Below are 112,314 nucleotides of genomic sequence, written 5' to 3' on the forward strand. Positions count from 1 at the left end.
GAGCCGCGCCCATGCGCAGGGCTGCCATACCTTTCTGGCCCATGTGCAAGCGCAGAACGCGCCGCTGTTCCGGCGTCTCAAATGGCAGCAACTGGCCGAACTCAGCATCCACGGACGGCCGCACTGCGAGATGCAGGCCGACCTGGCCGCCTACCCGCCCTGCTTCGACCCGGTCAGCGGCTTTGTGACGCGTGCGCGGAGCTCGCTATGAGTGCCGAGCAGCTCTGCAACTTCCTGCGCGACAGCCGCGGCTTCGCCCACAAGCGCGACATTAGCGACATCGTCACCGCGCTGGGTGCAGCCCTGCCCGGCGGCGGCGCGGCGCTGGCCCAGGCCGTGCCGCTGGGCGACGACTGCGCCGCCATCCCCGACGGCCACGGCGGCTACCTGCTGTTCGCCATCGAAGGCCTGGTGGAAGACTTCATTGAGCGCATGCCCTGGTTTGCTGGCTACTGCAGCCTGATGGTAAATGTGAGCGACATCTACGCCATGGGCGGCCGCCCGACTGCGGTGGTGAATGCGCTGTGGAGCCAGGGCATGGACCCGGCCGGTGCGATGCTGCAAGGCATGGCGCAGGCGTCAACGGCTTACGGCGTGCCCATCGTCGGCGGCCACAGCAATAACCGCAGCGAGCGGCCACAGCTGGCCGTCGCCATACTCGGCCGCGCCAAGACCTTGCTGACCAGCTTCAACGCCCGTCCCGGCGACAAGCTGGTGATGGCGGTAGACCTGCGCGGCGCCTTTGAGGAACCCTTCCCCTACTGGAACGCATCCACCCGCGCCCCTTCGGCCCGGCTGCGTGGCGACCTGGAACTGCTGCCACGCTTCGCCGAAGACGGCCTGTGCGATGCCGCCAAAGACATCAGCATGGCCGGTGCAGTCGGCACGGCGATGATGCTGCTCGAATGCTCGCAGGTCGGCGCTGTCATCGACGTCGATGCGATTCCACGCCCCGAAGGCGTACCACTGCAACGCTGGCTCACCGCCTTCCCCAGCTACGGCTTCGTGCTGAGCGTGCGGCCCGAGCATCTGGGCGAAGTAATGACGCGCTTTGCGGTGCGCGACATCGCCTGCGGCGTGGTTGGCGAAGTCACGACCCGCCGCCAGGTGCATCTGCGCCAAGGCGACAGCCAGGCCTTGCTGTGGGACTTCACTGAGGACGCCTTCATTTGCGAGGCTGCAGGAGTGCCGGCATGAAAATCGGCCTGCTGACCCATTCGGTGAACCCGCGCGGCGGCGTGGTGCACACCATCGAGCTGGCGCATGCGCTGTTCGATGCCGGACACGATGTGACGGTGATGGCGCCCGCGACACCGGGCCAGCAGTTCTTCCGCCCGCTACGCTGCCACAGCGCGCTGGTGCCGGTGGCCGGCACACCGAGCGACATGGTGGAGATGGTCGGCAGCCGCATCACCGCGTATGTAGACCATCTGACCCCGCTGCTGGAGCGCGCATCTTTCGACGTGCTGCACTGCCACGACGGCATAGGCGGCAATGCGCTGGCAACGCTGCAAGACCGCGGCCTGGTCAGCGGCTTTGTGCGCACCGTGCACCACCTGGACCACTTCACCCAGCCGCAGCTCATGGCCTGGCAGCAGCGCTCGGTAGTTCAGGCGCAGCAGGTGCTGTGCGTCAGCCGCTTGTGGCGCGATGTGCTGCAGCAGGACCATGGCATTGCCGCCATCGAAGTGCCGAACGGCGTCGATGCCGCGCGCTACAGCCCGACTCCGCAAGCTGCGGATGCCGCGCTAGCCCAACGCTTGGGCATACGCAGCAACGGCCAGGTATTGCTCTGCGTCGGTGGCGTGGAGGAACGCAAGAACACCGTTCGCGTGCTGCAGGCCTTCATCCAGCTGCGCGTGCAGATGCCGGATCTTCAGCTGGTCATCGCCGGCGGAGCCAGCTTGCTGGACCACAGCGGCTATGCCCGCACATTCCAAACCCTGCAGCAGGCCAGCGGCTACAGCCGCGACGTACTGCTGACCGGCCCGCTGGCCGACGCCGACATGCCGGGCCTGTTCCGCCTGGCCGATGTGGTCGCCATGCCCTCGCTCAGCGAAGGCTTCGGCCTGGTGGTTCTGGAGGCGCTGTGCAGCGGCGTGCCGGTGGTCGCATCGCAGATCGCACCGTTCACCGAATACCTCCGGACAGGCGACTGCAGCTGGGCCGACCCGCTGGATGCGGGCTCGATTGCCGATGCCATCCAGCAGACGCTGGCGCATACCGACCGCCAGCGCATAGCCGCATCCGCCGCCCGGCTGGCTGCCCACTTCAGCTGGCAACGCAGCGCTGCGCTACACGCCGAGATTTATTCAAAAATGAGAGCAATAAGCCTATGCCCGTAATGCACTTCCACATCGTTTGGCCCGATCAAACGCAAACCCGCTGCTACTCCCCATCGCTGGTGGTGCAAGAGTATCTGCAGGTCGGCCAGAGCTACCCGCTCAACGACTTTCTGGAGCGCAGCCGCGAGGCGCTGCACATCGCCTCGGAACGGGTGCGTGCCAAGTACGGCTTTGCCTGTTCACAGGCGATGGACCAACTGGCCGAGATCGAACATCTGGCAGCCCCCTTTCAAACCCAGGCCGACGCGCAAGTGCTGGTCACCACCTTCAGTTGAATAGAACACCATGGCACACATTGACCCCCTCACCACCCACTACAGCGTTGCCGTCGTCGGCGGCGGCCAGGCCGGCCTGTCGCTTAGCTACTACCTGCAGCAGCGCGGCATTGACCATTTGGTGCTGGAAAAAAACAAACTCGTGCACAGCTGGCGCAGCCAGCGCTGGGACTCGTTCTGCCTGGTCACGCCCAACTGGCAGTGCAATCTGCCGGGCTGGAGCTATGCCGGCGACGATCCGCACGGCTTCATGGTCAAGGAAGAAATCAATGCCTGGCTTGAAGGCTTCGTCGCCCATGTAGATGCCCCCGCACTCGAAGGCGTGGTGGTGCACAAGGTGGCGCGCAGCAGCGACAGCAAGCCGTTCAGCCTCCAGACCAGCCAGGGCACATTCACGGCAGACCAGGTGGTGGTGGCTTCGGGCGGCTACCACAAGCCTATCGTGCCGCGCCTGGCCGAACGCCTGCCATCGCACATCACACAGATGCATTCGGCCGAGTACCGCAATCCGCAATCCTTGCCCGAGGGCGCGGTGCTGGTGGTCGGCTGCGGCCAATCGGGTTCGCAGATCGCCGAAGACCTGCACCTGGCCGGCCGCAAGGTGTTTGTGGCCACCGGTGACGCACCGCGCTGCGCCCGCTTTTACCGAGGCAAAGACGTGGTCGACTGGCTGGCCGATATGGACTACTACAACATGCCGGTGACCCAGCACCCGCTGCGCGAAGGTGTAAGAGACAACACCAACCACTACGTGACCGGCCGCGACGGCGGGCGTGACATCGACCTGCGCCGCTTCGCGCTGGAAGGCATGGAACTCTACGGCCTGCTGGCCGATTTACAAGGCGATGAGCTGCTTTTCAAACCGAACCTGCAAGCCAATCTGGACCATGCCGATGGCATCTACAACGGCATCAACGCCAGCATCGATAAGTACATTGCCGCGCATGGCATAGACGCACCACCCGGTGGTCCGTATGTGCCGGTATGGCAGCCGGCCACCGAGCGCAGCAGCCTGGACCTGGCCAGCTCCGGCATCACCAGCGTGGTCTGGTGCATAGGCTTTTCGCCCGACTTCGCCTGGGTCGACGCCCCGGTGTTCAACGGCCGCGGCGAGCCGGTGCATGTGCGCGGCGTGACCCAGCAGGCGGGGCTGTACTTTCTGGGCCTGCCCTGGCTGCATACCTGGGGTTCGGGCCGTTTCTCCGGCGTAGCCCGCGACGCGCTGTACCTGGCCGAGCAAATCGCGGCCCGTGCTGGCGCGGTGGACTGCGCGGAAGAGTCGGAGCTGCTGCTGTCGTGAGCACGCATCTGCTGCCCACGCCGCTGGTCGGGCGCTACACCGCTGGCATGCCGCAGCTGTGCTGCAGCGGCCTGTCGGAAAACTGGCTGCTAAAGGAATGCGGGCACCGGCACTGGCTGGCCATCGCCCACAGCCAAGGGCTGGCGCAACCAGAATTCCGCGACGCGCAGGGGCACAAAGTTTACGCAGCTTTCAGCCTGGTGCGCATCCAGCAGGCGCAGCTGGAGCGGGTGGAAGAACACGACACGTTCAGCATTTCCACGCAGTGCCAGCCTGCCGGCCGCACCCAGCATTACAGCCAGCACGCGGTGGAGCTGCACGGCCAGTGCATCGCGCGGGTGGAGATGCTGTCGGTGTTTGTGCGCCGTGCGCAAGCGGGCAGCAACCGCAGCATCGTGCGCGCCGTGATGGCCGGGCCGTCTGCTGTAACCCAGCCCGGGCTGGCCGCAGCCACCGAAGCCTTTGTGCAACGTGGACGCACGCGCCGCGCCGCAGCCCATACGCCCGCAGCGGCAGACGCAGATACCAGCGTCTACACGCCCTGCCCTTACAACGATTTCAATGGCGCAGACCTGCTGTACTTCAGCAGCTTCCAGTCCATGGTCGACCGCGCCGAATGGGCGGGCTTGCACAGCACCCGTCCGGCCCGGTTGCGAGAGCGCGAGCTGGTGTTCTACGGCAACCTGGATATCGGCGACTGCGTACACACGCAGCTGCAGCGGGATGCCGGACCCGAAGGCTTGTTGGCCCACCACAGCCTGCTACGGCGCGGCTCGGACGGCGTGTGCATTGCCGAGATCTTCACCCGCAAACAGCCGGCCCAACAGAAGCTGGCACTGGCCGCCTAGCCCCGCGGATGGTGCTTGGCGTGCAGCGCATGCAGGCGCTCGCGCGCCACGTGGGTGTAAATGGTAGTGGTGGAAATATCCGCATGGCCCAGCAGCATCTGCACCGCGCGCAGATCGGCGCCGTGGTTCAGCAAATGGGTGGCGAATGCGTGGCGCAAGGTGTGCGGCGACAAGGCCACGTGGATGTCGGCCGCCAGCGCGTATTTGCGCACCAGCATCCAGAACATCACCCGCGACATGGCGCGCCCAGCCTTGTTGCCGCGCGAGGTGATGAACAGGTCGTCGGCCTGTTTGCCGTCCAGAATCTCCGGCCGGGCTTCCTGCATATAGCGCTCCAGCCACATGCCCGCCACCTGGCCGAAAGGCACCAGCCGCTCCTTACTGCCCTTGCCCAGCACGCGCAGCACGCCGTCGTTCAGGCTCAGCTGAAAGGTCTTCAGCAGCACCAGCTCGCTGACGCGCAGGCCGCTGGCATACATCAGCTCCAGCATGGCGCGGTCGCGCAGGCCTAGCGGCGTGTCCACATCGGGCGCGGTCAGCAGGGCTTCGACCTGCGGCTCGGTCAGGGTCTTGATGGCGCGCGGCGCCTGGCGGGCCGGCTGCAGCTTGAGGGTCGGGTCGGCCGCGACCAGCCGCTCGCGCAGCGCCCAGCGAAAGTAGCGTTTGAACACCGTCAAACGCCGGTTCGCCGAGGTGGCCTTGGTCTGCGCGTGGCGGGCCGCAAAATAGGCCTGCAGGTCTTGCTCGCGGGTATCCATCAGCGCACGCGGCTGGGCCTGCAGCCAGGTGGCCAGCAGGCTCAAGTCACGCCGGTAGGCCGCCAAGGTGTTCTTGGACAGGCCTTGCTCCAGCCACAGGGCGTCGATAAAGGCATCAATCAACGCACTATTGCGTTCGGTGCTCAATCCAGCGTCAACTTCGAGTCGGTTACCACCTTCTTGTACACCGCGTACTCGGCCTGGATCTCGGCCGCGAACTGCTCGGGCGTGTTGGCCACGATGATGGAGCCGGTGTCTTCAATCCGCTTGCGCACGGCCGGGTCTTCCAGCGCCTTGCGTACGCCGGCGTTGATCTTGTCGACCACTTCGCGCGGCAGGCCCTTGGGGCCGTAAATGCCGTAGAAGGCCAGGCGGTTCACCGGCTCCAGGCCGATTTCCTTGAAGGTCGGCACATTCGGCAGAATAGCCAGACGCTGCGGCGCCGCCACCACGATGGGCACCAGGCGGTTCGCCTGGATGAAGGGCAAGGCCGATGGCAGGTTGTCCAGCATCATCGCCACCTGGCCAGCCACGGTGTCGTTCAGTGCGGGGCCGGCGCCACGGTAAGGAATGTGCGTCATGAAGGTGCCGGTCTTGCTCTTGAACAGCTCCATTTGCAAATGCTGGATGGTGCCGGTGCCCGACGAGGCAAACGAATATTTGCCCGGCGACTTCTTCAGCTCGGCGATGAAGCCTTTGTAGTCCTTGGCCGGGAAGCTCGGCGTCACCGCAATGATGTTGGGCGTGGCCGCGATGTTGATGATGGGGGTGAAATCGGTCAGCGGGTTGTACGGCGTCTTGGGGTTGATGGCCGGATTCGCGGCCACCGTGGACACCGTGGCAATGCCCAGCGAATAACCATCGGGCGCAGCCTTGGCGGTTTCGTTGGCGCCGATGATGCCTCCGCCACCGGCCTTGTTTTCCACAATCACCGGCTGGCCGATCGCCCGGCCCAGCGCGTCGGCAATGGTGCGGGCAATGATGTCGGTGGTGCCGCCCGGCGCAAACGGCACCTGCAGCTTGACAACTTTGTTGGGGTAGCCCTGCGCCAGGGCGGAGCCCGCGGCGGCGAGCAAGGCAGTAGCGAGAAGTGAGCGACGGAACATGGTGTGCGCCTTGGAAAGTTCAGAAGGCCCATCGTAACCAAAACCGGGGTCGCTGCGGGTGTGGGGATTACATAGGGGTCTACCCGCAAACGACGCCGCTGCGCTGGTATTCTCAGCCGGTGAATTACGCCCAACTCCTCTTCCCCGACTTCTCTCTCATCCTGTGCGGCTACCTGGTCTGCCGCTACACCGCCCTGAACCGCACCGTGTGGGAGCAGGTGGAAAGCCTGACCTATTATTTTCTGTTCCCGGTGCTGCTGTTCCAGTCCATCGTGCGCACCCCGCTGGACCTGCAAGCCGCCTCCAGCCTGATCGTGGCCGGCCTGGCCATGGGCATGCTGTCGATCGGCCTGTCCTACGCCCTGCCGTATCTGCCCTGGATCGGCCACCGCATCAACCGGCGCGAGCATGCGGCGAACGCGCAGATCGCCTTTCGCTTCAACTCCTTCATCGCCCTGGCGCTGGCCGAGCGGCTGGCCGGCCCCCAGGGCCCGCAGCTGGTGGCGGTGCTGATCGGCGTCTGTGTGCCGCTGTTCAATGTGGCGGCGGTGTGGCCGATGGCGCGGCATGCGCAAAGCGGCTTTGCGGGGGCGCTGCTGCGCAACCCGCTGATCCTGGCCACCGCCTCCGGCCTGGCGGCGAATCTGCTGGGCTTTGCGATTCCGCAGTGGCTGGAGCCCACCACCAGCCGCATCGGCGCGGCCTCGATTGCGCTTGGCCTGATGGCCGCCGGCGCTGGCATGCAGTTTGGCCCCCTGGCGCGGGCCAAGGTGTTGGCGGTGAGCGTGCTGGGGATTCGGCATTTCATCTTGCCGCTGATCGCCCTGGGCTTGTCGTGGCTGATGGGCTTGTCGCCCCTGCACACCGTTGTGCTGCTGGCGTTCTCGGCCCTGCCCACCGCTTCCAGCTGCTATGTGCTGGCCGCCAAGATGGGCTACAACGGCGCGCTGACGGCCAGCCTGGTCAGCCTGTCGACCCTGCTGGCGATTGCAAGCCTGCCGTTTGCGCTGGGCCTGGCACGCTAATTTGCTATTTAATCAATAGCTGCCAGCGCACATGAAATATGCGCTGGCAGCCTAAAAGGCTTAAATCCCCAAGGCCCAGGCCACGTGCTCGCGGACCAGCGCGCTCGGGTCCTCGGCCCGCTGCTGCAGGGCCAGGCGGATATCTGCATCTTCTCCGGCCCGCAGCGCATTGCCCATCGCCACCGCCACATTGCGCAGCCAGCGCTCGTGCCCAATGCGGCGTATCGGCCCGCCTTCGGTGTAGCGCAGAAACTCGTCTTCGGTCCAGCTGAACAAGGTACCCAGCTGCTGGCCGCTGAGTCCGCGGCGCTCGTCGAAGTCGGGCAAGGCGCTGCGCTGGGCGAACTTGTTCCAGGGGCAGGCCAGCTGGCAGTCGTCGCAACCATAGATGCGGTTGGCGATCAGCGGGCGGAACTCCAGCGGTATCGGCCCCGCATGCTCGATGGTCAGGTAGGAGATGCAGCGGCGGGCGTCCAGCCGCTGCGGGGCGATGATGGCCTGGGTCGGGCACACATCGATGCAGGCGCTGCAGCTGCCGCAGTGGCCGCTGGTCGGCGCCGTGGGCGGCAAGGCACGGTCCACGTAGATCTCGCCCAAGAAGAACATGGAGCCGGCCTCGCGGTTCAGCACCAGGGTGTGTTTGCCGCGCCAGCCCTGGCCGCTGCGAGCGGCAAGCTCGGCCTCCAGCACCGGGGCCGAGTCGGTGAACACCCGGTAGCCCAGCGGCCCCAGCTCGGTGGCGATGCGGTCGCTGAGCTTTTGCAGCCGCGCGCGCAACACCTTGTGGTAGTCGCGGCCCCGGGCGTAGACCGACACAATGCCCTCTTGGGGACGGCTTAAACGGTCAGATTCCAGCGCCTGCCAGCCCTCCGGGGTGCTGCGCGGCAGATAATCCATGCGGGCGGTGATGACGCTGACGGTGCCCGGCACCAGCTCTGCCGGTCGGGCGCGTTTCAGGCCGTGGCTTTCCATATAGGCCATGCTGCCATGGAACCCTTGGGCCAGCCAGGCAGTCAGACCCGCCTCGGCGGAGCTTAAATCCACCGGGGCCACGCCAATTTGGGAAAATCCGAGTTCGCGCGCCCACCCCTGTATCCGAGACACCTGTTGGAGACCTTCGTTCTGAGCACCGTTCCACACCATCTGCCGATTGTAGAAACCCACCTCGACCTGCTGTGGGCGGACGAGGCCGGCACCACGGCCTTCGCGGACAAGCTGGCCGCCCAGCCCGACATCCGGCATGCCTTCATCGCCCTGCACGGCGACCTGGGCGCGGGCAAGACCACGCTGGTGCGGCACCTGCTGCGCGCCCTGGGCGTGCAAGGCCGCATCAAGAGCCCGACCTATGCCGTGGTGGAGCCGTATGAGCTGCCCGCATTGAACATCTGGCATTTCGACTTCTACCGTTTTAGCGACCCGCGCGAATGGGAGGACGCGGGCTTTCGCGACATCTTCGCCAGCCCCGGCCTGAAGCTGGCCGAATGGCCCACCAACGCCGGCGCCCTGCTGCCTACGCCCGACCTTTCGATTACCCTGAACACCATGCACGACGAATCCCGCCAAGCCACCCTGCTCGCATCCACCGCCGTAGGCCAGCGCCTGCTGACCGGGCTGGCCACATGAAGCGCCGCAGCGTTCTGCAAAGCGGCGCCGTCGTCCTGCTGCTGGGCCTCAACGAGCTGGCCCGTGGCGCCAGCATCGTGGCCGTGCGGGTCTGGCCGGCACCCGAATACTCGCGCGTGACCATCGAGTCCGATACCGCCTTGTCGGTCAAGCACAGCTTCATCACCAACCCGCCGCGGCTGGCGGTGGACATCGAAGGCATCGACCTGAACCCGGCGCTGCGCGAGCTGGTCGGCCAGGTGCAGGCCAACGACCCGAACATCGCCGGCATCCGCGTCGGCCAGAACGCGCCCGGCATAGTGCGCCTGGTGGTCGACCTGAAGCGCGCGGCCTCGCCCCAGGTGTTTACCTTGAACCCGGTGGCCGCCTACCAGCACCGCCTGGTGTTCGACCTGTACCCTGCGCAAGAGGCCGACCCGCTGGAAGCCCTGATCGCCGAGCGCATGAGCGAACCCACACCCGCGCCGCTGCCCCCCGACCCGCTGGAAGAGCTGATCGCCAAGCAGTCGGCCAAGCCCGGCGCAGCCCCTGCGCCTGCTATCGTTGCAATAGCACCACCCGCAGGTAAACCGAGCGCCAGCGGCCAAAATGACAATAAGAATGAACCGGCAGCGCCACAGCGCACCGACCGCCTGATCATCATCGCGCTCGACCCCGGCCACGGCGGCGAAGACCCGGGCGCCATCGGCCCCGGCGGCACCCGCGAGAAAGACGTGGTGCTGAAAGTCGCCCACCTGCTGCGCGAACGCATCAACGCCACCACCGTCAACGGCAGCCCGATGCGCGCCTTTTTAACCCGCGACGCCGACTTCTTCGTGCCGCTGCAGGTGCGGGTGCAAAAAGCCCAGCGCGTGCAGGCCGACCTGTTCGTCAGCATCCACGCCGACGCCTTCCTGACCCCGGCCGCCCGCGGCGCCAGCGTGTTCGCGCTGAGCCAGAGCGGCGCCTCCAGCAGCGCCGCCCGCTGGATGGCCAACAAGGAAAACAAGGCCGACCTGGTGGGCGGACTGAATGTGCAGGCCAAAGACGTGCAGGTGCAAAAAGCCCTGATCGACATGAGCACCACCGCCCAGATCAACGACAGCCTGAAGCTCGGCAGCGCCGTGCTGGGCGAGGTCGGCCGGGTCGGCAAGCTGCACAAGGCGAATGTGGAACAGGCCGGCTTCGCGGTGCTGAAAGCCCCCGACATCCCCAGCGTGTTGATCGAAACCGCCTTCATCAGCAACCCCGAAGAAGAAGCCAAGCTGAAAAGCGACGCCTACCAGGAGCAACTGGCCGACGCCATCCTGCGCGGCATCCGTGGCTACTTCGCCAAGAACCCACCGCTGGCAAGGAACCGCTCGGTGTAGACGTTCAACAACCAGTTTGGTACGTTTTCAATAGCTACCAGCGCAGCCTCCATAAGCGCCAACAGCCTGAAAAACCTAAACCCAGCCTGGGGGGTATTACAAACAAACCACTTGGTTGCGGCCCTGGGCCTTGGCCGCGTACAAGGCCTCGTCGGCCCGGCCTATGGTCTTGGCCACCGACTCGCCGGGGCGGTACTGGGTCAGGCCTATGGACACGGTGAAGCGGATATCGATGCCGTTGTAAGACACCAGCATGTCCTGCACCTGGGTGCGCACCCGCGACATGCACACGGCGCCCAGCTCCATGGGCGCATCGGTCAGCATGACTAGAAACTCCTCGCCACCCCAGCGTGCCAGGGTGTCCGTGCCGCGGATACCGGCCTGCACCACCTCGACAAAAGCCTGCAGCGCCCGGTCGCCGGCCTGGTGGCCGTAGCTGTCGTTGATCCGCTTGAAGTGGTCGATGTCCAGCACCGCAATCAGCAGCGGCGAGGCAATCCGCACCGACCGCTGCACCTCCACCCGCAGCAGCTCCTGCATATGGCGGCGGTTTACGGCCGAGGTCAGCTCGTCGCGGATAGCGATCTGCTGGATCTTCTCCAGCGCTTCGGTCAACTGCTTCTTCTGGCTGCGCACATGCTCGCGTATCTGCGTCAGGCGCCAGGTCAAATAGGTGGAACCGGACAGCACGATCAACACCATCACCAGATAGGCGCCAAACACCACCGGCTCTTCGTCGGTGCTCGGGTATGTGAGCTCGTAGGCGATGGCCGCACTGAACAGGCCCACGGAGTACACCGCCACCAGCGCCAGTTGGCGTATCGACATGCCAAAGATGCCGAACATCAGGATCACCGACAACAGGGGCAGGGTCACGCCGCGCGCGTGCCCGGCAATCACAAAGGCCACGGCATTGCAGGCCACCGCATACAGCATCTGCACAAACGCCATCGACGGGTCTTGCCAGCGCAGTGACACACCGCTGCGTATCAAGCCAAAGAACAGGACCAGCCCGCCCATGCTGAAGATCGACCACACCCCCACGGCACGGTAGTCGGCCACCCCGTGGGCGGCCACCCAATACATCTCGGCAATGCAGGTCAGCATCAGCACCGCTGCCAGAGCGCCTTGGCGGGTGCGGATGCGCATACGCTTCTCGCGGCCCAATAGCAGGTCAAGCCCGCGGTGCAACTGTTGTCTGAGGGTATGCAAGCACTTTTCCTGTGCAAAGGGTCAACCACCGAAGAAGCGGTGGCAAGAAAATGTTACTGCGTACACCGCCAAACGCAAACCACTGCTTCACGGAAGCGCTGCTTACTTACCCATACTTGTTGATGGATTCAGCGCCGCTAGGGCATGGGCTGATGATTATTTGTAGCGGGAGGCGAAGAATGGAGGGTTTTTAACAATAATTAACAAACTTGGCGGCAGGTGCAGGCCGCACACCACGAAGACCTATGTACAACCATCCGTTTCCCATGCATCGCCTCCGCACTGCACTCTGTAGCCTGGTCCTGCTGGGGGCCGGCAACCTGGCCTCGGCGGCCGACTTCATCTACACCGTCCAGCCCGGCGACCACCCCTGGAACCTGGCCGGTCGCTACCTCAAAAGCCCTGCGCTGGCGCTGAAGCTGCGCCAGCTGAACCAGATACCCGATGACCGCCGCGTCATGCCCGGTACCCGGCTGCACATTCCCCAGGCCTGGCTCAAGCTCGAATCGGCCCAGGTGCGGCTGCTGGCCGCCACCGGCGACACCAGCCTGCAGCCGGGCACGGCGCCCACCCGCAGCGCCGTGGCCGGCGAGCTGCTGCAAGCCCCGTCCACCCTGCGCACCGGCCCCAGCGGCAGTGCCACCCTGCAGTTTGCCGACGGCTCACGCGTGCTGGTGCGACGCGACTCCGAGCTGCAGCTGCAGCAGGCCCAGACCCGGCTGCTCGGCCAGGGCAGCCTGGTCACATTGGCGCTACTCCACGGCAGCCTGGAAAACCAGGTCACACCGGTGGGTGAATCAGGCGGCCGCTTCGAGATCCGCAGCCCGGCGGCGGTGGCGGCGGTGCGCGGCACCGAGTTCCGCGTGTATGCCGACGGCAGCAGCCTGCGCACCGAGGTACTCAGCGGCGCGGTCAACGTGGCCAACCCCAGCGGCCAGGTCACGGCACAGACAGCCCAGGGCAGCGTGGCCCAGACCGGCCAGGTACCCAGCGCCCCCGTGGCCCTGCTGCCCGCACCCAGCCTGGACAGCCTGCCCGAGCGTGTGGAGCGCATGCCCATCGACCTGCCGCTGCCCGCCCTGGCCGGCGCCAGCAGCTACCGCACCCAGATCGCCCCTGACGCGCAGTTCAGCGTAGCCATCTCCGACGAAACCTCGCCCGCGGCCCGCATCCGCGCCCGAGATGTGGACGACGGCAGCTATGTGCTGCGGGTGCGCGCCATCGACGCGCAGGGCCTGGAAGGCCTGTCGTCCCAACGCACCCTGGTGGTCCATGCCCGGCCCGAGCCGCCCCTGCTGATCGAGCCCGCGCCCGACGCCGTCACCACCGCCGAACGCCCGGTGTTCCGCTGGACCCAGGCCGACCCGAGCTGGAGCTACCGGTTGCAGATCATGGCCAGCGGCGCAGCCGAGGTATTCGACGAGCAAGTGGTGCAGGCCGCCCAGGCCGCCACCACCCAGCCCGCGCGCGACCTGCCCACCGGCCTGTACCAGTGGCGCGTGGCCGCCATCCACCCCAGCAAGGGCCCGGGGCCGTGGGGCGATGCGCAGCCGTTTCGCCGGGTGCTGCCCGGCCCGGGCGTAGACATACCGCCGCCGCAGGATGGCAGCCTCACCCTGCGCTGGTCGGCCCAGCCGCAAACCGCCCAGTACCGGCTGCAGGTAGCGCGCGACAACAGTTTTGCCAGCCCGCAAACCGATGCCCAGACCGAGGCCGCGCAGTACCAGCTGCAAGGCCTGGAGCCCGGTGTCCACCATGTGCGGGTGCAAGCCATAGGTGCCGACGGCTACATCGGCCCCTGGGGCAGCACCCAGACCTTTACCGTTCCTGAACCCCGGCCGCAGTACTGGCGCGCGCTCTTGCTGCTGCTACCCGCTTTGGCACTTTTCTGACCGCCCTACCTGCTCCCCCAGCACTTCGCCCGTTCCGGCACCGTCTGGGGCGGGCGGTGCGTCGCCAGGCCTGGTGGCTGGCGGGGCTGGGCACGGCCCTGCTGCTGGCCTGGTGGTATCCGCCCGGCGTGCACAGACTGGACCTGCTGGCCTACGACCTGCTGCTGCCCACCCGCCCGGCCAGCGCCCAGCCGCCGGTGGTGGTGGCGATTGACGACGCCAGCCTGGCCGCGCTGGGCCGCTGGCCCTGGCCACGCGCACTGCACGCCCAGATGCTCGACCGGCTGCACGAAGCCGGCGCCCGCAGCATCGCCATCGCCGTGCTGTTCTCCGAACCCGACCGGCTGGACCCGGCCAGCGATGCCGCCCTGGCCGCGGCGATTGCCCGCCATGGCCAGGTGGTGCTGGCGGTGGCACCGGCCCTGCAAGCCGATGGCCAGCTAGACAGCGTGGCGCTGCTGCCGGCCTTGGCCACGCCGGGCAGTGGCAGCCATCCGCTCGGCCATGTGGACGTGGAAATGGACCTGGACGGCCAGTCGCGCGGCCTGTACCTGCAAGCCGGCAATGGCCGCGCCAACCTACCAGCGCTGGCCATGGCGATGTACCAGCTGGCTGCGCCCAGCACCGCCGCCCAGCCGCAGGCCACGGCCAGCCTGCGCACCCCCCGCGCCTGGGTGCGCAGCCAGGAGGTGCTGCTGCCGCGCATCGCCGGCCTGCCGACCCTGTCGTTTGCCCAGGCGCTGCAATCGCCCGAGCGGCTGGCCGAGGTCAAGGGCCGGGCAGTGTTCATCGGCATCACGGCCCGCGGCCTGGGCGGCGAGCTGGTCACGCCGCTGGCCGGCCCGCAGTCCACCCTGCCGGCCGTGCTGTTCCATGCCGAGGCATTTGATGCACTGCAAAGCCAGGCGCTGATCCAACGTGCGAGCGCGCTGACCGGCTTGGTGTTTGCACTGCTGGCCATCAGCAGCCTGGCGCTGTGGCCTCTGCGCAGCGGCCGCCGGGTGCTGCTGGCGGGCGTGATGCTGGGCCTGCCGCTGCTGGTCAGCGGCCTGCTGCTGGCCTACACCCAGCTGTGGCTGCCGCCGGCCGTGCCCAGCGTGGCGCTGACGGTGGCATTAGTGTTTTGGGTGGCCGGCAAGCTGCGCGCGGTGAACCGCCAGCTGCTGCGTTCCCGCCAGCATGCGCAGGCCACGCTGCAGGCGATTGACGACGCCGTGATCACCATCGACGCGGTGCACCAATCGATCCGCTTTGCCAACCCCAGCGCCCAGCGGCAGGCGGGCGAGCAAAAGCTGCTGGGCCAGCCCTTGGAGAGCGCCTACCCGTTGACGGTAGACAGCATGGAACGGCTGCGCGAAGCCGTCCAGACCTGCCTGGCCCAGCGCAGCCGGGTCTACCTGCCGCAGTTTCTAAGCCTGCAAACGCCGCACGGCGTGCGCGCGCTGCGGGCCACCACCAGCCCGCTGAGCAGCCCCGAAGGCCAGCTGGACGGTGCGGTGCTGGTGTTCTCGGATGTCACCGAGGCGGTGGCCGCAGCCCGCGAGCTGGACTACGCGGCCAGCCACGACGCGCTGACCGGCCTGCCCAACCGCACCCAGCTGCACGAACGGCTGACGCTGACCCTGTCGCGGGTGCAACGCCGCGGCAGCCAGGCGGCGATTCTGTTTCTGGACCTGGACCGCTTCAAGCACATCAACGACAGCCTGGGCCACCGCACCGGCGACGCGGTGCTGAAGGTGCTGGCCCTGCGCCTGCGCGAGCTGTGCCGCGACACCGACACCGTGGCCCGCTGGGGTGGCGACGAATTTGTGCTGGTGCTGGAAGACGTGGACGGCCATGACGGCGCCGCCAGCGCCGCCGCCAAGGTGGTCGAAGCATTGTCGCTGGACATCGTGCTCGGCCCGCAGTTCAACCACATGCGCCTGCCCAGCGCCGGCAGCGTGGGCGTGGTGCTGGTGCCGCAGGACGGCTGCGAGATGGAAGAGCTGCTGTCCAAAGCCGACATGGCCATGTACCGCGCCAAGGCCCAGCCGCGGGCCAGCTTCCAGTTCTGGTCGGAAGACATCAACACCCGGCTGCACGACCGGCTGGCGCTGGAGATCGAGCTGCGCCAGGCCCTGCGCGACGACCTGTTCGTGCTGCACTACCAGCCGCAGTTCGCCTTCCAGAACCCGCGCCTGGTCGGCATGGAGGCGCTGATGCGCTGGCAGCGCACGCCGGACCAGCTGGTCATGCCCAGCGGCTTCATCGAGATAGCCGAAGAGTCCGACCTGATCGTCGACATGGGCGCCTGGGCCGTGCTGCAGGCGGCCCGCCAGGTCGCCCAGTGGCTGCAGGCCGGGCACCAGGCGGTGCCGATTGCGGTCAACGTCTCGGCCCGCCAATGCCTGAACCGCGACCTGGTGCAGGTGGTGCGGCTGGCCCTGCTGGAGACCAAGATACCGCCGCATCTGCTGCGGCTGGAGATCACCGAAACCACCGCCATGACCGATGCCGACCAGGTGATCGGCCTGCTGCGCGAAATCCGTACCCTGGGCGTGGGCCTGTCGGTGGACGACTTCGGGACCGGCTATTCCTCGCTGGCCTACCTCAAGCGCTTCCCTATCGACGAGCTGAAGATCGACCGCTCGTTTGTGATGGACATCGCCACCGACAAGGACGACGCCGCCATCGTCCGCGCCACCATCGCCCTGGCCCACGGCCTGGGGCTGAAAGTGGTGGCCGAGGGCGTGGAGACCGAGGAGCAAAGCCGCATGCTGGCCGCCAAGCAATGCGACATTGCCCAGGGCTACTTGTTCGGCCGCCCGCAACCGCTGGACAGCATCACCGGCCTGCTTTAGCCACGCTATATATTCAATAGCTGCTGCCGCTGGTGGAATATGCGCCAGAGGCCGACTCAGTCTGCAACAAAGTATTCGGGATGGCGCTGGTGGATGGCGTCCACAAACTGCAGCGGCGAGCGGATGTGGCGCAGCATCTGGGCGCTGGCCGCGGCGCTGTCGCCATCGATGATGGCCTGCACCACGTCGCGGTGCTGGTCGATGGCGATGCGGTTCCCGCCCAGCTCGGGGATGGCGATATGGCGGATCCGGTTCATGCCGGTGCGCGCCAGCATCAGCGGGTTCCAGGCATGCGGGTGGCCGGCCAGCACCAGGATCTGGTAGTGCAGGTCTTCATCGGCCAGCAGATGGCCTAGAAAGTTGTGTTGGTCGGACGCATCGATCTGCCGCGCCAGCAGCTCGGTCAGCTTCTGCCGCGCGGCCAGCGGCGCCTGCGCAGCCAGCTCGGCGGCGCGGCACTCGATCACCTCGCGCACAAAGATGGCGTCGGCAATCTTTGCCCGGCTCAGCCGCGTCACAAAGGTGCCGCGCTGCGGAATCGCCTCCAGCAGACCATCGCCCACCAAGCGGCGGAACGCGTCGCGCACCGGCGCCCGGCTCACGCCCAGTTCTTCCGACACCGCCAGCTCCGACAAGGCCATGCCCGGGGTGAACGAGCAGTTGAGGATGGCGGTGCGCAGGCTCTCGTAAGCCTCCAGACCGATCAGGCCACGCCCCGCCCCGCGTGCAGCAGGCGCCGGCGCGGCGGCAAGTTCAGGAAGGATCAAACGGGTACGGGCCATGGCGGGAGTTTATCGGTTGCCTTGCATCGCTTCATCTGGGATACTAGAATACTAGTATAGTAAAAACGCAAAAATTCCCAACCACCACCCGGAGAGAGACATCCATGCAACACCGACTTGTCACCGCCATCGCCGCCGCCGTTCTGGCCAGCACCGGCCTGGCCCACGCCCAGAGCTACCCGGCCAAGCCCATCACCATCATCGTGCCGGCCTCGCCCGGCGGCGCCATCGACCTACTGGCTCGGCTGATCGGCCAGAAGATGGGCGAGTCCTTCGGCCAACCGGTCACCGTCGACAACAAGGCCGGCGCCACCGGCATCATCGGCAGCGACTTCGTGGCCAAGGCCGCGCCCGACGGCTACACCCTGGCCCTGGTGGCCAGCAGCCACGCCATCAACCCCAGCATGGTGAAGAAGCTGCCGTTCGACACGGTGAAAAGCTTCGAGCCGGTCGCGCTGACCCACGTGGTGCCGCTGGTGCTGGTCACCACGCCAGCCCTGCCGGTGAAGTCGCTGAAGGAGCTGATGGCCTACGGCAAGGCGCATCCGGGCGAGCTGTCGTTTGCCTCCAGCGGCTCGGGCGGCGCGCCGCATTTCTCGGGCGAACTGTTCAAGAGCATGGCCGGCATCGACATGGCGCACATCCCCTACAAGGGCAGCACGCTGGCGCACCCGGACCTGATCAGCGGCCGCACCTCGTTGATGTTCGACACCGTGGCCGCGGTCAACGTGCAGATCAAGGCCAACCGCGTGCATGCCCTGGCGGTCACCACCGCCAAGCGCAGCTCCATCCTGCCCGATGTGCCGACCATGGCCGAGGCCGGCATGCCGGGTTTCGACACCAGCACCTGGGGCGGCCTGCTGGCCCCGGCCGGCACGCCCAAGGCCACGGTCGCCAAGCTGAACGCCGAGGTGAACCGCATCCTGGCGCTGCCCGATGTGCGCAAGACCCTGCAGGACGCGGGCATCGAACCCGGCGGCGGCACGCCCCAGCAGTTTGGCGACTTCATCCAGTCGGAAATGCTCAAATGGGCCAAGGTCGCCAAGGGCGCCAACATCCAGCCCGAGTAAGCGCAATACCCGCACCGTCTCCGGTACTGCACCACGCCTGAATCTACTTTTCTCCCACCTGCACCCCATGAAACCCAAGATCCTGCAGCACCTGCACATGCCCCCCCTGCTCGCCACCGCGCTGCACCAACGCTACGACGTACACCCGCTGTGGGAAGAAGCCGATCCGCAGGCCTTCCTGGCCGCGCATGGGGCCGACTTCAGCGGCTATGTGACCACCGCCCGCTTCGGCATCAGCGAAGCCACTCTGGCCCTGCTGCCGGCGCTGAAGGTGATCTCCAGCTTCGGCGTGGGTGCCGAAACCTTGCCGCTGGACGCCGCACGTGCCCGCGGCATTGCCGTCGGCACCACGCCCGAGGTGTTGAACGACTGCGTGGCCGACACCGCCTTTGGCCTGGTGATCGATGTGGCCCGGCGCCTGAGCGCGGCCGACCGCTTCGTGCGCCGTGGCGACTGGCTGCAAGGCCAGTACCCGCTGGCCACCCAGGTCAGCGGCAAGCGCCTGGGCATACTCGGCCTGGGCCGCATCGGCCAGGTGGTGGCGCGCCGCGCCAGCGGTTTCGACATGGAGGTGCGCTACCACAACCGCCGGCCCAACCCGGCCGTGCCCTATGCCTACGAGGCCACGCTGGAGTCGCTGGCGAACTGGGCCGACTTCTTGGTGGTGGTCAGCGCCGGTGGGCCGGAAACCCGCAAGCTGGTGAATGCCGATGTGCTGCGCGCACTCGGCCCCAAGGGCTTCCTCATCAATGTGTCGCGCGGCTCGGTGGTCGACGAAGAAGCCTTGGTGCAGGCGCTGGAGGCCGGCGCCATCGCTGGTGCCGGCCTTGATGTGTTCGAAGACGAGCCGCGTGTGCCGGCCCGCCTGCTGGCGCTGGACAACGTGGTGCTGCTGCCGCACCTGGCCAGCGCCACGTTGGAGACCCGCCAGGCCATGGCCGAGATGGTGGTGCAGAACCTGGATGCTTTCTACGCCAGCGGCGCAGTGCAGGCCGGGCCTTGAACCAACATACTATGCATTTGATAGCTGCTTGCGCTGGTGGAATATGCGCTAGCGGCCTGTTTGATGCATAAATCCCGGAACGGGGAGGCCGCCGGACCGCTCCCCGACAATAGCCCCCATGGACACTCTTTCCCAACTCCGCGCCGGCCAGCTGCACGGCATCCAGCGGCTCGACCTGGCCTGCGGCCTGACCAGCTTTCCACGCGAAATCTTTGACCTGGCGGATTCGCTGCAAGTGCTGAACCTGTCGGGCAATGCGCTGAGCAGCCTGCCCGACGACCTGCACCGGCTGCACCGGCTGCAAGTAATTTTTTGCTCGAACAACCGGTTCACCGAGCTGCCCGCCGCACTGGGCCAGTGCGCGCAGCTGCAGATGGTCGGCTTCAAGTCGAACCAGATCCGCCACGTGCCGGCCGCCGCCCTGCCACCCCGGCTGCGCTGGCTGATATTGACCGACAACCAGATAGACACCCTGCCCGCCGAACTCGGCCAGTGCCACCAGCTGCAAAAGCTGATGCTGGCCGGCAACCGGCTGCAGCAGCTGCCGGCGGAGCTGGCCCAATGCCAGCAGCTGGAATTGCTGCGCATCTCGGCCAACCCGCTGGCGGCCCTGCCCGGCTGGCTGCTCGGCCTGCCACGCCTGGCCTGGCTGGCCTATGCCGACCAGCCGCTGGCTAGCGCGTCGGCCAATGCCGTGCCGTGGCACGCGCTGGAGTTGCAGCAGCAGCTGGGCGAAGGCGCGTCGGGTGTCATCTACCAGGCCGCATGGCAAGACGAGCCCGTGGCGGTCAAGCTGTTCAAGGGCGCGGTCACCAGCGACGGCTGGCCGCAGAGCGAGCTGGCCGCCTGCCTGGCCGCGGGCGCACACCCGCACCTGGTGCGCACCCTCGGCCCGCTGGCCGGCCATCCGGATGGCACGGCGGGGCTGGTGATGCCCCTGGTACCGCCGCACTTCACGACCCTGGCCGGGCCGCCCAGCCTGGCCTCCTGCACCCGCGACGTGTATCCGGCAGGCACTGGTTTTTCGGTCGACAAAGTGCTGCGCATTGCGCTAGGCGTGGCCTCGGCAGCCGCCCATCTGCACGCCCGCGGCCTGCTGCACGGCGACCTGTATGCGCACAACCTGCAGTGCGATGAAGATGGCCACTGCCTGCTGGGCGACATGGGCGCGGCGTCGTTCCTGCCCGCCCTGCCCGCCGATGTGCAGCTGTCGCTCGGCCTGCAACAGCTGGAAGCCCGCGCCTTTGGCTGCCTGCTGGAAGAGCTGCTGGCCCATTGCCCCACAGACTTGCCGGCGCTGGCCGCGCTGCGCGACGACTGCCTGCAGCCGCAGCCCGCGGCCCGGCCGCTGTTCGCCGATATACAGCAACGGCTGGCCGGCCTGGCGGCGTAGCTCAGTCCACCTTGGCGCCCGCGGCCTTGGCGGCCCGGCCCCACTTGTCCACCTCCGACTGGATGAAGCGGGCCAGCGGCGCCGAGTCCAGCGGCATGGGTTCAACGCCGCGGGCCAGAAAATACTGCTGCATCTCCGGCATCTGGACTACCTGCAGCACCGCGTCGCGCAGCGTGGCAACCACCGGCGCGGGCGTATGCGCCGGTGCCACAAAAGCCATCCACGACACGGCCGCAAAGCCCGGATAGGTTTCGGCCACCGTTGGCACATCGGGCAGCGCGGCCATCCGGTGGCTGCTGCTGACGGCCAGCGCCTTGAGGCGCCCCTCCTGGATATACGGCAGCACCGATACCGGGGTGTCGAACATCACGTCGACCCGCCCGGCCATCAGATCGATCAGCGCCGGCGGCGCGCCTTTGTAGGGCACGTGGGTCATCCGCACACCGCCCGCCACGGCCAGCATTTCCATCGCCAGGTGGTTGGTCACGCCGTTGCCGCTGGAGGCAAAGTTGATCTCGCCGGGCCGGGCGCGGGCCAAGGCCAGCAGCTGCTGAACGTTCCTGGCCGGCAGATCCGCATGGGCGACCAGTACCAGCGGCACGCTGACCACGCCGGCGATGGGCGTGTAGTCTTTCACCGGGTCGTAGGGCAGCTTGTCGTAGACCCCGGGGTTGACGGCCATGGGCCCGGCCGAGGTCAGCAGAATCGTGTAGCCATCGGGTGGCGCCGAGGCCACCGCCTGCTGGCCCAGGATGCCGCCCGCGCCGGCCTTGTTGTCCACCAGCACGGCCTGGCCTAGCAGCGCCTGCAGCTTGGGGGCCAGGGCCCGCGCCACCGTATCCATGCCCTGCCCGGCCGGAAAGCCCACCACCACCTTGATCGGCTTGTGCGGGAAGTCGCCCTCGGCCGCCCCGGCCGCCAGCGGCGCCCATACACACTGGGCCAACACCAATATCTTGAACAGGAAGCGCATGGCGGGTCTCCTGGGAGCCGCAAATGGGGCTCTTGTCGGCTGTGATTGTGCGGTCAAAAGCCGTTCACGTGGGCCTTGCCGGGCGCCACAAGCTATATTTTTGCTAGCTGGCCGACCCCCGACCGGCGCGGTCTTTACATCAGCGGTTATGGTAGAGGCCTGTTCCCCCCAATTACACAGGAGTTCCATGCCCGCCCCCAGCCGACGCGCTACATCTTCAGGAGCCACCCATGCTCCATAGCACGCCCCTTATCACCACTATCGCCACCGCCCTCGGCCTGGCCCTGGTGTTTGGTTTTCTCGCCGTGCGGTTCAAGCTGCCTGCACTGGTCGGCTATCTGCTGGCGGGGGTCTTGATAGGCCCGTTCACACCCGGTTTTGTGGCCGACGGCCAGATCGCCGCCGAGCTCGCCGAGATCGGCGTGATGCTGCTGATGTTCGGCGTCGGCATGCATTTTTCGATGGACGACCTGATGTCGGTGCGCAAGATTGCGCTGCCCGGCGCGGTGCTGCAAATCACCGTGGCCACGGCCATGGGCGCAGGCGTGGCGCATTTCTGGGGCTGGCCCATGGGCGAGGCCATCGTCTTCGGCCTGGCGCTGTCGGTGGCCAGCACGGTGGTACTGCTGCGCGCGCTGGAGTCGCGCAATGCGCTCGATTCGCTGAACGGCAAGATCGCGGTCGGCTGGCTGGTGGTCGAAGACCTGGCCATGGTGCTGGTACTGGTGCTGTTGCCGCCGCTGGCCGGCTGGCTGGGCGGCACCGCCCCGGGTGACGAGCATGGCGGCGGCGGTGGCAACCTGTGGTTGTCGCTGGGCCTGACGCTGCTGAAGGTATCGGCCTTCGTCGGCCTGATGCTGGTGGTGGGCCGCCGGGTGTTCCCCAAGCTGCTCTGGCTGGTGGCGCGCACCGGTTCGCGCGAACTGTTCACGCTGTGCGTGATCGCCGCGGCGGTCAGCATCGCCTACGGTGCGGCCTCGTTGTTCGGTGTGTCGTTTGCGCTGGGCGCGTTCTTCGCCGGCATGGTGATGCGCGAGTCGGAATTCAGCCACCGCGCGGCCGAAGACTCGCTGCCGCTGCGCGAGGCGTTTGCGGTGCTGTTCTTTGTGTCGGTGGGCATGCTGTTCGACCCGATGGTGATGGTGCGCCAGCCGTTGCAGGTACTGGCGGTGCTGGCCATCATCATCGTCGGCAAATCCATCGCCGCGGCGGCCCTGGTGCTGGTGTTCCGCTACCCGCTGAACACCGCGCTGAACGTGTCGGCCAGCCTGGCGCAGATCGGCGAGTTCTCGTTCATCCTGGCCGGGCTGGGTGCCAGCCTGGGCCTGCTACGGCCCGAAGGCCAAAGCCTGATCCTGGCGGGCGCGCTGCTGTCCATCGCCATCAACCCGCTGGTATTCAAGGGCATCGACGGGCTGGAGGTCTGGATACAGTCGCGCAGCAAGCTGGCCCATATGCTGGAAGGCCGCGCCGACCATCTGGCCGAGCTGCCCATGGACACGCATGAGAAATACCTTTCCCAGCAGGTGGTGCTGGTCGGCTACGGCCGGGTCGGCAAGCGCATCGCCAGCGCCCTGACGGAGCGCGGCATCCCCTTCGTGGTGGTTGACCAGAACCGCGAGCGGGTCGAGCAGCTGCGCGCCACCGGCGGCACCGCGGTATCGGGCGATGCCGCCGATGCCGGCGTGCTGATCCAGGCCCATATCGCCCGCGCCAGCATGCTGGTGGTGGCCACGCCCGATGCCTTCAATGTGCGCCAGATGGTGGAAAACGCCCGCATGCTGAACCCGCACATCGAGACCGTGGTGCGCACCCACAACGAAGCCGAAGCCGCGCTGCTGGCCGCGGAAAACATCAACCGCGTTTTCCTAGGCGAAGACGAGTTGGCCCACAGCATGGGCCGGCATGTGCTGGAGCGCTTCGGCAAGACGGCTTAGTTTTGGCTAAGCCGGGGCAGCGGCTTACTCGGGTTCCATCCCCGCCGACTTGATGATCTTGCCCCACTTCTGCGACTCGGATGCCTGCACCTTGCGCAGCTCGTCCGGGGTGGTGGTGGTGATCTCAGTGCCGGTGCTCTGGTAGAAGTTGGCGGCGGTGCTGCTGTGCGCGGCCTTGACCAGCAATTCGTTCAGCCGCGTGACCACCGGCGCGGGCGTACCGGCCGGGGCGTAGGCGGCGAACCAGTAGGTCATCTCATAGCCCTTGACGCCGGCTTCGCTGATGGTCGGCACCTCGGGCGCCAGCGGGCTGCGTTGCAGCGTAGACACGCCCAGCGCCTTGAGCTTGCCGGCCTTGACCTGCGGCATGCCGGTGGCCATGTCGGTGATCATCATTTCAATCTGGCCGCCGATCAGGTCGGTCACGGCCGGCGGGTTGCTGCGGTAGGGGATGGCCACGATGTAGGCGCCGGCCATCTGCTTGAACAGCTCGCCGGCGATGCGGCTGGACGAGCTGCCCGCGCCAAAGCTCAGCTTGCCGGGCTTGGACTTGGCCAGCTTCACGAAATCGGCCACGCTGTTCACGCCCAGCGCCGGGTTCACCACCATGATCTGGCCGCCCCGGCCCAGCAGGGTCAGGGGTTCGAAGTCCTTCACCGGGTCGTAGGGCAGCTTTTTGTACAAATGCTCGTTGGCCGCGTGGGTGGTGTTGGTGGCGATCAGCACGGTGTAGCCGTCGGGCTTGGCCTTGGCCGCCGCCTGCGCGCCGATGAAGGCGTTGGCGCCGGGCTTGTTGTCCACCACCACGCTGACCTTGGTGTCAACGGTGATAGCCTGGGCCAGCGCGCGGGCCAGCAAGTCGGTGGCGCTGCCGGCAGCAAACGGCACGATGAAGGTAATCGGCTTGTCGGGGAAGGTCTGGGCTTGGCTGGCAGTGCCAAACAGCGCAGCGGCCGACAAGGCGGCGGTGAGGGTCAAGAGTTTGCGGCGCATGGAGTCTCCAGTTGGTTTTCGGGTTGCAGCAGGGGTAAGAGTTCGGCAGGTATTGTCAGCGGCAAATCGAGCAGCCAGTAGGACAGGGCTTTGCCATGGCTGTCGAGGTTCAGCGCGTCGTTCACGCCGCCGTCCAGCACCTCGTCCAATACAAAATTCATAGCACCCAGCGCAGGTAGAACATGCCTGGTCACCTGTTTTGGCTTGCGGTGTGCAAAATGCGCGGCCACCGCCTCGGCCGTGACCTGTGCCACCAGCAGATCGAACAGCTCGGGCCGGTAGGCGATCACGCTGATGTTGGAGCGGTTGCCTTTGTCGCCGGTGCGGCTGTGGGCGGCGCGGTACAGGGGTACGTTCATAAATCCTCCAGCATCGTAAAACCGGTCTGCACCAGGCTGCGCGGCAGCAGGCAGGACAAGGTGTTGAGCCGTGCGGTCAGCGTGGTGCGCACGCCGCCGCCGCCGGCCGGGCCGCAGGTGTAGAGCGCGGTGACTTCGCGGCACAGGCGCTCGGCCTGGGCCTTGTCGGCATGGCTGGCAGCCACGCGCAGGCGCACGTCCCTGGCCTCGCCGGCCGGCTTACCCGCTTGCAGCCGGCCCGCATCGTCGGCCAGCACGCTGAGCACGCCGATCAGGTCGACGCGCAGCTCCAGCTGCGGCAGGCGCTGGCGCAGCACCTCGGCGGCCAGGCGGGCCCGGCCTTCAGCGCGCGGGCCAGCGTAGGAGATTTCGCCCTCGGCCAGCCAGCCGCCTTCATGGCAGACGTTGACCTTCAGCGTGTCCGGCCGCGCATGGCCGCGCACACCGTGCAGCGCCACCTGGTTCGCCGCAATCTGCTCAACACGGGCGGCGCCGATGTCGGCCACCACATCGGGCGTCAGGTAGGCGGCCGGGTCGTGCAGCTCGTACAGCAGCTGTTCTTTCACCGTGGCGGTGGTCACCATGCCACCCGTGCCGTCGGCCTTGGCGATGCTGCAGTGGCCATCGGCATACAGGGTGGCGATGGGGTAGCCCAGGCTGGCCAGATCGGGCACGTCCTTGAAGCCAGGGTCGGCAAAGTAGCCGCCGCAGACCTGGCCGCCACATTCCAGCAGATGGCCGGCCATGGTGGCCGCGCCCAGGCGCGCCCAGTCGTCGCGGGCCCAGCCGAAGTGGGCCAGCGCCGGGCCAACGGCCAGCGAGGGGTCGGCCACCCGGCCGCAGACCACGATCTGCGCGCCCGCATTCAACGCATCGGCAATCGGCTCGGCGCCGATATAGGCATTGGCGCTGACCACCGCCAGATCGTCGAGCACCGCGCCCAGTTCGGCGCGCAAGGCAGGGCGCAACGCGGGGCCGGACACATCGTCGCCCCAGACCACGGCGATGCGCGGAGTGGCCAGGCCCAGCTCAGCCGCCATGCGCTGTATCAATCGCGCGGCAGCCGGCGGATTGGCCGCGCCGAAATTGCTGACGATGCGGATGCCATGCGCCAGGCAGCGCGCCAGCACCGGACGCAGCATGGCGTCGAGCAGCGGCTCGTAGCCGGCCTCGGGGTCGGCGCGACGGCGCAGCTGGGCCAGGGCCAGGGTGCGCTCGGCCAGGGTTTCGAAGATCAAAAAGGCCGGCCCGCCGCGCGCCACCAGGGTGTCGACCACCGCCGAAGCGGCGTCCACCCGGTCGCCCGAGAAGCCGGCGGCGCAACCGATCGAGAGCGGCGGTGGCGGCGGTGGCGGTGCAGATTGAAGGCTCACGGTGTCTCCAGGGCAGGGAATGGTCGGATTGTGCGGCTTGCTTTGTCATTCGTAAAATGGGAATAACTGCATGATTCATCGATGAAATCAATTAATATCTCGGCCCGCGACCTGGAGGCCTTCATGGCGCTGGAGGCCACGCGGCACTTCACCCGCGCGGCCGAGCGCTGCAATCTGTCGCAGAGCGCGTTCAGCCAGCGAATCCGGCGCATCGAAGAAACGGCCGGCGTCAAGCTGTTCGAGCGCTCGACCCGGCATGTGGTGCTGACGCCCGAGGGCAGCGTGTTTGCCGACGAGGTACGGCGCATCGAGCAAGACCTGCGCAGTGCGCTGGCCAATCTGCAGGACCTGGCCGCGCGCCGTATCGGCCGGGTGGCGGTGGCCGCCCTGCCCTCGATCGCTGCGGTGTGGATGCCGGCGGCCATCGCCCAGTACCGCGCCCAGCATCCGCAGATCGACATCCAGCTGACCGACTGCCTGGCCAGCGCCAGCCTGGCCCTGCTGCGCGAGGGCAAGGTCGACTTTGCGCTGACCGCCGGCGGCGACCTGCGCGAATTCAGCACCCGGCTGCTGCGCAAAGAAGGCTACTGGCTGGTCTGCCGCAAGGACCACGTGCTGGCCCGGCACACCAGCGTGCGGCTCAAGCAACTGGCCGGCCACGCCATGGTCCACATGGCGCGCAACAGCAGCGTGCGCCAGCACCTGGAACAGGCCACGGGCGTGGAACAGCTGACCGGTTCCAGCATGGAGGTCGAGCACCTGGCCACCCTGGCGGCGCTGGTGGCGCAAGGCCTGGGCATCGCCATCGTGCCCGAGCTAACGCTGTTCCACTTCCAGAGCCCGGCTCTGCACACCTGCCCGGTGCGCGAGGCATCGCTGCACCGCCCGCTGGTGCTGGCCCAGCGCAGGGGCGAGGCGCTGTCGGTGGCGGCGCAGGCCATGGTGGCGCTGCTGCTGGCGCAGATCAAGGCCTGAGGCGTCCCTCTTTTCTATGAAAAACATAGCTGCATGCGCAGTCTAGATAAGCGCTAGCGGCCATTACCGCTAAGTCGCACTGCTACACTTCCCGGCAGTTGAAAAGGGAGAGCATGGACTACCAGGACACCCGCGACGGCAATGCGCTGCCGCCTCCAGCGCCCTCGCGCTACGCCCCGCCCGCCGGCCAGATCGACGCGCATCCGCTGGAATTCAGCGGCAGTGGTGGCGGCTACTTCCGGGTCTGGGCCGTCAACGTGCTGCTGTCCATCATCACCCTGGGTTTCTACACGCCCTGGGCACGCCGGCGCACCGCGCAGTACTTCTACAGCCACAGCCTGGTGGCCGACAGCCCGCTGGAATTCACCGCGCAGCAACGCAAGATGGTGGTCGGCTTTGTGCTGCTGGTGCTGCTGACCCTGGCCTACAAGATCGCGGTGGAAAGCGGGCAGCACACGGCCGTTGCCTTGTTCCTGCTGGGCGGCGCCGCGCTCGCGCCCTACATCTGGGGCAGCGCCATGCGCTTCCGCCTGGGCGCAACGCGCTGGCGCGGCCTGCGCCTGCAATTCACCGCCCGTTGGCGCGAGGTCTACATTGCCAGCTGGCCGGTATTTGCGCTGGCACTGGTGTGGATAGGTGTGGTGTTCGGACTGCAGGTGCTGGCGCCCGAAGCCAGCGAAGCCGTGCAGCAGGCCGGCGCCAAGGCGCGCAAATCCTTGCCCAGCGTGACCTGGGCCATGGGCGGTGTAGTGCTGTTAGGCATCGTGCTGTCGCTGCTGTGCGCCATCCGCCTCGAATACAACTACAAAAGCCTGCTGGTGCTGCGCACCCGCCTGGGCGCGGCGGCTGGCCGCTGGAAGCCGGTGTACCTGGATTTCGTCAAGATCTGGCTGGCCACGGTGGCGGTGTTCGTGCTGTCCATCGCGCTGATCGGTGCGCTGCTGGCAGCGGCCATCGGCGGCTCGGCGGTGCTGTTGATGGGCCAGGCGCAGCGGCCGGGGCCGTGGATGTTTGTGCTGGTGCTGGCCGGCGTGGTCGGCGGCGTGGTGCTGCTGGTGCTGGCCTCGGCGCCGGCCCGCGCCTACCGCGAAGCGCGGATGTTCCAACTGGTGTGGAACAACGTGGGCCTGGGCCAGGTGGGGCGCTTCAAATGCGGGCTGCGCACCCGCAGCTATGTGCTGCTGCGCATCCAGAATATTTTGCTGACCCTGTTCACTTTGGGCCTGTACCGCCCGTTCGCCCGGGTCAGCGAATACCGGATGAAGTTTGAATCGGTGACCTTGTTCGTCAAAGGCGGTGTGGACCAGGTGACGGGCGCCATGGTGCGCCAGCAGCAAGGCGCGCTCGGCGATGCGCTGGCCGATGCCGCGGGGCTGGACCTGATTGGCTAGCGCCCTGCCCGCGCTGGTGCCGGCGCGTTGGTTCGACGGCCTGAGCAGCCATGCCCAGCCGGTACTGGTCAGCCTGGTGCCGGCGGCCGGCGGACCCAACTTGCTGCTGCATCCGCTGGCCCAGGCCGGCATGCCGCCCACAACATTTCGCCACGCCGATGTCGGCTGGCCCGAAGCCTGGAGCGCCCGCAAACCGCAGCTGCGGCTAGTGGTGGATTTGCGCGAACACGGTAGCCTGGAGATTGACGCGGTGGCCGACTGGCAGGCCGCATTACAGGCCGCCGGCGCCCGCCCCGGCCTGGCCCAGCGCCTGCAAACCCGCTGGCCGGCGCTGCTGGGCGCGGTGGCTGTGGCCGCCATCGGGCTGGCGCTGTTCTACCGCTACGGCACGCCGTGGCTGGCCACCCAGCTCACCGGCCAGGTGCCGCTAGCCTGGGAAACCACGCTGGCCGAGCAGGCGCTACAGCAGTTGGACGATGGCACACTGAAACCCAGCCAGTTGCCCGCCGAGCGCCAGGCCGCGTTACGCAGCCGCTTCGACGCATTGGTGCAGCAGGTTCCGGCCACGCTGCAGCGCTATGGCGGCTACCAGCCGCGTTTCACATTGGCGTTCCGCTCGGGCATGGGGGCGAATGCATTTGCGCTGCCCGGCGGCACCGTAGTGCTGACCGATGGGCTGGTCAAAGCCGCTGCAGACAAGGGATTGGACGACAACGCCCTGGTCGGCGTGCTGGCGCATGAGATGGGCCACGTGGTGCACCGCCACACCACCCGCATGCTGGTCGAGCAAGGGGTGCTGAATGTGGGCCTGGGGCTGGCGCTGGGCGATGTGTCGGGGGTGTTGTCTACCGGCGGCGCCCTGCTGACGGGCCTGGCCTACCGGCGCGGCCACGAACGCGAGGCCGACTGCTATGCCATCGCGCTGCTAGGCCATGCGGCCCTGCCTACCGCCCCCATGGGCCAGCTGCTGCTGGCGATTGCACAGGGGGACGACAAAGCGGCCAACAAGGAAGGGGCAGCCTCGCCATGGACGCTGCTGAGCAGCCACCCGGACACCGTGGAGCGCGCCACTGCGCTGCAACAAGGGCACACGCAGCAGTGCCCCAAAGACTAGAAAAAATAACGCCAAACGGGGCGTTTTCGCATATTAGATATGCGCGAGAAGCTATCTAAACGATAGCGCTCGGATTTAGATGATGGCGGTCAGTTCCGACGACTTCACAAAGCTGGAACCGGCGCGTGGCCATTCGACCAGCACGCCACCGTCGGTTTGTGCGACCACATAGCCATCGGTGCGCAAGATGCTGCCACGGCGGACCAGGTTCACACGCTCGCCCGGTGCAAAAGTCGCGCTGGCAACGGTGAACAAAGATTTGAGGAAATAAATAACTTGCATGGTGGTACTCCAAAATATTCAGGCACACGCCTGTGGCCACAACGGCCGGATGAAATTAGTGCGACTGCAGCCAGTAGCGTTCGCGGGATTCCAGGTCGGCAAAAGACTGGGCCTTGCCGAGATAGCTTTCCACATCCCGCTGATCCTGTTGGTCCATGCTGCGGCCCATTGCCTGGACAGCGCGGCGGGCAGCCAGCCAAAGTAAAAAGAAGATGTTCATGGCAAAAGATTCCTGGAGATGAAACGCACCCCGTTTCAGGGTTAACCCTAGTATCGCACAAAGCCGGTGCAGCTGCGCACAAAAACATGCGTATTAGCCGGCTTTGTGAGATATAAGACACGCTTTAGCCTCACTTTGGTGCATAACCAGCTGTATTCCGGCGCTGTCAGGCTACCTAGACGGCGCATCGGGCATCTCTGTACTGCTGTCTGATTTATGATCGCCCGCTGGCTTTTCAGCAGGGGCAATCAGCGCCTCCCAGACGATATGAGCGTCCCTTTTCCGATTCGCAAGGAGTGCCCGCCCGGCGCGTGCATTTGCGATCGCAATGCTTTGCTGAACGACCCGCAGGCCGATCTGCGCATCCTGAAGCTGACCAGGGAAGAAGAGCAAAAGCTGCTAACCCGGCTGGAGGCGCTGTCCAGCCTGGCTGATCTGAAGAACATGGAAAGCCGTCTGCACGCTCAGTTGGGTATACGCCTGAGCATCACCCCCAGCATCCATGAAGTACGTACCCTGCGTGGCATCAGCATACAGGTGGCTGACCAGCCGGGCCTGTGCCGCAAGACGCGACAGAACATCCCTACCGCGATCCGCCGCAGTTTGGAGAAAAATCCCGACATCGCCTACGCGATCCTAGACGCCCAGGGTTTGTGGGACGGCCGCTAGGAGCCTTTCGGAGCTCTCGCCGCCAGGTTCAAATCCCTATCGAATACCCCGGGCCGACAGCTTTTTGGACCGTACCGGAGCGCCGCGGGTTGGCGGAAGGCATTACGGCTGCCTCAATCAGGGCCTTCGCCCAACGTAAAATGCCAGCGGGTGCCCAGAGAATGCTCTCTATGTGGCAGGTTTAGCGAAGGTCGGGCCGCCTCGCAGCTTTACTACGACTAGACCCCATGCCTTCCCACACCATCGAACTGATTGCGGCCGCGCTTTTTGCGGTTGCTCTCGCCCACACCTTCGCGGCCAAGCAGCTAGAACGCTTATCCCACCGGTTCCCTCGCCATGCGGGCTTATTCCACCTGCTGGGCGAAGTCGAGGTCGTCTTTGGGTTTTGGGCCATTGTTCTGGTCTTCTCTATGGCGGCGGTGGGCGGCAGCAACCAGGCGCTGGCTTATGCCGAGTCGCGGCAATACACCGAACCCCTGTTTGTCTTTGTGGTAATGGTGATTGCGGCCTCCCGCCCCATACTGCATGCGGTGATGGCTTCCGTCGACATGATTGCGCGGCGCCTGCCCCTGCGTACGTCGCTGGCGAGCGCATGGCTGGGCCTGGCCGGCGTGCCGATTCTGGGCTCACTCATCACCGAGCCAGCTGCCATGACGATTGCCGCGCTCATGCTGGCACCGCAGGTTTTCCGATCCGAGGTGCCGGAACGGATCAAGTATTTGGCGCTGGGTGTTTTGTTCGTGAACGTGTCGATTGGCGGAACATTGACATCCTTTGCCGCCCCGCCGGTGCTGATGGTGGCCTCAGCCTGGCAATGGGACTCGATGTTTATGCTGACCCACTTTGGTTGGAAAGCCGCCCTGGCCGTCGTCTTTAACGCGAGCTTGGCGACATTCCTGCTGCGCACCCATTTGCAGGATGCTCCGGTTAAACCAAACCACAAGCCGGACCCGGCCGCACAGATGCCACCGCTGGTCATCGCCGTGCACTTGGCGTTCCTTGCTGCGGTCGTTGTGCTGGCCCACCACCCCGTGGCCTTTCTCGGGCTGTTTCTGATGTTCCTGGGTTTTGTCCAGGCCTACGAACGCCACCAAAACCCGCTCATTGTCAAAGAAGCGCTGCTGGTCGCGTTCTTTCTGGCGGGCCTGGTAGTTCTGGGCGGATTGCAACAATGGTGGTTGCAACCCATCGTGTCATCGATGCCGCCCCGCGTGCTGTTCTTTGGCGCGACCGCTTTGACGGCGGTGACAGACAACGCCGCGTTGACCTATCTGGGCTCGTTGATCGCCGGAATTTCCGACGAGGCCAAGTACAGCCTGGTCGCAGGTGCGGTCGCAGGCGGTGGCCTGACGGTGATTGCAAACGCCCCCAACCCCGCGGGCGTGGCGCTTTTGAAGCGCGGATTCGCCGATGAATCGGTAGGTGCTGGAGGACTCTTGCTCGGAGCAATAGTCCCTACGGTTGTGGCCATGGCCGCATTGATGCTGCTCTAGACATGAACTGCTAGCCCGCTCGTCAGTGGGCGGCCGGCGGCCGGTGGCTGGCCGGCATAAACGGCCGGGTCAGAAAGTCCGACAGCGTGCCATACAAGGGCCGGCTCAACATGCGCGACACCAGGCTGGCCAGCATCGCCGCCGACATCAGGCTCAGCACCATGGCATGGCCATCAACCATCTCCATCACGATGATGAACGCCGTAAGCGGTGCCTGCGTCACCGCTGCCAGGAAAGCCGCCATGCCCATGGCAATCAACGCTGCCGACATGTCACCCCCCATCAGCATGGCCACGTTGTGCCCCACGCCCGCGCCAATCGATAGCGACGGGGCGAATATTCCACCCGGCACACCGCACCAGGCGGTGAGCCAGGTGGCGGCGAATTTCAAAGTCACATAAAAGGCCGGCACACTGGCTTCCCCGGCCAACATATCCTTGACCGCATGCGAGCCCGCACCAAAGGTGGCGCCGCCCGTCACGGTACCGATGAGGGCAATCACCAGACCTCCGGCCGCGGCAAAACGTACCGGATAGCGGCCACGCCACTGGCTAATGCGGTCCGGAGAACCAGTCAGCGAAGCCGCCAGCAGCCTGGCGAAAAGACCACCGAGTACGCCACTGGCCAGCGTAACCACCAAGCCGGGCAGCAAGCCATCCCAACCAAAATGCGGCACCTTGATGACGCCGAAATAGGTGAGGTTGCCAAAGGTGGAAACCGCTACCAGGCCGGCCAGCACAATCGCGGTAATGATCAGCCCGCTGCTGCGCGATTCGAGCTTGCGTGACAGCTCTTCAATAGCGAACACCACGCCCGCCAAAGGCGCGTTGAACGCGGCGGCAATGCCCGCGGCACCGCCTGCCACCAAGAGGGCATGCGTACTGAGCCCCGAGCCCGGGCGCAACCAGCGCTGCGCATGTTGCATCACCCCCGCAGCCACCTGCACCGACGGTCCTTCGCGGCCAATCGACAAACCGGCCAGCAGCCCAGCGGACGACAAGCCGATTTTGGCCAGTGTGAGCCGCATGGACACAAACCGGCTACGCGCCTCGGCCGGCAAACCCGGGTCCAGCGCCGCCATGACCTGTGGAATACCCGAGCCACTGGCGCCCGGGAAGTAGCGCCGGGTGGTCCAGACTATGCCCGCAGTCAATGCCGGGGTCCAAATGAAAACACTCCAGGGATACCGTTGGTACAAGAGATCAAACCAGCCAAAAGTACGATCGCTCAGCAGCGTGAACCCCACGACGAAAAGGCCGGCCGCCGCCGCATAGGCCAGCACCACGGCCCGCTCTATCCACAAACGTCCGTCGGACAGTTCCCCACGGAGGTTGGCAAGAAAATCGGGTTCGTGGTGCATATGGAGCAGCATTTTGGCATGCACTCCGCGGCCTCATGCTTGAAATGGCTTCCAGCGCAGACTGTGGCTGCGCAGTCCGCTACCTATTGCATAGCATAGGACGCTACAGCGCCTAGATATGCGACGCCGCGCGTATCTGCGACAACGAGCGCTGTTGCTGCCCTTGGGCGTCGAAGTTCTCCGGTGCCAGCCATTGCATAAAGCTGGCGCGCAGCGCCGGCCATTCCCCGTCGATGATGGAAAACCAGGCCGTGTCGCGGTTGCGGCTTTTGTAGACCGTAGCCTGCAAAAAGATGCCTTCAAAGCGGAAACCCAGGCGCTCGGCCGCCAGCAGCGAGGGTGCGTTCAGGTTGTCGCACTTCCACTCGAAGCGCCGGTAGCCCAGGTCGTCGAACACATACTGCATCAGCAGGTACTGGGCTTCGGTGGAGATCGGCGTGCGCTGCAGCAGCGGCGAGAACACCACGAAGCCGACTTCGATCACACCGTTGGCCGGGTCCATGCGCATCAGCGCCAGCGTGCCCACCGCGCGTTCGGTCTTCAGGTCGATCACCGCATAGTGCAGGAAATCGCTGTTGGCCGCCGCCCGCTCGGCATGCGCGCGGTAGTCGACGGCGCTGGTGAACGGGCCTACGGGCAGGTAGGTCCAGTCGCGCCCATCGGGTGCCTGGCTATAGGCCGCGTACAGATCGTCGGCGTGGCGCTGCGGGTCCAGCGGCTCCAGCCGGCAGTAGCGCCCCAGGATGGGCGCGCGCGCCGGCAGTGCGCGCGGGCTCCAGTCGGGCAAGGGCTCGCCTATGGCTTGCTGGTAGGCATTCAAAGTGTGGGGCATACGGGCTTTCGGGTGGCAGTGTCGGGGCAATGGCAGAGCCTGAAGATAAGCCATCCGTGGAGGGTTTGAAAGTGCCACACTTGCAACATTTGATAGTGCCACGCCATGACCCCCTCTCTGCCCGCAGCCCAGGTCTTGTTTGAAACGCCATTGGCCACCCAGCCGGCCGCCGAACCCTTGCAGCGCCAGCTGCACCAGCGCCTGAAGCAGGCCATCCTGGACGGCCGACTCGCGCCTGGCAACCGGCTGCCGGGCTCCCGTGCGCTGGCCGAAGGGCTGGCCATTTCGCGCAACACCGTGACCGCGGCCTACGAGCATCTGGCGGCCGAGGGCTATGTGCAGCAAGACCGCCAGGGCACGCGGGTGGCCACGCTGTCGCGCCCGGCCCGGCCACGGCCGGTGCGGGATACCGCCGCAGCCCCGCAGACGGCCCGGCGCCTGGCGCAGATCCAGCCCACCACCCAGCACACCGATGCCAGCAGCGCGCTGCGTCCGGGCGTGCCTGCGCTGTCGCACTTTCCGCTGGCGGCCTGGCGGCGCGCCTACGACCAGGCGATCCGCCGCGCCGGCACAGCGGCGCTGGGCTATGGCCACCCGGCCGGCGAGCCGGCCCTGCGCACCGCCATCGCCCGGCACCTGGCGATTGCCCGCGGCGTGCGCTGCGAGCCCGCACAGATCGTGATCACCGAGGGCACGCAGGAGGCGCTGGCACTGTGCGTGCGCCTGCTGACCAACCCCGGCGACACCGCTTGGGTCGAAGACCCGGGCTACCGCGGCGCCAAGGTTGCCATGCAGGGCGGCGACCTGCGCGTGGTGCCGATGCGGGTAGATGCCGAAGGCCTGGTACTGGCCGATGGCGACTGGAAAGCCCAGCCGCCGCGCCTGGTCTACACCACGCCCTCGCACCAATACCCGGCCGGCGCCGTGCTGACGGTGGCGCGCCGGCTGGACCTGATCGCCCAGGCGCGGCGTGCCGGCGCCTGGATCATCGAGGACGACTACGACAGCGAATTCCGCCACGCGGGCGAACCCATAGGCGCAATGCAAGGCCTGGTGCCGCAGGCGCCGGTGCTCTACGTGGGCAGCTTCAGCAAGACCATGTTTCCGTCGCTGCGCCTGGGCTTTCTGGTGCTGCCGGAGGCGCTGGTGGCCGGGCTGCAGACACCGCTGCAGGAGATGCTGCGCGGCGGCCACCGCTACGAACAGCTGGCCATGGCCGAGTTTGTGGAAAGCGGCCAGTTCAGCCGCCACCTGGGCCGTATGCGCCGTCTGTACCGCGACCGCCAGCAGGCGCTGCGCGAGGCCCTGACCCGGCACTTGCAGCTGCCGCACACCCTGGAAGGCGGCCACTGCGGCCTGCACCTCACCGTGCGGCTGCCAGCCCGCTACCCCGACAAAGCCATCGCTGCAGCCGCCCTGCATTACGGCATCGCGCCCTCCCCGCTATCCGCCTTCGCACTGCGGCCGCTGCCGCAGGACAACGGCCTGGTGTTGGGCTACGGCAATACCTCGGCCGAGCTGTTCGAACCCCTGGTGCAACGCCTGTCGCAGCTGGCGCTGGCGACGGGACGCAACTTTTCGCACCAGCGCGCGTCGAAGGCCGACGCCTAGAGCCAGCTTTAAACGGGACGACCATGAATTTCCGAAACCCTCTCTTTCTCCGGGCCCTGTGGGGCATGGTGACGCTGCTGTTGACAGCATGCGTGGCAACCTCTGCGCTGGCCGACATCAGCGTGCGGGAGATCAAGATTCCGATGACGGTCAAGGGCATGCTCAGCGATTCCCACATCCAGCTGTCCGCCACCGAATACAAGCCCGAGGGCGACGGGCCGTTTCCGCTCTTGCTCATCAACCATGGCACGCCGCGGTCCCAGGCTGAATTTGCGACGGTGAAGAACAACTACGCCTGGCAGGCCCAGCTCTTCGCCCAGCGCGGCTTCGTGGTGATCCATACCTTGCGTCGCGGCTATGGCGGCTCGGACGGGCCATGGGCCGAGAACTATTTCAGCTGCGCCAACCCCGACTACATCGGTGCCGGACTCGAAACCGCCAAGGACATCCATGCCGCGCTGGAATACGGCCGCGCACAGCCCTATGTCGATGCACAACACGTGGTGTTGCTCGGGAAATCCGCCGGAGGCTTTGGTGTGCTCGCCCTGTCCAGCCAGAACCCCGCGGGTGTGGTTGCCACTATCAACTTTGCGGGCGGGCGCGGCTCACGCGGGCCAGACAATGTCTGCAACGAGGGCAAGCTGGTGGACGCCTTCAGCCACTATGCCAGCACGACCCATGTACCGATGCTGTGGTTCTATTCGGAGAATGACCACTTCTTCGGCCCGGCGCTGGCGAAACGCTTGGGCGAGGCCTATCAATCCAAAGGCGTAGACCTTGACCTGGAAATCGTGCCGGCCTATGGCAACGATGGGCACAGCTTCTTCGAGGGTCGCCCGAATGCGTCCGTTTGGGTGCCAACGGTGGATGCGTTCTTCAAGAAAATCGGATTGCAGGACTTTAAACAGTCCAATTGAATGACGGCCTGGCATGGCTCCAAAGGTCCAGCAAGTGGCGTAGCCTGGTTCTAGAAATTCAGCCAAACAAGGCTCTAGCGCATATTCCTCCAGCGCGAGAAGCTATTTATTTAATAGCACCACATGTCCCCTGCCAACGAGAGACCGTCGGCAGTAGGCGCAAGGCAATCAGTAAGTGGGTGGTGAAATCACCCAGACGGCGATCGTTTCCGTTGTGCCTGGATTGGCCCAGCGAAAAGGCTCTCGCACAATCCGAAAGCTGTCTCCGGCCTGCAGGTGAAAAAGCTTTTTGCCGATCCACAGGTCCAGGCTGCCCTTGACGATATAGCCTTCCTCTTCGGTGTCCCGCTGGGTGAACTCCGTGAGCTTGGCACCCGGCTTGAAGGTGCTTAAAAACGTTTCAAACGCACCGCCGATGTCGGGGGACAACAGCTCCTCCATCAGGCCATCGGTACGGCTGCCGAACAGCTGCCGTTTGTCGGCACGAACAATGCGGCCACGTTCGTCCTTGGGCGCGGTTTCGGTGACAAAAAACCATGCCACAGGAAGGCCTAACAGCTGGGCAATGCCACGCAGGTCCGCGATGGAGGGATGCGTGCGTCCGCGCTCTATCTGGCTGATGAAGCTGACGGACCGGCCAATGGCTTGCGCGATGTCGATGAGCGACTTGCCCCGTGCTTTGCGCAGCTTGCGGATCTTGCCGCCCAGAATGGCGGCATCGCAGTCGTTCGGCAAGGCGCTATCGGCGGGTGGGGATATCGGCGTTTTCGATTTAGGCATGGGAACAGGCGAGGCGGAGGGCTAGGCGGACCAAGGCGGGACGCGCTCGGTGGGATCGCGAAAGCCGTAACTCTACTGCAGCATTTCGCCTGCCTGTATCTGAACGGGGATGCAAACCGTATCGTGTGACGGATGGACCAGGCTTCAAGCGTTGACCAAGGCGCTGTCGGCCTGGGCAACCCCGTGTGTACGTTCTGCCGACTCCAAGGTGTTGACGATCAACATCGTCACCGTCATGGGGCCGACCCCACCGGGCACAGGCGTGATGTGCGAGGCCTTTTGCCTGACGCCGTCAAAGTCCACATCACCAACGATGCTGCCATCAGCCAATCGGTTGATGCCCACGTCGATCACCACCGCGCCCGCCTTCACCATCTGGGGCACGATCAGCCCCGGCTTTCCTGCGGCCACCACCAGGATGTCCGCAAGGATGGTGAACTGCGCCAGATCGCGGGTTTGCGCATGGCAGATGGCAACCGTCGCCTCTTGCTGCATCAGCATCAAGGCCATGGGCTTGCCCACGATGTTGCTGGCGCCTACGACGACCACGTTCTTCCCCCGCACCGCTATGCCTTCGGACTGCAGCAGCTTTTGCACGCCGTAAGGTGTGCAAGGCGGGAAGATGGAGTTGCCGACGACCAGGCTGCCCACGTTGTACAGATGGAATCCATCCACGTCCTTGTGGTGCGAAATCGTCTCCAGCACCTTGCGCACCGAAATGTGCGCTGGCAGGGGAAGCTGCACCAGGATGCCGTGCACAGCGTCGTCTTGGTTGAGGGCCCGGATTCTGACCAGGATTTCGTCCTCTGACACCGCGGCAGGAAATTTGAACAGCGTGGACTTGACCCCCACCTCGTGACAGGCGCGGACCTTGTTGTTCACATAGACCTGGGATGCAGCGTCGTCGCCCACCACGATCACCGCCAAGCCTGGGGGACAGCCACTCCGTACGAGCCGTTCGGCCCGCTCTTTGCATTCCTGGCGCACGACCCGCGCCAGGGCTTTTCCATCAATGATTTTGGCAACCATGGGGTCGTCTTACAGCGCTGCGACCAGCTCAGGCACGGCCACAAACAAGTCCGCCTCCAGCCCGTAATCGGCCACGCTGAAGATCGGTGCCTCGCCATCCTTGTTGATGGCCACGATGACCTTGCTGTCCTTCATGCCGGCCAGATGCTGGATCGCACCCGAGATGCCGGCTGCGATGTACAGCTGGGGCGCGACGATCTTGCCGGTCTGGCCGACTTGCCAATCGTTCGGGGCGTAGCCCGCATCGACTGCAGCGCGGCTGGCGCCCAGAGCTGCACCCAGCTTGTCGGCCAGCGGAATCATCACTTCGTTGAACTTCTCGGCGCTGCCCAGAGCCCGGCCACCGGAGACGATGATCTTGGCGGCGGTCAATTCGGGGCGGTCGTTCTTGGCGATTTCGCTGCCCACGAAGGTGGACTTGCCGGCATCGGCAGACGCGCTGAGCACTTCCACCGTGGCCGAGCCACCGGTGGCGGCAGCCGGGTCGAAACCGGTGGTGCGCACGGTCAGGACCTTGGTGGCGTCCAGGCTTTGCACGGTGGCGATGGCGTTGCCAGCGTAGATCGGGCGCTCGAAGGTGTCGGCGCTGAGGACCTTGGTGACGTCGGAGATCTGGGCCACATCCAGCTTGGCGGCCACGCGGGGGGCGATGTTCTTGCCGGAGGCGGTCGCAGGGAACACCAGGTGGCTGTAGCCCGAAGCTACGGCCAGCACCTGGGCGGCAACGTTCTCGGCCAGGCCGTGTTCGAAGCCGGGGGCGTCGGCGTGCAGCACTTTGCTGACGCCAGCGATCTGGGCGGCAGCGGCGGCGGCAGCACCGGCATTGGCACCGGCGATGAGGATGTGGACGTCACCACCGCAGGCAAGTGCGGCGGTGACGGTGTTCAGGGTTGCGCCCTTGACGCTGGCGTTGTCGTGTTCGGCAATTACAAGAATCGTCATGTCAGATCACCTTGGCTTCGGTTTTTAGTTTGGCCACCAAGGTGGCGACGTCTGGGACTTTGATACCGGCGCTGCGTTTGGGCGGCTCGGAGACTTTGAGGGTCTTGATGCGCGAGGTGACATCAACACCCAGGTCTTCGGGCTTGAAGACATCCAGCTGTTTCTTCTTGGCCTTCATGATGTTGGGCAGGGTGACGTAGCGGGGTTCGTTCAGGCGTAGGTCGGTGGTGACCACGGCGGGCAGGCTCACAGAAATGGTTTCCAGGCCGCCGTCGACTTCGCGGGTGACGTGGGCTTTGCCGTCCACTACTTCGATCTTGCTGGCAAAGGTGGCTTGCGGCAGGTCGGCCAGGGCCGCCAGCATCTGGCCGGTCTGGTTGCAGTCGTCGTCGATGGCTTGCTTGCCCAGGATGACCAGGCCGGGTTGTTCTTTGTCGACCAAGGCTTTGAGCAGCTTGGCGACAGCCAGGGGTTGCAGTTCTTCGCTGGTTTCGACCAGGATGGCGCGGTCGGCGCCGATGGCCATGGCGGTGCGCAGGGTTTCCTGGCATTGGGTGACGCCGCAGGAGACGGCGATGATTTCTGTGACCACGCCTTTTTCTTTGAGGCGTACCGCTTCTTCCACAGCGATTTCGTCAAAGGGGTTCATGCTCATTTTGACGTTGGCGATGTCTACTCCGGTTCCGTCGGTTTTGACGCGGACCTTGACGTTGGAATCGGTGACCCGCTTCACTCCGACCAGTACCTTCATGTTGCTGCCTTCCAAAAAATGTTGAGGAACGAGCGCTGTTTTTCGCTCCGATGAAAAAATATATCACGAATAATTATTTTTGAGGATAATATTTACATGTAATTTCTTCAAAGGATGCATCGTATGGCCACAGCAGTTCCGTCCCACGCAGACGTCGTCATCATTGGAGGCGGCGTCGTCGGCTGCTCCATCGCCTACCACCTGACGAAGCTCGGCATCCGCGATGTGGTGCTGCTGGAGCGCAAGCAACTGACCTGCGGCACGACCTGGCATGCCGCAGGGCTCGTGGGGCAGCTGCGTGCCACGCGCAACCTGACCGAGCTGGCCAAGTACACCTCGGAACTGATCCATGAACTGGAGCGCGAGACGGGCCAGGCGACGGGCTTCAAGCAGAATGGCTCGTTCAGCGTGGCCTTGAACGCCGAGCGCATGGAAGAGCTGAAACGCCAGGCGTCCATGGCACGCAACTTCGGCCTGGATGTGGATGTAGTGTCGCCCAAGGAAATCTTGGAGCGCTACCCCTACCTCAGCCTGGACGGCGTGGTGGGCGGCGTGTTTCTGGCAAAGGACGGGCAATGTAACCCGGTCGATGTGACCCAGGCCTACGCCAAAGGCGCGCGCATGGGCGGTGCCAAGATCATCGAAGGGGTGAAGGTCGAGCGCATCATCAAGGAAAGTGGCCGCGCCGTCGGCGTCGTCACGGACCAGGGCGACGTGCGTTGTTCGACGGTGGTGATCGCGGCCGGCATGTGGTCGCACGAGCTGGGCCGCCAGACCGGTGTGAACCTGCCTTTGCATGCGGCAGAGCATTTCTACGTGGTGACGGACCACATCCAGGACCTGCCCGGCAATCTGCCGGTGCTGCGCATCCCGGACGAATGGGCTTACTACAAGGAAGATGCCGGGAAGATTCTGCTGGGGTGCTTCGAACCGGTGGCCAAGCCCTGGGGCATGGGCGGCATCCGCGAAGACTTTTGCTTCGATTCCTTGCCCGAAGATATGGACCACTTTCTTCCGGTGCTGGAGAAGGCTGCCGCACGCATGCCGATACTGGAGAACACGGGCATACAGACCTGGTTCAACGGGCCGGAGAGCTTTACGCCGGACGACCGCTATCTGCTGGGTGAAACGGCCGAGGTCAAGGACTTGTTTGTCGCCTGCGGCTTCAACTCGATTGGTATCCAGAGTTCCGGTGGCGCTGGCAAGGTGCTAGCCGAATGGATACGCGACCGCCGCCCGCCCATGGACCTGGTGGACATCGATGTGCAGCGCATGAACCCGTTCCAGGGCACCCGCCAGTACCTCAAAGACCGCACGGTAGAAACCTTGGGGCTGCTGTACAAAACGCACTACCCGTTCTACCAGTACACCACGGCCCGCGGCGCGCGCCGAACCCACTTCCATGACAAGCTGAAGGACGCGGGCGCCGTGTACGGCGAGCTAGCCGGATGGGAGCGGCCCAACTGGTTCGCGCCCAAGGGTGTCGAAGCCAAGTACGAATACAGCTACGGCAAACAGAACTGGTTCCCGCACACCGGCAACGAATGCCGCGCAACGGCCGATACGGTGGGCATGTACGACCAAAGCACGATGACCAAATTCATCGTCGAAGGCCGCGACGCGCTGCGGATGCTGGAGACGATTTCGGCCAACAAGATCGACGTTGCCGTGAACCGGCTGGTCTACACCCAATGGCTCAACCCGCGGGGCGGGATTGAGGCCGACCTGACGGTGACGCGCCTGGGCGAAGACCAGTTCATGGTCGTCTCCGCGGCCGCCACGCAGTTCCGCGATCTTTCCTACCTACGCCGCCATGCACAGGCTGTAGACCATTGCTTCATCAGCGACCAGACCGCGGCACTGCCCATGCTGGGCGTGATGGGGCCGCAAGCGCGGGCCTTGCTGCAACAGGTGTCGCCGCGGACCGATTTTTCCAACGAAGGGTTTGCGTTCGGCAGCTCGCAGATCATCGAGATCGGCTACGCCCAGGTGCGCGCCAGCCGCATCACCTACGTCGGCGAGCTGGGCTGGGAGCTGTACATACCCGGCGAATTTGCGCTGCACGTGTACGAGCAGCTGATGGCGGCAGGCGCAGCCCATGGCCTCCAATTTGCGGGCATGCATGCCATGAACGCCTGCCGCATGGAGAAAGGCTATCGGCATTGGGGCGACGACATCAGCGTGGAAGACACTCCTATCGAAGCCGGCCTGGGCTTTGCAGTCGCCTGGGAGAAGCGCTATGACTTCATCGGCAAAGAAGCGCTGCTGAAACAGCGGGCTTTGGGCGTCCCCAAGAAGCGCCTGGTCCAGTTTCGCCTGACCGGCACCGACCGCCTGCTGTACCGCGAAGAACCGATCTTCGTCAACGGGCAGCGCTCGGGCGCGATCACCTCCGGCATGTACGGCCACCGCGTCAACGCTTCGCTCGGCATGGGCTATGTGCGCGCCGACGAGCCGATCACCGCGGCCTGGGTGGCCGCGCAAAAGTTTGAGATCGAGATCGGATGGCAGCGCTACGAAGCACAGGCGCAACTAGAGCCCTTCTACGACCCCAAAAACCTGCGCATCAAGGCCTGAGCACAGCGACGCGCCACCTATTTCCCCGGCCTTCCTCCAGAGCATCTTCCAAATGACCTATTCAACCCAAAAGCCCAACACCCACACGCTCTGCGTCAGCTGCCCATCCGCCACCGGCATCATTGCGGCCATCACCAGCCATCTGGCGGGGCGTGGTTACTTCATTTGCGAGCTGTCACAGTACGACGACGAAGACACCAAGCGCTTCTTCATGCGCTGCACTTTCGAGGTGAACAGCGACTCCACCGACGAGGCGTCGATCCTGGGGCCGTACTTTGGTGCCATTGCCGATAGATTTGGCATGGCCTGGAACGTGCACCGCACGGATCGCGCCAAGCGCGTGCTGCTGATGGTGTCCAAGTTTGACCACTGCCTGCGCGACCTGCTGTACCGCTGGGAAGCCAAGGAGCTGAACATGCACATCGTCGGCATCGTGTCCAACCACACCATGCTGGAGCCCATGGCGACACGCTACGGCGTTCCCTTCCACCATCTGCCGGTGACCAAGGAAACCAAAGACGCGGCGGAGCAGTCTCTCCGTGAACTGGTCAACACGCAGAACGTCGAGTTGGTCGTGCTCGCCCGTTACATGCAAATTCTGAGTGACTCCATCTCGCGGGACCTGGATGGCCGCTGCATCAACATCCACCACTCCTTCCTGCCCAGCTTCAAAGGCGGGTCACCCTATGCGCAAGCCCATGGCCGGGGTGTCAAGCTGATGGGCGCCACGGCCCACTACGTCACCGGCGACCTGGACGAGGGGCCGATCATCGAACAAGACGTGCGCCGCATCGACCACCGCTATTCCGTCACTGAGATGCAGGCCATGGGCCGCGAGGTGGAAAGCGGGGTCTTGTCCCGCGCGGTGCGCATGCACCTCGAAGACCGCATCTTCCGAGACGGAAACAAGACCATTGTTTTCGCCTAGCCAACCAGTGAAGCTGTGACGAGGCGATAAAAATCAAGAGGAACAGGGCTATAGCGCATATTCCACTAGCGCAAGCAGCTATTTATTCAATAGCAACTACGGCTGTGCGGCCGGAGCCACCGACGCGCCCTGGATGCCATGGCGCAGCAAGGCGTCGGCCACGAAGCCGCTGGCCTTCATGTCTTCCACATACTTGTGCAGCAACTGGGCGGCGGCCGCGCCCCGGCCCTTGGGCAGGCCCATGGCCTGCTGGATCACCATGAAGCGGCCGGGCAGCAGGCGCAGGCCGGGCAGGCGGCGCGCATCGGCCTGCAGCTGCTGCTTGACGCCGGCCGCCACCTCGGCGCCCTGGGCGATGAAGGTGTCAACCACGGCGGGCGATGTGGGTGCGCGCAGGATCTCGGCGTGCTGGATTTCGCGGCTAAGGTGCAGGTCGTAGGCGCTGCCTTTGCCGACCACCACGCGATGGCCCGCGCGGTCCACCTCGGCGTTGTCGGTGATGGGCGAATCCTGGCGCACCAGGTAGGCGCCTTCGATCAGCACATAGGGCGCGGTAAAGGCGATGCCCGCGCCGCGCACCGGGTCTACTGCGAAGAAGCCGAAATCGGCCTTTTCCTGGGTCACCGCCTCGACCGACTTGCCGGCCGTGTCGAACACCACCAACTCCACGTCCACGCCCAGCAGCTGGGCGAAGCCACGCGCCAGGTCAATGGACACGCCAAAGGGCTGGCCGTTGGTATCCAGGTTGGCGAGTATGGGATTGCCCAGGTTGATCGAGGCACGCAAGGTGCCGGTAGGCGCGAAGCTGGCGATGAGGTCGGAGGAAATGGTCATGGCTTTATGGCTTTCGGTAGGTCAGCGGGTGGTAGATAAATCGGGAGCAATAGCAGTCATCGCAGACTCGGTCTGCGCCGGGCGGAAGCTGCCCGGCGTGCAATCCAGCACTGCGCGAAAAGCCGCCACATAGGCGGCTGGGCTGGCAAATCCGAGCGTATGGGCAATCGACTTGGTGGAACGGTTGGCGGCCAGCAAATCGAGCGAGGTAATGATGCGTGCGCGCTGCCGCCAGTCACGAAAGCTCAGGCCCACTTCTGCGCCAAAGCGCCGGCTGAAGGTACGCGCGGACATGGCCGCATGGGCAGCCACCGTTTCCATCGGCATGCTCCACTGCTGGCCGGCCATGAGTTCGACCAGGGCGGCGTGCAGCCGCACATCCTCCGGCATCGGCAAATGCGTGGGCAGGCAAGGGGTTTCGCGCAGCGCATGCAAGAGCAGCCGCGCCATCAGGCCGCGCATCACCGGGCTGCGTTGCGCGTCAAACAAACCCAGCACCAGCTCCTGGACCAGCCGCGACGCCACCACCACGTGCACCTCGTGGGCCCGCGCAAAGCCCTCGCATTGCGCGATCCATACGGGGTCGAAGTACACCGTGCGCATCTCGGTAGCCGACAGCATCTGGATCGCATGCGGCTGCTGCGCGGGCACCCAGAGTGCGCGCTGCGGCGGCACGATCCAGCGGCTGGGCCCGGTGTCGACCTGCATCACGCCACTGATGGCAAACACCAGCTGCCCTGTCGCATGCTGGTGCTGCGGTAGCCGGGCGTCCCGCGCATGGTGTTTGGCGAGCACGCTCCAGCCGTCCGCATATTGGCGCTTGGTCGATATGTTTTGGCCTTCTACTTTTGGCATGCCACCATAGTATCGAAGCCTGACCACTTTGACCAAGGCTTACCCATGCACACTGCTACACATCCGACCACCACGACGCTCGCCGCGTCACCCCAGCCTGCTCAGCAAGTGGCGGTGTTTTTCTACGGCAGCTTCATGCGCCGCGAGGTGATGGCCAAGGGTGGCTTTGCGCCCGAAACCATCGAGGTGGCGAGGCTGGGCGGGTTCGACATCCATATCGACCCGCATGCCAACATCAGCCGGTCCGGGCAGCACGCGGTGTATGGAGTGCTGGTGCTGGCCACGCACGCGGACTTGCAGCGCCTGTACTCGATGGATGGCATCGGCGTGTTCTTGCCCCAGGCCGTGCTGGTGGAAACCGAGGGCGGAAAGCTGCAGCCCGCGCTGTGCTACATCCCGCCCGCGCGTGGCAACCAGCCGGCGGACCGCGGCTACCTTGCGCACCTGGTCAGCGCGGCACGCGGCTATGGTTTTCCGGGCTGGTATGTGGAGCGGCTGGAGAGCTTCGCCCACTGACAGGCATGGATATTTAGACAAAATCGGGCTCTGGCGCATATTCCATCTGCGCCAGCAGCTATTTATTCAATAGCAACTACCAGAGCTGCTGCAAGCGCCCGGCCACCAGCCGCAGGCCGCGCGTGGCCATGGCCCGGGCCTCGGTCTCGTCATGCGTCACCAGCACGGTGGCCATGCCGGCGTCAAAGATGCGCTGGCGGAATTCGGTTTGTAAGTCCAGCCGCAGCGCAGCATCGAGCGCCGAAAACGGCTCGTCCAGCAATAAGGCGCGCGGCGCGGTGATCAGTGCGCGGGCCAGGGCCACGCGCTGCTGCTCGCCGCCGGACAAGGTCCACACCTTGTGCCGCGTGTGGGCAGCCAGGCCGAAGCGCTCCAACATCAGCTCGGCGCGCTGGCGCGCCTGGGCCTTGGCCACGCGCTGCTCGACCAGGCCAAAGGCCACGTTGTCGCGCACATCAAGGTGCGGGAACAGCGCGAAGTCCTGGAACATCAGCGCGAAGCCGCGGCGCTCGGGCGGCTGGCGGCTGATGTCTTCGCTGTCGAACCAGACGCTGCCGGCCTCGGCCGCCTCCAGCCCGGCGGCGATCTTCAGCAGCGTGCTTTTGCCGCTGCCGGATGGGCCGAGCAAGGCGACGATTTCGCCCTCGGCCACCTGCAAGCTCAGGTCGTCGGCCAAGGGGCGAGCACCGTAATGTTTGGTGATGTTGCGCAGTTCAAGCATGGGGAGGTTCCGCCCGGCGTGGGCCTTCAATCAATGCAAACGCGGCCAGGGCCAAGGCCATCAGCACACAGGCCAGTACCAGCGCTGCATCGGCGTTGGCCGCACCGGGCCGGCCCAAGCGCTGGTAGATCAGGGTGGTGAGAGTCGCCCATTCGGGGCGCGATAAAAACAGGGTGACGGCAAACTCGCCCAGCGCCGTGGCTGCGGCAAACGCCATGCCGCGGCGCAGCGCCAGCGCGACCATCGGCAGGGTCACGCGCCAGAACACCCGCCAGGGCGTAGCACCCAGGCTGCGCGCGGCCTGCGGCAGGTGCTCGGGCAGGCTGTCGAGCGCGGCGGCCAGCGACTTGGCGACAAACGGATAGGCGAGCACCGCATAGGCGCTGAGCAGCAGCGGCAGGCTGGCAGTCCACTGCGGGTACAGCAGCAGCAGGCCAAAAGCCACGGTGATCGGCGACACCACGAAGGGCAGAAAGGCAGCGGCGCGCAGCGCCACCGAGGCCTGGGCCGCCAATGCGTGCAGCACGCCCAGCACCGTGGCCAGCAGCAGCGCGATGGCCGAGAAGCGCAAGGTGTTCCACAGCGCTGCCAGGGTCTCGGCATCCCACAGCAGCGCCCAGCTGTCCCAGCCCGCGTGCACGGCGCGCCACAGGATCGCCAGCAACGGCGCGGCGCAGAAGAAGGCCAGCACGGCCAGGGCCGCTAGCACACCCAGCCAGTGCGCGGGGCGGCTCGGGCGACGGCGGGCGATGGGCTGCACGCGGGTCGGCGTGGCCAGGCGCTTTTCGATCAGCGCATAGCCCCAGGCCACTGCGCCGGTCAGCAGCAGCATCCACAGCGCCAGCAGGCTGGCCGGAGCCAGCCGCAGCTCGTGGGCGACCAGGGTGTAGATCTCCACCTCCACCGTGGCGTAACGCTGGCCGCCCAACACCAGCGCCAGGCCGAAGCCGGCGAAGCAGTACAAGAACACCAGGCACAGGCTGGACGCCAGCCAGGGCGCAATCGCCGGCCATTCAACCCGCCAGAAGGCGCGCCAGGGTGTGGCACCGAGAGTGCGGGCCGCCGCCACGCGCTGCGCGCTCACGTGGCCGAGCGCGTCGACGCCGGCACGCACCACCACGCAGAGGTTGAAGAACAGGTTGCCGTACAGCAGCAGCCAGGGCGTGTCCTGCAGGTCCAGCCCCAGTACATTGCTGAGCACGCCGCGCGGCCCCCACAGCGCCAGTACGCCCAGGGCGGCTACCAGCGTGGGCACCACAAACGGCAGCATCAAGAGGCGCAGCACCAGGGTGCGGCCCGCAAATTCCCAACGCGCCAGCACCCAGGCCACGGGCAGGCCCAGCAGCAGCGCGGCGATGCAGGTAGCCGCCGCCTGCAGCACCGACCACAGCACGCGCCAGCGCAAATACGGGTCGGACCACAAGGCCCAGGGCGAAGTCGGGGTTTGGCTGGCCAGGTCGCCCCACCAGCCCTCGAATGCCAGCCGCAGCACCGGGGCCAGCAGCAGCACGGCCAGGGTCAGCAGCGGCAACAGGCCCAGCAGCCAGCGGCGATCAAAGACCATTTTTTGCATGCGTGTCGCCATCACCGCCCGTGCTGGGCACTACCGCCAGCAGTTGTTCACGCATCCACACATGGGCGGCCGTGCGGTTGTGTTTGATGTGTCCGTAGGCCTTCAAGGTGTAGCGCGGCAGAGGAAACGGTGCCGGGTAGATCGCGATGTCGGCCGATTCCTGCAATATCTTGGCCGCGTAGCGGGGCACGGTCATGATCAGCGCCGACTGGGCCACGATGAAGGGCGCAGCCAGCACCGAAGGCAGCTGCACGGCCACCTGGCGCTGCAAACCCTGGCGGTCCAGCACTTTGTCCACGAAGCCTGTGGCCTCGTTCCAGGGTGTGACCACCACATGCCGTGCCGCCAGATACTGGTCGAGGTCCAGCCCGCCACGGATCAGAGGGTGGCGCCGGCTGGCGATGACCACATAGTCGTCTTCCAACCAGGTAAAGCTTTCGATGCCGGGGGTGGGCTCCATGGCCTCGTCCACATAGCCCAGGGCAAAGTCGATGCGGCCGCTGGCCAGTTCCTCTGCCGATTCGCGGCCACTGGAGTAAACAGTCTTGAAACCCAGGCCGGGCGCCACGTCCTGCATACGGGCCATCAGGCGCGGCAGCACAGCAAAGGCGGTGTAGTCGGTGGCGGCCAGCACGAAGACCCGGTCGCTGCTGGCGGGGTCGAAGCTGCCCGACATGGCCAGGCCACGCGAAAAAATTTCCAGCCCGGCAGCCACCGGTTCGGCCAGCCGTTCGGCATAGCCTGTGGGTTGCATGGCATTGCCCACGCGGACAAATAAATCGTCCGCCAGCACCTCGCGCAGCCGGGCCAGGGCATGGCTCAAAGCCGAGGGGCTCATGGCCAGCTCGTCGGCGGCGGCCGTCACCGAGCGGTGGCGGAACAGGGCATCCAATGCCAGCAGCAAATTCAGGTCCAGGCGGCGCAGGTTGGAATGCATAAACCCCATCATATTCTGAAAAAAATGCACTTCCTGCATTTGGCAGTGCGTCGTAGCATCGCTAAACCCTGTCACCACTTCCCTTCCCCTCCTCACCCGAATCTCCATGAACCTATCCATCCGCCCGGCCCTGGTGCACGACTCTGCGCTGATCCTCCGCTTCATCCAGGAGCTGGCGGTGTACGAAAAAGCCGGTGACCAGGTCGCTGCCACCGTGGACACCCTCGCCACCAGCCTCTTCGCGGCGGACAGCCCGGCCCGCGCCTTGATTTGCGAGGTCGATGGCGAAGCCGTTGGCTATGCCATCTACTTCTTCAACTACTCCACCTGGCAGGCCAAAAAGGGCTTGTATCTGGAAGACCTGTACATCACGCCGGCCCAGCGTGGCACAGGTGCGGGCAAGCAGCTGCTGCGGCATCTCGCAGCCATCGCAACCGACCAGGGTTGCGGCCGATTCGAGTGGAGCGTGCTGGACTGGAACCAACCGGCCATTGACTTCTACCAGTCGATTGGCGCCCAGCCGCAAGGCGAATGGGTGCGCTACCGGATGCAGGGCGCGGCGCTGCAAGACTTTGCCACCCAGCAGGCCAAGCCAGGTGCGCAAGGCTGAGCTGCGCTTAACCGGCTACTTCAATACGACCTGCGTCCAGCGCGCCACCCAGGCCGTGCCTTTGTCGGCAATCGTCTCGGCGGGCAGGCTCTCGTAGGCTGTGGGTTCGGTAGCATGTTTCATCACCTCGGCCAACGGGGTATGGGCCTCTACCGGGTACATCCACATGCTGGTCTGCAAGGCCTCTTGCGCGGCGCCGGAGCGCATGAAGCGGATGAACAGGTGGGCGGCATCGCGCTGGCCGCCACCGGCCACCAGGGCCACGCCTTCGATCTGGCGGAACACGCCGCCCTTGAGGAACAGGTTGGCGGTGGGCGACTCGCTGATCTTTTCCTTGCTGTAGAACACCTCTGCCGCCGGGCTGGTGGCGTAGCTGACGACCAAGGGACGCGTGCCGCCGTTGCGGCTGAATTCGGTGTAGTAGGCCTCGCTCCAACCCTTGACCACCTTCACGCCGTTGGCGCGCATGCGGGCCCACCAGTCGAAGGCTTTTTCCTCGCCCATGCCGGCGATGGTGGCCAGCAGAAACTGGTAGCCGGGGCTGGAGGTGGCCGGGTTCGGCACCACCAGCAGATTGCGGTAAGCGGGCTGGGCCAGCTCGTCCATGCTCTTGGGCAGGGCCAGGCCGCTCTTGGCGAAGCTGGCCTTATCAAAATTCAGGGTCACAAAGCCGTAGTCCACCGGCACCACGCTGCCGCCCACCTGGGCGATGGGCGAGCCCTCGGCAAACTTGATCGGCTCCAGCACCTTGGCGGCCTGGGCCTTGGCGACCAGGGCGTTGTCCAGGCCGAACACCACGTCGGCAATCGGCTGGGCGCGGGTCAGGATCAGCTTGTTCAGCATCTCGCCCGCATCGCCGGCCTTGATCAGGCTGAGCTTGATGCCGGCCTCGGCTTCGAACTTGGCCAGCAGCGGCTTGGGCAGCGAGAACGAGCTGTGCACCAGCACGCGCAATTCGCCATCGGCAGCCAGGGTGGAAAAGGAAGACAGCGCGGCCAGCGCGGCGGCGGCGAAGGAAAAGGTGCGGCGTTGCAGCATAGGTGGCTTTCAATGCGCCAGCGGCGGGCGCATGCAAGGCCGGGGCCCATCACGCTCCCTACGCCGGCATGACCCGGATCAGGTGTGTGGGGTATTTCTCAGTCTGCTGATTTGCAGCAGACACCCCCGGTGAAGGGACGGATTGTAAATCCTGAGGGCGCGTCGAAGTTCTCCCTGACAACACTGGACAAACTTGTGGATAACCCCCTCAAGCTGCTGTATATGCAGCCTAAACCCTTGATTCACAAGGACAAAGCTTGCGCTGCTTAATTTTTAGGCGATGCCAGCACCACCGGCTTGCGGGCCCAGCGCTGCTTCAGCGCGCCGGCCACGATGACCAGGCCGGGGATCAGAATCATGGCCCAGATGATCTTGTCCAAGTTGTGCTTGACCCAAGGGAAGTTGCCAAAGAAGTAGCCGATGGTGATGATGCCCACCACCCACAACACGCCACCCAGCACGTCGTAGAAGGTGAACTTGGCCCGACTCATCAGCGCCACGCCAGCCACGAACGGCGCGAAGGTGCGCAAAAAGGGCATGAAGCGCGCGGCCACCAGGGTCACGCCGCCATATTTTTCGTAGAACGCATGGGCCTGGTTGAAGGCCTGCTTGTTGAAGAGACGCGAGTCTTCCCACTGGAACACCTTGGGGCCGAAGAAGCGGCCAATCGCGTAATTGCACTGGTTGCCCAGAATGGCCGCAGCCAACAGCAGGCCGACGGCCAGCGGATACGACATCAGGCCCACGCCGCACATGGCGCCGACCACGAACAACAGCGAGTCGCCGGGCAGAAACGGCATCACCACCACGCCGGTCTCCACGAAGATGATGGCGAACAGCAGCGCATAGACCCAGGGGCCGTAGCTGACGACGAAGGCCTGCAGGTGTTTGTCCACATGCAGGATGAAATCGAAAAGTTGGGTAATGAGGTCCATGGGCGCAGATTATCTATGCTGGCTGCTAGCATCTTGTGACACTGCCGAAACACACGCCACAGGGACCTGCCATGACACGCCACACCCATCTGCTGATCATCGACCCGCAAAACGACTTTTGCGATCTGCCAGCGGGCAGTGGCGGCAGCCCTGCCCTGCCGGTGGCCGGCGCCCATGCAGACATGCAGCGGCTGGCCGGCTTCATCCGCACCCACGCCGCCGCGCTGACCGACATCAGCATCACGCTGGACTCGCACCACCGCTGGGACATTGCCCACCCCACGTTCTGGCAGCAGGCCGACGGCAGCGCGGTAGCGCCCTTCACCAGCATCACCGCCGCCGCGGTGTACGCGGGCCAGTACCTGCCGCGCCAAACCGGGGCGCTGGGCCGCACACTCGCCTACCTGGATGCGCTAGAAGCCCGGGGCCGTTACACGCTGATGGTCTGGCCGGTGCACTGCGAGATCGGCACCTGGGGCCACAACGTGCATGCCGATGTGCATGCCGCCTACAACGCCTGGGAAGACCAGCACGGCGCCATCGTCACCAAGCTGAGCAAGGGCAGCAACCCCTGGACCGAACACTACAGCGCCGTCATGGCCGAGGTGCCCGACGCGCACGACGAAGCCACCCAGCTGAACCACGCACTGATGGCCGCCATGGACCAGGCCGACGTGCTGCTGATTGCCGGCGAAGCCAGCAGCCACTGCGTGCGCGCCACCACCGAGCACATCGTGGCGAACCTGGCCCGGCACAAGCCGCAGCGCATCGTGCTGCTGACCGACTGCATGAGCCCGGTGGGCGGATTCGAGGCCCAGCACACCGCGTTTTTGCAGGAGATGCAAGCCCAGGGGCTGGAGCTGGCGACCAGCCTGAACCTCCAGCTATAGATTTTTTAAATGCGAACGGTTATCATTTGATGACCTGATTACGCAAAACTCCATTCGACGCAAAGGGTACGGCACCGCAGACCGCGGTGCCCGCACCATGGATGTTTTGCATGTACCCCTTTCTCGACGCGTCTATCGACTCCTTAGCCGGGCCTAGCCCCGCTCCATGCCAGCCGCCCAGCCTGGCCCAGTGGGAACGCCTGACGCAGCGCGGCTGCAGCGCGCTGCAGGCCGGGCGCACGGAGCTGGCGCTGTTCAGCTTCCACCAAGCCCTGTCCATCGCCCAAGACCTGCTGCTCGACGGCCCCGCGCCCCTGCATGCCGACGACTGCCTGGCCGCGCTGGTGGTATCGCACCACCAGCTAGCCGATCTGTGCGCCAACGCCCAGCTGCTGGAGCAGGCCGCCAACCACCTGTGCCGCGCCCATGGCGCGGTGATGGGCTTGTTGCAAACCCCCACCACCTGCCTGGCCCTGCAACAAGCCGCCTGGCGGCACAGCCGCGAAACCCATGCCGAACTGCTGCAGTACCAGCGCCGCTGGGGCCCGCACGCCGGCATCGCCCGGCTGCTGCGCGCCAGCGCCGAGCCCGCCGCCGGCAGCACCGTGCATTGATCCACTTTTAAACCCGGAGACCCCATGGCCCACACCCTGCCCGCCCTGCCCTATGCCTACGACGCGCTGGAGCCGCATATCGACACCCAGACCATGCAGATCCACCACAGCAAGCACCACCAGGCCTATATCAACAACCTGAACACCGCGCTGCAGAACACCCCCTATGCCGATCTCGGCGTCGAGGCGCTGGTCAGCGCCATCGACACCTTGCCCGAAGCCTTGCAAAACGCGGTACGCAACCACGGCGGCGGCCACGCCAACCACAGCCTGTTCTGGACCGTGATGTCGCCCCGCGGCGGCGGCCAGCCCACCGGCGCCTTGGCCCAGGCCATAGACGCCGACCTGGGCGGCTTCGATGCCTTCAAAGCCGCCTTCACCCAGGCCGCGCTGACCCGCTTCGGCAGCGGCTGGGCCTGGCTCAGCGTCACGCCGCAGGGCCAGCTGGTGGTCGAAAGCAGCGGCAACCAGGATAGCCCGCTGATGGCCGGCAACACCCCCATCCTCGGACTGGACGTGTGGGAGCACGCCTACTACCTGCTGTACCAGAACCGCCGGCCCGAATACATCGCGGCCTTCTACAACGTGGTGGACTGGGCCGAAGTGGCCCGCCGCTTCCAGGCCGCGCGCGGCTGATCTTACGCATGGAGACCCGCCATGGACCGACCCGAAACCATGTGGCGCAACAGCGCTAGCGACCCGGTGCGCCGGCTGCGCAAACTGCTGGGCTGGGGCATCGCGCTGCTGGGCGCGGGCCTGCTGGCCGGCGATTTCTGGCACTACTGCCTGGTCCACCCGGTGGTGCTGAATGCGCTGATCGGCGGCTCGGTAGCCGCGCTGGCCACGGCCCTGGGCACGCTGCCGGTGGTGTTCTCGCACAGCCTGTCGGACCGCACGCAGGACACGCTGTTTGGCTTCGGCGCCGGCGTGATGCTGGCGGCCTGCGCGTTCTCGCTGATCATCCCCGGCCTGGCCGCGGCCCGGGCCACCGGTGCCGGCAGCTGGGGCGCGGGCGGCACCATGGGCTTGTCCATCCTGCTGGGCGGGGCGGCGCTGCTGGCCATGGAGCGCCTGCTGCCGCACGAACATTTCATCAAAGGCCTGGAAGGCCCGCCCTCGCGCGTGCTGCGCCGCACCTGGCTGTTTGTGTTTGCCATCACCTTGCACAACCTGCCCGAGGGCCTGGCGATTGGCGTGGGCTATGCCGCCACCGACCCGCTGCGTGCCAGCGCCCTGGCCACCGGCATCGCCATCCAGGACGTGCCCGAAGGCCTGGTGGTCGCCGTGGCCCTGCTGGCCGCCGGCTACAAGCGCAGCTTTGCGGTGATGTTGGGCATGGCCTCGGGCCTGGTCGAGCCGCTGGGCGCGGTACTGGGCGCGGCCGCCATCAGCCAGTCGGCCAGCCTGCTGCCCTGGGGCCTGGGCTTTGCCGCCGGCGCCATGCTGTTCGTCATCAGCCACGAAATCATCCCCGAATCGCACCGCAAAGGCCACGAAGCCTGGGCCACCGGCGGGCTGATGCTGGGCTTTGTGCTGATGATGGTGCTGGACACGGCGCTCGCCTGAATCGGCAGAATTTAAACAAAAAAGGCCTCTGGCGCTTGTTCCACCAGCGCCAGCAGCTATTATTTCAATAGCATTCAACGTATAAACAGAGCCGTCTTGGGCAACTTGCGCCAGCGGAGCCCAGGTCCACAGATAGATGCGCCATATCGAATCTACGATTTGTTCGTTTGGGAAAACAGGGTTTCGCCAAATAATCAAATTCAGTTATTAAATATGGCGCTCTTATATGAATTTCCAGCAACTGCGTTCCGTGCGGGAGACCGTGCGCTGCGGCTTTAACCTGACCGAAGTCGCCAACGTCCTGCATACCTCCCAGCCCGGCGTCAGCCGGCAGATCCGCGAACTCGAAGAAGAGCTCGGCATCGAACTGTTTGTGCGCGCCGGCAAGCGGCTCACCGGCCTGACCGACCCCGGCGGCCACGTGCTGCCCATCATCGAGCGCATGCTGCTCGACAGCAGCAATCTGCGCAAAGCCGGCGAGGAATTCGTGTCCCGGCAAAGCGGCCTGTTGTCGATTGCCGCCACCCATTCGCAGGCCCGCTACGCGCTGCCCACCGCGGTGCAAGAGTTCCGCAACCACTTCCCCAACGTGACCTTGCACCTGCACCAGGGCTCGCCCGCCCAGGTGGCCGAAATGCTGCTGTCGGGCGAGGCCGACGTCGGCATTGCCACCGAGGCCCTGACCCAGTATGACGAGCTGCTGGCCCTGCCCTGCTACCCCTGGACCCACTCGGTCATCGTGCCACCCGGCCATCCGCTGCTGGACGCGCCGCTAACCCTGGAGACGCTGACCCAGTACCCGCTGATCACCTACGACAACGGCTTCACCGGCCGCACCCGCATCAACGAGGCTTTTGCGCAGCGCCAGCTGGTGCCGCACATCGCCATCAGCGCCATGGACGCGGACGTGATCAAGACCTATGTGGAGCTGGGCATGGGCGTGGGCATCGTGGCGTCCATCGCCTTTGAGGCCGAGCGCGACCTGGCGCTGCGTGCCATCGACGCCGGCCAGCTGTTCGGCATCAACCTGACCAAGCTGGGGGTGCGCCGCGGCAGCTATCTGCGCGGCTATGTGTATGCGTTCATCGAGTCGTTCGCACCCACGCTGAACCGCAGCGTGGTGGAGCAGGCGCTGACCGGCACCACCGAAGCCCTGCACTACGAAATCTGATGCAATTTGAGCGGCATCTGAATCTGAATATCCTTATCTGAAAGCCTTCGTTCCCCCGCGCGGGGCGGGCCGCTAAGGTGGTGCAATTCATCCACTCCACTGAATGCGTTCCCATGGCCAGACAACTCAAATTCGGATTCGTACTGCACGGCGTGGGCGCCGGCTGGGGCGACTGGCGCCACCCGGCGGCCGTCACCGATGCCAGCGTCAACTTCGGCTTCTACAAAGAGCAGGCGCAGCTGGCCGAGCAAGGCCGTTTTGACTTCTTGTTTGTGGCCGATAGCGTGCACATCACACCGCGCTCCAGCCCGCATTACCTGAACCGTTTTGAGCCGCTGACCATCCTGTCGGCGCTGGCCGGCGCCACCTCGTATATCGGCCTGGTGGCCACGGTCACGGCCAGCTACAGCGAGCCCTTCACCGTGGCCCGGCAGTTCGCCTCGCTGGACCACATCAGCAATGGCCGCGCCGGCTGGAACGTGGTCACCTCCTGGCTGGACGGCAGCGCGCGCAACTACAGCAAGCCCAGCCACTACGACCACGATGTGCGCTACGCGCTGGCCAAGGAACACCTGGGCGTGGTGCAAGGCCTGTGGGATTCGTGGGAAGACGATGCCCTGGTGCGCGACAAGGAAACCGGCGTGTTCTTCGACCCGAAAAAGCTGCACCGACTCGACCACAAAGGCGATTTCTTTTCGGTCGAAGGGCCGCTGAACATCAGCCGCTCCCGCCAGGGCCAGCCGGTGATATTCCAGGCCGGCGCCTCGGAGGACGGCAAGAATTTCGCCGCCACCCAGGCCGACGCCATCTTCTTCCACGCCGACACGCTGGAGGAAGCCCAGGCCTACTACCGCGATGTCAAAGCCCGCGTCGCCGCCGCCGGCCGCAACCCCGATGAAGTACACCTGCTGCCCGGCATCCGCCCCATCGTCGGCCGCAGTGCCGAAGAGGCCGAGCGCAAGTACGAAGAATCGGCCAGCCTGGTGCCGATAGAAAACGCCATCGCCGCGCTGGCCCGCCCGTTCAACGACCACGACTTCTCGGCCTACCCGCTGGACGCCCCCTTCCCCCACCTGGGCGACCTGGGCCGCAACAGCCAGCAAAGCGCCAGCGACCGCATCAAGCAGGTCGCCAAAGAAAAAGGCTGGACGCTGCGCGAAGTGGCGCTGTGGCACGCACGCCCCAAGCGCACTTTCGTCGGCACCGCCGAGCAGGTGGCCGACGAGATCCAGCGCTGGTTCGAGCTGGGTGGTGCCGATGGCTTCAACTTCTTCGAAGCCCTGCCCAACACCTCGCTGAAAGACTTCGTCGCGCTGGTCGTGCCGCTGCTGCAGGCCCGCGGCATCTACCGCACCCAGTACGGCCAGGGCACGCTGCGCGACAACCTGGACCTGCCGGTGCCGGTGAACCGGTATGTGGAGGTGGAGGATGTGGCCGAGGAAGAGGTTAGCGCCTGCAGTTTTTAAGTCAAAAGAGCTGCTGGCGCAGGCAATACCTGCGCTAGCAGCTCTTTATTTAATAGCACGCATGCGGTAGGGCCACAGGCGTGGAGAAGCAGGAGAATGCAGGCTGCACACCACCCGCCCCTGCCATGCCGATCCGCCCAGAAACTCCCGCCGACACCCAAGCCATCTTCGCGTTGACCGAACGCGCGTTCGCCGGGCACCCCCACTCCAGCGGTACCGAGCCGCACATCGTTTCCGCGCTGCGCGCCGCCGACGCATTGACGCTGTCTCTGGTGGCGGAACTCGATGGCGCCATCGTGGGACACGTGGCCATCTCGCCCGTAACCATCAGCGACGGCACGGCGGACTGGTACGGACTGGGGCCGATCTCGGTGGACCCAGCTTGCCAGGGCCGCGGCCTGGGGTCCGATCTGATGCGCACAAGCCTTGAGCGCCTGGCAGCGCTGGGTGTGGCGGGCTGCGTGGTGCTCGGCGATCCGGGCTACTACACGGGCTTCGGCTTCCAGGTTAAACCCGGGCTGGTGTATCCAGGGCCTCCGGCGGAATACTTCATGGCGCTGGGGTTTGGGGCCTCCCACCCGGAAGGACGGGTCACGTACCACGCGGCGTTTGCTTGAGCTTAGATGTCATGACCGATCTCCGACTCCTCATTTCTGCGCGAAACTCCGGTGAAGTTCGCTGTGCGGTTACCTCAGATTATTCCGATAACCTGTCGCAAGTTTTGGCCAAGTTCGGCCTGGTGCCGGACGCTTCGCTTCTGATCGAGCACGATCGCGCAAGCGCCTTAGAAATTCTTACTCAGTTGCTGTGGAAGGACATGGCATACGAGAGTGAATGCATGCCACGGCCTAAGGCTGAAGAGTTTGCAAAGGCTCTACTCGCCGAGCATGCAACGGCCGATAGCAAGTTCTTCTCCAATGGAAACTGGACAAGAAGAGAGAGCTGGAATCCGCTGACCGCCTCAACGTTCGATGCTGGTCTTATAGTCACTGGCGGGGATCATCTGTACTTCTGCATATGGTTTCAGGACGAAGACTGACGCCTAAACCCTCTCGAGTATGTCCAAAGGCTGGCCGCCTCTTATCTCAAACCTTACGCCTCTCAGGCGCCATCCCGCTCATGCAATCTCCCGTCATCGTTGCCCTGGATTTCCCTAGCAAAGCGCAGGCGCTTGCACTCGTCCATGCGCTGGGGCCGTCCGCTACTTCGTACAAGGTTGGCCTGCAACTTCTGACCGAGGAGGGGCCCAGCATCGTGCGCGAGCTCGTCGCCATGGGCAAAGAAGTCTTCTTGGATCTCAAGCTACACGAGATTCCAAACTCTGTCGCGGGCGCAGTGCAGGCGGCCGGGAAGCTCGGCGCCACCATGGTCACCGTGCATGCGTCGGGTGGTTCGGCAGTGCTGCGCGCGGCAGTGGCGGCTGCAGCGCCATTCCCTGGCCTCAAGATCATGGCGCTCACTGTCATCACGAGTCTGGGCGACGAAGACCTCTTAGAAATTGGCCTTGCACCGTCTGTGCGCGCACAAGTCGAACGCTTGGCCAAGCTTGCCGCAGCCTGCGGTTGCCACGGCGTAGTGGCATCCGCAAACGAAGCCGGGTATTTGGTGGCGCAGTTGCCTGCTGGAACACTCATCGTCACGCCAGGCATCCAGCTCAGCGCTAGCGGGGCCACGGACCAGGTGCGGTTTGCAACCCCACAGGTGGCACGTCGCAATGGAGCAACCCACGTCGTCATAGGTCGCTCCATCACGCAAGCTGCAAATCCATTGCTCGCGTTCCAAGAGGCTGTTGCAGGCATGGCTCCAGCGAGTAGGGACTAAACCCTCATTTCAAATGCCATTTACACCCTTCCACTTCGGCCCGGGCGGTGCGATTCATGCCATTGCGCCACGCCACGTAAGCTTCATTGCTTTTGTTGCGGCAAATGTCCTTATCGATACTGAGCCCTTGTATTACATCCTCACCCAACAAGAACCTCTTCACCGATTTTTTCATACCTACGTTGGAGCCACGCTGGTTGCTGCGGCAACCGTTTTGCTTTTTCTTCTTGCGCGAAGAATTGCTCCGTTGACCAAGCTCCCCAATGTTTTCCGTTGGCAGGAACTCAAGCTAAGCCAAGTGGCCGTTGGTGCTGCCACAGGCAGCTACTCCCACATCATTCTTGACAGTGTGATGCACGCAGATATCCGGCCGCTGGCGCCGTTCAGCCAAGCCAACCCCTTGTACCTCTTGATTTCAATCGACGAGCTTCATGACTATTGCCTTTGGGCCGGTGCGGCATCGCTTGTACTTCTTGTGGGCCGAAGGCTATTTCTGGCCTATCGCGCCCGCTAAACATTTGACTTTTTTACTCAATAAAAGTGCCACCAGCGCAGATACAACCTGCGCAAGCAGCTACTTATTCAATAGCAATCACCAAGGGGACCGATCAAATCACCTTGAACCCGTGCGTCCCATCACGCCCCAGTTGCTCCACCAACCCAAACTCCCAATCCAGATAGCCTTGCATAGCCTCACGCGGGCTGTCCGTGCCTTCGTACGGGCGGCGGTAGCGGTCGGTGCGGGGCGAGGCCAAGCGGGTTTCGCCGTGTTCCAGCGGTAGCCCGGCGGCAATCCAGGCGATGGTGCCGCCCTTGAGCACAAACACTTCGGCGCCCGTCAAGCGCTCCAGTTCCACCACCGCATAGCGTGCCAGCAGGCTGCTGCCGCAGGTCAGCACGTAGCGCTTGGCCTTGGGTATCTGGGCCAAGGCCTGGGCCAGGCCGGCACGCGACAGGTACCAAGCACCGGGAATGTGGCGCTTCACGTAGTTGACGCTGGTGGTCATGTCCAGCACCGCGATGTGGTCGGCGGGCTCGGCCTGCAGCCAGGCTGCCAGCTGGGCGGGGCTGATCCATTCGGCATGGCCTTCGGGCTCGGGCACCGGTGCAGGCGGGTGGCCGGTTTCACTCCAGTCGGTGGGCTGGCTGCCGTCCAGTATCCACACGTCCCAGCCCATCTGGGCCAGCCAGGATGCGGTCATGTTGGCACGGACTCCATCGGTGTCGGCCAGCACGATGCGGGCGCCGCGCACCGGGGCGGACACATCGGTTTCCTGCACCAACTGGCCGCCAGGCGCATTCGAGAAGCCGGGCAGGTGGCCCGCGGCGAATTCTTCGGCGGTGCGCACATCAAAACGGTAGGTGGTGCGGGTGGCTTCGGCCTGGAAGGCGGCCAGATCCGACGGCTGCGCACGCTGTACGCCGGCGCGGTCGGCCACGGAGCGCGCTTGCTGTGCGGCATCGGCGCTGGTTTGTTCGGTGATCGCCCGGCCCTGGCGCTCTGCGCCGTGGTCCAGCACCTGGCCGGCCAGCTTCCAGCCTATGGTGCCGTTGCGCAGGGCGGACACCGGGTTGGGGATACCGGCATTCACCAGCGACTGGGTGCCGATGATGCTGCGGGTGCGGCCCGCGCAGTTGACGATGATGCGGGTCTGCGGGTTCGGCGCCAGCGCCTGGGCGCGCAGCACCAGCTCGGCGCCGGGCACACTGATGCCGGTGGGGATGCTCATGGTCTGGTATTCGTCGAAACGGCGGGCGTCCAGCACCACCACATCGGCCTTTTGATCGATCAGCGCCTTGACTTCTTCGGCCGACAACGAGGGTGTGTGGCGCTGCGACTCGACCAGTTCGCCAAAAGCCTTGCTGGGCACGTTCACATCTTTGAAGATTTCGCCGCCCGCATCGCGCCAGCCCTGCAGGCCGCCGTCGAGCAGGGCCACATCGGTGTAGCCCAGCTTGTGCAGCGTGCGGGCCGCCGGCTCGGCCAGGCCTTCGCCATCGTCTAGCACCACGATGGCGGTGTCGCGGCGCGGGATGCGGCTCCAGGCATCCAGCTCGATGCGCCCGGCGGCAAAGTTGGCAGCAAACAGCGGGTGGGCCTGGGCGAACGGGTCTTCTTCGCGCACGTCGATCAGCGCGATCTCCTGGCCGGCCAGCAAAGCCTGGCGCACGTCGTGGAAGGATTTGAGGGGCAGTGGAGTGGTCATGGGTAGCTTGGGATAAATCGGTTAAATCGTTTCTGTTGACAAGAACGCGGCGGCATTGCTGTAGCCGGAGACAAAGGGTTTGCGGGTGCCGTCCTCCAGGTACACCGAGCGCTGGACCTTGCCGATGTCGGCGCCGTACACATGGATGCTGATGGACACCTGGTCGGCCAGGGTATTGCGCACGCGGTGCACATCGCCGATGCGTGGCGACACCGCATCCACCTCGCCAGGTGCCAGCCTGCGCGGCTGGCCCTGGGCCACCCAGCGCTCGCTGGCGTCGCGTGCAAAGGCTTGCGACTCCTCGGCCCCGCGCAGCATGCCGATCAGGCCCCAGACCGTGTGGTCATGGATGGGCGTGGCCTGGCCCGGCCCCCAGACAAAGCTGACCACCGAGAACCGGCCCAGCGGGTCGGCGTGCAGCAGGTATTGCTGGTAGTAATGCGGATGCGGCTGGGCATAGGCCATGGGCAGCCAGTCGTCGCGCTCCACCAATTGGCCCAGCAGGCTGCCACCCTGGGCCAGTATCTCCAGCTCGGTGGGATGGCGGTCCAGCAGGCGGCCGAGTTGCTGCACAAAGCTGTGCAGCTTTGCGGTGTCGTAAGGGGTGGTCATACGCAGTAACGGGTAGATCGTAGATGGCCATGCGCAAACGCACAGCCTATTTTGAAGATGGCTTATTGCAACCGATTTGCCGGCCGGGTGCGGATGATTCTTTGCATATGCATCCCTGTTTTTCTTATTTCCCTTTGGGGCGGGAATCCATTGCAATCTGCCTCCTGCACAGATTTAACAGAGGTATTGCATGTTTACGTTCGACGAGCGCACCCGTTTCAACCCCCGCTGGTCACGCCGCCAATGGCTACGCGCTGCGGGCCTGGCCGGTGTGGTGGGAGCCGCTGGCGTGGCCGGCAGCAATGTGCGGGCCGCCGGCAAGCTGCGCGACATCAAGCTGGCTTGGAATGCGGGCGCAGTCTGCCTGTCGGCTGTGCCGGTGGCGCTGGAGCGCGGCATCTTTGAAAAGAACGGCCTGAACGTCGAGCTGGTGAACTTTGCCGGGTCTACCGACCAGTTGCTGGAAAGCATTGCCACCTCCAAGGCCGACGCCGGCGTGGGCATGGTGCACCGTTGGATCAAGCCCCTGGAGTCGGGCTTTGACGTCAAGCTGGTCAGCAGCTCGCATGGCGGCTGCACCCGCCTGGTGGGCTACGCTCCGGCTGGCGTGACCAGCCTGGCCAAGCTCAAAGGTAAAACGATTGCGGTATCCGACCTGAACAGCCCGGGCAAGAACTTCTTCTCGGTGCTGCTGGTCAAGGCCGGCCTGGACCCGGAGAAGGATGTGAGCTGGCGCCAGTTCCCCGCCGACATGCTGGGCCTGGCGGTAGAGAAAGGAGAAGCCCATGCGATTGCCGATGGTGACCCGAACCTGTTCCTGGTCGAACGCCGCACCAAGGGCCTGGTCGAGCTGGCCACCAACCTGTCGGGCGAATACGCCAACAAGACCTGCTGCGTGCTGGGCGTCAGCGGCAAGCTGGTACGCAACGACAAACCGACTGCCGCCGCACTGGCGCGCTCCATCACCGAGGCCTCGGACTTCATCGCCAACTACCCGAACGAAACTGCCAAGATCTACAGCCCCTATTCCAAGGTGCCGGTGGAAGACCTGCGCGCCGTGCTGGGCACGCTGACGCACCGCAACCACCCCAGCGGCAACGACTTGAAGAAAGAGATCGAGTTCTACGCCCGCGACTTCAAGCTGGTCGGCGTGCTCAAGCCCAGCACCGATCCCGCTCGCTTTGCCGAGTACGTGTACGCCGACGTATTGGCCTGACGGAGCCCCCACGCGATGACTACGGCTGAAAACATACTCTCGGCACCAACCCTGGCTCCGCGAGAACGCAACCCATCGGTAGCGGCTACCGCAGCTGGCAACTACGCACCCTGGTGGACCGGCCTGGCCGCCGGTCTGGCCTGGGGCGTGCTCGCGGTGCTGACAGGAGCCTGGCCGAACAAGCCGCTGGGTTTTAGCGAATGGGCTTACACCACCGAATTCGCCTGGTTTGCTGGACTGGTTTCTGTGGCTTTGCTGGCCTTGGGCCTGGCGCCGGAGCGAATCGCAGCAGTCCCAGCCAAGCTGCGCGCAGCTGGCCCCTGGCTGATCGCCCTGGCCCTGGGCCTGGCGGTGTGGGAAGTGTTTACTGCCAAGCTGGGCACTCTGCCGCCCCCCTTCTTTGCGCCACCCCAGAGCCTGGCCGAGGTCTACATCAGCGACTGGCGCCGCCTGCTGGAGAGCGCTGCCCATTCGCTGCAGCTGCTGGGCCTGGGCATAGGCATCGGTGCCTCGGTCGGCTTTCTGATTGGCGTGCTGATGGGTTGGTCGCGGCGCGCCAGCTACTGGGTGCACCCTGTGCTGCGCGTGCTCGGGCCGCTGCCCACCACGGCGCTGCTGCCGATCTCGTTCTACTTCTTCCCGTCCAGCTGGTCCACCGCGATTTTTCTGATTGCAGTTGGCACCGCGTTTCCGGTCGCCATCCTCACCGCATCGGGTGTGGCCAGCGTCAACAAAAACTACTACGACGTGGCCCGCACCATGGGCGCATCGCCCTGGTTTCTGGTGCTGCGGGTGGCGATTCCTGCCGCCCTACCCCAGGTGTTCGTCGGCCTATTCATGGGCCTGGGCCATGCGTTTGCCACGCTGGTGGTCGCAGAGATGCTGGGCGTTAAAGCCGGCCTGGGCTGGTACCTGACCTGGGCCCAGGGCTGGGCCGCCTACCCGAATATGTATGCCGCGCTGCTGGTGATGGCGCTGCTGTTCTCGGGCTTGATCAGTCTGTTGTTTCTTGTACGCGACCGGGTACTGTCCTGGCAAAAAGGAATCGTGAAATGGTGAGCCCCGTACAGACCCAGACGAGCGCCGGCGCACACATTGCGGTGCGCAACGTCAGCCACTGGTTTGAGCAAGCCCAGGGCCCACTGCAAGTCATTGCCGACCTGGATCTGGACATCCAACCGGGAGAGTTCGTGGCCCTGCTCGGCCCCAGCGGCTGCGGCAAGTCCACGCTGCTGCGCCTGGTGGCCGGGCTGGAGCCGGCCACCACCGGCAGCCTGCAGCACGACAGCCAGCCCATCACCCAACCCGACCCGTCGCGCATTGTGGTGTTCCAGGACCCGACGCTGTTTCCCTGGCGCACGGTGTGGAACAACGTGGCCCTAGGCCTGCAGGCGCGTGGCCTGCTGAAGACCCAGCGGCACCGGGTCGATGAAGCGCTGGCGCTGGTTGGCCTGCAAAACTTTGCCCAGGCGCTGCCGCACCAGCTGTCGGGTGGTATGGCACAGCGCGTGGCTCTGGCGCGCGCGCTGGTCAACGACCCCAGCCTGCTGGTACTGGACGAACCGCTGGGCAAGCTGGACTCGCTGACCCGGCTGGCCATGCAGACCGAGCTGGTCGACCTGTGGCAGCGCAAGGGTTTCTCGGTGTTGCTGGTCACGCACGATGTGGAAGAAGCCTTGTTCATGGCGCAGCGCGTGGTGGTGCTGTCCGACCGGCCCGCGCGCATCAAGCAGGTGCTGGTCAACGACCTGCCCTACCCGCGCCACCGAGGTCACCCACGGCTGGCCGAGCTGCGGCACCAGGCGCTGTCGCTGCTAGGCCTGGCGGCCAGCTGGTAGTTTTGCAGCACGCATGGCCTGGAGTTTGCCTGCCGAAGGCCTGAACCTGCTGTTGACGGCGCTGCTGCAAGCCCAGCTGGGCCTGCGCGCAGTGCTGCATGCTCTGGGCCTGGCGCCCGACATCCACGGCCAGCCCGCCTGGCCGTTTGCCTACCGCATTGCCGGTGAAATGCTGGCCCTGGAGCCTGGCCACGCCCGCCGTGTCGTCATCTGCATCGCCTGCCTGCTGCTGGCCGGGCTGAGCCTGCTGGTCTCCCTGGCCTGGCGCCGGGCCCGGCCAGGTTTGTGGGTGTTGGCGGCAGCGGTATTGCTGCTCGCCCCCTGGCCAGAGCCGCATCTACTGCTGGCCCCAGCCGTACCCACCAGCCTGCATGCATCGCCCACCGGCTTCACGGCGCAAGCCATTGTGCGCGGGCAGAGGGTGTACCAACAGCAGTGCGTGCGCTGCCACGGTGCCGATGGCCGGGGCGAAGGCGTGGAAGCAGCCCAGCTGCCCATGTGGCCGCCAACGCTGAACGGTTCCCTGCTGTGGAAGCGATTAGACGGAGAACTGTTCTGGCGGGTACGCCATGGCATGCGCGCGCGGGATGGCAGCAGCACCATGCCCGGTTTTGGTCCACCACTCAGCCATCTCAGCGACACCCAGGTATGGGAGGTGCTCGACTATCTGCAAGCCCATGCGGCCGGCCAGATGCTGCAAGAGTCCGGCGCCTGGACCTACCCGGTGCGCATGCCGGACGCCGCCGTGCAATGCCGCCACCAGCCACCACGCACGCTGCACAGCCTGGATGGGCAGCGGCTGAGGGTGGTCGCCGATGCCGCAAGCGTCCAGGACGATCCCCGGCTGGTCACCGTCAACCTGGCAACCAACGCATCCGACCCCGAATGCCAGGCCAACACACCCGAGCTGCGCAGCTCTCTCGCACTGGTGCTGGGCGTGCAACCCGCGCAATTGGCCGGCCACCAATTGCTGGTGGACCGCGACGGCTGGCTGCGCGCCCGGGGCCAACCCGGTCAAGCCGACTGGTCGGCCAGCGATCTGGTGTGCCGTTCTGGTGCCGCACCGGTCGCACTTGCCTCCACGGCAGCAGCAGGCGATGGACTGGACGGCCTGATCCGCCGGATGGACTTTGAACCCGTGCGCTTGCTGCGCGGCGGCTTTCCACATTAAGAACCCGTTCTGGCGGCCCGTCATTCAGAAACCGCATGTAGACAGAGCTTTTTCTTCGTTGTCGCGCCCCGCCATCGCTTCTATCGTCGGCGCCATGCACCCATTCTTTTCCGCAATAGCAGACATACCCGAGGCCCAACCATGAATGCCTCGCTGACCCCTGGCCAGATCGCCCGCACCTTGGCCGCAGAGTTCGCCACCCGCGCCACCGAGCATGACCGCGAAGCCAGCTTCCCTTTTGAGAACTTCAACCAGCTGCAACAGGCGGGCCTGCTGGCGCTGGCCGCGCCGCGCAAACTGGGCGGCCAAGGCGCCACGCTGGCGCAGCTCGGCGAAGTCATAGGCGCGGTCGCGCATGGCGATCCGGCGACCGCCCTGGTGCTGGTCATGCAGTACATGCAGCTCCGCAGCATGGGCTATGCCGACGGCAAGAGCCGCAGCTGGCCCCAGCACCTGGCCGAGCGCTTGGTGCGCGAATCAGTGCATTCCGTATCGCTGGTAAATGCACTGCGGGTCGAACCCGACCTGGGCTCACCCGCGCGCGGCGGCCTGCCCAGCACCATAGCCCGGCTGACGCCCGAGGGCTGGCGCTTATCGGGGCACAAGGTGTATTCCACCGGTGCGCCCATCCTGCGCTGGTACGCGGTATGGACGCGTACCGACGAAACCCCGCCCCGGGTCGGCACGATCCTGGTACCGGCCGGTTTGCCGGGCATCCGCACCATCGAAACCTGGGACCACCTGGGACTGCGCGCCAGTGGCAGCCACGACATCGTGTTCGACGACGTGCTGGTGCCGCTGGACAACGCAATCGACCTGCGCCTGCCGCAAGACTGGGGCCCTGGCGACCCGAGCCTGCAAGCCGACATGGCCGTACTGCTGGGCGCGCTGTACAGCGGCATCGCCCGCGCCGCGCGCGACTGGGTGGTCGAATTTCTGCGCCAGCGCAAACCGGCGAACCTGGGCGCAGCCCTGGCCACCCTGCCGCGCGCCCAAGAGATCGTCGGCACTATCCAGGGCCTGCTGCTCACCAATGAGCGCCTGCTGGCCAGCCTGGCCCGCGATGTGGACAGCGGCACGCCAGTGACAGCCACCGACAGCGGCCTGATCAAGTCGCTGGTCACCAATAACGCTGTGCAAGCCGTAGAGGCCGCGCTGTCGCTCAGCAGCAACCACGGCCTGTCACGCAAGAACCCGCTGGAACGCCATCTGCGCGACGTGCTGTGCGGGCGCATCCATACGCCGCAGGACGACAGTGCCCGCATAGCTGCCGGCAAGCAGATCCTGATTTCTTAACGACCCATTCCACACCATGCAAAGACGTACCTTCCAACAATTCCTGTCCGCTGCGGCCTTTCTGTCGCCCGTGCTCGGCCATACCCAAACCCGCGCCGTGGTGCGCGCAGGCGACCAAAAGGGCGGCCTGCGTGCCCTGCTGGAAGCCGCGGGCGAACTCAAGAGCCTGCCCTACGACATCCAGTGGACCGAGTTCCCCGCCGCCGCCCCGCTGGCCGAAGCCTTGAATGCCGACGCGGTGGACTTCGGGCCAATAGGCGATGCCCCCTTGCTGTTTTCGCTGGCTGCGGGCAGCCGGGTCAAGGCCTTTGCAGTCAACCGCTCCGACCCCTATGGCACGGCCATCCTGGTGGCGCCCAATTCGCCACTCAAAGATGCCAGCAGCCTGAAGGGCAAAAGCGTGGCCACCAACCGCGGCTCCATCGGCCACTTCGTGACCCTGAAGGCGCTGGCCTCGGTGGGCCTGAAAGCCGAAGACATCAATCTGCGCTTTCTGGCCCCGCCAGATGCCAAGCTGGCACTGACCCAGGGCTCGGTCGATGCCTGGGCCACCTGGGAGCCGTATACCGCGCTGGCCGAAACCGGTGGCCATGCGCGCGTGCTGGTGAACGGGCGCGGCCTCTGGAGCGGCCTGAGCTTCCTGGCCGCCACAGACAACGCCTTGCGCGACAAGCGCAACCACCTGCAAGACCTGCAGCAGCGCATCGTGCGCGCCCAGGCCTGGGCAAGCCAACACCCTGCAGAGTTCAGCGCCACCCTGGCCCGCATCATCGGCATCCCCGCCGAGGCGGCACGCCTGCAGTTCGAGCGCCGCCAGACCCGCTGGCAATCGATAGACGCCCAGGTCGTGGCCGACCAGCAGCGCACCGCCGACTTCTATCTGGACGCCGGACTGATCAAGCAAAAGCTGGATGTGCGCGCCACCTTCGATACCGGCCTGCCGCTCGCCGCCTGATCCCTACCGAAAGCAAGCACCATGTCTGACGCTTCTGCCAGCCTGCCGCTCGCGGCCCGCATCGCCGGTATCGCCCCGCCACCGACCCAGCGCCCGCGCACAGCGCGCCTGGACGGTACCCGCTTTGCCCTGCTGTCTTGGCTGGTGCCGCTGACCATCGTGCTGGTATGGGAGGCCGCCGCTCGTGCCGGCCTGCTGTCGCTGCAGGTACTGCCGGCGCCGAGCCGGGTGTTGCGCACCGCGCTCGATTTGATCGCCGAAGGCCGGCTGGTCAGCGATATGGGCGTCAGCCTGCTGCGCGCCGCAGTCGGCTTTGTGATCGGTGGCTCCATCGGTTTTGTGCTGGGCACCCTGGTCGGTTTTTCGCGCCTGGCCGAGGCCCTGCTGGACCGCAGCATCCAGATGGTGCGGGCGATCCCTTTTCTGGCTTTGCTGCCGCTGGTCATCGTCTGGTTTGGCGTGGACGAAGGCGGCAAAATCTTTCTGGTGGCGCTGGGCGTGGCGTTTCCGATCTACATCAACACCGTGCTGGGCATACGCCAGGTCGACCCCAAGCTGATCGAACTGGGCAGGGTGATCGGCCTCGACAACTGGGCCCTGGTACGGCGTATCGTGCTACCCGGCGCGCTGCCCTCCATCCTGACCGGCGTGCGCTATGCCCTGGCCACAGCCTGGCTGGCGCTGGTGGTGGCCGAGACCATTGCCACCACATCGGGCATAGGCTTTCTGGCCATGGATGCGCGCGAGTTTCTGCGCACCGATGTGATCGTGCTAGCCATCGTGGTCTATGCGCTGATCGGCATGTCGGCCGACGCCATCACCCGCACGCTGGAGCGGCGCCTGCTGGCCTGGCATCCCAATTTTTCCAAGAGCACCGCATGAGCCACGCCAACGAACAAGCGGTCGCCGTGCGCGGTCTGAAGCGGGCCTACGGACAACGCACCGTCATCAACAGTCTCGACCTGACCATCCAGCGCGGCGAATTCGTCGCCCTGCTCGGCGAAAGCGGCTGCGGCAAGACCACGTTGCTGCGCGCGCTGGCCGGGCTGGATGCGGTGGACGCTGGGCACATCGATGGCCCGGCCCGGCCCGCCGTGGTGTTCCAGGAACACCGCTTGCTGCCCTGGGACCCGCTGTGGCGCAATGTGGCGCTGGGCATCAGCGGCAGCGACGTGCGCGCCCGCGCTGAGGCCGCGCTGGCCGAAGTCGGCCTGGCCGACCGGGCCGACGACTGGCCGCGCAACCTGTCGGGCGGGCAGGCCCAGCGCGTGGCACTGGCCCGGGCTCTGGTACAGGAGCCGCGCCTGCTGCTGCTGGACGAGCCCTTTGCCGCACTCGATGCGCTTACCCGCATCCGCATGCAAGGCCTGGTGAAGCAACTGGTAGCGCACCACCGCCCCGGTGTGCTGCTGGTGACCCACGATGTGGACGAAGCCATCACCCTGGCCGACCGCGCGCTGGTGATGCGCAACGGCGCGATTGCCGCGCAGTACAGCGTGTCCGCAGCCGCGCGCCAGCACCGCTCGCACCCAGATGCGATAGCGCTGCGCGACACCTTGCTGGCCGAGCTGGGCGTGGCCAACGAAGCCCTGGCAGCCTGATTTCAACCCCACTCTTTTCAACTCCCTGGATACCCCATGCCTTTACTGAGCGACAGCCTTTCCGCCGTGTCCCGCCGCGATTTCCTGCAACACGGTGCCGCCGCGCTGGGCGCCGCCAGCACCCTGCCCGCCTGGGCCGCACGCAGCGGCCGCAATACCGACACCGTACGCCTGGGCTGGGGCCGGGGCGGCCTGCCGCTGCTGGCCAAGCAGCGCGGCGAGTTCGAGAAGCTGCTGGCCAAGGACAACATCAAGGTGCAGTGGATTGGCCCCTTCCCCAACCATGCGCCCTCGCTGCAAGCCGTCACCGGCGGCAGCGCCGACTTCGGCTTCGGCGGCAGCACCACGCCCGCGCTGGCGGCCATCATTGCCGGCTCGCCCCTGGTGTTCACCAACTTCCTCGTGGTCAACCCACGCAGCACGGCCATCATCGCCAAGGATTCGTCGGGCATCAAAGGCATCAAGGACCTGGTGGGCAAATCGGTGGCGGTGAACCGCTCGGGCCTGGGCGAATTCCTGCTGGTAGCCGCGCTGGAAAAGCACGGTGTCGACCGCAAGCAGGTCAAGTTCGTGTACCTGAACCCACCGGATGCCGGCCCGGCTTTCGCCCAGGGCAAGATCGACGCCTGGTCGATGTGGAGCCCGGGCGTAGACATCGCGCGCAGCGAATACAAGGCACACAACATCTTCTTCGAAGGCTCGGACCTGGACTTCGGCATCGACTTCAGCTCGTGGCTGACGACCCGCAAGTTTGCCGACGAAAACCCGGACATCGTGCGCGCGGTGAATGCGGCTTTTGTCGCCGAAGGCCTGTGGGCCAGCACCCACCCGCTGGAGGCAGAGCTGATCAACCAAAAAGAAGGCGGCTATTCCGATACGGTGCGCGACACGCTGGCTGGCTTTAAGCGCAGCTACGACTTCTATGGCATCGAAGACGCCAAGTTTGTGAAAGGCCTGCAGTTCGCCGCCGACTGGCTGAGCGAGCGCCAGATCCTGCCGCAAAAGGTCAAGATCAGCGACCACCTGGCCCGGCTGTGATGCGGCAGCAATAACGCTGTGGGTTTCACCTCTACCCACTGGGGCGTATACCGGCCGGTGGTCGAGTCTGGCCGCTTGCAGGCACTGGAGGCCGCACCCTGGGACCGCGATCCGTCGCCCATAGGTGCGTCCTTGCCTGAGGCCATCACCGCCGCAGCCCGGATTCGCCGGCCCGCGGTGCGCGAGGGCTTTCTGCGCGCCGCCGAGCGCGGCAATACCGCTGCCAGCCCACGCCGCCGCGGCCAGGAGGCGCTGGTCGAAGTGCCCTGGGACGAGGCACTGGACCTGGTAGCCGCCGAGCTGCAGCGCGTGCGCGCTGCGCACGGCAACGAGGCCATTTTTGGCGGCAGCTACGGCTGGGCCAGCGCCGGGCGCTTCCACCATGCGCAAGGCCAGCTGCACCGCTTTCTGAACGGCTTCGGCGGCTATGCCTATGGGGTCGACACCTACAGCCTGGGCGCGGGCCGCGTGCTGCTGCCACACATCGTCGGCAGCATGGACACGCTGCTGCAGCAACATACTTCCTGGGACGTGCTGGAGCAGCATTGCGAATTGTTTGTCGCCTTCGGCGGCCTGCCGCTGAAGAACGCCCAGGTCAGCCCCGGCGGCGCCAGCGACCACCAGCTGCGCGGCGCACTGCAGCGGCTGGCCCAGGGCGGCACCCGCTTCGTCAACATCAGCCCGGTACGCGGCGACCTGGACGGCGTGCCCGAGGCCGAATGGCTACCGGTCCGCCCCGGCAGCGACACCGCGCTGATGCTGGCCCTGGCCCAGGTCTGGCTGTCCGAAGGCTGGCACGACCAGGCGTTTCTGGACCGCTACACCGTAGGTTTCGAACGCTTTGCCGACTATCTGCGCGGCCGCGTGGACGGCGTGGCCAAAACCCCGGCCTGGGCGACCGAGCGCACCGGCATCAGCGCCACCAGCATCACCGCGCTGGCGCAACGCATGGCGCACAGCCGCACCCTCATCAACACCGCCTACGCCTTGCAGCGCGCACGCCATGGCGAGCAGCCGTTCTGGATGACGGTGGTGCTGGCCGCCATGCTGGGCCAGATCGGCCTGCCCGGCGGCGGCTTCGGCCTGGGCTATGGCTGCATGAACAATACCGGCAGCGGCCGCGCGCCGTTTTCCGGGCCACGCCTGCCGCAGGGCAGCAATCCGGTAACGGCCTACATCCCGGTCGCCCGGCTGGTCGACATGCTGCTGCAGCCCGGCGCGGCCTTTGAATACAACGGCCGGCATCTGCGCTACCCCGACATCCGCCTGGTCTACTGGGCCGGTGGTAACCCCTTCCACCACCACCAGGACCTGAACCGCACAGTGGCAGCATGGCAGCGGCCGGAAACCATCGTCGTGCATGAGCCGTTCTGGACTGCCAGCGCCCGCCATGCCGACATCGTGCTGCCGGCCACCACACCGCTGGAGCGGGACGACATCGGCAGCGCGGCCAGCGACCGCTTCATGGTCGCAATGCAGGCCGCCATTGCGCCGGTGGGCGAGGCCCGCGACGACTACGCGATCTTTGCCGCCCTGGCCGAGCGCCTGGGCTTTGGCGCGCACTTCACCGAAGGCCGCAGCGTACCCCAGTGGCTGGAGCATCTCTACGAAGGCTCGCGCGAGCGCGCCGCCGCCCATGGCATCACCCTGCCCGGCTTTGCGGCCTTCTGGCAGCAAGGACTGTTCGAGGTGCCGCAGCCGGCCCAGCCCACGGTGCTGCTGCAAGAGTTTCGCGCCGACCCGCTGGCCCACCCCTTGCCCACGCCTTCAGGGCGCATCGAGATCCACTCGGACACCATCGCAGGCTTTGACTACAGCGACTGCCCGGGCCACCCCGTGTGGTTCGAACCCGAGGCCTCGGCCTGGCCACTGCATCTGCTGTCCAACCAGCCAGCCACCCGGCTACACAGCCAGTACGACCACGGCGCGCTCAGCCGGGACTCCAAGATTGCCGGGCGCGAGCCGATGCAGATGCACCCGGCCGATGCGGCCGCGCGCGGCATTGCCGACGGCAGCGTGGTACGGGTCTACAACCAGCGCGGTGCCTTTCTGGCCGGGGTGCGGCTGAGTACCGGCATCGCGCCCGGCGTGCTGCAGATCGCCACTGGCGCCTGGTACGACCCGCTGGACCCGGCACAACCAGGCTCGCTGGACAAGCACGGCAACCCGAACCTGACCACGCCCGACACCGGCAGCTCCCGGCTGTCGCAGGGTTGCTCGGCACAAAGCACGACCGTGGAGGTGGCACCATGGACCGAGCCACTGCCCGACATCAGCGCGTTTGCACCGCCGCCTCTGCGCTAACCTAAAAAGACTCCGAACGGGTACTCAAGGCTTGCTCCGCGCGCTGCTGCGCCAGCACTGCGCCCCGGGCAAACACCTCCTCCATGCGCCAATGCTGGTTGGCGTAGCGTGGGTCGGCCTGCCATTCGTCCCAGCCGGAATCGCGCCGGTACACCCCCAGCAGGCCGCTGGCGCGCACGGCGGCGGCGTCCACCGGCACCAGGCGGTATACCGTGGGGTCGACAAACAAGGCATCCGCCTGGCAATACAGTTCGCAGGCAAAGCAGGTCTGGCAGTCCTGGGGGCGGGCGATGGTGGGCGGCGCGTTGTGCCCCGCATCCAGCACCTGGGCCGGGCAAATCTGCACACAGCGCTGGCAGCTGGTACAGCGGTCGGTCAGCAACAAGGCAATCATGCGGATATAGCTTCGGGCTGGAGGCTGCGTTCAGGGCGGTGCCAGACCTGGGCCAACCCGCCTACCGTGGTGCGGTGGGCCTGGCCTGGGTCGGCACGGGGCATGTCGGTGCGGCGGTGCATGCCCCGGCTTTCGGTGCGGGCCAGGGCCGCCGCGGCGCACCAGCGGGCCGTTGCCAGCAGCGCCGCCGTCTCGCGGGTGCGCAGCACACTGCGGCCACTGCCTTGCGCGTGGGCACTGAAGCTGTGCCACGCACTGTCGAGCTGCGCCTTGGAACGCGCCAGCGCCGGTCCGCTGCGGAAGATATTCAGGTCGTAGTCCAGCATGGGCCTCTGCAGCGTGGCCAGCACCGCCGCATTGTCCACGGCAGCCACATGCTGGTGCGGCCGCAAGCCGGCCTGGCCGGCGGCATGCACGGCCCCAGTGGCGCGGCGGCCAGCGCGGCGGGCGCGCTCTGCCGCACCCTGCCCCGCCCACAGACCCGATGACAGAGCCCATGCCGAATTGATGTTGCCGCCGCCCGATATGGCACCCGCTACCAGCTCACGTGTGGCGGTATCACCCGCGGCAAACAGGTTGGGTACGGTGGTTTCGCAGGCGTCGTTGACGATGCGCAGGCCACCGATGCCACGCACCGTGCCTTCGCCGCGCAGGGTGACTTCAAAGCGGTCCTTGAACGGGTCAATGCCGCGCCGGGTGAACGGCAGCATCACATTCGGCGAGATGGTGGGCAATGCCGCACGCAGATCGTCGGGTGTCAGGTCCAGCGTGCAATACACCGGGCCTTGCAGCAGCGCAGACGCCAAGGCCGTGGTCTGGCTGGGGCCGGGCGCAATGTGCAGGTCGCGCCCCGATGTATCGAAGTAGCGAGCAAACACATAGGACATGGACCGCGTCATCGATGAAAACGCCGGTGCCACGGTGTAGTAGTTGCTGAACTCCATACCCGACAGCTCGGCCCCGGCCTCGGCGGCCATCAGGTAACCGTCGCCGGTGTTGTTGTCGGCCCCCAGCAGCCTGGACAGGAACGCACAGCCGCCGGTGGCCAGCACCACGGCGCCCGCGCGCACCTCCCAGGCAGCCTGGCTTTGGCGCTGCAGGCCGCGGGCTCCGGCTACGCTGCCATCGGCATGTTGCAGCAGCTCCAGCACCGGGCTGTGGTCCAGCACTCGCACGCCTGCAGCCTCCACCAGGCCGCGTAAGACCCGCATGTACTCGGGCCCACGCAACGAGCGGAACACCGGCTTGCCCTGCGCATCGTAAGGAAAGGGGTAATGGGGCGCGAGGCTGGGCAAGTGCTGCCAGGTGGTGTCGAGGATGCGGTGCATCCAGTGGGCATCGGCCAGGCCCTCACCGGCGGCCAGGCGCTTGGCCACGGCAGCGTCGCGCAAAGGCGGGGCGATCCACCAGTGGCCGGGACCGGCTGTGGCGGTGACCCCGCTGGTGCCGCAGTAGCCTTTGTCGACCAGCACCACCTGGGCGCCGGCCCGTGCTGCACCAAGTGCGGCCCAGGCCCCTGCCAGCCCCCCACCGACAACCAAGACATCCGTTTGCAGCTTGCAAGTGTTCGGCGAGGACCAGGCGTGGAAGGAATCAGTCATGCCCCAAATGCTATCGGCCACAGCCGCTGGGGCAACGATGCATTCCGTATATGGTTAGAAGCCCGCCAGCACCGCGCCCTTGAACTCGGTCTGGATGTACTTGCGTATTTCGTCCGAGTGGTAGGCCGTCACCAGCTTGGCGACCCAGGGCTTGTCTTTGTCCTGGTCGCGCACAGCCAGCAGGTTCACGTAGGGGCTCTTGGCGTTTTCCTGGGCAATGGCGTCCTTGGGGTTCAGGCCGGCCGACAGCGCGTAGTTGGTGTTGACGGCCGAGGCGTCCAAATCATCCAGCGTGCGTGGCAGCTGGGCTGCATCGACTTCGACAAACTTGATCTTCTTCGGGTTGTCGATCACGTCCAACGGCGTGGCTTTCAGACCCGCATCGGGCTTGAGCTTGATCAGTCCCTTGTCCTGGAACACCAGCAGCACACGGCCGCCATTGGTGGGGTCGTTGGGGATGCCGACACGCGCGCCCTCCTTCAGCTCGTTCAGGCTTTTGACCTTCTTCGAATAGATGCCGATGGGGAAGTTGACGGTATAACCCACGGACACGATCTTGTAGCTGCGATCCTTGACCTGCTGGTCCAGATAGGGCTTGTGCTGGTAGCTGTTGGCGTCCAGGTCGCCGGCGGCCAGCGCGGCGTTCGGCTGGATGTAGTCGCTGAACTCGACGATCTGGATCTTCAGGCCGTCCTTCTCGGCGATCTTCTTCACCTGCTCGAAGATCTGCGCGTGCGGGCCGGCGGTGACGCCGATCTTCAGCGGTTTGTCCTGCGCCAGCAGGCTGCCCGACAGCGAGGCCAGCAGTGCCAGTGACAGAGCGGATTGGATCAAGTTACGTTTGTTCATGGCAAGGTCTTTCAAGTAAAAAAGGGGAATACGCGGCCCCACGTTCAGACTGAACGTGCGCCACCAGGGATACCGTGGAACCGGCTTTGCCGGGCCACTGGTATCGCCCCCTGCAAGGGGGTTGGCGAAGACACGAAGTGCGTAGCCTGGGGGTGAGTCACTACTTATGGCTGAGGCGGCGGACGAACCAGTCGCCGAGGCTCTGTAACGCCTGCACGAAGACGATCAGCACCAGCACCACGGCCAGCATGACCTCGGGCAAAAAGCGCTGGTAGCCGTAGCGGATGCCCAGGTCGCCCAGGCCGCCGCCACCGATGGCACCGGCCATGGCCGAGTAACCGGTCAGGCTGACCAGGGTGATGGTCAGGCCGGCGACGATGCCGGGCAAGGCCTCGGGCAACAGCACTTTGAAGACGATCTGCCGGGTGCTGGCGCCCATGGCCTGCGCGGCTTCGACCAGGCCGTGGTCGACTTCGCGCAGCGCGGTTTCCACCAGCCGGGCGATGAAGGGCGCGGCGGCAATCGTCAGCGGCACTACCGCCGCCATCGTGCCGATGGACGAACCTGTCAATAAGCGCGTCAGCGGAATGATGGCCACCAGCAAGATGATGAAAGGCGTGGAGCGCACCGCGTTGACGACGCCACCGACAGTGCGGTTCAGCGCCGGGTTGTGCAGCACGCCACCGTGGTCGGTCAAGCGCAGGAACACGCCCAGCGGCACGCCGATCAGCGCGCCCACCGCACCGGAGATGCCGACCATCACCAGCGTCTCCCAGAACGAAGACGCAAACAGCTCCAGCAATTGCGGGGTAAAGGTATCAAACATGCGCCACCTCCTGTACTAGAACACCGGCACCGCGCAGGTGCGCGACGGCGGCTGTCAGTTGCTCGCGGGCACCGCGCACATGCACGGCCAGCGCGCCAAACGGTCGGCCCTGGATCTCGTCGACCTGGCCGTGCAGGATGTTCAGGTCCAGCCCGAAGCGACGGATCACGTCCGACAGCAGCGGCCGGTCCGAGTCGTCGCCCGCAAATGCCAGCCGCAGCAGCTGGCCTTGCTGGGCCGGCTCGGTGGCCATCAGCTTGCGGATGCGTGCCAGCACGCTCTCGGGCAGGTCCTGCGGCACGATCTCGGCGATCAGGCTGCGGGTGGTGGCGTGTTGCGGGCGGGTGAACACGTCGATCACCGCGCCCTGCTCCACGATGCGGCCGGCGTCTATTACCGCCACCCGGTCGGCCACCTGCTTGATCACCTGCATCTGGTGGGTGATCAGCACAATGGTCAAACCGAAGTCGCGGTTGATCTGGCGTAGCAGGCCCAAAATGGAACGGGTAGTTTCCGGGTCCAGCGCCGAAGTGGCTTCGTCGGACAGCAAGACCTTGGGGTTGCTGGCCAGCGCGCGGGCAATGCCTACGCGTTGCTTTTGCCCGCCGCTGATCTGCGCCGGGTAGCGGTCCCGCAGCGCCGACAGGCCGACCAGGTCCAGCAGGTCATCGACCCGCGCCTTGATCAGCGCCGGCCGGGTGCCGGCCAGCTCCAGCGGCAGCGCCACATTGTCAAAAATTGTCCGTGAGGACAGCAGGTTGAAGTGCTGGAACACCATGCCGATCTGGTGCCGGGCAGCACGCAGATCGGGGGCGCTCAGCGCCGTCAGGTCGCGTCCATCGACGCGGACCTGGCCTTCTGAGGGCCGGTTCAACAGGTTGATCACACGCACCAGCGAGCTTTTGCCCGCGCCGCTGCGCCCGATCACCCCGAAAATTTCACCCGCCTGTATCTGCAGGTCGATGCCCTGCAGTGCTTGCACCGGGCCTTGTGGGCCGGGGTAAGTCTGGTGGATGTTGTGTAACTCAATCATGTCGTGGCGATGCCGGTCCTCACAGCTTGGCGATGGAGACTTCGGTGGACTTGACCAGCGCGACCACTTCGCTGCCGACCTTCAGCTCCAGGTCGACCACAGAGCGGGTGGTGATGACCGAGGTGACGATGCCCCAGGGGGTTTCGACATCGATTTCCGACACGACATCGCCGCGGATGATTTCTTTGATCTTGCCGCGGAACTGGTTGCGCACATTGATAGCTTGGATGGACATGGGGAGACTCCTTGGGGTTAAAAAATCAGACGATTTGGGCGACTTCGTCAAACGCTAAACGGGGTCCGCGCGGGTGGGTGGCCTGGTGGTCGGCCACACCCAGGTTGACCAGGAAATTGGCTTTCCAGCGACCATCGGCAAAGAAGGCCTGGTTCACCGCCGCCGCGTCAAAACCCGACTGCGCGCCCACATCCAGGCCCAGGGCGCGGGCCGCCAGGATCAGGTAGGCGCCTTGCAGGCTGGCATTGCGGAAGGCCGTGGCCTCGGCGGCCTGGGCATTGCTTTCAAACAGCGGCTTGGCGTTGTAGGCCGGGAACTGGCTGGGCAGGTGTTCGTAGAACTGGCTGTCCTGCGCCACGATCACCGTGACACCGGCCGCCTCGGTCTGCGCGCGGTTGCCGGCCGACACCGCGGGCAGCAGCCAGGCCTTGGACTCGGCGCTGCGCACGAACACATAGCGCGCGGGCTGGGCGTTGAAGGCGGTGGGGCCCCACTTCAGCAGCTCGTACAGCTGGCGGATGGTGTCGTCGCTGACCGGCACAGGCTGGAACGCGTGGACCGTGCGGGCCTTGCGGAACAGCTGGTCCAGCGAGAGATCGGGCAAAACATGGAGTTGGGTCATGGCAAATAGTTGGTTGCTATTAAATAAAGAGCTGCTCGCGCAGATAGAACCTGCGCCAGAGCCACTTTTCACATAAATTTCTAGATCACACCGCGGCGAGTGCCTGGTCCAGATCGGCCAGCAGGTCGTCGATGTGTTCGATGCCGACCGACAGGCGTACCGTCTCTTCCGACACGCCGGCCCGGGCCAGCTCGGCCGGGTTCAGCTGGCGGTGCGTGGTGGACGCCGGGTGCGTGGCCAGCGAGCGCACGTCGCCGATATTCACCAGGCGGGTGAACAGCTGCAGCGCATCCAGGAAACGGGCACCGGCCTCGCGCCCACCTGTGACGCCGAAGGTCAGAATGCCAGAGGCTTTGCCGCGCAAATACTTCTTGGCCAGCGGGTAGTCGGGGTGGTCTTCCAGGCCGGCGTAGTTGACCCACTGCACCTTGGCCGCGCCACGCAGGTGCTGGGCAATCGCCAGCGTATTGCTGTTGATGCGGTCCATGCGCAGCGCCAGGGTTTCGATGCCTTGCAAGATCAGGAAGGCGTTGAACGGCGAGATCGCAGCGCCGGTATTGCGCAGCGGCACCACGCGGGCCCGGCCGATGTAGGCGGCGGCGCCCAGGGCCTCGGTGTAGACCACGCCGTGGTAGCTGGGGTCGGGCTCGTTCAGGCGCTTGAAGCGCGCCTTGTGCTCGGCCCAGGGGAACTTGCCAGAATCGACGATGGCCCCGCCGATGCTGGTGCCGTGGCCGCCCAGGTATTTGGTCAGCGAATGCACGACGATGTCGGCGCCGTGCTCGATAGGCCGGCTCAGGTAGGGGCTGGGCACGGTGTTGTCCACGATCAGCGGCACGCCATGGCGGTGGGCGATCTCAGCAATCGCGGCGATGTCGGTCACGTTGCCGGCCGGGTTGCCCAGCGACTCCACGAACACCGCCTTGGTCTTGTCGTCGAACAGGCCTTCAAAGCTCTTAGGATCGCGGTGGTCGGCGAAGCGGGTGGTGATGCCGAACTGCGGCAGCGTGTGGGCAAACAGGTTGTAGGTGCCGCCGTACAGCGCAGTGCTGCTGATGATGTTGTCGCCGGCCTCGGCAATCGTCTGGATGGCGTAGGTCACCGCGGCCTGGCCAGAGGCCAGGGCCAAGGCGGCAATGCCGCCCTCCAACGCGGCCACGCGCTGCTCCAGGATGTCTTGCGTCGGATTCATGATCCGCGTGTAGATGTTGCCCGGCACCTTCAGGTCGAACAGGTCGGCGCCGTGCTGCGCGCTGTCGAACGCGTAGGCCACGGTCTGGTAGATCGGCGGCGCTACGGCGCGCGTCGTCGGATCCGGCGAGTAGCCGGCGTGGACGGACAGGGTTTCAAACTTCCAGTTGCTGGTGTCTCTTGCCATGGTGTCTCCCTCAGATGGTGGTGAAAATCAAATCGCCCAACGGATGCCGAAGATCGGCGTCAAATCGCCGCCCCGCGCACGGTCTATATGCGCGGGCCGCTCTGGTTTTTGTAGCACGCGATCCAGGATGCGCTTTTCGATGCGGGCGAACTCCGGGTCGCCATGCCAGCGCGGCCGGGCCAGGGCGATGTTTTCGTCCAGCGCGATACGGCCGTCTTCGATCAGGATCACCCGGTCGGCCAGGGCCACGGCCTCCTGCACGTCGTGCGTCACCAGCAAGGCGGTAAAGCCCTGGTCCTGCCACAGGCCTTCGACCAGGCGGTGCATCTCGATGCGGGTCAGCGCATCCAGCGCGCCCAGCGGCTCGTCGAGCAGCAGCAGGCGCGGGTTGCGCACCAGGGCGCGGGCCAGGGCCACACGCTGGCGCTGGCCGCCGGACAGCTTGGCCGGCCAGTCGTTCTTGCGGTCCGCCAGGCCTACCTGGGCCAGCACTTTCTCGCCCTGCTCGCGCGCCGATTTCGGCAGGCCGATCAGCACGTTGTCTATCACCTTGTGCCAGGGCAGCAGGCGCGCATCCTGGAACATGATGCGGGTGTCGGCACGGATGCCTTGCACCGGCTCGGCGTCCAGTTGCAGACTGCCGCCGGTGGCCGACTCCAGGCCCGCCACCAGGCGCAGCAAAGTGCTTTTGCCGCAGCCGCTGCGGCCGACGATAGCGACGAACTGGCCAGGCTCTATGGTCAACTGGGTGTTGTGCAGCACCTGGCGTTCGCCATAGCGTTTGCTCAGGGATTGCAGCTGCAGCCGCACGCCGTTGTTTGCTTGTTCAGACATGGTGGCCCTCAATTGGTATTGGCTTGGTAGCCAGGGTGCCAGCGCAGGAAGAAGCGCTCCAGGCCGCGGGCGAACACGTCGGCCAGCTTGCCCAGCAAGGCGTAGAGCAGGATGCCGACCAGCACGATGTCGGTCTGCAGGAATTCGCGGGCGTTCATCGTCAGGTAACCGATGCCGGCCTGGGCCGAGATGGTTTCCGCCACGATCAAGATCACCCACATCAGCCCCAGCGAGAAGCGCAGGCCCACCAGGATGCTTGACAGCGCGCCCGGCAGGATGATGTCGCGGTACAGCTGCCAGCGCGTCAGGCCGTAGCTGCGACCCATCTCGATCAAGGCCGGGTCCACATTGCGGATGCCGTGGAAGGTGTTCAGGTAGATCGGGAAGAACACCGACACCGAGATCAGGAACAGCTTGGCCGTCTCGTCGATGCCGAACCACAGAATCACCAGCGGAATCAGCGACAGCGCGGGGATGTTGCGCACCATTTGCAGGCTGGAGTCGAACAGGGTTTCGAAGAACTTCACCGAGCCCGTCAACAGGCCCAGCAGCAGGCCCAGGCCGCCGCCCATGGCCAGGCCGGACAAGGCACGCCAGGCGCTCACGCCCACATGCTTGGCCAGCTCACCGGAGGCCGCCAAGGCCCATGCGGCCTTGAACACGTCGAACGGCGCGGGCAGGATGCGGGTCGCCAGCCAGCCCACGCTGGAGGCGATCTGCCAGACCACGATCAGCACGATGGGCAGCAGCCAGGGCAGCAAGCCCTGGCCTACGCTGGCAGCAAAGACCTTGAAGGGGAAACGCGACGGGGCTGCAGCCGGAGCATCTTCGGCCGTGTGGGGAAACGGCGTGACCTGCAGCTCATGCTCGTATGTACGGGGGCCGCTCATACGGTGCTCGCCTGGGATGCGTCGGGTTCCAGAAATTCCAGCTGGTTGCCCGCCGGGTCCTTGACGTAGAAGCGCAGGTAGCCAACCAGCGGGCGGCTTTCTTCCAGCGCCACGTCGGCCGACAGCAGGCGGTTGCGCAGCGTAGGCAGGCCTTGCACTTCGAACGCCAGATGGCTGGGGATGGGGTTGGGGTTGGGCTGCCAGTTGTCGGTCGGCACCAGGTCGATGCGCTGGTGGCCGGCAACAAAGCGCAGCGGTGCATGGGTGTCCACGGGCTCGCCGTAGTTGAACTCGGTCAGGCCGATTAGCTGGTTGTAGAAGCGCCGGATCTGCGCCTCGTCGCCCGCGCGGAACGCCAGCTGCGCGTGGTGGATGGAATGGATGTTCATGGGTTTCTTCCTTTTCAGCTTTGCGAGGCCTTGGGTAGATAGTTGTTGCCGACCACTTCGCCAAACGGCCCGGTCAACTGTTGGCCGGGTAGCTTGAGCTTGTCCTGCACGCTGCGCGGCAGCAGCGGGAACACCAGCTCGGCGAAGCGGTAAGCCTCTTCCAGATGCGGGTAGCCGGACAGCACGAAAGTGTCCAGACCCAGGTCCGCGTACTCCTGCATGCGCGCGGCCACGGTCTGCGGGTCGCCGACCAGGGCCGTGCCGGCACCGCCGCGCACCAGGCCTACGCCGGCCCACAGATTCGGGCTGATTTCCAGATCGGCACGCGTGCGCTTCTTGCCACCCGCATGCAGCGCAGCCATGCGGCGCTGGCCCTGCGAATCCATGCGCGCAAACGCCGCCTGGGCGCGGATCACGGTGTCGTCGTCGAGCTTGCTGATCAGGCTGTCGGCTGCGGCCCAGGCCTCGGCATCGGTCTCGCGGACTATGACGTGCAGGCGGATGCCAAACTTGACGCTGCGGCCGTGTTTGGCGGCGCGGGCGCGCACATCGGCGACCTTCTTGGCCACTTCAGCGGGCGGTTCGCCCCAGGTCAGATAGGTGTCGACCTGCTCGGCCGCCAGGTCGTGCGCCGCGTCGGACGAGCCGCCGAAGTACACCGGCGGATACGGCTTTTGCAGCGGTGGATAGAGCAGCTTGGCGCCGGTGACGCTGAGGTACTGGCCCCCAAAGTCAAAGCTCTCACCGTCGTGGCTGCGCGCCAGAATTTCGCGCCAGATGCGGATGAACTCGGCCGACTGTTCGTAGCGCTGCGCGTGGTCCAGATAGACGCCGTCGCCCTCCAGCTCGGCCTGGTCGCCACCGGTCACCAGGTTGATCAGCAGACGTCCGCCGGACAGGCGGTCAAAGGTGGCGGCCATGCGCGCGGCCAGGCTGGGCTGGTGCAGGCCGGGGCGCACGGCGACCAGGAACTTCAAACGCTGGGTCACCGGCAGCAGCGCCGACGCCACCACCCAGGGGTCTTCGCACGAGCGGCCGGTGGGGATCAACACGCCCTCGTAACCCATGCTGTCGGCCGCCTGGGCGACTTGCTTCAGGTAGTCGAAATTGACTTCGCGCGCACCCTCGCTGGTGCCCAGGTAGCGACTGTCGCCGTGGATGGGGATGAACCAGAAAACTTGCATTGCAAACAACTCCAAAAATCGTGGACGTGAAAGTTAACGGCGGGCATCGGCCCAGTGGTTGCTACGGGTGGACACACAACGGAGATGGCGACTTGGCGCCACGCCCCAGGGACGGAACAGGCCATTTGCTACTAATTTAGTAGCTACCAGCGCTGGTAAATCCTGCGCCGGAGGGCTGAAGAGCCCCCAACTCACTGCCGAGGTCACCAGCAGGCGCAGCGCGTTCTGTTGCACGTTCTGCTGCGTACGTTGCTGCGTGTCTGCGGCGGGGCTGCGCGTCGCCACGGCCCGCACCTCAGGCCGCACCGGCCAGGGCGGCGTCCAGGATGTTGATCTTCTTGGGCAGCAGCTTCAGCTCAAAGAAGGTGTCGGCAATCTGCTGCTGCTCGGCCAGGATGGCTTTGGTAACGGGCACCGTGCCGATGGGGCGGCGCTGCAAAGTCAACTCGGCCACGCTGCGGTCGAGCCCCAGGATCGCGGCGTACTCGGCTGCGGCGGCGGCGCGGTCGGTTCCGAACCATTTGTCGATAGCGGTCACCTCCTCCACCGCAATGCGCAGGATGTCTGCGTTCTTATCGGCAAAGCTGCGCGAGCTGAAGTAGTAACCGCGGTTGTTGACCACACCGGTGGCATCGGCCAGCAGGCGTGCATCCAGCGTCTTTTGTGCAGCGGCCAAAAATGGATCCCAGATCACCCAGGCATCCACCGAGCCCTGTACAAAGGCGGCACGCGCATCGGCGGGTGCCAGGTGAACGTGCTGCACGTCGCTGTAGGCCAGGCCGTTTTTCTCCAGCAGCTTGGCCAGGAAGAACTGCACGTTCGAGCCCTTGTTGTAGGCCACTTTCTTACCCTTCAGGTCAGCCAGCTTCTGCACGGTAGAACCCTTGGGGACGATGATTGCCTCACTAGCAACCAGCGGCACGGTGGCGGCAACATAGACCAGCGGCGCACCGGCAGCCTGGGCAAATATCGGCGGGGCCTCTCCCACGTCGCCGAAGTCGATGGAGCCTACGTTCAACGCTTCCAGCTGCACCGGGCCGGCGTTGAACTCGGTCCACGTCACGTTGACACCCAGCGGAGCCAGGCGTTTCTCCAGGGTACCGCGGGCTTTCAAGAAGCTCAGCACGCCCTTTTGGTTGCCAATGCGCAGGGTGCGCGGCGCCTGTCCGAAGGCCTGGAACGCAGGGACAGCCAGTGCGGCGGCGGCCAGTACCTGGCGGCGGGAAATCAAATTAGATGGATGCATTTGGAAGTCCTTGGACACTGCGCAGGCAAAGCTCTGCCCTGCCGCTGCGCAGCATGAAAAATTGGAAGAAGGAATAAGCGGCCGGTGGCGTTAAACGCTACATCGCACCAGCGAGAAATGCACAGGCGCAAAAGCGGTACTTGCCTGTACGACCGGCTTGCCCAAGCCCTGCGCTAGCGGCAGCAGATCGACCGCGCGGTACAGGCGCTGGGCCAGATCGGCATCCAGCTGGTGCGCATCGGGCGGCAGCAGCACGACCTGGCCGTCTATGGCGAAAACGCCGGGCAGGATGTGGTCGGCCGACAGGGCTTGCAGCACGGGCCGCAGCGCGTAGTCAAGCGCCAGCATGTGGTGCGGGCTGCCGCCGGTAGCCAGCGGCAACACGGTTTTGCCTTTGAAGGCAGTTTGCGGCAGCAGGTCCAAGAACAGCTTGAGCACGCCGCTGTAGGCAGCCTTGTAGATCGGCGTGGCCACCACAATCGCCCGGGCCCGCGCCACCTTGGCCACCGCCTGCGCGATGCTGGGGTGGGCTACATCGGCCAGCACCAGGGCCTGGGGCGACAGGTCGCGTATCAGCACCCGCTCGACCAGGGCGCCACGCGCCTCCAGGTGCTGCTGCGTGGCATCCAGCAAAGCGGCAGAACGCGAGCGCTCGGACGGACTGCCAGCAATTAAGAGGATGGACATTCAAAGACTCCCTGGTGCATTTTTTTATGTGTGTCTACCTATGGGCCCAACGCCCGCCCCCCAATGGGGCACAGTGCGGCGTTGGGCTGAGCGGGCAATTACTTCTTGCTGTAGATCTGGTCGAACACGCCGCCTTCGGCGAAGTGGGTCTTCTGCGCCTTGGTCCAGCCGCCGAACAGCTCGTCGATGGTGAACAGGTTCACCGTGCCGAACTGCTTGGCGTACTTGGCCTGTGCGGCTTTGTCGCGCGGGCGGTAGAAGTTCTTGCCAGCCAGGTCTTGGCCGACAGGGCTGTACAGGTACTGCAGATAGGCTTCGGCAATCTTGCGGGTACCGCGCTTGTCGACCACCTTGTCGACCACGCTCACAGGTGGCTCGGCCAGGATAGACAGGCTGGGGGTGACGATCTCGAACTTGTCCTTACCGAATTCCTGCAGCGCCAGATAAGCCTCGTTCTCCCAGGCGATCAGCACGTCGCCTTGGCCACGCTCGGTGAAGCTGGTGGTGGCACCGCGGGCGCCGGAATCCAGCGTGACGGCATTGCTGTAGAGCGCTTTTACGAAGTCACGTGCATGGGCTTCGTCGGCGCCATTCTTCTTGACGGCGAAGCCCCAGGCAGCGAGGTAGTTCCAGCGCGCACCGCCCGATGTCTTGGGGTTGGGCGTGACGATACCGACGCCGGGGCGCACCAGGTCGCTCCAGTCGCTGATCTTCTTGGGGTTACCCCTGCGCACCAGGAACACGATGGTGCTGGTGTAGGGCGAGGCGTTTTGCGGCAGGCGCTTTTGCCAGTCGGCAGGGATCAGCTTGCCGAACTCGTTCAGCGCGTCCACGTCATACGCCAGAGCCAGCGTAACCACGTCGGCCTCCAGACCGTCGATTACCGAGCGTGCCTGCTTGCCAGAGCCGCCGTGCGATTGCTTGATGCTGACTTCTTGTTTGTTCTTGGCCAGCCAGTCTTTGGCAAAGGCGGCGTTGAAGTCCTTGTAGAACTCACGGGTCGGGTCATAGGACACGTTGAGCAGAGTGACAGGCGCGGGAGCCTGGGCGTGGGCGGAAAGACCTGCGGCGGAGACAGCAAAAACAGCGAGGGCTTGAGAAAGGCGGCGGCGGGTCAACATAGGTGTAGTAGGTAGTCCAGAAAGGTGATGGGATGGATTCTGGAAGCGAACTGTCAAAACTGGAACGAATGAATTTTTGGTTGTTTATTACTTAAACATCTCAAGTCACTCAGATCCGGTGCAGCGCAGCAACTTTAAAAATGTGCGGCCATTACCGGACATAGTTGGCAGGCGCTGCGCGTCTCCCGATTGCAGTTTGGTGGCAGAGGACTACATTCATTTACATGTCGGTGCCGGGGCGGATCACCCCCAGCGAACAAAGCGCCAGTGTTTCAACAACGTGGCGCCACCGACGCCATATTCACGCCGGCACCGCCATCCGTGCCAGCTTCACCAGCCGGGTAAATTTCCTTGTAACCGGGGAATTTACAAAAAACTTGGTGAAGTTCATTACAAATCAAGCACTTACGCTAGTTCGACGGCTTGACTTATGGGGCGGCAGTCTCTAACCTACGCCCGATGCATAAATGGCTCGTTGTTTTATCTCTTGTATGCGCAACTGCACACGCAGCCCCGCAGCCCGGCTCCAACGAAGAAATGGACAAGTTACTGGCCGAAAAAGGCCTGCTGACCCACACCATTGACCAGTTCCAACAGGTACGCCAAAACGTCAGCAGCCGGGCATCCGACCTGGTGGTGAACGCCATGGGCTTCCTGGGCGTGCCCTACAAGCGCGGTGGAAATTCCGAAGATACCGGTTTTGACTGCAGCGGCTTTGTACGCGCCACGTTTGAAAAAACCATTGGTCTGGTGCTGCCCCGCCGTGCCAATGAGCAAGCCGCAGCCACCGACCATATCGACAAAAATGACTTGCGCCCTGGCGATCTGGTGTTCTTCAACACCATGAAGCGCGCCTTCAGCCATGTCGGCATCTATGTGGGTGACGGCAAATTCATCCACGCGCCGCGCACTGGTGCCTCGGTCCGCGTAGAAGACATGCGTGCGGCCTACTGGCAGCGCCGCTTCGATGGCGCCCGCCGCGTAGCCCCTACCGACGACGTTTCCGACAAGCCTTAAACCCGCACAGGCCGGCGCTGCGATTAACCCGCAGCAAGCAACGGGCTTTGCGGAAATACCTCTGGCCGATATGCTGCAGCACGATTTGCGCAGCGTCTGAACCACCGGCCCAAGCCGCTAGCCCGGCGCTGCATACATCCCCATCAATCTATTTGGAGATCCGCCATGCAGCGTAAAACCGCCCAAGATTTCGACCAAGAACTCCTGATCCTATTTGACGCATACGTGCACGGCGCTCTGGACCGGCGCGGTTTTCTGGAACGGGCGCAAAAATTTGCCGTTGGCGGCGTCACCGCCACCATGCTGCTCGGCGCGCTAAGCCCCAACTTTGCCGCCGCCCAGCAAGTCGCCCCAACCGACCCACGCATCAAGACGGAAACCCTGTCCTACCCATCTCCGAATGGCTCCGGCACCGTCAAGGGCTATCTGGCCCGCCCTGCGAATGCCACCGGCCCCTTGCCGGCCATTCTGGTGGTGCACGAAAACCGCGGATTGAACCCGCACATCGAAGACATCGCCCGTCGCCTGGCGCTGGACAACTTTGTAGCCTTCGCTCCCGACGCATTGAGCCCACTGGGCGGCTACCCTGGCGATGAAGAGAAAGCCCGCGAACTGTTCGCCAAGCTCGACCAAACCAAAACTACGGAAGATTTCGTCGCTGCCGCCGGCTTCTTGAAAGCGCATCCTGCTGGCAACGGGAAGATAGGTGTCGTTGGCTTCTGCTATGGCGGAGGCGTCGCCCACATGCTCTCCACCCGCCTGCCCGACCTGGGCGCTGCCGTACCGTTCTACGGCAACCAGCCCGCACCTACAGAGGCAGTCAAGGTCAAAGCCCCGTTGCTAGTGCACTTTGCCGAAGTGGACGAGCGCATCAACGCCGCCTGGCCGGGCTACGAAGCCGCGCTCAAGGCCGCCGGCGTGCGCTACACGGCCTACAAGTACCCCGCCACCCAGCACGGCTTCAACAACGACACCACGCCCCGCTTCGACGCCGCAGCGGCCAAGCTGGCCTGGGACCGCACGCTGGCATTCTTCAACCAGAACCTGCGCGGCTGAAGAGCAAACGAGGTGCCGACCGGCTAGCCTGGTTTGACCGCTCGGTATAAAGCCCGTACGAAGTCAGACTGGGTGATGATGCCGGTGAGGCGCTTTTCATCGTCAATGATGGGAATGTGGTGGTGACCACCCTCTGAGAAAAGCGGCACCAGTTCAATCGCATGCCGCGACTCGCTCGCCACGCGGACTTGGCGGGTCATGATCTGCCCCACCACTTCCGGCCGCTCCGAATGGGATGATCCGATCGGCCGCACAAAAGCCCGCAAGCGCCCGACTATCCCCTGGTGGTCCTGCAGGTCCAGTTGCTGCATGAAGTCGGCTACCGTGACGATGCCGACAATGCGCCTGGCGCGGTCGACCACCGGCAAAGCCTTGATGCGCCGGGCCTGCAGCAGGGCCCATGCTTCGTTCAGTGGGGTACCAAACTCCACCGTCAAGGGCTCGCGCGACATGATGTCGGCACAGCGCAGTTCCCCCAGATTGCGCTGGTAGGCTGCCAGCTCGGCGTACTGCAGCAGCTGTTCCAGATCATCCCGGCTGACGTCGAGCACCTGGTTGTAGTGCGCCATTGCCACGTCCAGATCGGCAGCAGTAAACCGTGCCGCAGGCTGAGGCGCTGTGGTCGCATGCTGGGCATGCGGATAACGGCGGCCGGTCAGGCTGTTGTAGAGCACACCCGCCAGCACCAATAGCACCGAGTTGAAAAAAACCGGAGAAACAGCGAATTGAAAACTGGTGGTATGGCCCAGCACCATCAGCAGCGCCGTAGCGCCACCGGGCGGATGCAGGCAGCGCAGGCCAAACATCAGCGCAATGGCCAAGCCCACAGCCAGTGCCGCAGCCCATACCGGATCGGCCACCAACACGGCACAGGCTATGCCCACCAATGCGGAAAGCGTATTGCCGCCAACCACCGCCCAAGGCTGGGCGAGTGGACTACCCGGTACCGCAAACACCAGCACCGCGCTGGCGCCCATGGGAGCAACCAACCACAGCCCAGCACCGCCAGCCCCTACCCGCCAGCGGCTGACCAACGCCGTCAGCAAGATGCCAATCAACGCGCCCGCAACAGCCCGCCAGCGCTCAAGCGCCCCGACCCGCACCGGAGCCGGCCAAAACCGGGTCAAGAAATCACGGGTTCGCAGATACGCAGTTGCGTTTTCCATGGCAGCATCCCAACAAGTAGCGGACCGAGCGGACCGGATCGCCCAAGAAAAAAGCCTCTAAGAACTGAATTCTTAGAGGCTTTCTAATTTGTAATGGTCGGTGTGAAAGGATTCGAACCTTCGACCCCTTGCACCCCATGCAAGTGCGCTACCAGGCTGCGCCACACACCGATCAAGCCTTGTATTATAGCCTGGGCTTAGAGCACTTCTGACAGCAGATCACGAATTTCGAATAATTCTCTGCGCACGGATTGCAGGTGCGCAGAGGTCGCATCCTCGGAGTCCAGCACCACCACGTCTTCCAGGCGGTCGAAAGACAAATCGTCGTCGCCAATCGACTCCATGCCGTCCAGCAACACCTCGCCATTGCGCCGCTTGTCGCGCTCGCCCTGCACCAGCTCTTGCAGCTTGTTGCGGGCGCCACTGATGGTGAAGCCCTGGTCGTACAGCAGGTCGCGGATACGGCGAATCATCAGCACCTCGTGGTGCTGGTAATAGCGGCGATTGCCCCGCCGTTTCATCGGGCGCAGCTGGGTGAATTCCTGCTCCCAGTACCGTAAGACGTGCGGCTTGACGCCACACAGCTCGGCTACTTCACCGATGGTGAAGTAGCGCTTGGCGGGAATATAGGGGAGGGAATTTCCCATGAGAATCAATGTGGTTCGAAGAGATGCGAAAGCAAACCGCGAGGTTACCGCATGTCGCCCGTGGACGGAACATTACTTCATCGCATCGGAGTCTGTGCTGCGATAAATTTCATCCTGATGCATGAAATTTGCGGCGCTCGGTGCGGCGTCCAGCAGGCCAATCAACCCTGTATCTGTTCTTTCAGCTTGTGGCTGGCGTGGAAGGTAACAACACGGCGCGCCTCGATAGGAATCGCTTCGCCGGTACGCGGATTACGCCCTGGCCGTGGCGCCTTGACACGGATCTGGAAATTACCGAAACCGGAGATTTTGACGTCCGTGCCTTCCACCAGGCTGGTGCTCACCAGATCGAAAAATGCATCCACCATGTCCTTGGACTCGCGCTTGTTCAAGCCGATTTGCTCGAACAGCAAATCGGCCAGCTGCGCCTTGGTCAGGGCCGGGGTTTCCAGGCTTTCCACCGCAATTTCCACGGCTTTCTCCAGTGTGTCGTATGAAGTCAAGGCGTTACTCTCAGGCACGTAAACGGGCGCCGCATTGCGCAACCAGTTGCGCCAGCACGGCTTGCACCGAGGCTTCGATCTGCGAATCGGTCAGCGTTGCCTCTGCGCTGTTCAGCGTCAGGCGCAATGCCACACTCTTTTCACCCTGCGCCAAGCCACCAGCCGCCACCGGTTGGGCTTCCGCGCCTTTGGGCGTGGGCTTGGGGCGGTAGATGTCAAACACCAGAGTGTCGCGCAGCAAACCATCGGTCTGCGCCGCTTGCGCAGCCGCCAGCAAGGCCGCATGGGTCACCGCCTCGGCAACGATCACCGCAATGTCACGCTCGACCGCCTGGAACTTGGCCACCGGCGCGAACACCGGTACAGGCCGTTGCAGCACAGCGTCCAGGTCCAGCTCGAACAGCATCGGCGCCTGCGCCAGCTCGTAGCCTTGGCGCCACTGCGGGTGCAGTTCACCAATGAAGCCGATCGCCTGTCCGTTCACCAGCACCCGTGCGCAACGGCCGGGGTGCAGGGCAGGATGCTCGGCAGGCTCGAACTGGGCCTGCAGCGGCGCCAGCAGCGCCTCTACATCGCCCTTCATGTCAAAGAAGTCGGCGCCCTGCTCGCTACGGCCCCATTGCAGACGGTCGGCCGCACCAAAGCTGATGCCCGCGACGCGCATAGGCTGGTCAAAGCCGGCGACGGTGGTGTCGGAGTTCACTGCATTGGCATCGCGCAGGAACACGCGGCCCAGCTCGAAGACACGCACACGGCTGGCCTTACGGTCTAGATTGAACTTCAAAACCTGTAGCAAGGAGCCCAGCAAGGACGAGCGCATGACGCTCATTTGGCTTGCAATCGGATTCAGCAACTGGATAGGATTGGGGTTACCCGCCAACTCCTTCTCCCAGCGCTCTTCGACAAAGCTGAAGTTGATGGTTTCCTGGTAGCCCAGCCCAGCCAGCGCGCGGCGCACGGCAAATGGGCTGCGCTGCGATTCGGTGCGGATCTTGGCGGTGATGGGCGCCAGCGGCGGCGTGGTCGGCAGCTGGTTGTAGCCCACCATGCGCACCACTTCTTCGATCAGATCTTCTTCGATGGTCAGATCGAAGCGGTAAGACGGCGGCGTCACAGTCAGCACGCCATCGCCTTCCACCACCGGCAGACCCAGCCGCTTCAACGCATCGGCACACTGTGCTTGCGTCAACGGCATGCCGATGACCTTGGCGGCGCGCGCGACCCGCAGGGTCACCGGCTGGGCTTGCGGCAGATTCACCTGCACGTCGTCCATCGGGCCGGCTTCGCCGCCACAGATGTCCAGAATCAACTGAGTGATGCGCTCCAGATGCTCGACCGTCTGACTCGCATCCACACCGCGCTCGAAACGATGGCCAGCGTCGGTAGAGAAGTTGTAGCGGCGCGAACGGCCGGCGATCGACTTGGGCCACCAGAAGGCGGCTTCGGCATAAATGTTGACTGTGTCATCCGACACGGCCGTAGCGTCGCCGCCCATGATGCCGGCCAGGGATTCGACTTGCTGGTCATCGGCAATCACGCCGACTTTTTCATCGACGGTGACGGTATTGCCGTTCAGCAGCTTGAGCTGCTCGCCCGGCTGGCCCCAGCGCACATCGAGTCCGCCGTGGATCTTATCCAGGTCGAAGATGTGTGAAGGACGGCCCAGCTCGAACATCACGTAGTTCGAGATGTCTACCAAGGCCGTCACACTGCGTTGGCCGCAACGCGCTAGGCGATCGACCATCCACTGCGGCGTCTTGGCTTTGGGATTCACCTTGCGCACCACGCGGCCGGAGAAGCGGCCACACAGATCGGGCGCGCTGATCTTCACCGGCAAGCGGTCGGCGTTCTTCACTGCAGCCGCAGGAAACTCAGGCTGCAGCAATGGCGCACCAGTCAGTGCGGCGACTTCACGGGCCACGCCATAGACGCTCAGGCAATGCGCCAGATTCGGCGTGAGCTTGAGGGTGAACAAGGTGTCGTCCAGCGCCAGGTGTTCACGGATGTTCTGGCCCAGCGGCGCATCGGCGGCCAGCTCCAGCAGGCCACCATGGTCTTCGGACAGCTTGAGTTCGCGGGCCGAGCACAGCATGCCCTGGCTTTCCACGCCACGCAGCTTGCCGACCTTGATCAGGAAGGGTTTGCCGTCTTCGCCGGGGGGCAATTCGGCACCCACCGTGGCGCAAGGCACACGGATGCCGACACGGGCATTCGGCGCGCCGCAGACGATGTTCAGCAGCTCGGCCTGGCCCACATCGACGGAGCAGACGCGCAGGCGATCGGCATTCGGATGCTGCTCGGCGGTCTTGATTTCACCGACGACGATACCGGTGAACGGCGGCGCCACCGGCTTCAGTTCTTCGACTTCCAGCCCGGCCATGGTTAGGGTTTCGGCCAGTTGCTCGGTGGTCAGGTCGGGGTTGCAGAAAGCGCGCAACCAGGATTCAGGAAATTGCATGGTCTAGTTCTGCTGAAGGTTTATTGAAACTGGCTGAGAAAGCGGATATCGCCATCAAAGAACAGTCGCAAGTCGTTCACGCCGTAGCGCAGCATGGTCAGACGGTCGGGGCCCATGCCGAAGGCAAAGCCGATGTATTTCTCGGGGTCCAGGCCCATATTGCGCACCACGTTAGGGTGCACCTGGCCGGAGCCGGCCACTTCCAGCCAACGGCCCGACAGCGGACCGCTCTGAAACTGGATGTCGATCTCGGCGCTGGGCTCGGTGAACGGAAAGAAGCTGGGGCGGAAGCGCAGCACCAGGTCGTTCGACTCAAAAAAGGTGCGGCAGAAGTCGGTGAAGACCACTTTCAGGTCTTTGAAGCTGACGTTCTCGCCGATCCACAGGCCTTCGCACTGGTGGAACATCGGCGAATGCGTGGCATCGCTGTCGACGCGATAGGTGCGACCGGGCGCGATCACGCGGATCTCGGGCATCACCTGGCCTGCGTCGATGGCGGCACGGTGCTTCTTCACATGCGTGACCGCATGGCGGATCTGCATCGGGCTGGTGTGGGTGCGCAACAGGTTCGGCGCGGTGGCCGTGCCGCCTTCCACGTAAAAGGTATCGTGCATGGAACGCGCCGGATGGTCTTCGGGCGTGTTCAGTGCGGTGAAATTAAACCAGTCGGATTCGATCTCAGGGCCTTGGGCGACTTCAAAGCCCATGGAGCCGAAAATGGCTTCGATGCGCTCCAGCGTCAGCGACACTGGGTGCAGACCGCCCTGCCCGCGCTGGCGGCCTGGCAGGCTCACGTCTAAGGCTTCGGCTTTAAGTTGCAGGTCCAGCTCGGCATCGGCCAGAGCTTTGCGGCGTGCCGTCAGAGCAGCTTCGATGGCCTGCTTGGCCAGATTGATGGAGGCACCGCGTGATTTTTTTTCTTCTACGCTCAGAGCCCCCATGCCCTTCATCAGCTCGGTGATGCGGCCGGATTTACCGAGAAACTGGGCCTTGGCATTCTCCAGATCGGCGGGCGTGGCTGCGCCGAGAAAACTGGTTTGGGCCGCACTGACAATATCGTCCAACTCGTTCATAACATCTCTTGTAAATGACAAAGGGCTAGTGCTTTTTCAAGCTCTAGCCCTTAGTTTACTTGCACAGAATGCTATTCAAAGAATAGCAAACTAGCGTGGGATTCAAGCAGCCAAACGGGCCTTGACTTGCTCCACGATGCTGGCAAATGCCGCCTTGTCGTGCACAGCGATATCGGACAGCACTTTGCGGTCGATCTCGATGGCAGCCTTCTTCAGGCCATTGGCGAACTGGCTGTAGGTCAGACCGCATTCACGCGCAGCGGCGTTGATACGGGCAATCCACAGCTGACGGAACACCCGCTTGCGGGTCCGACGGTCACGGTAGGCATATTGCCCAGCCTTCATTACCGCTTCTTTGGCGATGCGGTAAACATTACCGCGGCGACCGCGGAAACCTTTTGCAAGGGCGAGAACTTTTTTGTGGCGGGCGCGAGCCGTTACACCACGTTTGACGCGAGGCATGTATTTACTCCTTGTTCGTCGTTAAATTAAATGCCACGGCCTGGCAGCATCTGTGCCATGTGACCCATATTGGTCTCATGCACGGTTGCAGTACCACGCAATTGGCGTTTATTTTTGGTGGTCTTCTTGGTCAAGATGTGACGTTTGAAGGCGTGACCGCGCTTGACGGTGCCACCTGGACGAACGCGGAACCGTTTCTTGGCCGCGCTCTTGGTCTTCATTTTGGGCATTTAAATGCTCCTATACATTGTGCTCGTGAGGCGCTGGGAACCGATCCCAGACTTGTTGGCCCCGAGCCACTTCTTAGTGGCGAGTTTTCACTTGCCACTTTTAGTGGTCGGCTTGCGCCGTCCACTTTCAAAACAATGGTTTTAGCCACTGTTTTAGGTAGAGAAGATTGAACTCCCTTACCTTGACAAACCACAGACCGGAATCTGCAGCTTGAAATTCTTACGATGCCGCTGCTGGTACTGGCGCAGGCGCTGCTTCTGCAGCAGGCTTGCTGGACACCGGCTTTTTCTTGCCCGGCGCGATCATCATGATCATTTGGCGGCCTTCCAACTTGGGAAACTGCTCGACGATGATCAGATCCTGCAAGTCATTGCGGATACGTTGCAATAAGGCCATACCGATTTCCTGGTGGGTGATTTCTCGCCCCCGAAAACGCAAAGTGATCTTGCACTTGTCGCCATCGGCCAGGAAGCGCTTGATATTGCGCATCTTGATGTTGTAGTCGCCATCATCGGTACCGGGACGGAATTTGATTTCCTTGATCTCGATGACCGTTTGCTTCGACTTCGCGTCCGCCGCTTTCTTCTGTTCCTGGTATTTGAACTTGCCGTAATCCATCAAACGACAGACCGGCGGATTCGCCGTGGCAACAATTTCAACCAAGTCCACATCGTACTCACCCGCCAAGCGCAAAGCTTCCATCAGGCTGACGATGCCCAGGGGCTCGTTTTCAGGACCGGAAAGTCGAACTTCCGGCGCCATGATTTCACGGTTAAGACGGTGTTTGCGTTCTTCGCGGTGACGGCGGTCACGAAATTCAGTAGCGATGGCTCAAATCCTTAAAAATCAGAATGCTATATAAAAAATAGCAACTACCGCAGACAGGGCGTGCACTAAAGCCTTGGTTTATTTAAAAACTACAGTTTTAGCGTAATGTCGCTGGCAATTTTGGACTGGAAGTCCTGTAGCGACATCACACCGAGGTCAATATTGCCTCGGGCGCGCACTGCGACGGACCCGGCTTCTTTTTCCTTGTCGCCTACGACGAGGATATAGGGAAGCTTTTGCATCGAATGCTCGCGTATTTTACGCGTAATTTTTTCGTTACGCAGATCCAGCGTAACCCTAAGCCCTTGATTCTGCAGCAATTTGGCAATTTCACGACAGTAAGCGTCTTGCGACTCGGTGATATTGAGGATGGAAACCTGCACCGGTGCCAGCCAAGTGGGCAGCGCGCCAGCATGTTGCTCGATCAAAATTCCAATAAAACGCTCGAGGCTGCCGACGATGGCACGGTGCAGCATCACCGGGCGATGGCGAGCGCCATCCTCACCCACATACTCGGCGTCTAGGCGCTCGGGCATGTTCGGATCGACCTGCATGGTGCCGCACTGCCATTCGCGGCCAATCGCGTCTTTCAGCGTGTACTCGATCTTCGGACCATAGAAGGCGCCCTCGCCGGCCGAAATCTGGAAGTCGCAACCCGACGCGCGCAGGCCGGCCATCAGGGCGCTTTCGGCCTTGTCCCAGCTCTCTTCGGAACCGATGCGCTTTTCCGGCCGCGTCGCCAGCTTGTAGATGATCTCGGTAAAACCAAAATCCTTGTAGACCTTTTGCAGCAGCGTGGTGAAGGCCACGCACTCGGCCTGGATCTGGTCTTCGGTGCAGAAGATGTGGCCATCGTCCTGGGTGAAGCCGCGCACGCGCATGATGCCGTGCAGACCGCCCGAGGGCTCGTTGCGGTGGCACTGGCCGAATTCACCGAAGCGCAGCGGCAGGTCGCGGTAGCTCTTGATGCCTTGCTTGAAGATCAGGATATGGCCGGGGCAGTTCATCGGCTTCAACGCGTATTCGCGCTTTTCCGATTCCGTCGTGAACATGTTTTCGCGGTACTTGTCCCAGTGGCCGGTCTTCTCCCACAGCGTCTTGTCGATCACCTGCGGGCCTTTGACTTCCTGGTAGCCGTTGTCCTGGTAAACCTTGCGCATGTACTGCTCGACGCCCTGCCACACCGTCCAGCCCTTGGGGTGCCAGAACACCAGGCCTGGCGCGTGGTCGTCGATGTGAAACAGGTCCAGTTCGCGGCCCAGCTTGCGGTGGTCGCGCTTCTCGGCTTCTTCCAGCTGCGTCAGATAGTTTTGCAGCTCGTCCTTGGTGGCCCAGGCCGTGCCGTAGACGCGTTGCAGCATTTCGTTGTTGTGGTCGCCGCGCCAGTAGGCACCGGCCAGCTTCATCAGCTTGAAGTGCTTGAGCTTGCCAGTGCTGGGCACGTGGGGGCCGCGGCACAGGTCTTCGAAGGCGCCTTCGCGGTACAGCGACACGTCTTCATTGGCCGGAATGCTGGCGATGATCTCGGCCTTGTAGTTCTCGCCAATGCCTTTGAAGTAGGCCACGGCCTCGTCGCGCGGCAGCACGCGGCGGGTTACGGGCTCGTCCTTGGCGGCCAGTGCCGTCATCTTCTTTTCGATGGCCAGCAGATCCTCGGGCGTGAATGGGCGCTTGTACGAGAAGTCGTAGAAGAAGCCGTTTTCTATCACCGGGCCAATCGTCACCTGGGCTTCAGGGAACAGCTCCTTCACCGCATAGGCCAGCAAGTGGGCGGTGGAATGGCGGATCACGTCCAGGCCTTCGGCGTCCTTGGCGGTGATGATGGCCAGCGGGCTATCGGCGGTGATCTGGTAACTAGTGTCCACCACGGTGTCGTTGATCTTGCCGGCCAGCGCGGCCTTGGCCAGGCCGGTGCCGATGGAGGCAGCTACTTCGGCGACGGTGACCGGGCCGGGGAATTCGCGGATGGAGCCATCGGGGAGCGTGATGTGGATCATGGTGTGTGGTTTTTTACAGCGGTATGCCGGGACTGCAGAAAGCAAAAAGCGCGGTACGAAGACCGCGCTTGCTCACAATTTAATAGCTAGATGCACTCAAGGTGCGCGGACTACGACCTGATAGTGCTTGAAACCAAGGAGGTTGTAGTTCGCGGTGTCATAACCTGGAGTGCCTTTCTAGCTTCTTGTAAAAGGAATCGGACCCTGATTTTAACCACGGATCAATGCGCACCGGCAGCGGCTTCGGCCGCCGCCGCACCTGCAGCTTGCGGCCGGCGGGTAATCCACACCAACGGGATCAGCATCAGGAACAGAATCGACGAGGCAAAAAACACATCGTTCGCCGCCAGCGTAGCCGCCTGCTGGCCGACCAGCTGGTTCACCTGGGCCAGCGCCTGCTCGGGCGACATGCCCGCATTCGCCAAGCCCGCCAAGGTGCTGTTGGCCGCCTGGCTGCCGTGGTTCACGTATTCAGACAGCTGCGCATGGTGCAAGGCCGTGCGGTTTTCCCACACCGTGGTGACCAGCGAAGTGCCAAAGGCACCGGCGGTGATGCGCACAAAGTTGGTCAGGCCCGAGGCTGCGGGAATGCGGTCTGGCGTCAAGCCACTCAGCGTGAGAATGCTCAGCGGGATGAAAAAGAAAGCCATGGCCACGCCCTGGATCAAGGTCGGCACCATCAGAGTCGCTTCGTCGGCCTGCACATTGAAGCGCGAGCGCATCCACAGCACCAGTGCGAACACGATGAAGGCAAAGCTGGCAAACCGGCGCGGGTCTACCTTCGCCACGTTTTTACCCACGATGGGCGACAGCACGATGGCCAGCAGTCCCACCGGCGCCAGGATGAAGCCCGCCTGGGTGGCGGTATAGCCCATGTACTGCTGCAGCCACAGCGGCAGCAACACCACGTTGCCGAAGAACAGGCCATAGCCCACCGATGTAGCCAGCGTACCGGCCCAGAAATTGCGCCGGGCGAACAGGCTCAGGTCGATCACCGGGTGCTTGTCGGTCAGCTCCCAGGCCAGGAAGAACAGGAAGCCGACCAGCGCAATCGCGGCCAGTATCTGCACCTCGGTGGAATGGAACCAGTCGAGTTCCTTGCCCTTGTCCAGCATGATCTGCAAGGCGCCGACCCAGACCACCAGCAGGCCCAGGCCTACGCCGTCAATAGGCAACTGCTTGGTTGGCGACTCGCGCTTGCGGTACAGGCTCCAGGCGGCACCGGCGGCCAAAATGCCGACGGGGATGTTGATGTAGAAAATCCACGGCCAGGAGATGTTGTCGGTGATCCAGCCGCCCAGCAGCGGCCCCATCACCGGCGCCACCAAGGTGGTCATGGCCCACATCGCCATCGCCGTACCGGCCAGCGCCTTGGGGTAGCTGGACAACAACAGCGCCTGCGACAGCGGAATCATCGGCCCGGCCACAAAGCCCTGCAGGATGCGGAAGGCGATCAGCGAAGTCATGTTCGGCGCCAGGCCGCACAGCCACGAGGCCAGCACGAACAGCAAGATGCTGGTGACGAACAAGCGCACCTGGCCGAAGCGTTGCGACAGCCAGCCGGTCAAGGGCACGGAGATCGCATTCGCCACAGCAAAGCTGGTGATGACCCAGGTACCCTGGTTCGGGCTCACGCCCAGGTCCCCGGCGATGGCCGACAAGGACACGTTGGCAATCGAGGTGTCCAGCACGTTCATGAACGTGGCGGTGGACAAGGCGATGGTGCCCCACATGCGGGCCGAACCCTCGAGCGGGGGCGGCGGAACGTAAGTGAAGGAAGAAGACATCGGCGTAGACCTGATGGACGTTATTAGTGCGCCAGGGCCACGGCAGCGGGCGCGGCGGCCAGCGCGGCCGGGGCTTCCACGGCCTTGTCCGTCTTATTGGACTTGACGGCCTTGGCCACATTGGCTACGCCATGGCCGAGGTTGGCGGCGATCACGCGCTGCACTTCGGCATCGGCGGCCTGCTCATTCGGAACGGCCAGGCTGGTGACTGCGCCGCTGCGCGGTGCGTCGGCCAGCATCTTGCCGTCGCGCTGGCGCACGTCGATGGTCGCGTCCATCGACAGGCCGACGCGCAGCGGGTTGGCTACCAACTGGGCCGGATCCAACGCGATGCGCACCGGCACGCGCTGCACCACCTTGATCCAGTTGCCGGTGGCGTTCTGCGCAGGCAGCAGCGCAAAGGCGGCGCCCGTGCCGACGCCGAGGCCGGCCACGGTGCCGGTGTATTCCATCTTCTTGCCGTACAGGTCGGCGGTCAGCTGCACGGGCTGGCCGATACGGATATTGCGCAGCTGGACTTCCTTGAAGTTGGCATCCACCCACACCTGATTCAGCGGGATGATGGACATCATGGATGTGCCGGCGGCGATGCGCTGGCCCAACTGGATGGTGCGCTTGGCCACATAGCCATCGACCGGGGCGGCGACGGCCGCGCGCTGGCTGGCGAGATAGGCTTCGCGCACCTTGGCGGCAGCGGCTTGCACGCTGGGGTGCTGCTCGACGCTGGTGCCATCGGTCTGGGCCTGGTTGCTGGCCAACTGCTCCTTGGCCGCCACCACGCCGGCCTGGGCCGATGCGATGCTGGCTTCCACCGTGGACAGGCCGCTCTTGGCGGTAGCCAGCTGGGTTTGCGCGTGGCTGAGTTCTTCTTTGGACACCGCGCCATTGCCGCTCAGGGCCTGGCGCCGGCGCAGGTCGTCAGCCGCGCGGTCCACCTCGCTCTGGGCGCGGGCGATATCGGTTTGGGAACGCGCCACATCGGCACTGCGCAGCGCCACCTGGGCAGCCAGCGCGCCGTTGTTGGCGTACAGGGTGCGCACCTGGCGTACGGCCTGGGCCAAGTTGGCCTCGGCCTGGTCGAGCGCCAGCTTGGCGTCGGCAGGGTCCAGCTGCACCAGCGGCTGGCCGGCTTTCACGAAGTCGGTGTCGTCGGCCATGATGGCCTGCACCGTGCCGCCAACCTGCGGGGTGATCTGGATCACATTGCCCTGCACGTAGGCGTTGTCGGTGTTCTCGTAGTGGCTGGCGATGACCGCGTCGTAAGCGGCCCAGCCGAGGCCGGCCAGCACCACCACGGCGGCGATGGTGATCAGCGACTTCTTGCGCTTGGGGTTGGTGGCGGGAGCGGCTGCGTTAGGGGTGACTGGAGCATTCATGGTGTGTACCTGCTATCAAAAATAGGAGCGATTTATTTAAACTAAATAGGGCTTAGCCGCTGATTCCAACTGCGCGAGAAGCTATGGATTCAGGAGCATTTGCGGTGTAGCCGCCGCCCAGGGCACGGATCAGCGCCACCTGGGTATCCAGGGCGCGGGCGGCCAGATCCACCTGCAGGCGGCGCTGGGCCAGCACGGCGGTCTCGGCGCTCAGCACGTTCAGGTAGTTGCCCAGACCGGCGCGGTAGCGCTGCACGGCAATCTCGTAGGCGGCTTCGGACGCGGCCTGGGCCTGCTGCTGCTGGGTTTGCTGCAACGCGATGGACTGCTGCGATGCCAACTGGTCGGCCACGTCGCGCACCGCATCGACCAGGGCCGCGTTGTAGCTCTCCACCGCCGCGTCCAGGTCGGCGGTCTTGCCGCGCAGGCCGGCACGCAGGCGGCCGGCGTCGAAGATCGGCAAATGGATGGCCGGGCCTATGCCCCACTGCTGGCTGTTCGACTGCAGCAGGTTGCCCAGGCCGATGCTGGAGAAGCCAGCAAAGCCCACCAGGTTGATGTTTGGATAGAACTGCGCCTTGGCGCTGGCCACGTCCTGGCCCGCGGCCTCGATGCGCCAGCGGGCGGCGGCGATGTCGGCGCGGCGGCCCAGCAGGTCGGCCGGAATAGCCTGTGCGTTTGCTGCGGTTTTGATAGCTGCCAGTGCAGGTAAATTCAGCGCATCCGCCACATTCGGCTTGCCCACCAGGGCCGACAAGGCATTGCGTGCCAGGGCGATCTGCTCGTTCAGAGCCTCGACCTGCTGGCGGGCTTCGGGCAGGCTGCCCTCGCTTTGCTTGAGTTCGAGACGCGTGTCCAGCCCGGCGCTGACCCGGTCTTGCACCAGCTGCAGCAGCTCGCTGCGCTGGGCCAAGGTGCGATTCGCCAATTGCAGCTGGCCGTCCAGACGCAACAGCTGGAAGTAGCTGCGCGCCACCTGACTGACCAGCAGCACGCGGGCGGCCTGGGTGTCGGCCTGGGCGGCCTTGGCCTGGCCCAGGGCGACGTCCAGGGCGGCGCGGTTCTTGCCGAAGAAGTCCAGCTCCCAGCTGGCCGTCAGCTGCGCCGTGCCGGTGTCACGGATCGAGCCGGCCAGGGGCGCGGGCACGGCGCCGGTGGCGGTGTATTTCTGGTGGGTAGCGCTGACGTCGGCACCGATTTGCGGCAGGGTGGCGGCATCGGCCAGCTCGGTGGCGGCCTGGGCGCGGCGCAGGCGGGCCTGGGCCAGCTTCAGGCTGGGGCTGCCCTCCAGCGCCTGGGCCACCAACTGGTCCAGCTGGGCGTCCTGGAAGCCATGCCACCATTCGGCGTCGATGCTGGCGACCGGCGCCGCAGCGGCATCCAGGCCCAGCGACGGGGTTTCACGCAGCGTCGCCTCGGGGCGGATGCCGGAATAGTTGGCGCAGGCAGTCAATGCGGCCAGCACGGTGGCGGCCAGCGCAAAGCGTGGCACAGAGCTAAAGGATTTAGGAGCCATTCTTGTTCTCGTCCAGGAGTTGGTTCTGTTGTTGCACCTTGTTGGCGTTGTCCAGCATGCGGCGCAGATAGCCTTTCAGGGCCTGCCATTCCTCGACGGTGAAGCCGTCCAGGTAAGCGTTCTGCACGCGGCTCAACACCTCGGGGATCTCTTTGGCGGCCTCGCGGCCGGCGTCAGTAAGGGCCAGGTTCACCACGCGGCGGTCTTCGGAAGAGCGCTCGCGCTGGCACAGGCCTTTGGCCTCCAGTCGGTCCAGCATGCGGGTCATACCGCCAGCATCCAGCATGCAGACCCGGGCCAGCTCGGCGACGGTAGACACCTCGCCGGTAGACAGCTTGAACAACGGCTTCCATTGGGCGTTGGTCAGCCCGCTGGGTTCAAACTGGCGCTCCAGCTCTTGCGACAAGGCGGTGACCACCTGGGACATCAGGTGGCCTACGCTGCCGCCGCTGGCGACGTAGCTGTCCGGCGCATAAAAAGCCGGCGTGGTCTCGGGTACCGGGTTGGTGGGCGTGTTCATAGCCCGTATTATTAATTGCTTAGGCAATTATTGTCAAGTCTTTGTTTGTTGCATCATCGTCTTTCGCTACACTCGCAGACTATGGCTACCTCCACCACCCTTCCCGTGTCTGCACCCTCCTCTACGGCAAGCGCGCCCGCCAAAGCCTCGCCGCGTGCGCTGTCGGGCCTGCTGCCCTACCTGCGGCCCTACCGCGGACGCATCCTGCTAGCCATCCTGTTCCTGGTGCTGGCGGCCGGCGCCACGCTGGCGTTTCCGCTGGCGCTGCGGGCACTGATCGACCAGGGCCTGGTGACCACCGGCGCCGACGGCGGCATCGACCGCGGCGCCCAGGTGCTGGCGCTGCGCAACCATTTCTTCGAGCTGTTCGCGGTGGCGGCGGCGCTGGGCCTGTTCTCGGCGGCACGCTTCTATACCGTCAGTTGGCTGGGCGAGCGGGTCACGGCCGACATCCGCAACGCCGTCTACGCCCATGTGCTGCGGCAGAGCCCGGAATTCTTTGAAACCACCCAGACCGGCGAGGTGCTGTCGCGCCTGACGGTGGACACCACCCTGGTGCAAACCGTGGTCGGCTCGTCGCTGAGCATGGGCTTGCGCAACGCGGTGATGGGCATAGGCGCTTTGGGCGTGCTGGTCTGGACCAACCCGGTGGTGATGACCCAGGTGTTTGGCGTGCTGCTGCTGATCGTGCTGCCCAGCGTGTGGTTTGGCAGGCGCGTGCGCAAGCTGTCGCGCGCCAGCCAGGACCGGGTGGCCGACAGCAGCGCGATTGCCGCCGAGGTGCTGAACGCGATTCCGGTGGTGCAAAGCTATACCGCCGAGGCGCGCGAATCGGCGCGCTTCAATGACTCGACCGCCGCCGCCTTCCAGACCGCCGTGGGGCGCAGCAAGGCGCGATCCGTGCTGGTGGCCTTCATCATCACCGCCACATCCGGTGCGCTGCTATGGGGCCTGTACCAGGGCACGCAGGCGGTGCTGCAGGGCACGATCAGCGCCGGGCACCTGGGGCAGACCGTGGTCTACGTGATCATCCTGGCCGGCGCCACCGCGGTGCTGGGCGAGGTGTATGGTGATGTGCTGCGCGCCGCCGGCGCCAGCGAGCGGCTGATGGAGCTGCTGGCTACCGAGTCACCCATCAAATCTGCACAAAATCCGGCTCCAGCGCTGATTACACAAGCGGGGAGCGCTATCAATTTTGATAGCATTAATTTCAACTACCCATCGCGCCCACTGCAGCCTGCGCTGGGCCAGTTCAGCCTGAACGTAGCACCTGGCGAGACGGTGGCCCTGGTCGGCTCCAGTGGTGCGGGCAAGAGCACGGTGTTCCAGCTGCTGCTGCGCTTTTACGACCCGCAGTCGGGCCGCATCCGCATCAACGGCGTGGACACGCGCGACATGGATCTGCAGGACCTGCGCCAGCACATCGGCATCGTGCCGCAGGACGCGGTGATGTTCTCGACCAGCGCGCTGGAAAACATCCGCTATGGCCGGCCCGACGCGACCGATGCCGAGGTGGTGGCTGCCGCACAGTCGGCGTTTGCGCATGAATTCATCACCGCCCTGCCCGAGGGCTACAACACCTTTCTGGGCGAGCGCGGTGTGCGCCTAAGCGGCGGCCAGCGCCAGCGTGTGGCGATTGCCCGTGCGATGCTGAAAAACGCCCCGCTGCTGCTGCTGGACGAAGCCACCAGCGCGCTGGACGCCGAGAGCGAGCGCATGGTGCAGGCGGCGCTGGAGTCGGCCATGCGCGGCCGCACCACCCTGGTGATCGCCCACCGCCTGGCCACCGTACAGCAGGCCGACCGCATCGTGGTGCTGGAGCACGGCCACATCGTCGAGCAAGGCACGCATGCGGCGCTGGTGGCGGCGGACGGCGTGTACGCGCGGCTGGCGGCGCTGCAATTCACCGTGTAAACCACACGGCCGCCGGGCATGGTTTGTGCATAAAATAAGGCTCTAGCGCAGTACCTACCAGCGCAGACAGCTATATTTTGAATAGCACACCCTAGATTTTTGCGCCATGCCCTTCCTCCCGCTCTCCCAGTCTCTGCGCCGCCTCTGGGCGCTGGACACGTTTCCGTACAGCCTGCGCATCTTTATCGCGCTGAGCAGCACCATGGCCGCCTGCTGGACGCGCGACAGCATGGAACTGGTGATGCCGCTGTTCCTGGGCACCATCGCCTGTGCGCTGGCCGAGACCGACGACAACTGGCGCGGCCGGCTGCGCGCGCTGCTGGTGACGCTGCTGTGCTTTGCGCTGGCGGCGTTTGCGGTGCAGGCGCTGTTTCCGCACCCCTGGCTGTTTGTGCTGGGCATGGTGCTGTCAACCTTCTGCCTGACCATGCTGGGCGCCATCGGCCCGCGCTACCAGGCGATTGCCTACGGCACGCTGATTTTGTCGATCTACACCACCATCGGCATGGACCAGCGCGCCAACAGCGACCAGGCGTTCTGGCTGGAGCCGGTGCTGCTGCTGGGCGGTGCCACCTGGTATGGCCTGTTGTCGGTGCTGTGGAGCGCGCTGTTCACCCACCAGCCGGTGCAGCAAAACCTGGCCCAGCTGTACCGCGTGCTGGGCGGCTATCTGCAGCTCAAGGCCTCGCTGTTCGAACCGGTGCGCGGCATCGACCAGGAGGTCAAGCGCCTGGCCCTGGCCCAGCGCAACGGCCAAGTGGTAACGGCACTGAACGCCACCAAGGAAAGCATCTGGAGCCGCATGGAGGCCGTGCCCAGCCACCGCATGCAGCATTACCTGCAGCTGTACTTCATCGCCCAGGAGGTGCATGAGCGGGCCAGTTCTTCGCATTCGCCGTACAGCGAGCTGACCGAAACCTTCTTCCACAGCGATGTGCTGTTCCGCTGCCAGCGGCTGCTGAAGCTGCAAGGCCATGCCTGCGAGCGGCTGGCCCGGGCGGTGCTGCTGCGCGTGCCGGTGCTGCCCGAAACCGCCAGCGCCCAGGCGCTGCAGGATTTGCAGGACGCGCTGGCCCATTTGGAATCGCTGCAGCGCCCGCAGTGGCAGCGCCTGCTGGCCACGCTGACGGCGCTGGCCAAGAACCTGGGCACGCTGCAGGCCCGGCTGGCCCGCGCCAGCCAGCCCATCGCCGAGACCGAGCCGCAGGACCTGAGCCTGCTGGACCGCTCGCCGCAGTCGCTGCGCGAAGCTTTTGACCGGGTCTGGCTGCAGCTCACGCCGTCGACACCGCTGTTCCGCCACGCAGTGCGGCTGGGCTTGGCGCTGGCCATTGGCTATGGCCTGCTGCACTACATCCACGCGCGCCAGGGCTACTGGATTCTGCTGACCACGCTGTTCGTCTGCCAGCAAAGCTTTGGTGCGACGCGCCGGCGCATGGTGCAGCGGGTGGTGGGCACCATGGCCGGGCTGGTGGTGGGCTGGGCGCTGTTCCGGCTGTTCCCCAGCCCTTTGCTGCAAGCCATGTTCGCGGTAGCGGCCGGGGTGGTGTTCTTCGGCAACCGCACGCGGCATTACGCGCTGGCCACCGGCGCCATGACCCTGGTGGTGCTGCTGTGCTTCAACCAGATCGGCGACGGCTACGGCCTGATCGTGCCGCGCATGGTGGACACGCTGCTGGGCAGCCTGATCGCCGGGCTGGCGGTGTTCCTGATACTGCCCGACTGGCAGGCCCGGCGCATGCACGAGGTGGCGGCCCGGCCGCTGGCCGCCTGCAGCAAGTACCTGCGCGAAATCATGGCCCAGTACCACAGCGGCAAGCGCGACGACCTGGCCTACCGGCTGGCCCGGCGCAATGCGCACAACGCCGATGCGGCACTGTCCACCGCCTTGTCCAACCTGTTCCAGGAGCCGGGTTTTCTGCAGGGCCGGGGTGACAGCGGCCTGCGCTTTTTGCTGCTGTCGCATACCTTGCTGAACTACCTGTCGGCGCTAGGCGCGCACCGCGAGGCCTTGCTGGACCCAGCCGCCGATGCAGGCACCGCCCAGGCCGCCGAACTGATGGCCAGCGCGCTGGAGCAATTGGCGCGTAGCCTGGCCCAGCGCCAGCCGGTGCCGCCGGCCAGCGAGGCCGAACCGGCACTGGTGGCGGCGCTGGAGGCCGAAACACCGGGCACGGACGCGGCCCACCAGGTGGTGCAGACCCAGCTGGCGTTGATCGGCCAGCTGCTGCCGCCGCTGCGGGTACAGGCCGAAAAACTGCTAGGACTAGACCCTACAACAACGGCATGAAACCGCTTTGTTCATTTGATGCATTTTTTGCATAGATTGGTTTGAAGCTGGCCTTGGACAGACGCGCTGAGGGCTTCTAAGCTTGCGGCTTCCAACTTCAATTAGGGAATTAAACCTATGTCTACCACTGCGCCTACAGCCCATGCGCTGCCCTCTTACCTTAATCCCGACCATGTAGGCCCCTGGGGTATTTTTCTCCAGCAGGTAGACCGGGTCGAACCCTATCTGGGCAATCTGGCCCGCTGGGTGGAAACGCTGAAGCGTCCCAAGCGCATTTTGGTGGTCGACGTGCCTATCCATCTGGACGACGGCACGGTGCGCCACTTTGAAGGCTACCGCGTACAGCACAACACCTCGCGCGGCCCGGGCAAAGGCGGCGTGCGCTTCCACCAGGACGTGACCCTGTCCGAAGTGATGGCGCTGTCGGCCTGGATGTCGATCAAGAACGCAGCGGTGAACGTGCCCTACGGCGGCGCCAAGGGCGGTATCCGCGTCGACCCCAAGACCTTGTCGCGCGGCGAGCTGGAGCGCATGACGCGCCGCTACACCAGCGAGATCGGCATCATCATCGGCCCGAACAAGGACATTCCGGCGCCCGACGTGAACACCAACGAGCAGATCATGGCCTGGATGATGGATACCTATTCCATGAACCAGGGCTCGACGGCCACCGGCGTGGTCACCGGCAAGCCAGTCGATCTGGGCGGCTCACTCGGCCGACGCGAGGCCACGGGCCGCGGCGTCTACACCGTGGGTGTGGAAGCCGCCAAACACATCGGGCTGGACATCTCGACCGCCCGCGTGGCCGTACAAGGCTTTGGCAATGTGGGCGGTGTGGCCGGCAAGCTGTTTGCCGAAGCCGGCGCCCGGGTGGTGGCGGTGCAAGACCATGGCGGCACCATCTACCGCGAAGCCGGGCTGGATGTGCCCTCCCTGCTCAAGCATGTGCAGGCCACGGGCAGTGTGGGCGGCTTTGACGGCGCCGAAGTCATCAGCAACGACAAGTTCTGGGAAGTGCCTTGCGACATCCTGATCCCCGCAGCACTGGAGCAGCAAATCACGGCGGCCAACGCCGGCCGCATCCAGGCCCGCATGGTGATCGAAGGCGCGAATGGCCCGACCACCCCCGAGGCTGACGACATCCTGCATGAACGCAACATCCTGGTACTGCCCGACGTGATCGCCAATGCCGGCGGCGTGACGGTCAGCTACTTTGAATGGGTGCAGGACTTCTCGAGCTTCTTCTGGGACGAAGACGAGATCAATGCGCGCCTGGTGCGCATCATGAAGGAAGCGTTCTCTGCCGTCTGGCTGGTCGCGCAGGACAACAAGGTAAGTCTGCGGACTGCCACCTTCATCGTGGCCTGCAAGCGGATCCTGCATACGCGTGAACTGCGCGGCCTGTATCCCTGAGATTGGCACACCCCCAGGCTGCAGTGCTGCGCACTTTTCGCCCCCCTTGCAGGGGGCGATACCTGCAGCCCGGCAAAGCCGGTTCTGCGGTATCTCTGGAAGGGGTGGTCATTGCGCCGGCTTAGGGCCTTTTGTGCCGCTGGCGCTTATTTAGCATGCGGTAGCAGCTATTAAATATATAGCGCCGCCAATTTTTACTGCAGAGGGCGTTTGAGAGCGGCGGGGATTGGCAGGGGTAGCACGTCTATGCCCTCGTCCAGCAAGGCTTCGGTTTCTTCGGCTGTGGCCTCGCCCCGGATGTTGCGTTCCTTGCGCTCGCCGTAGTGGATCTTGCGCGCCTCTTCGGCGAACTGGCTGCCCACGTCTTCGGTGTTGGCCATGACGTGGCGCACCATCTTCATCCAGGCGGCTTGCACGCCGGGATCTGCAGGCGCTGCGGTTGCCGGCACCCGGCTTGGTTCGGCCGGCGCAGCAGGTGCATCGGCTACGACGGGTTGCACCGCGCCCAGATTCAAGCGCGGCGCGCTGAGCATCTTGGAAATATGGGTGCTGCCGCACATCGGGCACTCCACCAGGCCGCGGCCCAGCTGGCTCTGGAAATCATCTTCCGAGCCAAACCAGCCCTCGAACCGGTGCTGGTGTGCGCATTGGAGATCCAGAACCTTCATGGGCGGATTATCCCGCCGTAGCCTGGGTGGCTGCAGGCTGCCAGTCCAATGTCCATGCGCCGCTAGCCAGGTTTTGCAACCACAAGGCGGCGGTCAGGGTCTTGCCATCGGTAACCTGGCCATCTCGGCACCAGAGCAACAGTTCGGGCAAGCTGGCCGTGAAAACGTCCAGAAACTCGCCTGCATCCAGGCGGCGTTCGCCCAGGCTGAGCCCACGCGCGAACCAGATTTCGATAAATTCTGTGGAATAGGCAATCACCGGGTGCAGCACGCCCGCGCGTGCCCATTCGGTGGCGGAATAGCCGGTTTCTTCCAGTAGCTCGCGCTGGGCGCAGGCAAACGTGGATTCGCCCGCATCCAGCTTGCCGGCCGGGAACTCGACCATTACCTGCTGCAGCGGGTAGCGGTACTGCCGCTCCATGACCAGGCGGCCATCGTCCAGCATGGGTACAACCATCACCGCCCCCGGATGCTGCACATATTCGCGGGTCGCCATGCTGCCGTCGGGCAATTGCACGGTATCGCGGAACGCATGCAAAAAGCTGCCCTTGAGCAGCTCAGCGCTGTCCACTTTGCGTTCGATCAGGTGCTGGTCTTGGATATGCATGGTGGGCGATGAGAAAAGACAAAAGAGCTTGCCACCCGCGCCAAGCCAGCAAACGCTAGCTGCGCTGCTTGAGCAGGTAACGGGCTACGAAGCCGGGGAATGCGAGGGTGACGAACAAGGTACCGGTGATGGCATAGAACTCCCAACCCTGGGGAGCGATCTGGCCAGCATGCTTTTCCAGCAGCAAGCCCAGGCCGCCTACAACGAAGTAGTACACCACCAGCTCCAGCATGCGCCAAGCCAGCGATTTGCCCTGGGACAAGGGCCACACCGCAAACAGCCGAGCGCTCAAAAATGGCAGGTTGGCGGCGCAGACCGCCACCAGTAAGAGCAAGAATACCGAAGCGGTCTGCGTCACTGAAGCACTGCCCCTGCAGGCATCAGGTACCCAGCGTCAGCACAATGGCGCGCGCGCACAGGGTCATCAAGCCGCCGGGCACGATGCCCAGGATCAAGACCAAGGCGCCATTGACGGTCAACACGGCACGCACATCCAACGGCGCAGACACGGTGCTGACGGTGATGGGCGCATCGAAATACATGACCTTGACCACGCGCAGGTAGTAGAAGGCGCCAATCAGCGACATCAAAACCGCAAACACCGCCAGAGCGATATAGCCGGTGTAGCCCGAGGCGATCAGCGCCTGCAGCACCGACAGCTTGGCATAGAAGCCGACCATAGGAGGAATACCGGCCATGGAGAACAGGCAGATGGCCATGATCGCTGCGTACAGCGGGCTACGCTCGTTCAGGCCCGCCAAGTCAGAAATCTCTTCGCTTTCAAAGCCTTCGCGGGCCAGCAGCAAGATGACACCGAAGCCAGCCAAGGTGGTGAGCACATAGGTGATCACATAGAACATTGACGAGCTGTAGGCATTGGCTGCCGACAAGGTGTTGCCGTTGACCACACCCGACAGCAGGCCCAGCAAGACAAAACCCATCTGGGAAATCGTCGAGTACGCCAACATGCGCTTCAAATTGGTTTGTGCCACAGCAGCCAGGTTACCGATCAGCAACGAGCCAATCGACAGCACCACCAGCATTTGCTGCCAGTCGATAGCAAGGGGCAGCATGCCCTCGACCAGCAAGCGGATGGTGATGGCAAATGCTGCCAGCTTGGGCGCGCCACCAATCATCAGGGTCACCGCGGTGGGGGCACCTTGGTAGACATCGGGAATCCACATATGGAACGGCACTACGCCCAATTTGAATGCCAAGCCTGCCACCACAAATACCAAGCCGAATACCAGCACCTGGTGCTTGACCTGGCCGGAAGCGATGACCTTGAACACCTGGCCGACTTCCAGCGTGCCGGTAGCGCCATACAGCATGGACAAGCCGTACAGCAGGAAGCCCGAAGCCAGGGCGCCCAGCACGAAGTACT

108 protein-coding genes, 1 tRNA gene, 1 pseudogene and 1 riboswitch (2 of these 111 only partly in view) are annotated in these 112,314 nt (G+C 64.8%); of the genes and pseudogenes, 51 read left to right on the forward strand and 59 right to left on the reverse strand.

The window, feature by feature from the left end; all coding sequences use genetic code 11:
• The 6 genes in view from BLT66_RS15320 to BLT66_RS15345 are tightly spaced (at most 10 nt apart) and all read left to right on the forward strand, a layout consistent with a single transcriptional unit that may run on beyond the window.
• Positions 1 to 211: the end of an MSMEG_0567/Sll0786 family nitrogen starvation N-acetyltransferase gene (locus BLT66_RS15320; protein ID WP_092758617.1), read on the forward strand. Its footprint begins 347 nt before the window's first position; 211 of the gene's 558 nt are visible here — the last part of the coding sequence; its start codon lies beyond the left edge, outside the window; its stop codon occupies positions 209 to 211.
• Positions 208 to 1,197, forward strand: a complete 990-nt coding sequence (locus tag BLT66_RS15325) for a sll0787 family AIR synthase-like protein (protein WP_092758619.1) — start codon at positions 208 to 210, stop codon at positions 1,195 to 1,197. Before BLT66_RS15320 ends, BLT66_RS15325 begins: the two co-directional genes overlap by 4 nt.
• Positions 1,194 to 2,345 carry an MSMEG_0565 family glycosyltransferase gene (locus BLT66_RS15330; protein WP_092758620.1) on the forward strand — a complete coding sequence of 384 codons (1,152 nt, stop codon included), beginning with the start codon at positions 1,194 to 1,196 and terminating at the stop codon, positions 2,343 to 2,345. Before BLT66_RS15325 ends, BLT66_RS15330 begins: the two co-directional genes overlap by 4 nt.
• A complete protein-coding gene (locus BLT66_RS15335) occupies positions 2,336 to 2,620 on the forward strand; it encodes an MSMEG_0570 family nitrogen starvation response protein (protein ID WP_092758621.1) in 285 nt (94 codons plus the stop codon). Before BLT66_RS15330 ends, BLT66_RS15335 begins: the two co-directional genes overlap by 10 nt.
• 10 nt (positions 2,621 to 2,630) lie before the next feature.
• Complete coding sequence (locus tag BLT66_RS15340; RefSeq protein ID WP_092758622.1) at positions 2,631 to 3,920, forward strand: MSMEG_0569 family flavin-dependent oxidoreductase; 1,290 nt, start codon at positions 2,631 to 2,633, stop codon at positions 3,918 to 3,920.
• Positions 3,917 to 4,768 (forward strand): Pnap_2097 family protein, encoded by an 852-nt coding sequence (locus tag BLT66_RS15345; RefSeq protein ID WP_218922616.1) that lies wholly within the window; start codon positions 3,917 to 3,919, stop codon positions 4,766 to 4,768. Before BLT66_RS15340 ends, BLT66_RS15345 begins: the two co-directional genes overlap by 4 nt.
• On the opposite strand, the gene xerD is transcribed toward BLT66_RS15345, so the two are convergent.
• Positions 4,765 to 5,673: a site-specific tyrosine recombinase XerD gene (gene xerD, locus BLT66_RS15350; RefSeq protein WP_092758623.1), complete on the reverse strand. Its 909-nt coding sequence runs from the start codon at positions 5,671 to 5,673 to the stop codon at positions 4,765 to 4,767. The two genes, BLT66_RS15345 and xerD, sit on opposite strands and share 4 nt — an antisense overlap.
• Positions 5,670 to 6,632: a tripartite tricarboxylate transporter substrate binding protein BugE gene (locus BLT66_RS15355; protein ID WP_092758631.1), complete on the reverse strand. Its 963-nt coding sequence runs from the start codon at positions 6,630 to 6,632 to the stop codon at positions 5,670 to 5,672. Before BLT66_RS15355 ends, xerD begins: the two co-directional genes overlap by 4 nt.
• Before the next feature lie 119 nt (positions 6,633 to 6,751).
• Here BLT66_RS15355 and BLT66_RS15360 point away from each other — a divergent pair, with 119 nt between their 5' ends.
• The gene (locus tag BLT66_RS15360) at positions 6,752 to 7,657 is read left to right on the forward strand and encodes an AEC family transporter (RefSeq protein ID WP_092758632.1); all 906 of its coding nucleotides are present in this window, start codon (positions 6,752 to 6,754) and stop codon (positions 7,655 to 7,657) included.
• A 60-nt stretch (positions 7,658 to 7,717) separates the two neighbouring features.
• Here BLT66_RS15360 and queG read toward each other — a convergent pair whose 3' ends face one another.
• Entirely contained in the window at positions 7,718 to 8,800 is a 1,083-nt protein-coding gene (queG, locus tag BLT66_RS15365) for a tRNA epoxyqueuosine(34) reductase QueG (RefSeq protein ID WP_092759170.1), read from the reverse strand.
• Between queG and tsaE the strand changes: the two genes are divergently transcribed.
• Both tsaE and BLT66_RS15375 read left to right on the forward strand, forming a co-directional pair.
• Entirely contained in the window at positions 8,780 to 9,280 is a 501-nt protein-coding gene (gene tsaE / locus BLT66_RS15370) for a tRNA (adenosine(37)-N6)-threonylcarbamoyltransferase complex ATPase subunit type 1 TsaE (protein WP_369821608.1), read from the forward strand. The genes queG and tsaE overlap by 21 nt on opposite strands.
• Positions 9,277 to 10,629, forward strand: a complete 1,353-nt coding sequence (locus BLT66_RS15375) for an N-acetylmuramoyl-L-alanine amidase (RefSeq protein WP_092758633.1) — start codon at positions 9,277 to 9,279, stop codon at positions 10,627 to 10,629. The genes tsaE and BLT66_RS15375 overlap by 4 nt, the downstream gene beginning before the upstream one ends.
• A 96-nt stretch (positions 10,630 to 10,725) precedes the next feature.
• On the opposite strand, the gene BLT66_RS15380 is transcribed toward BLT66_RS15375, so the two are convergent.
• Complete coding sequence (locus BLT66_RS15380) at positions 10,726 to 11,778, reverse strand: GGDEF domain-containing protein (protein WP_143029229.1); 1,053 nt, start codon at positions 11,776 to 11,778, stop codon at positions 10,726 to 10,728.
• 329 nt (positions 11,779 to 12,107) lie between these two features.
• Between BLT66_RS15380 and BLT66_RS15385 the strand changes: the two genes are divergently transcribed.
• Together BLT66_RS15385 and BLT66_RS15390 are read left to right on the forward strand one after the other, a co-directional pair.
• Complete coding sequence (locus BLT66_RS15385) at positions 12,108 to 13,733, forward strand: FecR domain-containing protein (RefSeq protein WP_176955063.1); 1,626 nt, start codon at positions 12,108 to 12,110, stop codon at positions 13,731 to 13,733.
• A gap of 56 nt (positions 13,734 to 13,789) precedes the next feature.
• Positions 13,790 to 16,573, forward strand: a complete 2,784-nt coding sequence (locus tag BLT66_RS15390) for an EAL domain-containing protein (RefSeq protein WP_092758636.1) — start codon at positions 13,790 to 13,792, stop codon at positions 16,571 to 16,573.
• Positions 16,574 to 16,629: 56 nt separating this feature from the next.
• Here the strand turns inward: BLT66_RS15390 and BLT66_RS15395 are convergent, their stop codons facing one another.
• Positions 16,630 to 17,355: a GntR family transcriptional regulator gene (locus BLT66_RS15395; RefSeq protein WP_092758637.1), complete on the reverse strand. Its 726-nt coding sequence runs from the start codon at positions 17,353 to 17,355 to the stop codon at positions 16,630 to 16,632.
• 104 nt (positions 17,356 to 17,459) lie between these two features.
• On the opposite strand from BLT66_RS15395, the gene BLT66_RS15400 reads away from it, so the two are divergent.
• From BLT66_RS15400 to BLT66_RS15410, 3 genes are all read left to right on the forward strand, one after another.
• Positions 17,460 to 18,425 carry a tripartite tricarboxylate transporter substrate binding protein gene (locus BLT66_RS15400; protein WP_092758638.1) on the forward strand — a complete coding sequence of 322 codons (966 nt, stop codon included), beginning with the start codon at positions 17,460 to 17,462 and terminating at the stop codon, positions 18,423 to 18,425.
• 37 nt (positions 18,426 to 18,462) lie between these two features.
• Entirely contained in the window at positions 18,463 to 19,428 is a 966-nt protein-coding gene (locus tag BLT66_RS15405; protein ID WP_255406965.1) for a 2-hydroxyacid dehydrogenase, read from the forward strand.
• Positions 19,429 to 19,546: 118 nt separating this feature from the next.
• Positions 19,547 to 20,821: a leucine-rich repeat-containing protein kinase family protein gene (locus tag BLT66_RS15410; RefSeq protein WP_092758641.1), complete on the forward strand. Its 1,275-nt coding sequence runs from the start codon at positions 19,547 to 19,549 to the stop codon at positions 20,819 to 20,821.
• 1 nt (position 20,822) lies between these two features.
• Here BLT66_RS15410 and BLT66_RS15415 read toward each other — a convergent pair whose 3' ends face one another.
• Entirely contained in the window at positions 20,823 to 21,794 is a 972-nt protein-coding gene (locus BLT66_RS15415; RefSeq protein WP_176955064.1) for a Bug family tripartite tricarboxylate transporter substrate binding protein, read from the reverse strand.
• Positions 21,795 to 22,024: 230 nt separating this feature from the next.
• Here BLT66_RS15415 and ybaL point away from each other — a divergent pair, with 230 nt between their 5' ends.
• On the forward strand, positions 22,025 to 23,731 hold the full coding sequence (gene ybaL, locus BLT66_RS15420; RefSeq protein WP_092758645.1) for a cation:proton antiporter domain-containing protein: 1,707 nt from the start codon (positions 22,025 to 22,027) through the stop codon (positions 23,729 to 23,731).
• A 24-nt stretch (positions 23,732 to 23,755) separates the two neighbouring features.
• Here the strand turns inward: ybaL and BLT66_RS15425 are convergent, their stop codons facing one another.
• From BLT66_RS15425 to BLT66_RS15435, 3 genes are read right to left on the reverse strand one after another with little or no spacing between them, the layout of a single operon-like run.
• On the reverse strand, positions 23,756 to 24,724 hold the full coding sequence (locus BLT66_RS15425) for a Bug family tripartite tricarboxylate transporter substrate binding protein (RefSeq protein ID WP_092758647.1): 969 nt from the start codon (positions 24,722 to 24,724) through the stop codon (positions 23,756 to 23,758).
• Positions 24,706 to 25,083, reverse strand: a complete 378-nt coding sequence (locus tag BLT66_RS15430; RefSeq protein ID WP_092758649.1) for an AtuA-related protein — start codon at positions 25,081 to 25,083, stop codon at positions 24,706 to 24,708. The genes BLT66_RS15425 and BLT66_RS15430 overlap by 19 nt, the downstream gene beginning before the upstream one ends.
• On the reverse strand, positions 25,080 to 26,456 hold the full coding sequence (locus BLT66_RS15435; protein WP_092758651.1) for an acyclic terpene utilization AtuA family protein: 1,377 nt from the start codon (positions 26,454 to 26,456) through the stop codon (positions 25,080 to 25,082). The genes BLT66_RS15430 and BLT66_RS15435 overlap by 4 nt, the downstream gene beginning before the upstream one ends.
• 81 nt (positions 26,457 to 26,537) lie before the next feature.
• Here BLT66_RS15435 and BLT66_RS15440 point away from each other — a divergent pair, with 81 nt between their 5' ends.
• The 3 genes from BLT66_RS15440 to BLT66_RS15450 all read left to right on the forward strand — a co-directional run bounded on the left by BLT66_RS15440 (position 26,538) and on the right by BLT66_RS15450 (position 29,936).
• A complete protein-coding gene (locus BLT66_RS15440; RefSeq protein ID WP_092758653.1) occupies positions 26,538 to 27,431 on the forward strand; it encodes a LysR family transcriptional regulator in 894 nt (297 codons plus the stop codon).
• 113 nt (positions 27,432 to 27,544) lie between these two features.
• Entirely contained in the window at positions 27,545 to 28,822 is a 1,278-nt protein-coding gene (locus tag BLT66_RS15445; RefSeq protein ID WP_092758655.1) for a YjgN family protein, read from the forward strand.
• Positions 28,815 to 29,936, forward strand: a complete 1,122-nt coding sequence (locus tag BLT66_RS15450; RefSeq protein WP_255406929.1) for a M48 family metallopeptidase — start codon at positions 28,815 to 28,817, stop codon at positions 29,934 to 29,936. Before BLT66_RS15445 ends, BLT66_RS15450 begins: the two co-directional genes overlap by 8 nt.
• Positions 29,937 to 30,011: 75 nt before the next feature.
• On the opposite strand, the gene BLT66_RS15455 is transcribed toward BLT66_RS15450, so the two are convergent.
• Complete coding sequence (locus tag BLT66_RS15455; protein WP_143029230.1) at positions 30,012 to 30,218, reverse strand: hypothetical protein; 207 nt, start codon at positions 30,216 to 30,218, stop codon at positions 30,012 to 30,014.
• A 55-nt stretch (positions 30,219 to 30,273) separates the two neighbouring features.
• Positions 30,274 to 30,438 carry a hypothetical protein gene (locus BLT66_RS26800; protein ID WP_176955065.1) on the reverse strand — a complete coding sequence of 55 codons (165 nt, stop codon included), beginning with the start codon at positions 30,436 to 30,438 and terminating at the stop codon, positions 30,274 to 30,276.
• Between the two features lie 267 nt (positions 30,439 to 30,705).
• On the opposite strand from BLT66_RS26800, the gene BLT66_RS15460 reads away from it, so the two are divergent.
• Together BLT66_RS15460 and BLT66_RS15465 are read left to right on the forward strand one after the other, a co-directional pair.
• On the forward strand, positions 30,706 to 31,107 hold the full coding sequence (locus BLT66_RS15460) for a hypothetical protein (RefSeq protein ID WP_092758659.1): 402 nt from the start codon (positions 30,706 to 30,708) through the stop codon (positions 31,105 to 31,107).
• 227 nt (positions 31,108 to 31,334) lie between these two features.
• Complete coding sequence (locus BLT66_RS15465; RefSeq protein ID WP_092758661.1) at positions 31,335 to 32,600, forward strand: putative Na+/H+ antiporter; 1,266 nt, start codon at positions 31,335 to 31,337, stop codon at positions 32,598 to 32,600.
• Between the two features lie 22 nt (positions 32,601 to 32,622).
• Here the strand turns inward: BLT66_RS15465 and BLT66_RS15470 are convergent, their stop codons facing one another.
• The gene (locus BLT66_RS15470; protein ID WP_092759174.1) at positions 32,623 to 33,960 is read right to left on the reverse strand and encodes a chloride channel protein; all 1,338 of its coding nucleotides are present in this window, start codon (positions 33,958 to 33,960) and stop codon (positions 32,623 to 32,625) included.
• 124 nt (positions 33,961 to 34,084) lie between these two features.
• A pseudogene (locus BLT66_RS15475) lies at positions 34,085 to 34,792 on the reverse strand (GNAT family N-acetyltransferase); the annotation flags it as partial.
• Between the two features lie 105 nt (positions 34,793 to 34,897).
• On the opposite strand from BLT66_RS15475, the gene BLT66_RS15480 reads away from it, so the two are divergent.
• Positions 34,898 to 36,403, forward strand: a complete 1,506-nt coding sequence (locus BLT66_RS15480) for a MocR-like pyridoxine biosynthesis transcription factor PdxR (protein WP_092758665.1) — start codon at positions 34,898 to 34,900, stop codon at positions 36,401 to 36,403.
• A 23-nt stretch (positions 36,404 to 36,426) separates the two neighbouring features.
• Complete coding sequence (locus BLT66_RS15485; RefSeq protein ID WP_092758667.1) at positions 36,427 to 37,320, forward strand: alpha/beta hydrolase family protein; 894 nt, start codon at positions 36,427 to 36,429, stop codon at positions 37,318 to 37,320.
• Positions 37,321 to 37,488: 168 nt separating this feature from the next.
• Here the strand turns inward: BLT66_RS15485 and BLT66_RS15490 are convergent, their stop codons facing one another.
• The 4 genes from BLT66_RS15490 to BLT66_RS15505 form a co-directional block, all read right to left on the reverse strand.
• Positions 37,489 to 38,055 carry a helix-turn-helix domain-containing protein gene (locus BLT66_RS15490; protein WP_255406930.1) on the reverse strand — a complete coding sequence of 189 codons (567 nt, stop codon included), beginning with the start codon at positions 38,053 to 38,055 and terminating at the stop codon, positions 37,489 to 37,491.
• A 189-nt stretch (positions 38,056 to 38,244) separates the two neighbouring features.
• Positions 38,245 to 39,129: a bifunctional methylenetetrahydrofolate dehydrogenase/methenyltetrahydrofolate cyclohydrolase FolD gene (folD, locus tag BLT66_RS15495; RefSeq protein WP_092758671.1), complete on the reverse strand. Its 885-nt coding sequence runs from the start codon at positions 39,127 to 39,129 to the stop codon at positions 38,245 to 38,247.
• A 9-nt stretch (positions 39,130 to 39,138) separates the two neighbouring features.
• Positions 39,139 to 40,071: an electron transfer flavoprotein subunit alpha/FixB family protein gene (locus tag BLT66_RS15500; RefSeq protein ID WP_092758673.1), complete on the reverse strand. Its 933-nt coding sequence runs from the start codon at positions 40,069 to 40,071 to the stop codon at positions 39,139 to 39,141.
• 1 nt (position 40,072) lies between these two features.
• Positions 40,073 to 40,822: an electron transfer flavoprotein subunit beta/FixA family protein gene (locus BLT66_RS15505; protein WP_092759175.1), complete on the reverse strand. Its 750-nt coding sequence runs from the start codon at positions 40,820 to 40,822 to the stop codon at positions 40,073 to 40,075.
• 123 nt (positions 40,823 to 40,945) lie between these two features.
• On the opposite strand from BLT66_RS15505, the gene BLT66_RS15510 reads away from it, so the two are divergent.
• Positions 40,946 to 43,399: a GcvT family protein gene (locus tag BLT66_RS15510; protein WP_092758675.1), complete on the forward strand. Its 2,454-nt coding sequence runs from the start codon at positions 40,946 to 40,948 to the stop codon at positions 43,397 to 43,399.
• Positions 43,400 to 43,451: 52 nt separating this feature from the next.
• Positions 43,452 to 44,327 carry a formyltetrahydrofolate deformylase gene (gene purU / locus BLT66_RS15515; RefSeq protein WP_092758677.1) on the forward strand — a complete coding sequence of 292 codons (876 nt, stop codon included), beginning with the start codon at positions 43,452 to 43,454 and terminating at the stop codon, positions 44,325 to 44,327.
• A 96-nt stretch (positions 44,328 to 44,423) separates the two neighbouring features.
• On the opposite strand, the gene BLT66_RS15520 is transcribed toward purU, so the two are convergent.
• Positions 44,424 to 45,161 carry an ABC transporter substrate-binding protein gene (locus tag BLT66_RS15520; protein WP_092758679.1) on the reverse strand — a complete coding sequence of 246 codons (738 nt, stop codon included), beginning with the start codon at positions 45,159 to 45,161 and terminating at the stop codon, positions 44,424 to 44,426.
• A gap of 21 nt (positions 45,162 to 45,182) precedes the next feature.
• A complete protein-coding gene (locus BLT66_RS15525; RefSeq protein WP_255406931.1) occupies positions 45,183 to 46,016 on the reverse strand; it encodes an AraC family transcriptional regulator in 834 nt (277 codons plus the stop codon).
• 45 nt (positions 46,017 to 46,061) lie between these two features.
• Between BLT66_RS15525 and BLT66_RS15530 the strand changes: the two genes are divergently transcribed.
• Positions 46,062 to 46,532: a gamma-glutamylcyclotransferase family protein gene (locus BLT66_RS15530; RefSeq protein WP_176955066.1), complete on the forward strand. Its 471-nt coding sequence runs from the start codon at positions 46,062 to 46,064 to the stop codon at positions 46,530 to 46,532.
• A gap of 76 nt (positions 46,533 to 46,608) precedes the next feature.
• Here BLT66_RS15530 and BLT66_RS15535 read toward each other — a convergent pair whose 3' ends face one another.
• Genes BLT66_RS15535 through BLT66_RS15545 form a run of 3 tightly spaced genes read right to left on the reverse strand, consistent with a single transcriptional unit; the run spans position 46,609 to position 49,763 of the window.
• The gene (locus tag BLT66_RS15535; RefSeq protein ID WP_092758683.1) at positions 46,609 to 47,253 is read right to left on the reverse strand and encodes an ABC transporter ATP-binding protein; all 645 of its coding nucleotides are present in this window, start codon (positions 47,251 to 47,253) and stop codon (positions 46,609 to 46,611) included.
• Positions 47,246 to 48,826 carry an ABC transporter permease gene (locus tag BLT66_RS15540; protein WP_092758685.1) on the reverse strand — a complete coding sequence of 527 codons (1,581 nt, stop codon included), beginning with the start codon at positions 48,824 to 48,826 and terminating at the stop codon, positions 47,246 to 47,248. Before BLT66_RS15540 ends, BLT66_RS15535 begins: the two co-directional genes overlap by 8 nt.
• Positions 48,807 to 49,763, reverse strand: a complete 957-nt coding sequence (locus BLT66_RS15545) for a LysR family transcriptional regulator (protein WP_255406932.1) — start codon at positions 49,761 to 49,763, stop codon at positions 48,807 to 48,809. Before BLT66_RS15545 ends, BLT66_RS15540 begins: the two co-directional genes overlap by 20 nt.
• A 106-nt stretch (positions 49,764 to 49,869) precedes the next feature.
• Between BLT66_RS15545 and BLT66_RS15550 the strand changes: the two genes are divergently transcribed.
• Entirely contained in the window at positions 49,870 to 50,373 is a 504-nt protein-coding gene (locus BLT66_RS15550; protein WP_092758689.1) for a GNAT family N-acetyltransferase, read from the forward strand.
• A gap of 15 nt (positions 50,374 to 50,388) precedes the next feature.
• Here the strand turns inward: BLT66_RS15550 and BLT66_RS15555 are convergent, their stop codons facing one another.
• Both BLT66_RS15555 and BLT66_RS15560 read right to left on the reverse strand, forming a co-directional pair.
• Positions 50,389 to 51,411 (reverse strand): thiamine ABC transporter substrate-binding protein, encoded by a 1,023-nt coding sequence (locus tag BLT66_RS15555; RefSeq protein WP_092758691.1) that lies wholly within the window; start codon positions 51,409 to 51,411, stop codon positions 50,389 to 50,391.
• Between the two features lie 37 nt (positions 51,412 to 51,448).
• Positions 51,449 to 51,549: riboswitch (TPP riboswitch) on the reverse strand.
• A gap of 128 nt (positions 51,550 to 51,677) precedes the next feature.
• Positions 51,678 to 52,346 carry a VTT domain-containing protein gene (locus BLT66_RS15560; protein WP_092758693.1) on the reverse strand — a complete coding sequence of 223 codons (669 nt, stop codon included), beginning with the start codon at positions 52,344 to 52,346 and terminating at the stop codon, positions 51,678 to 51,680.
• Between the two features lie 71 nt (positions 52,347 to 52,417).
• On the opposite strand from BLT66_RS15560, the gene BLT66_RS15565 reads away from it, so the two are divergent.
• From BLT66_RS15565 to BLT66_RS15610, 10 genes are all read left to right on the forward strand, one after another.
• A complete protein-coding gene (locus BLT66_RS15565) occupies positions 52,418 to 53,236 on the forward strand; it encodes a cysteine hydrolase family protein (RefSeq protein ID WP_092758695.1) in 819 nt (272 codons plus the stop codon).
• Between the two features lie 110 nt (positions 53,237 to 53,346).
• A complete protein-coding gene (locus tag BLT66_RS15570; protein WP_092758697.1) occupies positions 53,347 to 53,850 on the forward strand; it encodes a hypothetical protein in 504 nt (167 codons plus the stop codon).
• A gap of 24 nt (positions 53,851 to 53,874) precedes the next feature.
• Entirely contained in the window at positions 53,875 to 54,486 is a 612-nt protein-coding gene (locus tag BLT66_RS15575; RefSeq protein ID WP_092758699.1) for a superoxide dismutase, read from the forward strand.
• A 21-nt stretch (positions 54,487 to 54,507) separates the two neighbouring features.
• Positions 54,508 to 55,416, forward strand: coding sequence for a ZIP family metal transporter (locus BLT66_RS15580; RefSeq protein WP_255406935.1), 909 nt, complete (start codon positions 54,508 to 54,510; stop codon positions 55,414 to 55,416).
• Between the two features lie 226 nt (positions 55,417 to 55,642).
• Positions 55,643 to 56,587 (forward strand): CysB family HTH-type transcriptional regulator, encoded by a 945-nt coding sequence (locus BLT66_RS15585; protein WP_092758701.1) that lies wholly within the window; start codon positions 55,643 to 55,645, stop codon positions 56,585 to 56,587.
• 113 nt (positions 56,588 to 56,700) lie between these two features.
• Entirely contained in the window at positions 56,701 to 58,053 is a 1,353-nt protein-coding gene (locus tag BLT66_RS15590) for an LLM class flavin-dependent oxidoreductase (protein ID WP_092758703.1), read from the forward strand.
• Between the two features lie 125 nt (positions 58,054 to 58,178).
• Positions 58,179 to 58,670, forward strand: coding sequence for a GNAT family N-acetyltransferase (locus BLT66_RS15595; RefSeq protein WP_092758705.1), 492 nt, complete (start codon positions 58,179 to 58,181; stop codon positions 58,668 to 58,670).
• A gap of 11 nt (positions 58,671 to 58,681) precedes the next feature.
• The gene (locus tag BLT66_RS15600; RefSeq protein WP_092758707.1) at positions 58,682 to 59,092 is read left to right on the forward strand and encodes a hypothetical protein; all 411 of its coding nucleotides are present in this window, start codon (positions 58,682 to 58,684) and stop codon (positions 59,090 to 59,092) included.
• Between the two features lie 80 nt (positions 59,093 to 59,172).
• The gene (gene pyrF, locus BLT66_RS15605) at positions 59,173 to 59,874 is read left to right on the forward strand and encodes an orotidine-5'-phosphate decarboxylase (protein ID WP_092758709.1); all 702 of its coding nucleotides are present in this window, start codon (positions 59,173 to 59,175) and stop codon (positions 59,872 to 59,874) included.
• Positions 59,875 to 59,887: 13 nt separating this feature from the next.
• Positions 59,888 to 60,388 (forward strand): hypothetical protein, encoded by a 501-nt coding sequence (locus BLT66_RS15610; protein ID WP_092758711.1) that lies wholly within the window; start codon positions 59,888 to 59,890, stop codon positions 60,386 to 60,388.
• A 94-nt stretch (positions 60,389 to 60,482) separates the two neighbouring features.
• On the opposite strand, the gene BLT66_RS15615 is transcribed toward BLT66_RS15610, so the two are convergent.
• A complete protein-coding gene (locus BLT66_RS15615) occupies positions 60,483 to 62,081 on the reverse strand; it encodes a rhodanese-related sulfurtransferase (protein ID WP_092758713.1) in 1,599 nt (532 codons plus the stop codon).
• 21 nt (positions 62,082 to 62,102) lie between these two features.
• The gene (locus BLT66_RS15620; protein ID WP_092758715.1) at positions 62,103 to 62,693 is read right to left on the reverse strand and encodes a cysteine dioxygenase family protein; all 591 of its coding nucleotides are present in this window, start codon (positions 62,691 to 62,693) and stop codon (positions 62,103 to 62,105) included.
• A gap of 190 nt (positions 62,694 to 62,883) precedes the next feature.
• Between BLT66_RS15620 and BLT66_RS15625 the strand changes: the two genes are divergently transcribed.
• The 10 genes from BLT66_RS15625 to BLT66_RS15670 all read left to right on the forward strand — a co-directional run bounded on the left by BLT66_RS15625 (position 62,884) and on the right by BLT66_RS15670 (position 74,112).
• Positions 62,884 to 63,909, forward strand: coding sequence for an ABC transporter substrate-binding protein (locus tag BLT66_RS15625; RefSeq protein WP_092758717.1), 1,026 nt, complete (start codon positions 62,884 to 62,886; stop codon positions 63,907 to 63,909).
• Positions 63,910 to 63,924: 15 nt separating this feature from the next.
• Complete coding sequence (locus tag BLT66_RS15630; protein WP_092758719.1) at positions 63,925 to 64,968, forward strand: ABC transporter permease; 1,044 nt, start codon at positions 63,925 to 63,927, stop codon at positions 64,966 to 64,968.
• The gene (locus BLT66_RS15635; protein ID WP_092758721.1) at positions 64,962 to 65,747 is read left to right on the forward strand and encodes an ABC transporter ATP-binding protein; all 786 of its coding nucleotides are present in this window, start codon (positions 64,962 to 64,964) and stop codon (positions 65,745 to 65,747) included. Before BLT66_RS15630 ends, BLT66_RS15635 begins: the two co-directional genes overlap by 7 nt.
• Before the next feature lie 13 nt (positions 65,748 to 65,760).
• Complete coding sequence (locus BLT66_RS15640) at positions 65,761 to 66,918, forward strand: c-type cytochrome (RefSeq protein WP_092758723.1); 1,158 nt, start codon at positions 65,761 to 65,763, stop codon at positions 66,916 to 66,918.
• Between the two features lie 141 nt (positions 66,919 to 67,059).
• Positions 67,060 to 68,214, forward strand: a complete 1,155-nt coding sequence (locus BLT66_RS15645) for an acyl-CoA dehydrogenase family protein (RefSeq protein WP_092758725.1) — start codon at positions 67,060 to 67,062, stop codon at positions 68,212 to 68,214.
• Positions 68,215 to 68,230: 16 nt separating this feature from the next.
• On the forward strand, positions 68,231 to 69,169 hold the full coding sequence (locus BLT66_RS15650; protein WP_092758727.1) for an ABC transporter substrate-binding protein: 939 nt from the start codon (positions 68,231 to 68,233) through the stop codon (positions 69,167 to 69,169).
• 21 nt (positions 69,170 to 69,190) lie between these two features.
• On the forward strand, positions 69,191 to 70,051 hold the full coding sequence (locus BLT66_RS15655; protein WP_092758729.1) for an ABC transporter permease subunit: 861 nt from the start codon (positions 69,191 to 69,193) through the stop codon (positions 70,049 to 70,051).
• The gene (locus tag BLT66_RS15660) at positions 70,048 to 70,770 is read left to right on the forward strand and encodes an ABC transporter ATP-binding protein (protein ID WP_092758731.1); all 723 of its coding nucleotides are present in this window, start codon (positions 70,048 to 70,050) and stop codon (positions 70,768 to 70,770) included. The genes BLT66_RS15655 and BLT66_RS15660 overlap by 4 nt, the downstream gene beginning before the upstream one ends.
• 36 nt (positions 70,771 to 70,806) lie before the next feature.
• Positions 70,807 to 71,808 (forward strand): ABC transporter substrate-binding protein, encoded by a 1,002-nt coding sequence (locus BLT66_RS15665; RefSeq protein ID WP_092758733.1) that lies wholly within the window; start codon positions 70,807 to 70,809, stop codon positions 71,806 to 71,808.
• A gap of 18 nt (positions 71,809 to 71,826) precedes the next feature.
• A complete protein-coding gene (locus BLT66_RS15670; RefSeq protein ID WP_092758735.1) occupies positions 71,827 to 74,112 on the forward strand; it encodes a molybdopterin guanine dinucleotide-containing S/N-oxide reductase in 2,286 nt (761 codons plus the stop codon).
• A 1-nt stretch (position 74,113) separates the two neighbouring features.
• Here the strand turns inward: BLT66_RS15670 and BLT66_RS15675 are convergent, their stop codons facing one another.
• The 15 genes from BLT66_RS15675 to BLT66_RS15745 all read right to left on the reverse strand — a co-directional run bounded on the left by BLT66_RS15675 (position 74,114) and on the right by BLT66_RS15745 (position 87,401).
• A complete protein-coding gene (locus BLT66_RS15675; RefSeq protein WP_092758737.1) occupies positions 74,114 to 74,506 on the reverse strand; it encodes a 4Fe-4S dicluster domain-containing protein in 393 nt (130 codons plus the stop codon).
• Positions 74,503 to 76,107 (reverse strand): FAD-dependent oxidoreductase, encoded by a 1,605-nt coding sequence (locus tag BLT66_RS15680; protein ID WP_092759179.1) that lies wholly within the window; start codon positions 76,105 to 76,107, stop codon positions 74,503 to 74,505. The genes BLT66_RS15675 and BLT66_RS15680 overlap by 4 nt, the downstream gene beginning before the upstream one ends.
• Positions 76,108 to 76,161: 54 nt before the next feature.
• On the reverse strand, positions 76,162 to 76,956 hold the full coding sequence (locus tag BLT66_RS15685) for a MetQ/NlpA family ABC transporter substrate-binding protein (RefSeq protein WP_092758739.1): 795 nt from the start codon (positions 76,954 to 76,956) through the stop codon (positions 76,162 to 76,164).
• Between the two features lie 160 nt (positions 76,957 to 77,116).
• Positions 77,117 to 77,782, reverse strand: coding sequence for a methionine ABC transporter permease (locus BLT66_RS15690; RefSeq protein WP_092758741.1), 666 nt, complete (start codon positions 77,780 to 77,782; stop codon positions 77,117 to 77,119).
• Positions 77,775 to 78,815 carry a methionine ABC transporter ATP-binding protein gene (locus BLT66_RS15695; protein WP_092758743.1) on the reverse strand — a complete coding sequence of 347 codons (1,041 nt, stop codon included), beginning with the start codon at positions 78,813 to 78,815 and terminating at the stop codon, positions 77,775 to 77,777. The genes BLT66_RS15690 and BLT66_RS15695 overlap by 8 nt, the downstream gene beginning before the upstream one ends.
• Before the next feature lie 19 nt (positions 78,816 to 78,834).
• Positions 78,835 to 79,050 (reverse strand): TOBE domain-containing protein, encoded by a 216-nt coding sequence (locus BLT66_RS15700; protein ID WP_092758745.1) that lies wholly within the window; start codon positions 79,048 to 79,050, stop codon positions 78,835 to 78,837.
• Between the two features lie 25 nt (positions 79,051 to 79,075).
• The gene (locus tag BLT66_RS15705; protein WP_092758747.1) at positions 79,076 to 79,672 is read right to left on the reverse strand and encodes a malonic semialdehyde reductase; all 597 of its coding nucleotides are present in this window, start codon (positions 79,670 to 79,672) and stop codon (positions 79,076 to 79,078) included.
• A gap of 85 nt (positions 79,673 to 79,757) precedes the next feature.
• Positions 79,758 to 81,050: an O-acetylhomoserine aminocarboxypropyltransferase/cysteine synthase family protein gene (locus BLT66_RS15710; protein WP_092758749.1), complete on the reverse strand. Its 1,293-nt coding sequence runs from the start codon at positions 81,048 to 81,050 to the stop codon at positions 79,758 to 79,760.
• A gap of 27 nt (positions 81,051 to 81,077) precedes the next feature.
• Positions 81,078 to 81,884 carry an ATP-binding cassette domain-containing protein gene (locus BLT66_RS15715; RefSeq protein ID WP_092758751.1) on the reverse strand — a complete coding sequence of 269 codons (807 nt, stop codon included), beginning with the start codon at positions 81,882 to 81,884 and terminating at the stop codon, positions 81,078 to 81,080.
• Positions 81,885 to 81,892: 8 nt separating this feature from the next.
• The gene (ssuC, locus tag BLT66_RS15720; protein ID WP_092758753.1) at positions 81,893 to 82,774 is read right to left on the reverse strand and encodes an aliphatic sulfonate ABC transporter permease SsuC; all 882 of its coding nucleotides are present in this window, start codon (positions 82,772 to 82,774) and stop codon (positions 81,893 to 81,895) included.
• The gene (locus BLT66_RS15725) at positions 82,771 to 83,163 is read right to left on the reverse strand and encodes a VOC family protein (protein ID WP_092758755.1); all 393 of its coding nucleotides are present in this window, start codon (positions 83,161 to 83,163) and stop codon (positions 82,771 to 82,773) included. The genes ssuC and BLT66_RS15725 overlap by 4 nt, the downstream gene beginning before the upstream one ends.
• A gap of 14 nt (positions 83,164 to 83,177) precedes the next feature.
• Positions 83,178 to 84,347 carry an FMNH2-dependent alkanesulfonate monooxygenase gene (ssuD, locus tag BLT66_RS15730; RefSeq protein ID WP_092758757.1) on the reverse strand — a complete coding sequence of 390 codons (1,170 nt, stop codon included), beginning with the start codon at positions 84,345 to 84,347 and terminating at the stop codon, positions 83,178 to 83,180.
• A gap of 295 nt (positions 84,348 to 84,642) precedes the next feature.
• Positions 84,643 to 85,593 carry a sulfonate ABC transporter substrate-binding protein gene (locus tag BLT66_RS15735; protein WP_092758759.1) on the reverse strand — a complete coding sequence of 317 codons (951 nt, stop codon included), beginning with the start codon at positions 85,591 to 85,593 and terminating at the stop codon, positions 84,643 to 84,645.
• Positions 85,594 to 85,683: 90 nt separating this feature from the next.
• The gene (gene ssuE / locus BLT66_RS15740) at positions 85,684 to 86,280 is read right to left on the reverse strand and encodes an NADPH-dependent FMN reductase (protein WP_092758760.1); all 597 of its coding nucleotides are present in this window, start codon (positions 86,278 to 86,280) and stop codon (positions 85,684 to 85,686) included.
• Between the two features lie 98 nt (positions 86,281 to 86,378).
• Complete coding sequence (locus tag BLT66_RS15745) at positions 86,379 to 87,401, reverse strand: sulfate ABC transporter substrate-binding protein (RefSeq protein ID WP_092758761.1); 1,023 nt, start codon at positions 87,399 to 87,401, stop codon at positions 86,379 to 86,381.
• Positions 87,402 to 87,860: 459 nt separating this feature from the next.
• Between BLT66_RS15745 and BLT66_RS15750 the strand changes: the two genes are divergently transcribed.
• The gene (locus BLT66_RS15750; RefSeq protein WP_092758762.1) at positions 87,861 to 88,418 is read left to right on the forward strand and encodes a C40 family peptidase; all 558 of its coding nucleotides are present in this window, start codon (positions 87,861 to 87,863) and stop codon (positions 88,416 to 88,418) included.
• Between the two features lie 165 nt (positions 88,419 to 88,583).
• Complete coding sequence (locus tag BLT66_RS15755; RefSeq protein ID WP_092758764.1) at positions 88,584 to 89,474, forward strand: dienelactone hydrolase family protein; 891 nt, start codon at positions 88,584 to 88,586, stop codon at positions 89,472 to 89,474.
• A gap of 23 nt (positions 89,475 to 89,497) precedes the next feature.
• Here BLT66_RS15755 and BLT66_RS15760 read toward each other — a convergent pair whose 3' ends face one another.
• The 14 genes from BLT66_RS15760 to BLT66_RS15825 form a co-directional block, all read right to left on the reverse strand.
• Entirely contained in the window at positions 89,498 to 90,640 is a 1,143-nt protein-coding gene (locus BLT66_RS15760) for an HPP family protein (RefSeq protein ID WP_092758766.1), read from the reverse strand.
• Between the two features lie 94 nt (positions 90,641 to 90,734).
• Positions 90,735 to 90,811, reverse strand: a tRNA-Pro gene (locus tag BLT66_RS15765).
• 26 nt (positions 90,812 to 90,837) lie between these two features.
• A complete protein-coding gene (locus BLT66_RS15770; protein ID WP_092758768.1) occupies positions 90,838 to 91,287 on the reverse strand; it encodes a MerR family transcriptional regulator in 450 nt (149 codons plus the stop codon).
• 161 nt (positions 91,288 to 91,448) lie between these two features.
• Positions 91,449 to 91,760 carry an integration host factor subunit alpha gene (locus BLT66_RS15775; protein WP_176955070.1) on the reverse strand — a complete coding sequence of 104 codons (312 nt, stop codon included), beginning with the start codon at positions 91,758 to 91,760 and terminating at the stop codon, positions 91,449 to 91,451.
• Between the two features lie 40 nt (positions 91,761 to 91,800).
• Positions 91,801 to 94,248 carry a phenylalanine--tRNA ligase subunit beta gene (gene pheT, locus BLT66_RS15780; RefSeq protein WP_092758770.1) on the reverse strand — a complete coding sequence of 816 codons (2,448 nt, stop codon included), beginning with the start codon at positions 94,246 to 94,248 and terminating at the stop codon, positions 91,801 to 91,803.
• A 20-nt stretch (positions 94,249 to 94,268) separates the two neighbouring features.
• Entirely contained in the window at positions 94,269 to 95,321 is a 1,053-nt protein-coding gene (gene pheS / locus BLT66_RS15785) for a phenylalanine--tRNA ligase subunit alpha (RefSeq protein ID WP_092758772.1), read from the reverse strand.
• Positions 95,322 to 95,423: 102 nt separating this feature from the next.
• Positions 95,424 to 95,783, reverse strand: a complete 360-nt coding sequence (gene rplT / locus BLT66_RS15790) for a 50S ribosomal protein L20 (RefSeq protein WP_092758774.1) — start codon at positions 95,781 to 95,783, stop codon at positions 95,424 to 95,426.
• Positions 95,784 to 95,809: 26 nt separating this feature from the next.
• On the reverse strand, positions 95,810 to 96,013 hold the full coding sequence (gene rpmI, locus BLT66_RS15795) for a 50S ribosomal protein L35 (protein ID WP_092758776.1): 204 nt from the start codon (positions 96,011 to 96,013) through the stop codon (positions 95,810 to 95,812).
• A 220-nt stretch (positions 96,014 to 96,233) separates the two neighbouring features.
• Positions 96,234 to 96,842 (reverse strand): translation initiation factor IF-3, encoded by a 609-nt coding sequence (infC, locus tag BLT66_RS15800; RefSeq protein ID WP_092758778.1) that lies wholly within the window; start codon positions 96,840 to 96,842, stop codon positions 96,234 to 96,236.
• Between the two features lie 89 nt (positions 96,843 to 96,931).
• A complete protein-coding gene (gene thrS / locus BLT66_RS15805; RefSeq protein ID WP_092758780.1) occupies positions 96,932 to 98,839 on the reverse strand; it encodes a threonine--tRNA ligase in 1,908 nt (635 codons plus the stop codon).
• Positions 98,840 to 99,060: 221 nt separating this feature from the next.
• A complete protein-coding gene (locus BLT66_RS15810; RefSeq protein ID WP_092758782.1) occupies positions 99,061 to 100,626 on the reverse strand; it encodes a DHA2 family efflux MFS transporter permease subunit in 1,566 nt (521 codons plus the stop codon).
• A 23-nt stretch (positions 100,627 to 100,649) separates the two neighbouring features.
• On the reverse strand, positions 100,650 to 102,002 hold the full coding sequence (locus BLT66_RS15815) for an HlyD/EmrA/EmrK family protein (protein ID WP_092758784.1): 1,353 nt from the start codon (positions 102,000 to 102,002) through the stop codon (positions 100,650 to 100,652).
• A gap of 52 nt (positions 102,003 to 102,054) precedes the next feature.
• Positions 102,055 to 103,518, reverse strand: a complete 1,464-nt coding sequence (locus tag BLT66_RS15820) for an efflux transporter outer membrane subunit (RefSeq protein WP_092758786.1) — start codon at positions 103,516 to 103,518, stop codon at positions 102,055 to 102,057.
• Complete coding sequence (locus BLT66_RS15825) at positions 103,508 to 104,038, reverse strand: MarR family winged helix-turn-helix transcriptional regulator (RefSeq protein WP_092758788.1); 531 nt, start codon at positions 104,036 to 104,038, stop codon at positions 103,508 to 103,510. Before BLT66_RS15825 ends, BLT66_RS15820 begins: the two co-directional genes overlap by 11 nt.
• Positions 104,039 to 104,119: 81 nt before the next feature.
• Between BLT66_RS15825 and BLT66_RS15830 the strand changes: the two genes are divergently transcribed.
• The 3 genes from BLT66_RS15830 (at position 104,120) to BLT66_RS15840 (ending at position 109,655) form a co-directional block, all read left to right on the forward strand.
• Complete coding sequence (locus BLT66_RS15830; RefSeq protein WP_092758790.1) at positions 104,120 to 105,952, forward strand: ABC transporter transmembrane domain-containing protein; 1,833 nt, start codon at positions 104,120 to 104,122, stop codon at positions 105,950 to 105,952.
• A gap of 106 nt (positions 105,953 to 106,058) precedes the next feature.
• Positions 106,059 to 108,242 (forward strand): YccS family putative transporter, encoded by a 2,184-nt coding sequence (gene yccS / locus BLT66_RS15835; RefSeq protein ID WP_092758792.1) that lies wholly within the window; start codon positions 106,059 to 106,061, stop codon positions 108,240 to 108,242.
• A 117-nt stretch (positions 108,243 to 108,359) separates the two neighbouring features.
• Positions 108,360 to 109,655 (forward strand): Glu/Leu/Phe/Val family dehydrogenase, encoded by a 1,296-nt coding sequence (locus tag BLT66_RS15840; protein ID WP_092758794.1) that lies wholly within the window; start codon positions 108,360 to 108,362, stop codon positions 109,653 to 109,655.
• Positions 109,656 to 109,849: 194 nt separating this feature from the next.
• Here the strand turns inward: BLT66_RS15840 and BLT66_RS15845 are convergent, their stop codons facing one another.
• The 4 genes in view from BLT66_RS15845 to nuoN are tightly spaced (at most 55 nt apart) and all read right to left on the reverse strand, a layout consistent with a single transcriptional unit that may run on beyond the window.
• A complete protein-coding gene (locus BLT66_RS15845; protein ID WP_092758796.1) occupies positions 109,850 to 110,323 on the reverse strand; it encodes a DUF1178 family protein in 474 nt (157 codons plus the stop codon).
• Between the two features lie 7 nt (positions 110,324 to 110,330).
• Positions 110,331 to 110,930 (reverse strand): NUDIX domain-containing protein, encoded by a 600-nt coding sequence (locus BLT66_RS15850; protein WP_092758798.1) that lies wholly within the window; start codon positions 110,928 to 110,930, stop codon positions 110,331 to 110,333.
• A gap of 55 nt (positions 110,931 to 110,985) precedes the next feature.
• Entirely contained in the window at positions 110,986 to 111,288 is a 303-nt protein-coding gene (locus tag BLT66_RS15855; protein ID WP_092758800.1) for a DUF2818 family protein, read from the reverse strand.
• Positions 111,289 to 111,310: 22 nt separating this feature from the next.
• Positions 111,311 to 112,314 carry the 3' portion of an NADH-quinone oxidoreductase subunit NuoN gene (gene nuoN / locus BLT66_RS15860; RefSeq protein ID WP_092758802.1) on the reverse strand. 484 nt of this gene lie beyond the right edge of the window, so 1,004 of the gene's 1,488 nt are visible here — the last part of the coding sequence; the start codon falls outside the window, past its right edge; its stop codon occupies positions 111,311 to 111,313.

The sequence above is a fragment of the Rhodoferax sp. OV413 genome (genome assembly GCF_900104385.1).
GTDB lineage: Bacteria > Pseudomonadota > Gammaproteobacteria > Burkholderiales > Burkholderiaceae_C > Rhodoferax_B.

Coding starts and splice junctions, on each gene's coding strand:
- BLT66_RS15520 (WP_092758679.1), bottom strand. CDS start 45,161: ATGACCATTTCCTCCGACCTCATCGCCAGCTTCGCGCCTACCGGCACC.
- BLT66_RS15395 (WP_092758637.1), bottom strand. CDS start 17,355: ATGGCCCGTACCCGTTTGATCCTTCCTGAACTTGCCGCCGCGCCGGCG.
- ssuD (WP_092758757.1), bottom strand. CDS start 84,347: ATGCAAGTTTTCTGGTTCATCCCCATCCACGGCGACAGTCGCTACCTG.
- BLT66_RS15400 (WP_092758638.1), top strand. CDS start 17,460: ATGCAACACCGACTTGTCACCGCCATCGCCGCCGCCGTTCTGGCCAGC.
- BLT66_RS15380 (WP_143029229.1), bottom strand. CDS start 11,778: ATGCGCATCCGCACCCGCCAAGGCGCTCTGGCAGCGGTGCTGATGCTG.
- BLT66_RS15575 (WP_092758699.1), top strand. CDS start 53,875: ATGGCCCACACCCTGCCCGCCCTGCCCTATGCCTACGACGCGCTGGAG.
- BLT66_RS15355 (WP_092758631.1), bottom strand. CDS start 6,632: ATGTTCCGTCGCTCACTTCTCGCTACTGCCTTGCTCGCCGCCGCGGGC.
- rpmI (WP_092758776.1), bottom strand. CDS start 96,013: ATGCCCAAAATGAAGACCAAGAGCGCGGCCAAGAAACGGTTCCGCGTT.
- BLT66_RS15455 (WP_143029230.1), bottom strand. CDS start 30,218: ATGCAAGTTATTTATTTCCTCAAATCTTTGTTCACCGTTGCCAGCGCG.
- rplT (WP_092758774.1), bottom strand. CDS start 95,783: ATGCCTCGCGTCAAACGTGGTGTAACGGCTCGCGCCCGCCACAAAAAA.
- BLT66_RS15430 (WP_092758649.1), bottom strand. CDS start 25,083: ATGAACGTACCCCTGTACCGCGCCGCCCACAGCCGCACCGGCGACAAA.
- BLT66_RS15340 (WP_092758622.1), top strand. CDS start 2,631: ATGGCACACATTGACCCCCTCACCACCCACTACAGCGTTGCCGTCGTC.
- BLT66_RS15655 (WP_092758729.1), top strand. CDS start 69,191: ATGTCTGACGCTTCTGCCAGCCTGCCGCTCGCGGCCCGCATCGCCGGT.
- BLT66_RS15845 (WP_092758796.1), bottom strand. CDS start 110,323: ATGAAGGTTCTGGATCTCCAATGCGCACACCAGCACCGGTTCGAGGGC.
- ssuE (WP_092758760.1), bottom strand. CDS start 86,280: ATGTCCATCCTCTTAATTGCTGGCAGTCCGTCCGAGCGCTCGCGTTCT.
- BLT66_RS15830 (WP_092758790.1), top strand. CDS start 104,120: ATGGCTACCTCCACCACCCTTCCCGTGTCTGCACCCTCCTCTACGGCA.
- BLT66_RS15560 (WP_092758693.1), bottom strand. CDS start 52,346: ATGGACCTCATTACCCAACTTTTCGATTTCATCCTGCATGTGGACAAA.
- BLT66_RS15330 (WP_092758620.1), top strand. CDS start 1,194: ATGAAAATCGGCCTGCTGACCCATTCGGTGAACCCGCGCGGCGGCGTG.
- queG (WP_092759170.1), bottom strand. CDS start 8,800: ATGGTGTGGAACGGTGCTCAGAACGAAGGTCTCCAACAGGTGTCTCGG.
- BLT66_RS15440 (WP_092758653.1), top strand. CDS start 26,538: ATGAAATCAATTAATATCTCGGCCCGCGACCTGGAGGCCTTCATGGCG.
- BLT66_RS15645 (WP_092758725.1), top strand. CDS start 67,060: ATGAATGCCTCGCTGACCCCTGGCCAGATCGCCCGCACCTTGGCCGCA.
- BLT66_RS15555 (WP_092758691.1), bottom strand. CDS start 51,411: ATGCTGCAACGCCGCACCTTTTCCTTCGCCGCCGCCGCGCTGGCCGCG.
- BLT66_RS15470 (WP_092759174.1), bottom strand. CDS start 33,960: ATGCACCACGAACCCGATTTTCTTGCCAACCTCCGTGGGGAACTGTCC.
- BLT66_RS15735 (WP_092758759.1), bottom strand. CDS start 85,593: ATGCATCCATCTAATTTGATTTCCCGCCGCCAGGTACTGGCCGCCGCC.
- ybaL (WP_092758645.1), top strand. CDS start 22,025: ATGCTCCATAGCACGCCCCTTATCACCACTATCGCCACCGCCCTCGGC.
- BLT66_RS15415 (WP_176955064.1), bottom strand. CDS start 21,794: ATGCGCTTCCTGTTCAAGATATTGGTGTTGGCCCAGTGTGTATGGGCG.
- pheS (WP_092758772.1), bottom strand. CDS start 95,321: ATGAACGAGTTGGACGATATTGTCAGTGCGGCCCAAACCAGTTTTCTC.
- BLT66_RS15690 (WP_092758741.1), bottom strand. CDS start 77,782: ATGTTTGATACCTTTACCCCGCAATTGCTGGAGCTGTTTGCGTCTTCG.
- BLT66_RS15665 (WP_092758733.1), top strand. CDS start 70,807: ATGCCTTTACTGAGCGACAGCCTTTCCGCCGTGTCCCGCCGCGATTTC.
- BLT66_RS15410 (WP_092758641.1), top strand. CDS start 19,547: ATGGACACTCTTTCCCAACTCCGCGCCGGCCAGCTGCACGGCATCCAG.
- BLT66_RS15335 (WP_092758621.1), top strand. CDS start 2,336: ATGCCCGTAATGCACTTCCACATCGTTTGGCCCGATCAAACGCAAACC.
- BLT66_RS15585 (WP_092758701.1), top strand. CDS start 55,643: ATGAATTTCCAGCAACTGCGTTCCGTGCGGGAGACCGTGCGCTGCGGC.
- BLT66_RS15660 (WP_092758731.1), top strand. CDS start 70,048: ATGAGCCACGCCAACGAACAAGCGGTCGCCGTGCGCGGTCTGAAGCGG.
- BLT66_RS15545 (WP_255406932.1), bottom strand. CDS start 49,763: ATGCATTCCAACCTGCGCCGCCTGGACCTGAATTTGCTGCTGGCATTG.
- BLT66_RS15445 (WP_092758655.1), top strand. CDS start 27,545: ATGGACTACCAGGACACCCGCGACGGCAATGCGCTGCCGCCTCCAGCG.
- BLT66_RS15745 (WP_092758761.1), bottom strand. CDS start 87,401: ATGTTGACCCGCCGCCGCCTTTCTCAAGCCCTCGCTGTTTTTGCTGTC.
- BLT66_RS15580 (WP_255406935.1), top strand. CDS start 54,508: ATGGACCGACCCGAAACCATGTGGCGCAACAGCGCTAGCGACCCGGTG.
- BLT66_RS15375 (WP_092758633.1), top strand. CDS start 9,277: ATGAAGCGCCGCAGCGTTCTGCAAAGCGGCGCCGTCGTCCTGCTGCTG.
- BLT66_RS15525 (WP_255406931.1), bottom strand. CDS start 46,016: ATGCCAAAAGTAGAAGGCCAAAACATATCGACCAAGCGCCAATATGCG.
- BLT66_RS15625 (WP_092758717.1), top strand. CDS start 62,884: ATGTTTACGTTCGACGAGCGCACCCGTTTCAACCCCCGCTGGTCACGC.
- BLT66_RS15770 (WP_092758768.1), bottom strand. CDS start 91,287: ATGGGAAATTCCCTCCCCTATATTCCCGCCAAGCGCTACTTCACCATC.
- BLT66_RS15850 (WP_092758798.1), bottom strand. CDS start 110,930: ATGCATATCCAAGACCAGCACCTGATCGAACGCAAAGTGGACAGCGCT.
- BLT66_RS15535 (WP_092758683.1), bottom strand. CDS start 47,253: ATGCTTGAACTGCGCAACATCACCAAACATTACGGTGCTCGCCCCTTG.
- BLT66_RS15750 (WP_092758762.1), top strand. CDS start 87,861: ATGCATAAATGGCTCGTTGTTTTATCTCTTGTATGCGCAACTGCACAC.
- BLT66_RS15715 (WP_092758751.1), bottom strand. CDS start 81,884: ATGTCTGAACAAGCAAACAACGGCGTGCGGCTGCAGCTGCAATCCCTG.
- BLT66_RS15600 (WP_092758707.1), top strand. CDS start 58,682: ATGACCGATCTCCGACTCCTCATTTCTGCGCGAAACTCCGGTGAAGTT.
- BLT66_RS15630 (WP_092758719.1), top strand. CDS start 63,925: ATGACTACGGCTGAAAACATACTCTCGGCACCAACCCTGGCTCCGCGA.
- BLT66_RS15425 (WP_092758647.1), bottom strand. CDS start 24,724: ATGCGCCGCAAACTCTTGACCCTCACCGCCGCCTTGTCGGCCGCTGCG.
- BLT66_RS15590 (WP_092758703.1), top strand. CDS start 56,701: ATGGCCAGACAACTCAAATTCGGATTCGTACTGCACGGCGTGGGCGCC.
- BLT66_RS15485 (WP_092758667.1), top strand. CDS start 36,427: ATGAATTTCCGAAACCCTCTCTTTCTCCGGGCCCTGTGGGGCATGGTG.
- BLT66_RS15825 (WP_092758788.1), bottom strand. CDS start 104,038: ATGAACACGCCCACCAACCCGGTACCCGAGACCACGCCGGCTTTTTAT.
- BLT66_RS15510 (WP_092758675.1), top strand. CDS start 40,946: ATGGCCACAGCAGTTCCGTCCCACGCAGACGTCGTCATCATTGGAGGC.
- BLT66_RS15815 (WP_092758784.1), bottom strand. CDS start 102,002: ATGAATGCTCCAGTCACCCCTAACGCAGCCGCTCCCGCCACCAACCCC.
- BLT66_RS15550 (WP_092758689.1), top strand. CDS start 49,870: ATGAACCTATCCATCCGCCCGGCCCTGGTGCACGACTCTGCGCTGATC.
- BLT66_RS26800 (WP_176955065.1), bottom strand. CDS start 30,438: ATGAACATCTTCTTTTTACTTTGGCTGGCTGCCCGCCGCGCTGTCCAG.
- BLT66_RS15500 (WP_092758673.1), bottom strand. CDS start 40,071: ATGACGATTCTTGTAATTGCCGAACACGACAACGCCAGCGTCAAGGGC.
- BLT66_RS15565 (WP_092758695.1), top strand. CDS start 52,418: ATGACACGCCACACCCATCTGCTGATCATCGACCCGCAAAACGACTTT.
- BLT66_RS15685 (WP_092758739.1), bottom strand. CDS start 76,956: ATGAACAAACGTAACTTGATCCAATCCGCTCTGTCACTGGCACTGCTG.
- yccS (WP_092758792.1), top strand. CDS start 106,059: ATGCCCTTCCTCCCGCTCTCCCAGTCTCTGCGCCGCCTCTGGGCGCTG.
- BLT66_RS15540 (WP_092758685.1), bottom strand. CDS start 48,826: ATGCAAAAAATGGTCTTTGATCGCCGCTGGCTGCTGGGCCTGTTGCCG.
- BLT66_RS15675 (WP_092758737.1), bottom strand. CDS start 74,506: ATGATTGCCTTGTTGCTGACCGACCGCTGTACCAGCTGCCAGCGCTGT.
- thrS (WP_092758780.1), bottom strand. CDS start 98,839: ATGATCCACATCACGCTCCCCGATGGCTCCATCCGCGAATTCCCCGGC.
- BLT66_RS15840 (WP_092758794.1), top strand. CDS start 108,360: ATGTCTACCACTGCGCCTACAGCCCATGCGCTGCCCTCTTACCTTAAT.
- BLT66_RS15680 (WP_092759179.1), bottom strand. CDS start 76,107: ATGACTGATTCCTTCCACGCCTGGTCCTCGCCGAACACTTGCAAGCTG.
- ssuC (WP_092758753.1), bottom strand. CDS start 82,774: ATGAGCGGCCCCCGTACATACGAGCATGAGCTGCAGGTCACGCCGTTT.
- BLT66_RS15615 (WP_092758713.1), bottom strand. CDS start 62,081: ATGACCACTCCACTGCCCCTCAAATCCTTCCACGACGTGCGCCAGGCT.
- BLT66_RS15810 (WP_092758782.1), bottom strand. CDS start 100,626: ATGTCTTCTTCCTTCACTTACGTTCCGCCGCCCCCGCTCGAGGGTTCG.
- BLT66_RS15635 (WP_092758721.1), top strand. CDS start 64,962: ATGGTGAGCCCCGTACAGACCCAGACGAGCGCCGGCGCACACATTGCG.
- folD (WP_092758671.1), bottom strand. CDS start 39,129: ATGGTTGCCAAAATCATTGATGGAAAAGCCCTGGCGCGGGTCGTGCGC.
- BLT66_RS15695 (WP_092758743.1), bottom strand. CDS start 78,815: ATGATTGAGTTACACAACATCCACCAGACTTACCCCGGCCCACAAGGC.
- BLT66_RS15465 (WP_092758661.1), top strand. CDS start 31,335: ATGCCTTCCCACACCATCGAACTGATTGCGGCCGCGCTTTTTGCGGTT.
- BLT66_RS15460 (WP_092758659.1), top strand. CDS start 30,706: ATGAGCGTCCCTTTTCCGATTCGCAAGGAGTGCCCGCCCGGCGCGTGC.
- BLT66_RS15595 (WP_092758705.1), top strand. CDS start 58,179: ATGCCGATCCGCCCAGAAACTCCCGCCGACACCCAAGCCATCTTCGCG.
- BLT66_RS15325 (WP_092758619.1), top strand. CDS start 208: ATGAGTGCCGAGCAGCTCTGCAACTTCCTGCGCGACAGCCGCGGCTTC.
- BLT66_RS15640 (WP_092758723.1), top strand. CDS start 65,761: ATGGCCTGGAGTTTGCCTGCCGAAGGCCTGAACCTGCTGTTGACGGCG.
- BLT66_RS15820 (WP_092758786.1), bottom strand. CDS start 103,518: ATGGCTCCTAAATCCTTTAGCTCTGTGCCACGCTTTGCGCTGGCCGCC.
- BLT66_RS15710 (WP_092758749.1), bottom strand. CDS start 81,050: ATGGCAAGAGACACCAGCAACTGGAAGTTTGAAACCCTGTCCGTCCAC.
- BLT66_RS15650 (WP_092758727.1), top strand. CDS start 68,231: ATGCAAAGACGTACCTTCCAACAATTCCTGTCCGCTGCGGCCTTTCTG.
- BLT66_RS15385 (WP_176955063.1), top strand. CDS start 12,108: ATGCATCGCCTCCGCACTGCACTCTGTAGCCTGGTCCTGCTGGGGGCC.
- BLT66_RS15760 (WP_092758766.1), bottom strand. CDS start 90,640: ATGGAAAACGCAACTGCGTATCTGCGAACCCGTGATTTCTTGACCCGG.
- BLT66_RS15505 (WP_092759175.1), bottom strand. CDS start 40,822: ATGAAGGTACTGGTCGGAGTGAAGCGGGTCACCGATTCCAACGTCAAG.
- BLT66_RS15610 (WP_092758711.1), top strand. CDS start 59,888: ATGCCATTTACACCCTTCCACTTCGGCCCGGGCGGTGCGATTCATGCC.
- BLT66_RS15725 (WP_092758755.1), bottom strand. CDS start 83,163: ATGAACATCCATTCCATCCACCACGCGCAGCTGGCGTTCCGCGCGGGC.
- purU (WP_092758677.1), top strand. CDS start 43,452: ATGACCTATTCAACCCAAAAGCCCAACACCCACACGCTCTGCGTCAGC.
- BLT66_RS15755 (WP_092758764.1), top strand. CDS start 88,584: ATGCAGCGTAAAACCGCCCAAGATTTCGACCAAGAACTCCTGATCCTA.
- pheT (WP_092758770.1), bottom strand. CDS start 94,248: ATGCAATTTCCTGAATCCTGGTTGCGCGCTTTCTGCAACCCCGACCTG.
- BLT66_RS15570 (WP_092758697.1), top strand. CDS start 53,347: ATGTACCCCTTTCTCGACGCGTCTATCGACTCCTTAGCCGGGCCTAGC.
- BLT66_RS15705 (WP_092758747.1), bottom strand. CDS start 79,672: ATGACCCAACTCCATGTTTTGCCCGATCTCTCGCTGGACCAGCTGTTC.
- BLT66_RS15480 (WP_092758665.1), top strand. CDS start 34,898: ATGACCCCCTCTCTGCCCGCAGCCCAGGTCTTGTTTGAAACGCCATTG.
- BLT66_RS15530 (WP_176955066.1), top strand. CDS start 46,062: ATGCACACTGCTACACATCCGACCACCACGACGCTCGCCGCGTCACCC.
- BLT66_RS15700 (WP_092758745.1), bottom strand. CDS start 79,050: ATGTCCATCCAAGCTATCAATGTGCGCAACCAGTTCCGCGGCAAGATC.
- BLT66_RS15620 (WP_092758715.1), bottom strand. CDS start 62,693: ATGACCACCCCTTACGACACCGCAAAGCTGCACAGCTTTGTGCAGCAA.
- pyrF (WP_092758709.1), top strand. CDS start 59,173: ATGCAATCTCCCGTCATCGTTGCCCTGGATTTCCCTAGCAAAGCGCAG.